Consider the following 84,116-nt stretch of genomic DNA (forward strand, 5'->3'; position numbering starts at 1 on the left):
TAAAATATGTTTTTAAAACTTGACAAATTATCTTTTTACTTGTATTGAATGAATGCTCGTTCATAAAAATAAGGGGGCTTTATGTTGGAGTTTGAATTTAAAACTTTACCGCAAATTATGAAAAAAAACTCTGAAATTTACCCTGATAAGCCTGCTTTCAGGTTTAAGAGAAAGGGGAAATGGGAAGATATTACCTTTAAACAGTTTTATATTAAAGTAATGATGGCTGCCAGAGGTTTAATGAGGCTTGGTGTCAAACAGGGTGATAAAATTGCGATTCTTTCTGAAAACAGACCATTTTGGGCTGAGGCAGATTTTGCAATACTCTCTATTGGCGCAATAAATGTGCCTATTTACCCTACCAGTACACCGGAGCAGATTAAATACATTTTGAATCATTCTGAAGCAAAGGTATTGTTTGTTTCTAATAGGACTCAGTATAATAAGATATTTCAGATCAAGGATGAATTAAAATACCTTGAGCGTGTTGTGACTTTTGACAGGTTTCTTACCCATAAAATTTTTCCGGCTGATTCTATGTTGCAACTAATGGAGATTTCTGAAGATCTTGACCCTGTTGATGAGGCGGCAATTGAAAATGTTTACAGCAATATGGATACAGAAGAGGTGGCGACAATTATTTATACTTCAGGGACTACTGGTACTCCAAAAGGGGTGTTGTTGACGCACTATAATTTTATATCTGAAATTATACTTGGCACCAAAAAAATCCCAGAAGTCAACAAGGATGATATCTTTTTAAGTTTTCTTCCTTTAAGCCATGTTTTAGAGCGGGCAGTTGGTTATTATATACCGTTTTACAGAGGAGCAACAATTGCTTATGCAGAAAGCATTGAAAAGGTGCCGGATAACCTGGTTGAAATTAAACCGACTGCAATGGTTAGCGTGCCAAGACTTTTCGAAAAGATGTATTCCAGGATATTTGAAAATATTCACTCAATGCCTTCATTCAAAAAAAACCTTATCCACTCAGGTATAAAGGTTTCCCAAGAGTATGTTCATAAGAAATATATTGAGGGTAAAAGAGATAACTTTCTTAGGATGAAAAGGAAGTTTTTTGACAGATTGATTTTTAGCAAGATAAGGGAAAGACTTGGTGGTAAAATAAGATATTGTGTTTCAGGTGGTGCTCCCCTTGATAAGACGATAAATGAGTTTTTTTGGGCGATAGGTGTTCCTATTTTTGAAGGATATGGCCTTACAGAAACAAGCCCGGGAGTTTGTATCAATAATTTTACACACGTAAGATTTGGCTCAGTTGGGACGCTGTTTGAGGAAACGTATGCAAAGTTGGGAGAACAGGATGAATTGCTACTAAAGGGGCCGATGGTGACAAAGCTTGGATACTTTAAGAATGAAGAGGCTACAAAAGAGGCGTTTACAGAGGATGGATGGTTTAAGACCGGGGATGTAGGAAGGATAGATGAAGATGGCTTTATTTATATTGTAGACAGGCTGAAGGAGCTGATAATTACATCAGGTGGCAAGAATATAGCACCTCAGCCGATAGAAAATGAACTAAAGCTGGATAAATATATAAGTAATGCATTTGTGTACGGTGACAAAAAGCCTTATCTGACTGCAGTAATTGTACCTAACTTTGAGAGACTTTATGAATTTACAAGAGAGAATAAGTTAAACTATCTTGATGCATCAGATCTTGTCACCAAAGAAGAGATACTAAAATTATATCAAAGCAGGATAGATGAGGTGAATAAAAAACTTGCCAAATATGAAACAATCAAAAAATTTGTTCTTGTGCCAGTTGAGTTTACCATAGATGGTGGTGAGTTGACACCTACTTTGAAACTTAAGAGAAGGGTAATATATGAAAAATATAAAGATAAGATTGAGTGCCTTTATGATGAAAATGGTGATTGTTTTACTTGCACGTAAAGATAAAGTGTGCTATAAGTAAGTGAATTGCTGTTCAGTATAATAAAATATGGAGGACTGTGATGAAGCAAATTAAAAAGGCTGCAGTTTTGGGTGCCGGCGTAATGGGGGCAACTATTGCCGCACACCTTGCAAATGCCGGGCTTGATGTTGTAATGCTGGATATAGTTCCAAGAGAGCTTTCAGAAGAGGAAAAGGCTCAGGGGGTTACGGAAAGTGACAAAAGATTCAGAAACAGGATAGTCAACAATGCTTTGAATAACCTCATATCAATGAAGCCTGCTGCATTTTATCTTAAGGATTTTGCTAAAAATATAAAAGTAGGTAATTTCGAAGATGACATGCACCTTATTTCTGACTGTGATTGGATTGTAGAAGTAGTTGTAGAAAATATGGAAATCAAGAAAAAGCTTTTTGTGGAAAAGGTTGTTCCTAATCTCAAGAGGGATGATGTTATTATTTCAACAAATACAAGTGGCTTATCTGTAAACACAATGGCAGAGTTTTTACCTGAAAAGATAAGGCCAAATTTTTTGGTGACTCACTTTTTCAATCCGCCAAGATATATGAGGTTGATGGAGATAGTGCCATCCAGATACACTTCTGATGAAGTTGTTAATTTTATGTCCGAATTTATCAGTAAACGTTTAGGTAAAGGTATCGTATATGCCAAGGATACAGCCAATTTTATAGGTAACAGGATTGGCGTTTACGTTATCTACTCTGCGTTCAAACATCTCATGGATCTTGATATGACTGTTGAGGAAGCTGACCAGGCGGCAGGACCTGCAATAGGTATGCCAAGAACAGCCATTTTTAAATTGGCTGACCTTGTAGGTATTGATACTATTGTTCATATCGGTAAAAACTCTTACGAACTTTTAAAGGAAGATGATGAAAGAGATATCTATAAGATACCTGAATTTCTTCAGAAAATGGTTGATAGCGGACTTTGGGGGAATAAATCAAAACAGGGGTTTTATAAAAAAGTCAAAAATGAGTCAGGAAGAGTTACTCTTTACTATGATCTCAAGGACGGACAATTTAAGGAATCTGTTAAACCTAAATTTGCATCGGTAGGCCAAACAAAACAGCTTGATGATGTAAGACAGAAGATAAAGGTAATGGTAAATGGGAATGATAAAGCTTCCCAGTTTGCATGGAGGCTTTTGAGAGATGGCCTTATCTACACGTTCAAAAGAATCCCTGAAATATCAGACGATATTGTAAATGTAGATAACGCGATGAAGTGGGGTTATAACTGGGAGCTTGGGCCATTTGAAATATTTGATGCAATAGGTGTCAAAGAATTTGTTAAAAAATGTGAACAAGATGGTGTTGCTGTACCAGAGGCTCTTAAAAACATTGAGTCATTTTATAAATTTGAAAATTCAAAGCAGTACTATTATGACATAATTGCAGGTGAGTACAAGGAACTTGAACAGAAAGAAACCACTATAAATCTTAATATTTTAAAAAGACAGGGTAAAGTTGTTGAGAGTAATAAAGGTGCTTCAATAATTGATCTTGGTGACGGCGTTTTCTGCCTTGAATTTCATTCCAAGATGAATTCTATAAGCGGTGATATTCTTTCAATGACTAAAAAAGCTGTTAAGCGTGCAGAAGAGGAAGGTGTTGGGTTGGTGATAGCTAATCAGGGGAAGGCATTTTCTGTAGGTGCAAATCTGGCAATGCTTGCAGTTGCAATAGCTGAAGGCGCCTTTGATGATATCAATATGATGGTTAAGGCATTTCAAGATGCTGCAATGGCTATAAAATACTCACACGTGCCTGTAGTTGCAGCGCCATTTAATATGACTCTTGGCGGAGGGTGTGAGTTTTGTCTTCATGCCGATGCTATAAATGCTCACGCAGAAACTTATATGGGGCTTGTCGAAATAGGTGTTGGTCTTCTTCCGGCAGGAGGAGGCACAAAGGAGATGGCAATTAGAGCAATTCAGGAAGCAGAAAAATTTAATACTGACGTTTCCCCTTTTATATTTAAAAACTTTATGAATATAGCAATGGCTAAAGTATCAATGGGTGCTTACGAGCTCTATGATCTTGGGTATATGGATGATAACGATACAGTTACTATGGATATTGACAGACTTATTTATGATGCAAAAATGAAAGTTATTGCTATGTCTAAAAATTATAGACCTAAAAAACCACTTACAGAGCTTAAGGCGCCTGGAAGAAGTGTGGCTGCAAGTATTAAGAGTCAGTTATGGAATATGAAGATGGGTGGATTTATAACTGAGTATGAAGAGTATTTGGGTTCGATGATTGCTGATGTAATTACCGGTGGTGATGTAAATGCCGGGACTTTGATATCTGAAGAGTACCTGCTTAAGCTTGAAAGAGAAACTTTTGTAAAACTGTGTACTCAGAAGAAAACAATAGAGCGTATTCAACATATGTTGAAGAAAAATAAACCTCTTAGAAACTAATCAAGGTGGAGGAGATAAAATGAGAAATGCATATATTGTAAAAGCTTACAGGACTGCGGGCTGTAAAGCCAAAAAAGGGAAATTTAAAGATATGAGGCCGGATGATTTGGCAGGAGCTGCTATAAAATATCTGGTTGAAAAAACAGAAATAGATCCAATGACAATTGATGATGTAATTATTGGATGCGCTTTTCCTGAAGCAGAGCAGGGGATGAATATGGCAAGAGTTGCTTCATTTAAAGCTGGTCTGCCAATTGAAGTTCCGGCTGTGACAGTAAACAGATTTTGCTCAAGTGGGCTGCAAACTATTGCAATGGCAGCTGAAAGAATAATGGCTGGGTTTGCTGACTGCATTATCGCAGGTGGTGCAGAATCAATGACTATGGTGCCAATGGGTGGTAATAAATATAGTGCCAATCCATCACTTGTAGCTGAATGGCCTGAAACTTATGCGTCAATGGGGGTGACAGCTGAGCTTGTAGCTGCTAAATATAATATATCAAGACAAGAACAGGATGAATTTGCCTACAATAGTCATATGAAAGCTATTAAGGCTATAAATGATGGAAAATTTGCTGAAGAAATTGTTCCTGTTGAAGTAGAATACACATCTGTTGACGAAAAGAATAAGGTAAGAAAAGTCAAAGAAGTAGTTACAATTGATGATGGAGCAAGAGCTGATACATCTATTGAAGGGCTTGTAAAACTAAAACCGGTTTTCAAGGTGGACGGGAGTGTAACTGCCGGTAACTCTTCACAGATGACAGATGGAGCTGCAGCTGTGCTTGTGGTAAGTGAAGAATATTTAAAAAAGACAGGACTCAAACCTATTGCGAAATTTATAAGTTTTGCTGCTAAAGGTGTGGCTCCGGAAATAATGGGGATTGGGCCTGTTGCTGCAATTCCTGCTGCCCTTAAAATGGCTGGCCTTGAGCTAAAAGATATTGGGCTTATTGAGCTAAATGAAGCATTTGCAGCACAATCACTTGCTGTATTGAATGAACTCAATATTAATCCTGATATAGTAAATGTAAATGGTGGTGCAATTGCACTTGGTCACCCTCTTGGCTGTACTGGCTCAAAATTGACTGCAACTCTTCTAAGTGAAATGCAAAGAAGGGATGTAAAATATGGAATGGTTAGTATGTGTATCGGTGGCGGTATGGGTGCTGCAGGAATTTTTGAATTGTTAAAATAATGATATAAAGGAGAATACTATGGAAAAGAAACTTTTAAAAGGTGCTGAATATTTACTGACTGAAGTTTCAAAAGATGATGTTTTTACCCCTGAGGATTTCAGCGACGAGCAAAAGCAGATTGCTGAAACTACTGAAGAATTTGTGACAAATGAGGTAATGCCTGATATTGAAGCTATTGACCAGCAGGACTTTGACAAAGTTGTGGCTCATATGAAAAAAAGCGGTGAGCTTGGGCTTTTAATGATTGATGCGCCTGAAGAGTACGGCGGACTTGAGCTTGATAAAGCAACAAGTATGCTGGTTGCTGAAAAAATTGCACCAAGTGGTTCTTTTTCTGTAGCTTATGCTGCTCATACAGGTATTGGAACTTTGCCGCTTGTGTATTACGGTACAAAAGAGCAAAAAGATAAGTATCTTGAAAAAATTATTACTGGAGAATGGATTGCTGCATACTGTTTGACTGAGCCCGGCTCAGGAAGTGATGCTCTTGGTGCAAAAGCCACTGCAACTTTAAGCGAAGATGGAAAATACTATATTTTAAACGGTACAAAGCAGTTTATTACAAATGCGGGCTTTGCTGATCTTTTTACTGTTTTTGCTAAGATTGATAAAGAGCATTTTACGGCATTTCTTGTTGAAAGGACTTTTGAGGGCTTAGAGCTTGGTCCTGAAGAGAAAAAAATGGGTATCAAAGGCTCTTCAACTCGTCAGGTTATTTTAAATAACTGTAAAGTGCCTGTAGAAAATGTTCTTGGTGAAGTTGGAAAAGGGCATAAGATTGCTTTTAACGTTCTTAATGTTGGAAGGTTTAAGCTTGGTGCTGCTGTAAATGGTGCTGCTAAATATGCACTTTCTGAAGGTATTAAATACGCTAACGAAAGAAAGCAGTTTAACCTTCCTATCAGTAAATTTGGAGCAATAAAAGAAAAAATTGCTGATATGACTGCTTATGTTTACGCTTCAGAATCACTTATTTACAGACTTGCAGGTCTTTTGGACGACAAACTTGCAACAATAGACAAAAATATTGATAACTATTATGAAGAATATCAGAAAGGGATTGAAGAGTATGCTATTGAATGTTCTATTTCAAAGGTATTCTGCTCTGATGTCCTTGCAAAAGTAGTAGATGAAGTTGTTCAAATATTTGGTGGATATGGTTTTATCCAAGAGTATCCTGCTGAAAGATTTTACAGAGACGAAAGAATCAATAGAATTTTTGAAGGGACAAATGAGGTTAACAGACTTCTAATTCCAGGAATGATGTTAAGACGTGCAATGAAAGGTGAATTGCCATTCCAGAAAGAGGCAATGAAGGCAATAGAAGCACTTATGACGCCGTCATTTGATGAAATTGATACAGATGCACCTTTTGCAGTTGAAAAAGAGTTACTGAAAAACTTAAAGACACTTTATCTTGTAGTTTCCGGAGCTGCAGCTCAAAAATTTATGGATAAAATTGTTAAAGAGCAGGAAACACTTTTGGCGTTAGCTGATATTGCTATTCAGATTTTTGCAATCGAAAGTGCTGTGCTTAGAGCTGAAAAGAATCTTGGCAAAGTAACTGAGAAGAAAGCTGCACTTATGGCTGATGCCGTTAAGGTGTTCACATTTGATGCAGTTGAAATTATTGCTAAGGCTGCAAGAAAAGCTGCCTTTTTTGTGGAAGAAGGTGATAATCTGATGATGATTTTAAGTGGTATAAGAAGATTTACCAAATATGATGCAACAGGTCTTTTGCAGGCCAAGAGAAATTTAGCTGCTGCTGCAATTGAGGCAGAAAAATATATTTTCTAAAAGGGGGAATCCCCCCTTTTTTTCTTGTTACGAGGAATTATGATAGAGAAACATACGGTAAACACTCCTTATCCGGTTGGGCCTGTACATTTTTATGTAAAGAAGTATGATGATTTTGATGTGCTTTTTGACACAGGACCCTTTACTGAAGAGGCGAATAAGTACCTGAAAGAAAATGTAAATCTTGGCAAATTAAAGTATACATTTGTTACCCATTGTCATGCTGACCATTACGGGCTTATAGATTTTCTATCAAAAAATTCTGACAGCAAAATAATATTGTCCAGGCACGATTATTTAAGATTTTTAAGATTTGATGAGAGAAAAAATGGATTTTTAAATATTATTAAAGATTTCGGTTTTTCTTCGGATGAAATTAATATTATTGAAAACGTTTTGGTAAGATTTAAAAACGAAGTTCCCATGCCTGAAAATATCACTTTGCTTGAAGAATCAATGGATATACTTAAAAACCTTGAAATTAACTATATCCCCTGCCCAGGCCATTCTCAGAGTGATATTGTTTATCTTGTTGATAATTGTGCCATAACCGGTGATGTTGTGCTGAGAGATATATTTCAGACACCTCTTCTTGATGTGAATATTCAGGATTTTAAAAGTAGATTTTTAAATTATGATGAATTTTGCAAGACTATATTAAAACTAAAAAATATTGAAGAAAGAGTTTTCTTGCCGGGACACCGGGATTATATAGATAGTGTAGATGAGAGAATTTTGTTTTACTTGAATAAACTTATTGAAAGAACTGGATTTATAATGGAAGAACTGAAAAATGAGGGTGTTTATCCCGTATTGAAAAAGCTGACAGGAAGTATTTACGAAAGCCCACTGAAATCTTACCTGAAACTCTCTGAGATAGTGTTTATAGATGACTTTATAACAAATCCGGAAAAAATTATAAAATCACTTGAAAATATAAAAATTTACAATCAATTGGAAAGGCAATTTGATAAACTTTTCAGGAGGAAATAAAATGCCTTATAATTTTTTTGAAATAACCAAAGAAGGGAAGGTGGGGCTTGTAAAATTCAACAATGGAAAAAAGATGAATGCGTTAAACTGGTATTTTTGGGAAGAGCTTCCTGAGGTCTTAGATGAGATTGAAAATGACAAAGATATTAAGGTAGCTGTTTTTTATTCTGATGTTAAAGATTTTTCAATAGGGCTTGATATTTATGATTTTGGTGAAAGATTTCAGGATCTCATATTTACCAATGATAAACAAAAACTTTATGAGACAATAAAAATAATGCAGGAAGGGATGAACAGAATTGAAAAAGGGAAAAAGATTTATATATCGGCTGTCAATGGTTATTGTATCGGGGGAGCATTGGATTTTATTGCTGCGTGTGATTTGAGGTTTTGCTCCAAAAACGCTGTCTTCTCACTCAGAGAGACAAAACTTGGAATTGTTGCCGATATGGGTTCTTTACAAAGGCTTCCATATATTATAGGTTTTGGCAATTTAAAATATCTGGCTTTCACCGGAAAGGACATTGATGCGAAAAAGGCCTATGAAATCTCATTGGTTTCGGAGGTTTTTGAAAATGAGTCATTGCTACAAAATACAATGGAAATAGCAAATGAGATTGCTGATAACCCATATGAAACCCTGGCAGGGTGCAAACAGATAATAAACAATATTATCAAAGAGGATGTTAGTAATTCTCTTGAAGATGTTGCAATGTATAATAAAGAAAATCTCAATTTTATGAAAGTGATATCGAGGTTCAGTGAAAAATTGAAAGGGGGAAAGTAATGATCAAAACGGAAATTAGAGATAATATTGCATATATTATTTTGGATAACGGAGAAAATAAACAAAATATTGAATTTGCGGTTAAATTGCTTGAAGCTCTTGATGAAGTAGAAAAAAATAGCGATGCCACTGCTTTGGTAATTACATCGAGCGATGAAAAAAATTGGTCACAGGGCGTAGATTTGAATTTTATAATGAGCAGATTTGCATCAAAAGATTTTCAGAGTATAAAAGATTTTTTAAATAAAATGAATGAAGTTTTCAAAAAAATCCTTTCATATCCTATACCTGTGATTGCAGAAATAACCGGTCATGCTTTTGGAAACGGTGCACTGCTTGCCTGTGCGTGCGATTTTAGGTTTATGAAAAATGATAAAGGATTTTTCTGTTTTCCGGAAGTGGACGTAAAAATACCCTTTTTACCTTCAATGGTGGAATATGCAAAAAAAGCTGTTGGGTTTAAAGTACTGCAGGATATGCTTTTGACCGGGAAAAGACTGACAGCCCGTCAGGCTGAAGAATATGGGATATTAAAGAGCTTTGACGATTTGCAGTCACTTAAAAACGGAGTTTTTGAATTTGCAAAAGGGATGAATAAAGGAAGAAATATTTATAAAGAGCTTAAACTAAGGATGTATAAAGATGTTTTGAAAAGCTTTGAAGAGGATAAAAATTATATTGAAAATCTGCTGATATATTATCCTTAAATTTATATGTTAACTGCCGCAAAAAAATGCGGCAGTTTTTATTTTGATTTGACACAGTCTAACATTAATTGTAAAATTGGCAATGGTGAATGGGAAGAAAGTAAGCTTTATTTCTTATTTAATCAGATATTTTTTAATAGTTATATCTATTGTTGGCGTAATTGTTATATCAACTCTCGTATTTTTCTCGTATTATCAATATATTATAAATATTCAAAACACTAAAAATGAGTATCTTGAATACCAGAAAAAGTTAATCAAGAGTAAGGTGGATGATATCCTTGAATCCATTAACTTTTCCGTTTCAGAAAGTAAGAGAAAAGCAAGAGAAGTTGTAAAGTCAGAAGTTGAAACTGCTTCAAAAATAGCCTCAAATCTATACAAAAAGTACATAAACCTTATAGGAAAACAAGCTACTTTGACTATCGTTAAGGAATCTCTGAGAGAGATAAGATATAACAATGGTAGAGGGTATTTTTTTGCAATAGATATGGATGGAAATGAAATTTTAAATGCTGACAAGCCTGAATTGGAAGGGACAAATTTAAGTTTTATCAAGGATTCAGAAGGGCGTTTTGTCGTTAAAGATATGATTGATATAGCCAAAAATAAAAAAGAAGGTTTTTACGAGTATATATGGTCAAAGCCCGGCATGGAGGGGAATAAGTTTAAGAAGATATCCTATATCAAATATTTGCCCGAACTTGGATTAATAATTGGCACCGGAGAATATATTGAAGATATCATCGAAGATGCAAAAAAAGATATTCTTGCTAAAGCTTCGAATGTCAGATTTGGTAAATCCGGCTATATTTTTATTTTTGACTTTGAAGGTACATATCTTGTCCACATAAAAAAGGAATTAATTGGCAAAACAAGATTCTGGTATGTGGATAAAGATGGTGTGCAGGTGGGGAATGAACTACTAAAACTCTCTTTACAGCCTGAAGGGGGATATTTAAGCTATTACTGGCTAAGAGGGCAAGATGAGTATGTAAAAAAAATTGCATATGCAAAGGCATTTCCGCAGTGGAAATGGGTAATTTGCTGTGGGCTTTTTGAGGATGAAGTAAATGAAATATTAATCGAAAAAGAAAAAGAGTTTTCTGCTGACCTCAAAAGGCAGTTGGTATTTATTTTGTTGATTCTTATTGGTGTTTTGACTTCATTTTATCTGTTTTCATTTTATTATACAAGGCTTCTTAGAAAAGACGAAGGTGGAATTCTTGATATTATAAAGGATAATTCAGATAATTTTGAAATAAAAAATTTTCCTTTTAAATTTTCAGAGTTTGAAAGAATAGGGGACAGTATTGTCAGATACAAAATTGAGATAGAAAAGTTTAAAAGTGAGTTGTTGGAAAAGAATGAAGAATATAAGCGTCTTATTGAATTTTTGCCGCTTCCTGTAACCATTATTTCAAATGATAAATATCTTTTTGCCAACAATGAAGCCCTTGAAATGCTTAAAATTTCCCGGGGTGAAATTTATAAATATTCGCCATATGATTTTATTTACGGGGAAAAATCCTGTTTCTCTGATTTATTGAAATCTGATAGCCATATTTTAAACAGATTACTCTTTTTAAAAGACACCACCGGGAGAATATTTGAAGTGGATGTGACATCAACTAAAATTTTATATGAAGGGAATCCGGCTGTATTGTGTGTCTATAAAGATTTAACAGAAATAAAATGCGCATATGAACAGATTGAAAGGGATAAAGAGCTTATTGAAAAGGTTCTTGAAAATATAGGCGATGCAGTGATTGTACTTGATGGGAATAAAAATATTGTAATGCTCAACAGCTTTGCTGAAAGTCTAAAGAGTTTTGGAAATTGCAAATCTTTTTCAGAATGTTTTAAGATTTACAATGATGATGATTTGGTTACTGAAGATATATTATCAGGCATCTATGATAAATCTTCTGATGAACATCTTTTTAAAAAGGCTTTCAGATTGGAGAAAAATCACGAAAGTTTAATAGTTTCTATTTCAGTATCAAAAATTTATACCGATGATGGTGATATTGATTTAGCGATTGTTGTTATAAGGGATTTGACCAGTGTAATCAACAATGAAAGAAGTATAAACCAGATAGCAAGAATAGAGTCTCTTGGTCAACTTGCAGGTGGTATTGCACACAACTTTAACAACGTGCTTGCAGCCGTGTTGAATTCGATCGAGATTATAAGACTTCATCTTATTGACAATCCTGAGATTAAATCCCTGACTGATGATGTAAAAGAAACTGTTAGAAAGGCAAAATCCATTACGGGACAATTGATAGCTTTTGCAAAAGGTGGAGAGCCAGTTAAGACTCACTTTAATCTCAACAAAACTGTAAGTGAGATAATGAAAGTTGTTTTATCAGGTGCTAATGTTATAACCAATATAAACCTTTACTTAAAGCCTTTAATCGTTTACGGAGATGAAGGTCAGATTAGTCAGGTAATACAGAATATGCTTATTAATGCTTTGCAGTCAATGGACAAAAAAACAAATATTTTGAGAGTCCACACGAGATATTGTGAAATGGATAAAGACACTTTGGTCGGTGAATATGCTGTACCCAAAGGGCGATATGCTGAAGTTATAATAGAGGATAACGGTTGCGGTATTGATGAGAAAATTAAGAAAAAGATTTTTGACGCATATTTTACTACAAAGCAAGATGGTACTGGGCTTGGGCTTTCGTCATCTTTGAGTATTATAAATAAACATGGTGGTCACATAACCTTTAAAAGTGTTCCGGGTACAGGGACAACTTTTTTCATATATCTACCTCTTGCTGATAACAGTACTGTTTCAAACAATGAGGACGAACATATTGAAGATATAACTACCAAATTTAATGGAATACTTGTGATGGATGATGATAGATTTGTGAGAAATAGCCTTGGTCTTATGTTGAAAAACTTTGCATTAAGAGTCTTTAAAAGCAGTCATGGCGAAGAGGCCATTAAAATCTTGAGGGAGAATATCAAGGATATACAGGTGGCAATTCTGGATTTGACTGTTCCCGGGAAAATGGGCGGACTTGAATGTCTTAAATATCTTAAAGAAATAAAACCTGAGCTTGTTTGTGTGGTAAGTTCAGGTTATTTTGACGATCCTGTGCTTGGAAATTTTAAAGAATACGGTTTTGATGGAGTCTTAACAAAACCTTACACTATTGAATCATTAAAAAAAGTCTTATGTGAAATTTCTGGAAAGTGCAAAGACGTAGGTTAAATTTTAACTGGTTTCCCAGATTTATCAAGATTTACAAAGGTGATTTCTGTAGAAAATGCATGAAATTCATCAGAGTCAGGCGAAGGTGGTTTGGCAAAAACATTGACTTCATAGGTAACTGAAGTATTGCCTTTCTTTATATTTTTTATGTGAAATCTCAAGATACTTCCATTTTCCACCCTTTTTTTGAAATTTATATCATTCAAAGCGACAGTTACAAATGTAGCGGCCGGGTACTCAAGGGTTGCTGCAAGCCATGCATACTCATCAATCCATTTTAATAAAACACCGCCAAACAGATAACCGTGATGATTTAAATGTTCGGGTCTTACAAGAGCGTAAGTTTCCATCACTATGCCTCAAAATTATCAACAAAATATTTCAATTTATCAATAGAGTCATTATTTTCTATAACAATATCACATTTGTCTCTCAACAATATGATTTCATTTTCCGCAGGGTGGTTTTCAATAAAATCAAGTCCTAACTTTTGTGCCCTCTGTTTTCTTATTTCCGGGTTTGCTTCTATATAAATCGTGTAAAATCCACTTTTTTTGGTTGCTTCAAATTCCAAAACTTTGCGCACGTCATCACAAAAAAGGTTGTCCTGACAATTTGTTGCTCTTTTAATAAAATCTTTTACAAAATAATCCTGCCCGAAATATTTTCTGACAGCTTCTCCTAAATCCTGCATAAATCCCCTGTTTTTGCGGACACCCAGTAAATCGTTAATCTGATATAGTTTGTCGATAAACTTTATCTCTATTCCACCATATTTTTTTATAAATAGTTTTTTTAATGTTGTTTTACCTGCACATTGTTTACCTGTTATAGCAATTTTCATATTATCCCCTTTACAAGTGAAATTATAATATAAAAGTATAAAAAATAAAATCAATTGTTGCAATTTAATGTAATACTGCTAATGTATTTCAAAAGGGTTAGAAATGCCCAAAAATAATGAGGTGATGTATGTCAGTACAAAAAGATTCAAAAATTAAATTTCACTATTCTGTGACAATTGAGGATGGAACTGTTGTTGATTCAACGATAGATGAAAATCCATTGGAAGTTCAGCTTGGTAACAATGAACTTTTACCAAAGCTTGAAGAAGGTCTGGTAGGTATGAACAAAGGGGATGAAAAAACAATTACCCTTGCACCTGAAGATGCATTTGGTCCCGTTATGGATGAGGCGATTACAGATATTCCAAGAGGTAATATTGAGCTTGACGAATCTGTTCAGGAAGGGATGTTTATTGACCTTAGCGATGAAAAGGATCAGATGTACAGAGGATTGGTTAAAGAATTAAATGATGAGTTTGTAAAAATAGACTTTAACCATCCATTGGCAGGAAAAACACTTACTTTTAGTGTTAAAATTGAGGAAATTTTATAATTTTTTAGGCTTGTTATTTGAACAGCTACAAGAGGCTCCGCATCCGCAGGAGCCTTTTTTTGTTTTATTAATCATTAAAATAAAGAATACAAACAACAAAAAGGTAACTGAAAATATAAGGATAAAGTATTTCATTTAACTTCCGAAATCATCAAATCTTATATTTTCTTTTTCAACGCCAAGGCTATCAAGCATATTTAGTACCGAATCAAGCATCATAGGTGGCCCGCAAAGATAATATTCCACATCCTCAGGAGCAGGGTGGTTTTTGAGGTAATTTTCATATACAACAGTATGTATAAAACCTGTATAACCTGTCCAGTTGTCCTCAGGCAAAGGTTGGCTCAAAGCAACATTCCAGGTAAAGTTATCATACTTTTTGGCTAAATTATCAAAATCTTCCTTGTAAAATATCTCTTTCAAACTTCTTGCCCCATACCAAAAGCTTATTTTTCGCTTGGAATTAAGTCTTAACAGTTGGTCAAAAATAATAGATCTTAGTGGTGCCATACCTGCTCCACCACCGATAAAAACCATTTCTGCATCTGTATCTGATGCTTTGAATTCACCAAATGGCCCCATTATCATAACCTTATCGCCGGGTTTTCTACTAAAGATATAAGATGAACCTTTTCCCGGAGGAATGGTGCAATCATAAAGGGGTGGAGTGGCAATTCTTACATTTAACTTAATAATACCTTTTTCAAGCGGATAGTTTGCCATTGAGTAGGCTCTGATTACTTCTTCATCTACCTTTGATTTAAGGCTCAAAAGGCCGGTATCCTGCCAGTCTTTGATATATTGCTCACCAATGTCAAAATCTTTAAAATCTACTTCATAAGGGGGAACTATAATTTGAATATACCCTCCTGCTTCAAAATCAAGGTCGATCCCTTCAGGGAGTTTTAAAGTGAACTCTTTTATAAATGTAGCAACATTATCATTGGATATAACTTCACACTCCATCTTTTTTGCACTGAAAATTTCAGGCGGGAGTTCAATTCTCAAATCTTTTTTTACAGGGAGCTGACAAGAAAGCCTGTACCCTTCCTTTGCTTGTTTTTTATTGATATGAGATTTTTCTGTGGGTAAAAGTTTTTGCTCTTTATCCAATACTTTTACTTTACATTGGCCGCATGAGCCGCCGCCACCGCAAGCAGAAGAAACAAAAATCTGATTATTAGCCAGTGCATTAAGAAGTTTTTCCCCGGGATTTACTATTATTGGATTTTCTTTATCGTTATTTACAATTATTTTCAACTTCCCCTGGGGAACAAGTCTTTTTTTGGATTCTATTATAAAGCCAACAAGGATTAATATAATTAGCGTAAAAAATACTACACCTAAAACTATTACTGTCATCAAATCTCCCGATTAAAGTTTAATTCCCGAAAATAGCATAAAAGCAATTGCCATAATCCCGGCCATTATAAATGTGATTCCTATTCCATCTAATCCTTTTGGAACATCAGAATACTTCATTTTTTCCCTAATTCCCGCCAATGTTACAATAGCAAGTGCCCATCCAACACCTGACCCAAGACCATAAACAACACTTTCTCCAAAGTTATAGTTTCTTTGCACCATAAAGAGTGTGCCACCCAAAATAGCACAGTTTACGGTTATAAGTGGAAGAAATATCCCAAGTGCGTTGTATAAAGCAGGCATAAATTTATCAAGAAACATTTCAAGTACTTGTACCAATGCTGCAATAACGCCTATATATGTAACAAGCCCGATAAATGTAAGGTCTACATTTTCAAACCCCAACCACGACAATGCGCCTTCTCTTAAAATGTGTTGATATATAAGGTTGTTAACAGGTACGGTTATTGTTTGTACAACTATTACTGCAATACCGAGTCCCTTAGCTGTCTCAATTTGTTTGGAAACAGCCAAAAAAGTACACATTCCCAAGAAAAAGGCTAATGCCATATTTTCTACGAATACAGATTTTACAAAGAGGCTTAAATAAGCTTCAAGCATTATTTTTCTTCCTTAATAAGTAATTTTACACCCCATATAATAAGGCCTATAAGAAAAAAAGCACTTGGGGCAAGTAAAAAAAGGCCATTTGGAGTGTACCAACCGCCATTATTAACGGTAGTTAATACTTCAATGCCAAAAAGTTTTCCAGAGCCGATAATTTCTCTGAAAAAACCTACAATAATTAGAATAAGCCCATACCCTATACCGTTTCCAAGGCCGTCAAGAAGGCTGTCTATAGGTTTATTTTTCAATGCAAATGCTTCAGCCCTACCCATAAGGATACAGTTTGTGATTATAAGCCCCACAAAAACGGATAACTGCTTGCTAATATCGTACATAAAAGCCTTTATCACCTGATCTGCAACAATTACAAGTGATGCAATTACAGTCATTTCAACAATTATTCTAATGCTTGGCGGAATAAAGTTTCTGATTGCGCTTATAGCAAAGTTAGAAATACTTAATACAGCTGTAACCGATAAGGCCATTACTACAGAGGTTTTTAAGTTTGAGGTAACCGCAAGAGCTGAGCATATTCCTAAAATCTGAACAGCTATAGGGTTATTTTTAAAAATAGGGTCAAAAAATAGGTTAATTCTTTTCAATTGGCAACTCCTTGTGTTCATTTAGGTATTTTAAAAGATAGCCAAACCCTTTATCGCTAAGCCAGAATCTTACAAATGAGTTAACCCCATTAGTAGTCATTGTAGCCCCTGAGAGACCATCGATTTGGTATTGCCAATTTTCGCTATTTTTATCAGGGTTTCCTTTTATAACCTCAATTTTCAGATTACCATTTTTATCAAATATTTTTTTGGATTTCCAGAGAGATTTCCATTTAGGATTATCCACTTCTCCACCAAGACCGGGTGTTTCTTTTTGATCATAAAAGGTTAACCCTTTTATGGTGTTTCCGTCTTTCTCTATAGCTATAAAACCGTACATCGTTGACCATAAACCGTTACCGTAAATTGGCAGCACGATACAGTCTAAATTCCCATTCTCATAAAATGCGTAAAAAGGAATTTTGGCAGGTATACTTTTGAATCCTTCAAGCCCTTCTTCAACTTTTATACTTGTTTGAGGGTTTTCAGATATTTTTTTGAAGTTTTTAAAATATTTACTAACATCATCAGCAATTTCTACTCTTTTTGATTTAAGATCGAAGTAAAATATTTTAATTTTTTTAAACTCTTCATCAAGATTATTAATATTTTTTCCCGCAGCAAGAAGGACGTTTTTGTTTCTCTCAAGCTCTTCATTTTTTTGCTGAATAGGTTTTAGCAACACAGCAGCCAGCGATACAACAAATGAGAAAAACAGTGCCAAAATAAGTGCCGTAAGAAATATTTTTTTGTTAGATTCTTGTTGCATATCTTTTTTCTCTTCTTTTTATATTACTTTCTATTACAAAGTGGTCTATAAGTGGTGCCATAATATTGGCAAATAGTATTGCAAGCATAACTCCTTCAGGATACGCTGGGTTTACTATTCTTATGATTGCAGTTAATGCACCTATTAATAAACCGTAATAGTATTTCCCCTTCTCCGTCATTGATGCAGATACAGGGTCAGTAGCCATGAAAACTACCCCAAATGCAAAGCCCCCAACGATAAGGTGTATCAGCGGGTTTAGTTGAAACATATGGTTTGTATCGCTTCCAATCATATAGAATATCGAAGATACGCCGAGCAGACCAATTACGGAACTTAATATAATTCTCCAGGAGCCAATTCCAGTATAGATTAATACAAATGCTCCAAACAAGCATGCAAGTGTTGATGTTTCACCCATTGAGCCGGGTATGAATCCTAAAAAAGCATCCGTTAAGCTGTAAGAAATTTTCCCTGCAGAAGCCATTTCGGCAAGAGGAGTGGCTTTTGATATTGAATCAAGACCAATCCATACTTTGTCACCCGACATTGAAGCAGGATAGGCAAAAAAGAGGATTGCTCTTGAAAAAAGTGCAGGGTTTACAATATTTCTTCCTGTACCTCCAAATACCTCTTTTCCTAAAACAAGACCTATTGAAAGAGCCACACTTGCTTCCCATAAAGGTACTGTAGGTGGTAGAATGAGAGGGTAGAGCAGGGAAGTAACAAGAAAAGCTTCTCCTATTTCATGTTTTCTTATTACTGCAAACAATAACTCCCATGTGCCACCGACTATTAGAGTAATTATATAAAGAGGGAAGAAGTAAAGACTACCAAGAAAAAAATTGGAGCTAATACTTTTATAGTCATAAGGGATATTAAATAGTTCCATCAATGTATGTCTAAATCCTATGGCAGTTTTGCTGCTGTCAAGAGCATAAGCAAGGTTTGCCTGATAGCCTGTATTGTAAAGAGCCATAATAACACAGGGGATAAGAGCAATAACTACTGTTGTCATTACACGTTTGAGGTCTAAACCGTCCCTTATATGTGTTTTCCCTTTTGTCCTGTTAAGCGGGGTTAGAATAAAAGTGTCTATCATTTCAAAGACGGGAAAAAGGCTCTCAAATTTTCCACCTTTAACAAAATGTTTTTCAACCTTCGCAAAAAACTTGGTAAGTTTTTTCATCTATTCTCCTAACTATCAAAAAGCTTCATTGTAAATTGAGTCCAATACTTCTCTAAGAAGTTTTGAATAATCATTTTTCCCTGGACATACAAAAGTGCAAAGTGCAAGGTCTTCTTCACCAAGCTCAAGACAGCCGAGTTTTTGCGCCATTTCTGTCTCACCAATAGAGAGATACCTTAAAAGGTGAGTAATCTCTATGTCGAAAGGGAAAACTTTTTCGTACGAGCCAACAGGGATTATAGGTCTTACGCTTCCATGCATAGATGTATCAAATGTGACATGTTTATTACCAAATAACTTTGATAAAAATACATTTTTGACAGAGAATACGTCAATACCTGGCAATGCCCATTCCATGAATTTTCTCTCGGTCATTTCATTTAAAATTGTAATTTGATAGTCATATCTACCTAAAAACGGTTCATCTTTTGTAACTTTCCTGCCATATAGTATGTTACCGGAAACGATTCTTACATTATCATCATAATCTTTATTAATAATATCAAAAACATTACTCCCTAAAGGAGCATTTACAATAGTTACTTTTTGATTGATAATATCCGAAACAGCTATATATCTATAAGCGGATAATATATTTTTACTAAAAAGTTTTCCTATTGCAGCTACTTCTTGAAAGTCGATATACCATACGCTTTTCTTCTCATTGACGGGGTATAGGTGATGAATATGTGTGCCCGTAAGTCCGGCTGGATGATTGCCTATAAATTTGACAATATTCAGCTTTTCTGTTTCCTTAACATCTAAGTTAAAATTCTTGTCGACACATACCAATATCTTCGATTTAGCAATATCACTAATAATCTGTAAGCCTTCTATAAATTCATCTTTTATTAAAGAGATTATACTGCTTGCATTATATGCAAGAGGCCTTGTGTCCATTGCATTTACAAATATCACCTCAGGCAAGTTTTTCGGGTCGGGTAACATGTCAAAAGGACGCTGTCTAAATGCCGAAAATAAACCACTTTCAAGCAAAGTTTTTAATATATCTCTTTTGTCAGCCTTAAAATCAAATTCAAAGCAGTTATCTTCAACTTCAACACAGGCAGACAATATTTTCCTTTTTTCACCTCTGGTTACGTATTTAAATATGCCATTTGCCAAGACGTTTAGTTTTAAATCTTCATTCTTTTTGTGCTGAAGGAGAAAAACTGAAGGTGTAATTTTAGTATTATCCTCTACTAAAAGTCTTGGCTTAAACAACTTGTAGTCTTCAGTTGTAATGCCTACAGATTTAGGAATAATATTTCCAATATTACTATCATCATATTTGCAGGATAAGGGTAAGGTTACCCCTTTTTTTATCTTAACTTCTTTCATTCTTTTGTCTGTCCTGATAAAATTTTATCAACTTATTACTAATTTTAAAATTCAACTTATTCTCCGTTATGTCTATATACAATTAAAACACAAAAAACAAAAAAGTCAACAAAGGGTTTTTTAGAAAAGTTTTAAATAAAAGGCAAGTAAAAATTTAAAGTTGATCAACTTTTGTTATATTTTGCCAAAAAGACATAATTATCAGGGAATTGTGTAGTAAATAAGTTATTTGACAATAAGTTAGACTAATTCTAAAGAAGTTGTTTTTGACATATTTTCCACAAAAAAATACCTAAAGCAAAAAGAATTAAGGGTTTGTGATTAAAATTTGTGCAAATTGAGATAGGAGATTAAATCCTTCTCTTTAGAAAATATGCTCCAAAAGCAAATACAGGGACGCCGAGTAAGAATGTGCCAAGAAAATATTTGTAGACATAATTAAGATTAAGCCCTTTTAATATAATACTGAAAGAGCCTTCAAGGTAATATTTTAACGGTGACAAATATGTTAATTTTTGAAAAACGTATGGCATACTTTCAACAGGTGCCCATGAGCCGGAAAGGTAAAGAATAGGCAGCAGCAGCATTATTGTGATTTGAGAAACCTGAAGCATGTTGTTGGCTACGGAAGCTATAAACATAGAAATCCCTGATGAAGTAAATACGTATAGTATTGTAAGGAGTGTAAAGAGCATAAAACTCCCTTGAAAAGGAATTTTTAAGAGACCTTTAATAATAAATATTGTGGAAATAATGACACCTAACACTATAATGACATTCATCGCAATAACCTTTGCTATCATAAATTCGGAGATTTTGACGGGAGAAACAAGTAGCATTTCTATATTACCGTTTTCCTTTTCTTTTATTATCGCAGATGCAGGGAGTATAAGTATGAGAAGGGTTATAACGCTAAAAAGTTCCGTTATTGTCATGAATATGTGAGAATCCATATTTTGGTTATATAAAACCTTTTGCTGCAGATTTACGATAGGCAACTTTTTAATATTGATATGGAAAGACTTTTCCAAGGAAAACTTGGATATTATATTTGCGGCATATCCTGCAAAAAGATAGCTTGAGGATGACTCTGTGCCGTTGACTATAATACCGACATAGTTTTCAGATTTTGAAAGTATCTTTTTTTCAAAATCTTTCGGGATTGTTATTATACCTACACATTTATCCTCAAACATATATTTTTCAGCTGTTTTTAATCCGGATATATAGCCCATAAATTCAAATGTAGGTTTTTGAAATTTTGAGACAAGCTCTCTTGATAGATAAGACATATCTTCATCTATTACATAAAACTTGGCATTTTTTAGAGTCAAGTCTATCCCCCTTGCAGCAATATATAGGTCACCGGTGAATAGATAGAAGACAAATAAAAGTAGCCCTTTGTCACGAAAAAACTGTATAAGCTCTTTGATTATTAAAACAATCAATCTGTATATCATTCGTATTTCCTAAATCTAAAAATAGATAAACTAAGGAGAATAAGATAAAAAATTGCTAATATACCCATATTGCTTACATATTCATACAAGGAAAGCCCTTTAAGATAGCACATTTTTATAAGGTTGAAATAGTAATAGTTTGGAAAAATGTGGGCAATAAAGTATGCCTCATTTGCCATTGAGCTTACAGGTGTAATATAACCTGAATATAATATTGCAGGAATAATACATATAATTGCCGACCCTACAACTGCTGTTACCTGAGTCTTGACAAATGTTGATATGAGAATCCCAAGAGAGGTAGAAACCAAAAGATAAAGTACCGAAGAAAAGCTAAAGAGTAAAAAACTCCCCTTAAATGGAACATCAAACAGGAAGATAGTCATAGAATATAATATAAAGTAGTTGATAATAAAAATAGACATAACAAAAAGTTGTTTGGCAAGAATGAATTCAGTCTTCCTAATAGATGATGTATAAATATTGTAGATAGAACCGTACTCTTTTTCTTTAACAACCAAAAGGGATGAAACAATTGCCGGTCCGATAAAAAGGGCTATGAGGAGGACTCCTGAAGCAGTAACATTTTTTTGTCTCATATCTTCATTGAACCAGTATCTTGTTCTAATGTCAGTAATTTTACTATTTTGGCTATGTTTTGAGAGTAAATTTAAATTAAAATTGTTTGTAATGATAGTTGAATAACTTATTGATACCGAAGCTCTATATGGAAATATCCCATCCTCAAAAATTTGTATGTCCACAGGGAGATTTGCTTTTAATCTTTTTTCAAAATTTGAAGGGATTACAAGAAGCATTCTCGATTTTCCTTTGTCAATCAACTCTATACCTTCACTTTGACTTTTTACCGTGCCAATAAATTTGTAATATCTGCTGTTTTGAATAAAGCTGTATGTTAATTCCCTGCTGAGATAAGAATTGTCTTCATCTAATACTACAAAAGGTATTTTCTCAACGTCCAAAGCCATTCCATAGCCAAAAACAAACATTATCATTATTGGCATCATAAATACCATTATCCTTGAAATTTTATCCCTTTTCAGCTCCTTTATTTCTTTTTTATAAATCGTTGATATCTTTTTAATATTCAACATTTTCTGTTGCTCCCACAAATATGTCTTCTATGGAGACTTCACCTGCCGAAAAAGTCATATTTAGAGATGATAAATCATCTAAATTTTTAGCAAAGACTTTGACTTTGTTACCAAAAATATCCGTATAAAATCCTGCTTTTCTCAAAGATTCTTCAAGTTTATAGGGATTTTTTGTTTTTATGGAATAAGGTTGACCGTATTTTCTCTTAAAATTTTCCCTTAAATTTTCAGGGGTATTATATTCTACAACTTCTCCGTTATTCATAAGACATATTTTATCACAAAAATCTGCCTCTTTCATGAAGTGGGTTGAAACTATGAATGTGGTATTTTTATTATTTGAAAGGTATCTGATTATTTGCCAAAACACGTCCCTTTCACTTATATCGACTCCGGAAGTGGGTTCATCAAGGAAAACAAGTTTGGGCTCATGCACTATTGCGCACATCAGAGCTATTCTTTGTTTAATACCTAAAGGTAGTTTTTCTACAATTTCATTTTGGTACTTTTCAAGATTACCAATTGTATAGAGCTCATTGATTTTTTGGGCAAGTTTTGGATTTTTTATGTTTCGAATGGCAGCATTTAGCTTTAAATTTTCTTTCACAGTCAAGTCATTGTAAAGAGAAAATTTTTGGGACATATAGCCGATATTTTCTTTGATGTTGGTATTATCTATAAAAAAGTCGTATTTGCCGCTTGTTGGTTTATACAAACCCAATAAGATTTTCATTAAAGTAGTTTTCCCTGCACCGTTAGGTCCCAATAATCCAATAATTTCCCCTTTATAAACTTCAAAAGAAACATTTTTTACAGCATGAAAGTCACCAAATTTTTTAGTTACACTTTCAAGACCGAGTATTTTTCCGCCAATACTTTTTGATGAATTTAAATTTAGGTTTAATTTCCTTGTCCCGATAATTTTTAATGTTTTTTCTTCAATACCGCACTCAACTTTTATACAATCCTCATAACCTATTGATTGCTTAGGTAAAAATTTTACGAAATTTCTACCTAATGTTGCAAAGTAGTGTTCGGAGTTGTTTAATGTGTTATAAAATTCTATAAAATCTGGTTTTTTATATATTAAACAATTTTCAGTTGAGTTTTCCTTACTACTAAATATTATCTTCCCATTATGCATAAAGAGAGTTGTATCCCCCCTTTCTGCTTCATCCATATATGAAGTGGAGACAACGGCTGTTACCCCTTCTTTGTCAATAAATTGGTAAATTAGTCTGTAAAGTTCTCGTCTTGAAATAGGGTCAACGCCGGTTGTAGGCTCATCCAATATTATTATCTTGGGAGAATGTATTAAGGAGCAACATATCCCAAGTTTTTGTTTCATCCCCCCAGAAAGCTTGTTTACCTGCCTGTCTCTAAAGTTCAACAAGCCCGTTGCTTTTAATAATGTTACTTTCCTATCTTCCCTCGTTTTTTTATCTATCCCATGCAGGTCTGCAAAAAAGTTAATGTTTTCTTCGATGCTTAATCTTTGATAAAGGTTTAGCCCCAAGCCTTGGGGCATAAAAGCTATGTTGTCTTTTAAATGTTCGATATCTTTCATTTTAATTATCTCTTTACCAAATATGGAAAAATACCCAGAGTCAAATTTCAAAACGCCAGCAAGTATTTTTAAAAGAGTAGATTTTCCAGCTCCATCAGGGCCGACTATGCAGGTCAAAGATTTTTTTGGTATCTTGACAGATACATTATCAAGAGCTACGGATTTTTTGTATCTTTTGGTAATATTTGTTGCTTCTATTATATTCATTGAATGTTCAGTAAAAAGTCAGCCGGCATTCCGGGTTTTAAGATATTTTCAGTGTCGTTAACGAACACTTTGATTAAAAATACTTGCTTAACCCTTTCCCCCTGAGTTTGCACCTCTTTCGGAGTAAACTCTGACTTGTCACTTATGTAAACAATCTTTCCTTTAAAGGCCTTATTTTCAAAGCTATCAATCGTTAATTCACCTTCTAACCCTATTTTGACTTTTCCAAGATATGGCTCGGGAAGATAACCTCTAAAATACATTTTTGACGGTTCATATGCCGTGATAATCGGTTGGCCAGCCGCTATTACTTCAGAAGGTTGGGAAAGTTTTTTTAATATCAAAAGATTTGAATGTGCGTATATTTTTGAGTCATTAAGGTACGTATTAAGTTCATTGATAAATTCTTTTATTTTCTGACTATTATTCTCAGCAATTTTTAAATCCAATTCCGCAATTTTTAGGCTCGATTCAAGAGATTTTATCTCTTCAAATATAATGTCTACTTCTTTTTTATTCTCAATGGCCACTTTAAGTGCATTTTCGGCATTTTGGAGGTCTTTAACCGATAAGTTGTAAGCAGTCTTTATCTCTTCGTATTTTTGTTCGGAAATCGCTTTTTCTTTAAATAGTTTTTCATATCTTTTGTAATCACTTTCAATTTTTTCTAAATTTGCTTTAGCCTTTTCAAGATTATTTTCAGATATCAAAATATTACTGTTTAGATTTTTTTCTGTAATATTTTTTTTGATGATTAGTTGCTGTAACTTATTCTTCAAAATGCCAATATTTGATTTTTTTACGTTTATATTACTTAGGCTTGATTTTTCATCTATTTTTGCTTGATTAATTTTAGACGTTATGTCTTCACTGTAAAGCTCGGCAATAAGCTCCCCGCTTTTTACATTGTCACCCTCTTCAATATAGATACCCTTTATTTTCCCGGGCATTTTAAATGCAAGGTTTATTTCATCGGCTTCAATGCGCCCGCTTATTTTTAACCCTGAAGAGCTACTGTTAGTGCAGCCAAAAAGCATTAGTGCGGATAACAAAGAAAATATAATTTTATACATATTATCTCCTTGCACTATTTTATAAAAGAAATTTGTAAATGACAATTAAAGAATTGAAAATATAGATTAAAAATTTACCTTTGAATAAACTAAGAGGGTTTCCCCTCTTAGTTTTTAATTTCCTTCTAAGACTTTTAAGGCAAACTCTCTGCCCCAATCGTAAGCTTTCTTTAGCTCTTCTTCACTCGGAGTCATTTGGACTTTTAAGGATTCCAAAGGTAATTTCATTCTCATGGTTTTTAATATATCTTCACACATTTTGACACCTTCCCCACTCCAGCCGTATGAGCCGAAAGCACCGGCTTTTCTGTTTGATACATTAAGGACAACGAGCTGAGCAAAAATGTTGAAAATTGGCTTTGGAGCTTTGGCGTTTATTGTAGCAGTCCCCATTAAAAGACCATGAGAAATTTCTATTTCATCTATAATTGTTGATGCATTAGTTTCTGCAGCATCAAACATTTTGACAATTATTCCCGTTTCCTCGGCACCTTTTTTAATTTGTTCGGCAAGTAATTTTGTATTTCCATATGCAGTGGCATAAACCACTGTTATCTGTCGGTTGTGATTATTTTGATAATATCTGTTTGCTTGCTCTTTGTAAAAATTGATATAAAAATCTATATTTTCACGTAAAATCGGTCCGTGCGACGGGCAAACCATTTTTATGGTAATATTTTCAATTTTTTTAAATGCCGTTAAAATGTGTTCTTTGTAGGGTCTCATGATAGCATTGTAATAAAACTTAAATGCTTCTTGTGTATCTTTTTTTTCTTTTATTTCATCGTTAAAAATACCTGTTTCAGGGCAATAATGCGCACCCAAAAAGTCACAAGGGAATAAGATTTCATCTTCTACCAAGTATGTAAACATTGTGTCAGGCCAGTGAAGAAAAGGGGTGTGAAAAAACCTTAATGTCTTACCACCTAAGTCTATCGTATCGGCATCTCCGACAGCCCTGCCGTTGAATTCTTTGTTTACAATATTTTGCACAAAATTTTTGCCTGTCTTTGAGTATATTACTTCAATATTAGGGTTTATTTCCAAAATTTTAGGAAGCGCACCTGAGTGGTCAGGTTCGTTATGATTTAATATAATGTAATCTATATCTTTGATGGGGCAAATCTCTTCAATAGTTTTAACATATTCGTCTGCAAAAATCATTTTATTTGCTTCAATAAGTGCCTTTTTTTCTGATCCTATAACAAGATAACTGTTGTAAGTAGTACCATGCTTAGTGGGAATAACAATATCAAATACTTCAAGCTTCGGGTCTCTGACACCTACCCAAAAAATATTTTCCTTTATCTGAATCGCTTTCATCAACTACCTCCATTAAAAAACCACCCCTTGGGGTGGTTTAGATGTTATTCGTATTCTTCAAAGCTTTCTTTTGGTGCGCCACACTCCGGGCAAAGCCAGTCAGAAGGAACATCTTCCCAAGCAGTACCAGGATTAACACCGTTATCAGGGTCTCCTGCAGCCGGATCATAAATGTAACCACAAATTGTGCAAATATACTTCATAGTAACCTCCTTTATTTAGAACAATTATAAATATAAAAACCCGAATTGTCAAATAGATTTTTCTTCCGGGTTTTTAATTCCAATTTTCTTTAATAATCTCTTCTTAATTGTATCACAAATTTCTGAATATGTCTTTCCATTTAATGGAATTTGTCCACCTGCGGATTTCATATGACCGCCACCGGTACCCAAATTTTTTACGATTGAAAGGGCGATACTCCCCACTTTTTTCTTGCTGGACTTGCATCTTAGTGAGAAATAGGCCATATTTTCAACCCTACCGATTACAAAAGTCCATTTGATATCCCTTATTTTAAGTAAAACGTCAGCAGTTTCTGCAATTAGGTCAGTATTTCTTACTTCGTCCAGATTACAAAAAACTAAATCTTCAATTACAACGGAATTTTCAATGGCCTTTTTTATGTTTTTAAAATGGTAGCGGGGAAGGTCGGGTGTTTCAATTTTTGCTAATTTGTTCAAGTTAATAAATGGTAATATATACCCCATCATTTCCAAATCAATTTTGCTATTGCTTCTGCCATAGCCAATAGTGTCTGTTTTTATTCCATAATAGAGTGCAGTAGCGGTGAATTTATCAAGCTCCATACCTAATATTTTGTAATATTCGCCAATGATTGTGCTGGTGCTTCCGTATTTAGGCCTTACATCATATATTTTTGCATTTTTAGTTTGTATTCTGAAATTATGGTGGTCAATTACAATATCAGGGAAAAATTTATCCGGGATATAGACATTTCCGGCAGTAGGTTGAGTATCTACTAATATGATACAGTCATATCTTGAAAATGTCAGCTTTCTTGATGCATGAAGTTCAATTTTGCACTGTTTGACCATTTCACGGTTTTCAGCTCTGCCAATAACCCCGTCATAGGCGATTGTGCATCTTTTTTTAAATGTTTTAACTAAAATATTTTTAATACCGGCGGCAGCTCCGAGGGTATCAGGGTCGGGGTTGTTGTGCGTAAGTATCAGAATCTTTCTTTTAGGTTTAACAAAATTTAATATTTCGTTTATCATTTGTCTTTATCATACCATATAAAGTATTATTTTTACAAGAAAGTAATAATAATCTCATCATTTTCTGTTTCTATGGATATTTTATTGTCATAAGTTACAATTTTTTCGGACAATTTTTCCTGTGAAAATTTAGTCGTCACTTCAAATGTCGCTTGGCTCATAGAATATGACTTTAAAGTGTAATTGCTTATAAACCCTTTTTCTTTTAAGAAGTTTAGCAATTTATTTAAGTTGGAGATAGTTTTAAAATTGATAAATGTGGCATTATACGACTTTTCAGTAGCCTTATTTGCTTCCGATTTAATGATATTTGCCGTGATATACTTGAGAATATTTTCAGAGGCCTTTTTGAAAGCATCTAAAGCTGCATCTAATTCTGTTTTACCAAGAGAAGATGTTACTGTTTTGATTGTAGGTAAAGTTTCTTTTTTAGTATAAATTTTTACCGTAGTGGTGAGCCTGCAAAAATAATCTTTATCTATCGGAGAGCATTCTGGGGAAACGTTAAAAATAAAGAAATATTTTGCTTTGCTGTTTCCAAAATTGGAAAGTTTGTCTTCGAAGTTTGAATTATCCGGTGTGAGTATTTCAAAGTCTTCTTGATATTTGATAGAAAAGTTATATTGGGGTAATATTTGGTTAATTTGCTCTTTTATTTTTGTTTTTAAGTTGGAGTCTAAATCTTCATTTTCAAAAATGTAGATAACGGAATGCGTGATATTGTTAATAAGGTAGTTAGCGTCAGTAATTGCAACCTCATCAATAGTTGCATTTATTTCATAGTATACAGTAAAATTATCTACTTTTCTGCTAAGGACAGTGTATTTTTTTATAAACTTAAAAAATTCTTCATTGATATCAGGTATATCCTCTTCGGAGTGATTTAAAACAAAGTAGTTGTATAAGGCATCAATTAATGCGGAGTTTTTGGCGGATATTTCAGCAGTTTTAAGGTCATCATTTACGATTACTGCTCTGCCGACCCCCTTCATATCATATGCGAATATAGTTGTTGAATAAAATATAATAAAAGCTATTAAAAAAAATATTTTATATCTCATCGGCAACCTTTTTTAAAGTAATTTCTAAATCCGTAAAATGTTTCCATCCCAAATTATTATAAATTTTATCAGGCATTACGCACAAGTTTAGCTTGTTTTTACCTTCATATATTACTTTTGAGCTATCAGTCTTTACAAATTCTGCGAATGTGTCAACTATTTTTTTGATACTAACATTATGGCCACAAGCATTATATATCGTAAAGTTGGTTTTATCTTTAAACGTAGATTCAATTGCGATAAGTATATCTTCTATATGCCCTATGTTTATTGTTGTTTCAGGGTGAAAATCTATTACGACTTTTTTGTTGTTTTTCAAATCTGAGAAGATATTTGGCAATATCGGATAAATACCGTTATGTCCGCCTACTAAAAAAGGGGTGCGTATTATTGTTATCGGGATGCCAAATCTTTCATTCAGTGTTTTTAAGATTGCTTCAACGGAGAGTTTTATACTGCCGCTTATTGTATCCGGGTTTGGGTGACTGTTTTCGTCATAACATTTTTCCTCTTCAGTAAATCTAAATACGTCTAAAGCGCTAATATATATAAGTCTCTTACCGGTGTAGTTACCATCCCAATGTTTTAAGGCTTCAATTGCAATGTTTAAAACACCTGAAATATTATCCCTAATGTATGAGATTCCAAGATTTTTTTTGTCTGCAATAAAGCTGTTAAAAGCAAAATTGAAAATATAATCTACCCCTTTGTTTGTGTAATATGTGGAAAGGGAGCTTTTTCTCTCAGTAAGAATATTTGAAATTAATTCCGTGTTGGTAATATCACCTTTGATATAATCGAACTTATCGTAACTGTTAAACAACTCTTTATTATTAATGTATTTTTTATCAGCTTCGTTATCTATACCAAATACATTATACATTGGAAAATTATCAAGTAAAAGTTTCGCAAATTTAGAGCCCAAATGCCCTAATACACCTGTTATTAGTATATTTTTCACTTCTTCTCCAAAATCTTTCTTTCCGCCCCTCCGAGCCCTTTAAATTCAAATATTAGATATACTGTCCTTTCTGTTTTTGTATTTATTGAGCTTTCTTCAATTATATCATAATAATTTTCTTTCAACAAAAGTCCAAAGCTCCAACAATCAGATTTATAAACACCTTTTAGCCCAAGCTCCTGCCTTTTTAGGTTTGAAAGTTTGATATTTTCTTCATCCGAAGCAAATTTTTCATAAACATTTAAATCGAATTTATTGGCACTATAAGTTACGTTATATTTGAGTGTGGTATTGTAGTCAGTAATGGTATCATCGAAAACATATTCCGTATAAAAGTAAAATTTACTTAATTTTAGTCTGTAACTATTTTTAAAATATGTGGATTGTTTTTCATAATAATCATAGCTATTCTCAAAATTGATACTGAACAAATCTTTATAATTGAAACTTGACTTTACATACAACGGTTCAAATTTTTCATCAGACTTTGATAGATTGTATTTTTGATTGATTTCAAGCTTCATGTCCCAAATATTGCCTTTAAAATAGTTGGTCATGGTGTATCCGTAATAATTTTCAGCACTAATCACATCATTTTCAATCAAGTTTGGCAAGCCTGACTGCTCTAAATATGGGGTTACCTTGTACTCAAAAGTATTAAAAATAGAATGTTTGAAACTTTGATAATTCTTATAAAGTTCGTTAAAAGACAGCTTAGCCCCGTATGAATAGATTGTCCTATTGATACTGTCACCGTTATATTTTACTTTCAAAAAGCTTTTTTCAAAGTCATTATCCTGCAATGTATTTATATTATTCAGGTTGCTCCAATAAGTGGCAGTTTGTGTGAAATGAGGGGTAAGGGTGGCGATTTTTATGTCAAATGGTTTATACAGTTTTATTTTTGCAAAGTATCTGTCATATTCGATTTTGCTGGAATTCTCGCTTCCGTCAACATTGTAAATATAGTTTGTATAGAGAATTTTATTAAAATCTGCAAAATAGTCTGCTTTGATTTCAGATAATCTCAGCCCATATTTTTCAACAATAATATTCGGCTTTCGGATTATATGATTTTTAGTAAACCCATCATCGTTTTTATAATAGTGCATGTTATCAAGGTATCTTAAAGATATGTTAGAATATTTAAGATTGTAGTTTAGTCTTATCTCATTTACCGAGTAGTTTTCATCATTTTCCAATTCGAATTTGTCGCTCTTTATAGCAAACTCGTCAAAATCTTCTTTATATTTAAAATCGCTTACATAATCTGTGTTGAATTTCAATTCCAAATTTTTTGCCAAATAAATATTTGATTTGTTAACAAATCTCCACCTTGTGGTTTTGTTTGATTTTGAGTTTTGATCATCCAGAAATTCGCCATACATGTAAATTGATTCGCTGGAAGATTTTTCATATCTGAACTCAGTGTTAAGCATTGGACCTTTTAAGCTAAAGAGGTTTACTCCGAAGGTAAAGTCTTTATTAAGACCCAAATCCAGAAAATATTTTGGTGTTACAAAAAAACCGGCATCTGTTTTAAATCCGATATCAGGAATTAAAAAGCCGCTTTCCCGTTTTTTCTTTATTGGCCAAACAAAATAAGGGGTGTAAAGTACCGGTATATCATTTATATTGAATGTAGTATGTTTTGATTTAAAATATTCGCCGTAATCAATTTCAGCTGTTCTTGAGTAAAAATACCAGTCAGGATTTTCTTGATTGCAAGAGGTTATTACTGCATTTTGAAGTAGAAAACTATTTTCCCCTGTTTTCTCAATTTTTTTCGCATTGAAGTAGGTATGCGGAGCGTAAAACCCCTTACCGTTGTTTATTAAACCTTTTTTAGTGGTTAGATTAATTTTTAGGTAACTTGCTGTCAAATAGTTGTAATCATCTTGAAATACTACATTTCCGCTTGCTTCTGCAACATTTGTATCCTTGTGGTAGGTGAGATTATCGGATGTAAGTATAATATTTTTATATGTGACCAGCACGCTTCCTACTGCAAATACAGTATTGTTATCAATGGATGTTACTTTATCTGCTTCTAAGTTTACTTTATCCTCTGCAAAGGAGATTGAAACAGCTAGTAAAACAATTATTAATATATATTTAGACAAATTTATCCCTTATTACCTTTTTTAAATGCCCACAAAGGTAAAGTGAGCCGCAAATCAGTATATCACTTTTTCCGTTTAACTCAAGTGCTTTATAAACTGCCAGGGTTGGGTCACTTATTTTGTAGATACCAGGTATATTTATCTCTTTTACCTTTATGCTTCTTTCATTATTCGGAATTTCGGTAATGATTACTTTTTTGATTTTTTTTCTTATTATTTCAATTGTCTTAATTATATCTCTATCAAGTGTGCCTGATATTATTGCTGTATCAATATTATCGATGTTATTAATGAGATTTATTATCCCGCTTGGATTATGTGCTCCGTCAAAGAGGAAGTTTTTTATTTTTTCTAACCTGCAGGGTGGAAGTTTTAGTAAATCTGCAGGAGGTATATCTATTTGAAATTCATTTTTTAGTATTAACCTTGCAAGCTCGTAATTGTGATTAAAAGGTGGAGGGAAGCTTTTTAAATATTTATTACACTGGGAAAAGAATATGCTTTTGCCTATTAATTTATTCTTTATATAATTTACTATAAAATTTTCATTCTTCCCAATGTAAACTTTTTGGTTACTTTTAATAATGTTTAATTTTTCATCAATAATTTGATATATCGATTTGCCTAAAAAATTTATGTGATCTTGTGATATTGTTGTTATAACGGGAATTTTATCAACCAAAACGTTAGTTGCGTCATAAGTACCACCCAGGCCGGTTTCGATGATACTTATGTCGGGACTTAAATCTTGAAATATATAAAATGCTATAAGTGTAATAGCTTCAAAATATGAAAGCTTAAACTTTTCAATGGCCTGTTTCGTCGCATCAAAAGCGTCATTAAATGTATTAATTTCTACTTGAGAATTATTTATAACAATTCTTTCGGTAATACTTTCCAAATGAGGAGAGGTATAAAGAACACAGTTAAAATTAGCTTTTATGAAAGATTGATGCAGGAAATATGCTGTAGAGCCTTTTCCGTTTGTCCCTGCAATGTGTATGATTTTACCGAGTCTTTTTTCGTCAAAGTCTATAAAATCAAGTGCAGAGGAGATTCTATCAAGGGTAAGCTCAATACTTTTGAACTCACCCTTTTTTGCAAAATAGCTTTCAAATTTGTTTTGCATTTAGCCAAAAAAATCTAAAAGATTACTTATGAAAGGCTTCCACTCTCTTCTATGAAGTACGGTATCTACCATCCCATGTTCCAGCAAAAATTCAGCTCTTTGGAAACCTTCGGGAAGTTTCTGTCTGATAGTTTGTTCAATAACTCTTGGACCGGCAAAACCTATAAGTGCACCTGGTTCGGCGATGATTACATCCCCTAACATTGCAAAGCTCGCTGTAACACCGCCTGTTGTAGGGTCAGTCAGAATTGATATGTGGGCAAGATTTGCAATCGCCAATTTCTTCAAAGCAGCAGAAGTCTTGGCCATTTGCATCAAGGAAAGAATACTCTCCTGCATTCTTGCGCCACCTGAACAACTTATGGTTACTACATGATTTTTGTTGACAATAGCTGACTCTACGAGTCTGGTAATTTTTTCTCCTACTACACTACCCATGCTACCGCCTAAAAAGGAGAATTCAAATGCTCCAATATGAATATTTTTTCCGTTTACTGCACCTATGCCTGATATAAAAGCATCTTTGTATCCTGTTTTCTTCATCGTATCTTTTATTCTGTCTGAATATTTCTTTGTATCTTTGAACTTTAGTGGGTCAAGGGATGTTATATCTTTATCAAGTTCGATAAAACTCCCTTTATCAATTATAAAATTTATCTTTTCCATTCCACTTGCTTTAAAGTGAAAACCGCAATTAGGACAAGTTTGAAAGTTTTTTTCAATGTCTGCTTTATAACTTATTTCACCACAAGAACTGCATTTTGCCCAAAGATTATCTTTAGTTTCAGTTTTTCTTTTTATCACTGAAACCTTCTTCACCTGCTCTTTTATAAAATCTCTAAGTCCCATATCTCACATCTCCTCCGGACGCTTTTGTAAAAAAACATTATGAACTGATTTTTTTTTACTTGCAAGAAAAAGCTTTGAGAAGCTATTCATGTTTTATTATACCATATAAAAAATAGGATAAAAGAAGGTTTGTCAATTAAAGTATACTTTTTTGGTATATTTTAGTTGATTTTTAAAAAATTATTGCTATTATGGTGTTATGGGAAGGCCGAAAAAGCACAGACACATAAATTGCAGCATTGAAGGACATTATTTCAAGCCCCAAGGGATACCTCTTAGTGAGCTTAAAGAGGTAGAGCTTGCTGCTGATGAGATTGAAGCCATCAGGTTGAAGTATGTAGAGGGCTTAGAGCAGATAGCAGGTGCCGAAAGAATGGGTATTTCTCAAAGTACTTTCCAGCGTATATTAAACTCAGCCCTTACAAAAGTGTCTACTGCCTTAGTTGAAGGCTCCGCTATTAAATTGAATACAAAATAATCATAATATTTTTCTTATGAAAGTATTTAGTCTTTTTGAATATATTATTGTTGAAAAAGATGAGTCTTTTACTTGGCTTTTGCCTGCTGAAAATTTATGGTTTCAAGGGGAAGCTTTTTTACTTGAAAAAGCAGACTGCTTGTTACTATCCCCTTATGAAGATATAGTCGCTTTGGAGGATAGCTACAGCCCAAAGCAAAAGTGGGACAAAACAAAATATTATTGTTTTTTGTCAGATTCTGGAAGTTTGAGTTATTATTATACTTCTAATAATATTAAATTGCAGCCTGATGAAGAAAAACTGGTCAGTAACCTTATAGGTTGTACTTCCCACTATCAAAAAAAATAATAAGCATTTTAATAAAACTTTTTATAAATTGTAGTCACGCAAGTTGTTTAATAGTTGAGTTTTTTAGTAAAATGGTTATATTCTGTAAATCAACACTATATTAAATAGGAGATATATATATGGGATTTAATACTTTGATTTTAGATGTGTTAGAAGGGAAAAAGGTTAGCAAAAAACCTGTTTGGCTTATGAGGCAAGCCGGAAGATATATGCCTGAATATATGGCTGTCAGAAAGAAAGTAAGTTTTTTGGAGTTGTGTAAAACTCCTGAGCTTGCATGTGAAGTTACGTTGCAGCCTATTGATATTTTGGGGGTTGATTCAGCGATATTGTTTTCTGATATCTTGATTCCAATAGAGCCTATGGGTGTAAATTTGGATTTTAATCCTGCACCATACATAAGTAATCCTATTGAAAAATTAAGTGATGTAAAAAAGCTTAGAGTTATAGAGCCTGAAAATGATGTTCCATTTGTTATAGATACAGTAAAGCTTCTTGTGAAAGAGTTGAATGTGCCTTTGATCGGTTTTTCAGGGGCCCCATTTACGCTGGCATGTTATATGGTTGAGGGTGGAGGTTCTAAGAATTTTGTAAAAATCAAGACATTAATGCATACTGAAAGGGAAGCATATAATCTTTTAATGGATAAAATTACGGAATCAACTGTTGAATATTTACAGGCACAGATTGATAACGGGTGTAAAATTGTTCAAGTTTTTGATACCTGGGCAGGAATAGTTTCACCTAAAGATTACAGTGAATTGGTATTTCCTTATGTTAAAAAGATTGTTGATTCATTAAAGGGTGCTCATGTCATATATTTTGCAAAGGATTCTGCAACATTTTACAGTAAAATTAAAGAGCTGGGCTGTGCCGGAATTGGTGTGGACTGGAAGATTGAGCTTGATGAGGCTGCAAAACTGTTAGACAATAAGTTTGTTCTTCAGGGCAATCTTGATCCGGTATTGCTTTTTACGGATAAAGCAACTTTAAAAGAAAATATTGATTTAATATTTGATAAGACAAAAAATGTAAAAGGGCATATTTTTAACTTGGGGCATGGTATTTTACCTGAAACTCCGGTAGAAAACGTCAAATTTTTAGTGGATTATGTTCATAGCAAGGAAATTTAATGGCTGATGCTGTTTATGTTATGTATATGGGGGGGCCTGATAGTATAGAGGCTATCGAGCCCTTTTTGTATAATCTTTTTACCGACAGAGATATTATTGATTTTAAAATAGGTAGCTTTCTTCAATCCAAATTGGCGCGATTTATTGCTTCAAGAAGAAGTAAAAAGGTCGCTGTTGAATATGAGAAAATGGGGGGCGCATCCCCTCAACTTAAGATTGCCGAAAGCCTCTTTTTAAAAGTTTCTGAAATTTATAAATCTCAATATGGAAAAGAGTTAAAAGTTATTTTTGGTATGACCTATTATAAGCCTTATATAGAAGAAACTTACAAGGAGCTTGTTCTTGAGGAGTTTGAAAAAGTAACTGTTATGACTCTGTATCCTCAATACTCCTACACTACGAGCGGTGTATGTTTTAAAAGGTTTTATGCTCAAACCTTTATAAACCCTCCAAAGTCAAATTTTAATATTATCCCTTTTTGGCACATGAATATTGGTTACAATAATTGTATTATAAATGCTATTAATTCAGCCGCAAATAGATTAAATATTGCAACGAAAGAGTCAATTTTATTTTTTTCGGCGCATTCTTTACCTGAGTACACATTAGAAAAGGGTGACCTGTATCTTAATCAGCTAAAGGAGCAGACAAAATATATAGAATCTATTGTCAAGCCATACAAATCAATACTTGCATTTCAAAGTAAGACAGGGCCTATGAAATGGTTGGGACCGGCGGCGGATGAAACATTGTATTCCCTTATGGATGAAAGAAGACCTGTAATTGTTGTGCCTATATCTTTTGTCTCTGACCATATAGAAACATTAATTGAGCTTGATGAACAGTATATTAAAAATGCGAGAGAGTTGGGAATGACTGTGGAAAGGGTTGAAAGTTTGAATGATAACGAAGATTTTGCCAAGGTTATGGCAGAAATAATCTTTGAGAGCTAAAATGAAAAAGTTTATAGATTTTTTAAAGATGATAAAAATAGAGCATTCTGTTTTTGCACTCCCTTTTGCATTTACTGCAGCGGTGATTGCCGCAAATGGTCTGCCTGCTTTAGATAAAGTGATTTGGATAATAGTTGCTATGGTTGGTGCAAGAACCGGAGCAATGGGGCTAAATAGGGTTATAGATGCGGAAATAGACCGTAAAAATCCGAGAACTGCAAACAGAGAGATCCCCGCAGGAAAGATTAAAAAAAGTGAAGCGACTTTATATATAATAATAAGTTTTGTAGTTTACGAATTTGCAACATTTATGCTTAACAACCTTTGTTTTATACTTTCTCCGATACCTCTTTTGATATTTATTTTATATTCATACACAAAAAGGTTTACAGCCTTGTGTCACATAATCCTCGGTATAGCTTTGGGACTTGCCCCTATAGGTGCATGGGTTGCGATAAGTGGAGATTTAAACTTTGGGATAGTTTTGATGGGGATTGCCGTACTTTTTTGGGTTGCAGGCTTTGACATTATTTATGCCTTACAGGATATCGATTTTGATAGACAGGAAAACCTTCATTCCATTCCTCGTTATTTGGGTATTGAGTATTCACTAATATTGTCAAGAGTATTTCATTTGGTTGCATTTTTTGTTTTTATCTATCTATATAAATATTTCAATATGGGTTATCTATATTTGTTAGGTATAATTATTTGTGGAATATTTATGTTTTATCAGCATAGACTTATTAGTAAAGATGATTTGTCCCGAGTAAATATTGCTTTTTTCAACTTAAATGCCTACATTAGCCTTACGGTTTTTGTTTTTACCTTTTTGGATGTTATTTTAATAAGAGGATAAATGAGAAGATTTTTTGTAGGGATTACGGGAGCAAGTGGCTCCCTTTACGGTCTTAGGTTAATTAGTGAACTTGCTTCTTACGAAAATAATGAGGTTTACGTAAGTATTACTCCGGACGGAGAGACAAATTTAAAGATTGAAACAGGTATTGAAGACCTTGATGAAATTAAAAGTAAAATAACAGCAAAATCAAATGTCGAGTTTGTTGATTATAGAGATTTTGCAGCTCCTGTTTCCAGTGGGAGTTTTAAAGTAGATTCTTACATAATTATTCCTGCTTCAATGGGTTGCATAGGAAGGATAGCATCCGGCGTGAGTTCTAATCTTATAGAAAGATGTGCTGATGTGGCTTTAAAAGAGAGGCGAAAGCTTGTAATAGTATTCAGAGAAGCTCCACTTAATACTATTCATTTGAAAAATCTTTTGGAATTATCAAGAGCTGGTGCAATTATTTTACCTGCTGCACCCGCATTTTATCATGAACCTAAATCGATTGATGATTTAATTGACTTTATTGTTGGGAAAATATTTGATATAATAAATATAGAGCACTCTTTATTTAAAAGATGGAACTAATACTAAAGGGGGTAAGATGAAAGTTATTTGTTCAAAGTGTGGGGTTGATTTCTTTGTAAAGGATAAAAAGCGCTTTTCATGTCCGTCCTGTTCTCAGGAATTTGACTTGAAATCTAAAGACGATCAGTTTGAGGTTAAAACATTAAATGGGATAATTTTCCCCGAATTAAATTATGAAGATATCAAACGTGGTATATTAGATGGAAAATTTCTGTCGGTTGATTTTGTAAAATCAAATTTTAAGCCTTGGATGAAATTGAAAGATTCCGAATTTGGTTCATTATTTAAGAGTGGAGCTGAAAAGGTGAGCTCAGGTAAAAGTAGTGCATGGCTTTGGTTTTTTCTACTTTCGCTTGGGGTAAATATGCTGTTGTTATTTTTTATATATCTTCAGAAACTAAAAATAGACTCATTACTTGGAAATTAGGAGGATACTATGGAAAAAGATAAGAATTTTGAATGGATTAAGGAGAAATTAAATAAGGGGAAAGAAGAGTTAGTTAAATTTACTAAAATTAGCAAAGTCAAGATAGAAATTGCCTCTACAAAAAAGAAAATGGATGAAAAATTTAAAAACTTAGGACTTAAAGTTTATCAAATGAGCAAAGAAGGGGAAATTTTACCGGAAACCCTTGAATTAGATTTTGAAAAGATAAAAGAGCTTGAAAATTCTATTGCAGAACTTGAAGAGTTTATTAATGAGTTGAGAGAAAAAGGTTTTAAAGAGGATGATGATTTGGATGCTGATGATAAAAGTGAAGATATAGTTGAGCCTGATGAAGTTATTTTGGAGCAAACTGAAGAAATTGTAGAAGTAAATGTGAACGAAGAAGCTACAATTGATGCAGAGGAAGCCAAAGAAGATGGGGAGAAAAATAAATAATGGGTCATATTAGTTACGAAAAGATAAAAGAACTTCCGCCAATGCCTCAAATTGCAAAAAAGGTAATTGATCTGCTGGAAGACCCGGATTTTAGTTTTGCGGAGCTTGTAAGGATAATATCAAAGGACGCCAATATAACTGTTGCAATTTTAAAGCTGGCAAATTCAGCCTTTTATTCTCCCAAAAATGAGATTGTAAACCTTACTCAGGCGATGTCATATTTAGGAGTAAAGGCGATAAAAAGCCTTGTTATCTCTCTGTCCACAAAATCTCTCTTTAATCATGGCAGAGTTAACTTGATTGACCAGAAATTATGGGAACATTCCGTTGCTACTGCGATTATGTCAAGGTTGATAATGTTGAAAGTGGATAAAAAATTGGTGGAAGAGGCTTTCTTACTTGGGCTTATCCATGATTTGGGTGTTTCCGTAATGAAGATGAATATTGATAATTACGATGATATTCTTCAGGAAGTTTTTAATGAAAAGTTAAACTTATTGGATTTGGAAAATGATAGGGTAGGGTTTAATCATGCTCAGGTTGGCTCTGAAGTTATGAAATATTGGAACATGCCAGAGCTTTATCAGGATGTAGTTTTAAACCACCACACTCCGGAAAATTCTGAAAATACATCTTTAGTATATGTTTTATATATAGCTAATAATGTATTAAAAGAGCTTGGAATCGGAATAGGTGGATATAATGAAAATTTTACAGAGTGTCTTGAAAAAATTGGACTTGACTTGGAAAACTTTGAAGAGATAAAAGTAATGTTTACAGAAGTTTATAAATCTGAGAAGGAGCTATTTGCTATATGAGACTACTAAGATTGTTTTTGTATTTTACGCTAACACTTTTTATGTTGTCCTGTAGTCTCACATTTCCTTATAAAACATCGAAGTCACTCAGGGAAACTTATGCGCATGTGGTTTCAGGAGATGGTATCAAGTTTTATTACAATATAGGTAAAAATGGAAATTTAGATATATCAATTAAGAATGTTTCAGGTTTGATGTATAAAACCCTGGATCTTGACGTTAGTGATAATACGGGGAAATTGAATGTATATAAGAGTTATGTCAATGTTAAAAATTTGGGAGTAAGAAATCTGAATATAACGCTTAATGACAATACTAAATTTGTCAGAATTAAATATACATATTTACCCGTCAAGGAAGACTCATTTTTAAATCCAAACTATGGGTTTGAAGATTTGCCTGACATAAGTGGAAATGCAACATTACTTATAAAATATTAAAAGGCGGTTAAAACCGCCTTTTTTTATCCGCATGTTTCAGGTGTGTCTGAATCAAGTCCGTGATCTTTCAAATACACTCTGATATTTTCATAAACTTTATCGCTTAAGTTAATTTTTTCAAGCTCACCATTTTTATGATACCTTTTGAGCCCGGCCATATCGTTATTAAACATTGATAGCCATTGAGCACCTGTATAAGACATAGGTGTAATGACCTTTACCCCCTCAATGTTACCTTTGTGACACTCTTTGTAACAATACTTTTTAAACTTTCTTCTACCATCCTTTGAGTTTGCCGCAAAAGCACTAGTAACCATAAGAGCAACCATTACCAAAACAAAAAAAAGTGTGATGCTTCTTTTCATAAAAGCCTCCTTTAATAAATTTATTGCAAATGCAAGTTATTTTTCATAAATGTGCATAAAGACAGGGTATTTCCTTTCATTGCCATTTACCAACTTATTTATTATATAAGGTACTGTTGCCGAGATGAGCGTTAGTTTCAAGTCACTTACATATTCCTTTAATTCTTTCTGATTTATTCCGTTGTGAATTGCTGATTTATCAGGGTGATAACTTCCATCCTCCTCATCAAGGTCACAAATTATCAATTTGCCTGATTTTTTTAACAGAGAGGTTAGTTTGAAAAGTGCATCTTTTATGTTTTCAATATGGTGAAAAGTCATAAGGGTCATAATTGCATTATATTTTTCTTTAAGTAACTCTTCAGTGTTCGTTATATCAAGGTGAATTGCGTTAATGTTAGGTATGTTGTGATCTAAAATTTTCTTTTTAAGTATTTCTATCATTTTGGCTGAATTGTCATACATATCTATCTGTTTTACATCGTTAACAAAATTTAGGCCCAAAAGCCCTGTCCCACAACCAAAATCGGCAATTACATGATCTTTATTCAGTTTACAAAGTCGTCTTATATTGTCTGCAATTATTTTTGCACGTTCAATGTGCATAGGATTTTCATCATATGTAACTGCTTTATAATCAAAGTTGTTCATCCTTATCTCCCAATAAACATTCAAATTCTATACCATCTAAAAAAATTGTAAAGTAAAACTTGAAGTTTTTGTGAAAATAATTTATAAGCTAAACTCATGATAGGAACGTAGCTCAGTGGGAGAGCATTGCCTTGACGTGGCAAGGGTCAGGGGTTCGACCCCCCTCGTTCCTATTTTTTTTGTATTATCATTTTTGTCACTTTTTGGGCAAAGGTGCTTTAAATTAATAAAACGGACAGATATGAAAAATGGGGGCAAAGCCCCCTTTTTTGATGTTAATAGATAGATTTCTCTGTTTCGGTATCAAATATATGCAAGTGATCCAAATTGAAAGTCATTTGAAGTTTTTCATCTACAGAAAAGATTCTTCTTCCTTCTGACTTGGCAATTAAATTTGTTCCGTAAAAATCCATATGGAGGCTTGTTTCGTTGCCGAGAGGTTCAACAATTTGAATAACCCCCTCAGTATTGTATAAAAATTTTCCTTTAGACTGTTCATGATCGTTTGATAAAAAGATATCTTCAGTTCTTAATCCCATGATAATTTTTTGCCCTTCTCTAATTTGGGCATCCTTTTTTTCAGGGATAGGTATTAATAATTTATCATTAAGTCTTATTTTGAGAGCACCGTTTTCATTTATTATTACCCCTTGACGAAGATTCATCGGAGGCGAGCCTATAAATCCTGCCACAAAAACATTTGCAGGGTTTTGGAAAATATCAAGGGGCGTACCTACCTGTTCAATGTATCCGTTTCTCATTATCACTATTCTGTCGGCAAGTGTCATAGCTTCTATTTGATCGTGCGTAACGTAAATTATTGTGTTTTGAACTTTTTGATGGAGTTGCTTTATTTCAAGCCTCATCTGAGTTCTGAGTTTTGCATCAAGATTAGATAAGGGCTCGTCAAAAAGATAAACTGCAGGTCTTCTGACAATTGCTCGTCCCATTGCAACTCTTTGACGCTGACCACCTGAAAGCTCATGAGGTTTTCTGTGGAGTAATTCTTTTAATTCTAATATTTCTGCTGCTTCGTTGACACGCTTGTCGATTTCATCCTTAGGCATCTTTCTTAATTTTAATCCAAATGCCATATTTTTGTAAACATTCATATGGGGATAAAGAGCGTAGTTTTGAAATACCATAGCCACATCTCTGTCTTTTGGAGCCAAATTATTTACTACTTTATTGTTAATTTCAATCGTACCACTTGATATTTCTTCGAGTCCTGCAATCATTCTTAGTACGGTTGACTTGCCACAGCCCGATGGCCCGACTAAAACGACAAATTCTTTGTCTTTGACTTCCAGGTTTATCCCGTGTACAACCTCAAGATTGCCGTATTTTTTTACGACATCTTTTAATATTACATTTGCCATAAATAAAAACTCCGTAAATTTTTATATAATGTTTAATATAATCTAACAGTTGAGGACTATAAAACAAAAAAATATTCTTATCCAGATTTTTTTTTAAAATGTTTAAAAAAAGTTTGTATTTTGAAAAAAATATGATTAAGTAGCCCTGTTACAGGGTAAGTTTGTAATAAAATATCTTGGAGGAATGTATGTCGTTTAAAAGAATTAGTTTAATTCTGACACTTGTTTTTGTGTTTAGTTTTATTGAAAGCGCTTTTGCAAAGCCTATTGAAATTCATTGGTGGCATGCAATGCGTGGGTCTCGTGGAGAAGTAGTTCAGAAGATAGTTGACGATTTTAATAAGTCTCAATCTGACTACAAAGTTATTGCAACTTATAAAGGTGAATATGATGAAGTTCTCAATGCTGCAATAGCCGCGGTGCGTGCAGGGAAACAGCCTCATATTATTCAAGTGTTTGAAGTTGGGACACAGACTATGATGATGTCAGGCATGGTTTATCCTGTATATAAGCTTATGGATGACTACGGATACAAAATAGACTGGTCAAGATACCTTCAGCCTGTTCTTTCATATTATGTAAATGAAGATAATAAGCTTATGTCTATGCCTTTTAACTCTTCTACGCCTGTTATGTATTATAATGTAGATATGTTTAAAAAGGCAGGCATTGGCAGATTATCCAAAGAGAAGCCTATCACTTGGGACGAGCTTGGAGAGATTACTGAAAAGATAGCTAAGTTAGGTGTTAAGGGTGGACTTGTAACTGCATGGCAGTCATGGACACAAATTGAAAACTACAGTGCTATACATGATTTACCTTTTGCTACAAAGGCTAACGGATACGAAGGGCTTGATGTTCAGCTTACAATAAATAATGACAAAGTAGTTAATCATATCGCAAGATTAAAGAAATGGATGGACGACGGCAATCGTTTCTTTTACGGCGGTCAAAAGTATCAAGGGCCAAAATCTGAATTTATTGCTCAGAATGCAGGTGTATACATAGACTCTATTAGTGCTATTGCTAAACTTCAGAGCTCAGTAAAAGATTTTGAATGGGATATTGCTCCTCTTCCTGTCGAGTCATGGATGGCAGAGCCTCAAAATAGTATTATTGGTGGAGCTTCACTTTGGGTATTCAAGGGTAAAAAGAAAAATGAATACAAAGGTGTAGCAGCTTTTATGAAATATCTTGCTAATACTGACGTCCAGATTTTATGGCATAAAGAGACTGGTTATTTCCCAATTACTCTTGATGCGTATGAGAAGTTGAAGTCTGAAGGATACTATGAGAAGTATCCTTATCAGGAAGTAGGTATCAAACAGCTTACTCGTCGTAATCCTACAAAATCCTCAAGAGGTATTCGTTTGGGTTACTTTGTCCAAATTCGTAATATAATTAACGAAGAGTTAGAATTAGTGTGGAATGGCAAAAAAACTGCGAAAGAAGCTCTTGATTCTGCTGTTGAAAGAAGTAATATCAAATTAAGCGAATTTGCTAAGACATATAAGTAATTAATTTAAAATATTAAATATGAAATATATGAGGGCGCCATTTGAAAAATAGGCGCCCTCATAATTGGGAAAGGTTGCTATGTTAAGAAAACGCTCATATTTTAAGTCAAAAGGGTTAGCTTACTTATTAGTGCTGCCTCAAATAATTATTACTGCAACATTTTTTTATTGGCCTGCTATACGCGGTATTGTTTCCTCTTTTATGAGGTCAGATCCTTTTGGATTAAAAAGCACTTTTATATGGTTTGATAATTATATCAATCTTTTTAAAGACCCTTTATATTTAAAATCTATAGTTATAACTCTGATTTTTAGCGGCTCTGTTGCGCTGCTTTCCATATCTTGCGGTCTGTTTTTGGCCTCTATGGCAAATAGGGCCTTACGCTTTACCGCACTTACCAGGACTTTGTTAATATGGCCTTATGCTGTTGCGCCTGCTATTTCAGGTATATTATGGCTTTTTTTGTTGCACCCATCATATGGTGTTGTTGCAATCTGGTTAAACAGAGTATTCGGGCTAAATTGGAACCCTCTGCTTTCAAGTAGGGATGCTATGTTAATGGTTGTATTAGCAAGTTCTTGGAAAAATATTAGCTATAACTTTGTATTTTTTCTTGCAGGGTTACAAGCAATACCAAAATCGCTTATTGAGGCAGCTGCTATGGATGGTGCTAGCCCTTTCAGACGATTTTGGAGTATTACTTTTCCATTATTGTCACCAACAATGTTTTTTGTTACGGTTATGACTATTATTTTTTCTTTCTTTGAATCATTTGGTGTTATTCATGCTGTTACTCAAGGTGGTCCTGGTGGTTCTACAAACATTTTGGTATATAAAGTTTATCAAGATGGTTTTATAGGGCTAAACCTTGGTTCATCTTCCGCACAATCGGTTGTATTGATGCTGCTAATAGTTTTCATTACAATATTACAATTTAAATTTGTTGAACGTAAAGTTCAATACACAGGGTAAAATTATGATGGTAGAAAAGACTCCCAAACTTGATTTTTTTACATATGTGGCTTTAATAGTAGGTATTGTGGTAGTTGGGTTTCCTATATTGTATGCCATTATTGCAGCTACTTTGCCTTTGGAGGAAGTTTCAAAAGTTCCTATGCCTATGATTCCGGGTGACCAACTATTGGTAAACATAAAGGAAGCCTGGGTAAGAGGGGATTTGGGAACGCAACTTTTTAATTCTTTTATTATGGCATCGGGGATTACAATTGGTAAAATAGTGGTTTCTCTATTTGGTGCATTTTCAATTGTGTATTTTGATTATCGTTTTAGGACATTAGTATTTGCTACAGTATTTTGTACGTTGATGTTACCTGTGGAGGTAAGGATAGTGCCAACTTATGAAATGGCAGCAAATCTATTTGGACCTTTACAGGGTGTTTGGAATGCATTGGGTTTGGATTCGATTATAAGCTGGTTTGCTGGTCACGATATTGAAGTTAGCTTTGAGCTTAGTCTCCTTGATAGTTATGCCGGGCTGATATTACCACTGACGGCTTCAGCAACATGTACATTCTTGTTTAGACAGTTTTTCCTTACAATTCCTGAAGAGTTGTGTGAAGCGGCTAAAATGGACGGTGCTTCCCCTATGACCTTTTTCTGGAAGATTCTTGTTCCTCTCTCAAAAACAAATATTGCAGCATTAGTAGTTATCGAATTTGTTTATGGTTGGAATCAGTATCTTTGGCCTCTTTTAATTACCACTAATCAAAAGATGACTACAGCTGTAATAGGTCTGCAGCACTTAATACCGTCTCCTGAAGATCCACCTGATTGGCATATAGCAATGGCAGGTACCTTGCTTGTTGTACTTCCGCCTGTACTTGTGGTTCTTTTTATGCAAAGATGGTTTGTAAAAGGGCTGGTAGAAAGAGAAAAATAATTTATTTTTTGTTTTTGTAAATTTATAGTTGATTGCGAGGTTTGGATGAACAGACGAGAACATGTAAAAAAACTAAATGAAAAAGATACGTTTGACTTATTGGTAATAGGTGGTGGAGCTACTGGAGGTGGTATCGCGGTTGATGCAGCATCAAGAGGGCTAAGTGTGCTGCTTGTGGAAAAGAATGATTTTGCAGAAGGGACGAGCAGTCGCAGCACCAAGTTAGTGCATGGAGGGGTTAGATATCTTGAAAAGGCAGTTAAACATTTGGATAAGGAGCAGTACTCGTTTGTCAAAGAAGGGCTTTATGAAAGAGGCGTAATTTTAAAAAATGCTCCTCATTTGACTAATAAAATACAGTTTGTTACGCCGTTATATAAGTGGTATGAGCTTCCATATATATTTGCCGGATTAAAACTTTACGATATCCTTTCAGGCAAGATGAGGCTTGGTAAAAGTCGCTTATTATTTAGAAAGGAAACCCTTGAAAAACTTCCTACATTGAATGACCAAAACTTAAAGGGCGGTGTTTTATATTTTGATGGACAGTTTAATGATGCCAGGATGGCTGTTATGCTTGTTAAAACAGCAGTAAACCAAGGTGCTGTTGCTGTCAATTATATGGAAGTAACTGATTTGATAAAAGAAAATAACATGGTAGTAGGTGCACATTTAAAAGATAATATTACAGGGGATACATATACCGTTAATGCTAAGGCTGTAGTCAATGCAACAGGTGCATATGCGGATTCAATTAGAAAAATGGACGATGAAAATGTTGAACCTGTATTAAAAGTAAGCTCAGGTATTCATATAATTTTAGATAAAAAATTTACTCCTACTGATTATGGAATGATGATTCCTCAAACAGAGGATGGAAGAGTTATTTTTGTTTTACCGTGGGAAGGGCATGCATTGGTGGGGACTACTGATGATCCATCTGTTGTTCGTGATCACCCGGAAGTTACTAATAATGAAATTGAGTATGTTCTTAAGCAAATTGCCAGATACTTTAAAACACCTCCGACAAAGGATGATATTTTATCTGCATGGTCAGGAATCAGGCCCCTTGTTAAAGATCCTGATGCTACTTCAACTGAGGAAATATTGCGAAATCACTACATTGAAGTGAGTAAGTCAAAGCTTGTAACCATTACCGGTGGAAAGTGGACAAGCTATCGTCATATGGCCGAAGATGTCGTAGATAGAGTAATAAAAGAGTTTTCATTTAATGCAAAACCATGCATTACTTCAGACTTAAAAATAGCAGGTGGGGAAAATTTTAACCCGGAAGGGAATAAGTTACTTCAGAAAAAATATAATATTGACCATGATATTGCTCTTCATTTGCATAAGTCATACGGCTCTTTAGCAGAAGAGGTTATTAATTCATGTGAAAAAGAGAAGGCTTTTGTTAGACTTGAGACTGGTCATCCTTACGTTGAGTCTGAAGTTTATTACTGTGTTAGAAATGAGATGGTAGTGCATGTAGTTGATTTTTTAATTAGAAGAATTCCTCTCGGTTTGGTTGATATTAAGGCTGCTAAACATGCTTCTTCAAAAGTATTGGAAATTATGGCAGAAGAATTAGGGTGGGACAAATCAAGAGTTGATGAAGAATTAAAATTGATTAGTGACAGATTTGATAAGGCAATATGAGGTATGCTTTGAAAGTGAAAGTAATTTATATCTTAACTGACTCAAATGCGGGTTTGACTTCTATTTTAAAGGGTAAGCCTAAGTCGTTATTGCGTGTTAATGGTAAATTTTTGATTCAAAGGCAGATAGAAGAGTATTTGAAGCTTGGAATACCTGAACAGGATATTACCGTTTTGACTTCATCAGGGATAGAAATTATTAAAGATGCTGTTAGTAATACTCTAAATATAAATATCAAAGATTCAAAGTTGAAAGATTGCCTTAAAGATATTCATGATGATTTTGTAATAATTCAAAATGATAGGCACTTAATTACCTCTGATGATTTAAAAAATATTTTTGATGCAAAAACTTCTGTTTACTCAAAAAACATTGACTTTTATTACTTTTATAAAGAGGATGTGTTCAAATTAGAGGCACAGGACATTGACGATATCTTTAATATGTTGTCAAAAGAGAGGATATCTGGGTGGTGCAATATACAGTTAGTTAATGTAAACGGTCATCCAATAGAAAATGAGGAAGACCTTTATGAGCTGGAAAAGTCATTATCTGAATTTACCCTTAAGGGTAAAAAAGCCTTTATTTTTGATCTTGACGGGACTGTATATTTAGGGGATTTGCCGATAGAAAATACCATAAATTTTATTGTGTCCAATTATCAAAAATTTAAGTTTTACTTTATGACTAATAATACCTCAAAAAATTTGACGGAATACATAAAACGTTTAAATAATTTTGGTATCCCCGCTACTATTGACAGGATAATTTCCCCTTTGATTCCATTGATAGATTATCTCAAGGAGAAAAATATTACAAAAATTTATCCTGTTGCCAATACAAGCATGAAAAATTACCTGAAAGAGCGGATGCCTGAAATTATTTTTACTGATGATGAGAAAGAGTGCGAAGCTGTTGTTTTGGGATTCGATACTGAGCTTACTTATGAAAAAATGAAAACCGCTGCGCTTCTTCTAAAAGATAGAAAAATTAGATATTTAGCTACTCATAGTGATAATGTTTGTCCTACCGATAAAGGGGATATCCCTGATGTCGGCTCTTTTATTGCACTTTTTGAAAAGACTGTTAATCGAACTCCTGAGATAGTTTTTGGTAAACCAAATAAGATATTGTTAGAGCCTATTTTGAGATTGTACAAGGAGAATGAGCTTGCTGTTTTCGGGGACAGAGTTTATACGGATAAAGTTTTGGCAAATAATGCAGGAATAGATTTTGTCCTTGTATTAAGCGGAGAAGCCACCAGAGCTGATGTGGAAGGTTTGGAAAGGTTTCCGGAATTGATAATAAAAGATTGTGGTGAGTTAAAATACTTTGGTAATTAAAAGCTGTTTATTTATCTTTAAATCTATATCTTCTTACAATATTTTCTTTTCGTTTTACTTCTTCTATGACTGCAATTTTTTCTTCAACAGTTAAGAGTTTGTGATACCTTTTTAGAAAACTGATTAATGATTTAAGCCTGATACTTTCCATATATGGCGTATTTAGACTTAATTGGTCATTTGTTATGGCTCTTTTTACAATGGTTTTAGTTGGAATATATAAAATTTCATAAAAAAGAGCAATTCTTAACCATAAGTCATAATCTTCACAAACTTTTAGATATTGATTAAATAATCCTGTTGTGGAGAAAATACTTTTATGAAATAAAATAGAGGAAGGGCTGATTCGACAGATGTCCAATATTTTTGTTAGTATTTTCCCTCCATATTTTTTATGTTTTTCCCCTTGATTTACAAATTTACCCTGTCTGTACCAAAATTCATCGGTATGGCAAACTAAGCTGTTAGCCTTAACCATATTTTTTAATTGAAATTCAAGTTTAAAATTTAACCAAATATCATCTGAGTCAAGAAGTGCAATATATTCTCCACTACTAATTTTTATCCCAAGATTTCTTGAAAAACTTACCCCTCTATTTATGTTGTTTTTAATAAGCACAATTCTTGATAAATACGGCTTTAAATAATGTTCTATATCTGTTTTTGAGCCATCATCGATGACTATTATTTCTATATTCTTATAGGTTTGCTGAAAAACGCTTTCAATAGCATCCTTTAATGTTTGTATTCTATTACAAACCGGTATAATTACAGATATTTTCATTCAAAAAAGTCTTCTGTCAACCTCTTCTTATTCATAATAGTAGAAAATACCAGTATTGTATTAGTCCGCTGTACTCCACTTATGTTTCTCAACTTTTTTATTAATCTTGAAAGTGTGGACGTATTTTTTGTAACAACTTTTAAAATCATTGTGAAATCTCCAGTGACATGATGGCATTCTACTATGTCTTGAGAAATTTCACTCAGCGACTGTTCAAAATCGATAATATGTTGTGTATTGTCAATGCTTATTCCGATAAATGCGGTGATATCGTAACCAAGTGCTTTATAATTTACTTCTGTTGTGTATTGTTTTATAATGCCATCAGACTCAAGCTTTTTTACCCGTTCAATAACGGATGGGGATTTCATACCTACCTTTTTGGCAATATCCGCATAAGGAATCCTACCATTTTTAATCATCAGATTGATAATTTGGATATCTATTTCGTCAAGATTATGTTTCATATAATTACCTCTCATTTTTTATGTTAATTTTATCACAATACTTATCAATAAAGCAACTTGAACATAAGGGTGAAATTGGTTTGCATATTTTTTGACCGTATACGACAAGTATTTTATTTAATTTTATCCAATATTTATCAGGAATAATTTTTTTTAGCTCTATTTCTGTTTCGTTAGGAGATTTTGTTTTTACAAGTCCCATTCTGTTTGATATCCTGTGAACATGCGTATCAACACAGACCTCTTTTTTTCCAAATCCTTCTATCATTACAAGTGTAGCTGTTTTTCTCCCTATACCTTTAAATTTCAGTAATTCATCGATATTATCAGGTACTAATGAATCGTATTCGTCAACTAACTTTTTAGATATTTCTTTAATTGTCACAGCTTTTTTTCTATAGAATCCGGCTGGGAAAATAAGTTTTTCAATTTCTTCAACAGATATCTGTATTATCTTTTCAGGTGTGTCAGCACGATTAAAAAGATTTAGAGAAGACTTTAATGTTACTTCATCTTTAGTCCTGAGGGATATTATAGTACTAATCAGTACTTTGAAAGGGTCGTTATTACACATTTTAGCTATTTTTGTGACAGATGGCTCATTTTCATTCTTGTAAAATATTTCAAGTTGTTTAAATATTGCTTGGATATCTTTAGACATTATCTATAAAGTCGCGAATTTTTGGTTTCAAGTGTAGGGTATCAAGGTTAAATTTTTTAAGCGAACTTGCGATAACATTTGCCTTGTACTCATCGGTAGCTTTTCTGTCAATGATAATCATATACTTATCATTGACTTTACAAAGCCCACCTTTGGCACTTGTTTTTTCAAATCTTACTTTAATATCCAGTTTATCGCAAATTTCGGTTAGCTCAGATACTATCTTTTTTATATTGCTCATAGCTGATATTTTAGCAAAAATTTTTTTCTATACAATAACAAAATTATTGTAGCAAAAAAACTAAATATACTGCCAATCATAAACATATGGTTTACTCCAACAAAGTCAAAAAGATATCCGGAAAGAATTGAACCGAATATCGCTCCAAGACCGTAAATTAATGAAGAGTAAAAGCTTTGTGCTTTGAGTCTACTTTCTGCAGCAATATAATCTTTTATATATCTTATTATTGATAAGTGAAATGTGCCAAATGCAAACCCGTGAATTGTATTTATGAAAAGTAGCACCATAGCAGATTCTGCATATCCAATAACAAGTGATCTCACACCACCTAAAAACATTGAAAAAATTAAGAGTGTAAAGGGGGAAATTTTTTTAAAAAGTTTATTGGAGAAAAACATGAGCAATATTTCCGCAAAAATTCCGATAGACCATATTGTCCCGGCAATAGTTTGGGATTCATTTAGGTATTCAACCTTAATGTTTAAAAAGTTATGAAAAAAGGTTAATGAAATGTAGTGTAATATACTTGCAATTAAGATGATTTTGAAATCAAAACTTAATTTATTACTATCTTGTTTGTACTTAGCTCTCTCAATATTTTCAAGCTTAATAAAAAGTATGGTTATGGCTGATAAAAAACCTGTTAATATTGTCATGGTAATGAAAACATTGATGCTGAAATAATCTACAAGTAGCCCTGTAAAGGTAGTAAAGCAAATAAATCCTATAGAGCCATACATTCTAATTTTGCCATACTCTATCCCTGATTCTCTTGAAAACTCATTAGAAATATGGTCCATTACAGGTAAAATACCTACTCTTGTAACGGCATAGATTATAAAAGTTAAAAATGTAAGAAGATAATTTTTTGAGAGTAAAAGTATGACACTGACATTAGAAACCAGTATTGCTGTTATAACGAATACTGTTTTTGACTTTATTTTATTATATGTTTTAGTCCATGTGTTGGTTAATAAAAATTTAATAATGGATATGACTGTTATAAAAAGACCTATATCTTTTCCTGAAAATCCGTTGTGTTTGAGATATAAAGCTACAAAGGGGATAAATATCCCAAGTGTCCCGAAATGAAAAAAGTAAAAAAAAGATAAAAAGGCGGCTTTTTTTGTATGTGACACTATTGCCGCCTTTTACACTAAGAATTTTGAATTTGTTGGTAGAGTGGTGAAATAGCTCTGAGCTTTGCTACATTTTCTTTTAAAATTTCAACGGCCTTATCTACTTCCTCTAATGTATTAAATCTCCCTAAGCTAAATCTAAGTGCTCCATGAGCATCTACAGGGTTTATATTTATAGCTTTGAGCACATGTGAAGCATCCATACTGTCAGATGAGCAAGCTGAGCCCGTAGAGCAGCATATTTCTCCTGCATAGACCATAAGCGCTTCACCCTCAATATATTTAAATGTGATATTCGAAACACTGCAAATTCTTGGCTCACCACCATTTACATAGCAATGTGGGATTTCTGTGACTACCCTTTGCTCAAATCTGTCCCTCAATGTTTTTATATGAGCTATGTCCTTGTCAAGTTCGTTTGAAATTATTTCACAGGCTTCCCCTATGCCTACAATATAAGGGACATTTTCCGTGCCGGCTCTAAGCCCAAACTCATGATGACCACCGTAAATAATAGGTTTTAGAATATCTTTCAACTCTCTATCAACATAAAGCACCCCTATCCCTTTTGGTGCATAAATTTTGTGACCGGAAAAGCTTAAAAGATGAACACCCAATTCAGATACATCTACCTTCATTTTTCCTACAGCTTGAACTGCATCTGAATGGAATATAATATTTTTTTCTCTGGCATAAGTTGCAAGTTCTTTAATGGGCTGAATTGTTCCAATTTCATTGTTAGCAAGCATAATACTTGCCAGTATTGTTTTATCTGTTATAGCCTTTTTGAAATCTTCAATTTCTATATGACCTGAACTGTTTACAGGAAGATAGGTTATTTCAAAGCCTTCTTTTTCAAGCTCTTCACAAGCCTCAGTGATAGCTTTATGTTCAATGTTTGAGGTGATAATGTGATTCCCTTTATCTTTTAAAGCTCTGGCAATTCCAAAAAGGGCAAGGTTATCCGATTCGGAGCCACTTGCCGTAAATATTATTTCTTCAGGCTCAGCAGATATTAGGTTTGCTACTTTTTCCCTTGCACTTTCAAGATGTTCTCTTGCAGTCCTTCCGAGAGAATGCAGGCTTGAAGGGTTTCCATAGATATCCTCAAAATAAGGAAGCATAGCCTCTACAACTCTTTTATCTACTCTTGTGGTTGCACTATTATCAAAGTATATAGCCATATTTACTTACCTCTATAAACAATTATTTTTATTTTTTAAGTCAGCGAGAGTAACTTTTTCAAAGAAAATATCAATATCTTTTTTTAATTCAAACCACAACCAATTTACCGCACATTCGGATGATTTTGTACAGCCGTCATTGTCAATACAATCAACAGGTTTTATTGGTCCATCCATTGCATAAATAACTTGTCTGATGGTTATTTCTGATGGCTTTTTTGCTAACATATATCCACCGCTTATCCCTCTTGTAGACATTACGACACCGGCTTTTTTTAATTTTGAGAAAATTTGCTCAAGATATTTTAAGGAAATATCCTCGTATTCTGAAATCTTTTTTAAAGATACAGGTTCACTTTCCCCATTAAGTACCAAAAGAGCGTAAATTGCCCTAATTGCATATCTACTCTTTGTTGTTATTTTCATTTTGGGTATCCCCCTTAGCATTCAAAAGCTCTTTTTCTATACTTACAACTCTATCAATTATACATTCTATAGCCTTTGCAACCGGGTCAGGAAGATTGCTATGATCAAAATCAACCTTTTTATCTCCTGAGACTATTCTTCCTGGAATTCCTACAACTGTAGAGTTTGGCGGAACTTCTTTAACTACTACTGAGTTTGAGCCTATCTTTGAGTTATCACCCACTTTAAAAGGTCCAAGTATTTTAGCCCCTGAGCCGATTACCACATTATTCCCTATAGTGGGGTGTCTTTTCCCCTTATTAAGACTTACTCCGCCAAGTGTTACTCCGTGATATATTGTAACGTTATCACCTATTTCCGCAGTTTCCCCTATAACAACTCCCATACCGTGATCAATAAAGAAATTTTTACCTATTTTTGCTCCCGGGTGGATTTCAATACCTGTAAAAAATCTACCTAAATGGGATACAAATCTTCCCAAAAAGTAAAATTCTTTTCTCCAAAGCCAGTTTGCTACTCTGTGAAAAAGTATTGCGTGAAAACCAGGATAACAAAATATTACTTCCAATACGCTTCTGGCCGCGGGGTCCCTTTCAAAAATTGTATCAATTTCTTCTCTAAGTGTCTTTAAAATTTTCACAAATCCTACCCTGGTAGTAGTAAATGTATTCAAAAAAATACCTGTATTGCCAAGACAATACAGGTATTCTATAAAGATTAATTATTGAGCTTCAATGGCATCAACTGGGCATACCTCTACACAAGCACCACAGTCTGTGCAAGTATCAGGGTCAATAACTCTTGCATCATCACCTTCGCTGATTGCACCTACTGGGCATTCGTCTTCACATACACCACAGTTTGTACAAGCGTCTGTTATAAAATGTGCCATTTTGCACCTCCCTTAGATTGTATATAGATTAATAGTTACCAACTCGTGTATTGTCAACAAAAATTTTATTAAAATTCAAGTTTGATTTATCTCCATTTGGGGTTGCATTTTAATAAAATAGAATATATTAACCCTAAAAATAAATTTGGAGGACTTTATGGTTGATGGAAATATTAAGTTTGTTAAGCTTGTTTCAGGTGACTCAGTTATGGGAAAATTAGAGGATGGGAAATTAAAAGATGTTGTCCAAATTCAGGCAATCCCTGCTGGCGGTGGGGTTCAGCTTGCAATTCTTCCTTTTGGGTTTCCATTTGAAGAGGAGGTAGGCGGAGAAATAAAAGAAGAACATATTTTGTATGAATACCAAAAAGTTCCGGAGGAACTTGTTAATAAATATCTGGAAACTAAAAGCAATATCAAGATTGCAAGCAGTATTCCTGATGTAGGACCACTTGGAGGTGGCAAAAGTTCAGGTGGCAGCGGAATTATACTCTAATGGTCTACAATGGATAGTCACTGGAAAAAATTAAATACACACAGAGAGTATCTTGATAGGGTACTCTCTGTGGAACATCGTGAGTTTTATTTTGCCAAAGAAAATGCCTCAATGAACTTTACTGTGGTAAATACTAATGATTGGGTTACCATTATTCCCATAACACTTGATGATAAATTTGTTTTGGTGAAGCAGTTTAGAGTAGGCACTGAAGAAACTACATATGAATTTCCTGGCGGTGCCGTTAATAAAGGTGAAGATAAATTAAAAGCGGCTCTCAGAGAATTGAGAGAGGAGACCGGCATTGAACCAATAGAGATAAAACTATTAGGTGAGATTCATCCTAACCCTGCCTTTATGAGTAACAAAGCTTATGTCTATCTTGCAAAGGGGTGTGAGTTTAAATATGATTTGAATTTGGATATGTTTGAGGATATTGAATTGATAACACTGACTAAAAATGAATTGGAAGATTATATAAGAAGTGGTATGATAAAGCATAGCATAGTATTGGCTGCTTATTCTTTATTTTTGGTTGATAACAAAGTTTGAGGTAGTTTATTTACCGAGAAATTAAAAAATATAAAATTTACTTTATAGATTTCTTCCTTATAGGATTTATAATAGTATCATCATTTTTACTGTTAAGGAATCTATCTGAAAACCTCGGATATAACTGGCAATTTTATCGTATTTGGGAATATTTAATAAAAGAAACCGAAAATGGATATGAATTTGGTATTTTAATAAAAGGTCTCTTTATTACATTGGAAGTATCTGCTATTAGTCTGATTTTATCTTTTATATTTGGACTTTTCAGTGCACTTTTCAGCATATCAAACTCTTTTATGTTGAAATTTTTATCTACTTTCTATGTGGAGACTATAAGAAATACTCCGTTATTGATTCAAATATTTTTTAATTACTTTGTAATTTCACCTATTTTTGATATATCGCCGTTTGTGACAGCAATACTTACACTAAGCCTATTTGAGGGGGCGTATGCATCTGAAATTATAAGAGGCGGGATAAACTCTATCCCTTTGGGACAGTATGAAGCAGCGAGAAGTCTGGGGTTAACTGAATATCAAATGTACCGGTTTATTGTTTTGCCCCAGGCATTAAAAAATGTGGCACCCCCCCTTGCAAGTCAAGGTATCTCTCTTATTAAAGATTCATCTCTTATAAGTACGATTTCTGTTTATGAGTTGACACTTTATGGGCAAGCAATAGTTAGTGAGACATTCTTGAGCTTTGAAGTATGGTTTACAATTGCTTTGATATATCTTATAATAAATGTGATATTGTCGGCTGGGATTAAAATATTTTCAAAAAAAGTCGCAAGGAGTGCAATATGAAAAAACTGTTAAGCATTATTATTGTATTACTAATTATGTTTGGAGCAAGTGCTTATGCTGACTCTGTAAGAGAAAATCTTACAAAAGAGAGCACAGTAGAGAAGATTTTAAAAAGAGGGTATATTAAGGTAGGGATGTCTACTTTTGTACCATGGGCGATGCAGGATAAAAATGGAAATCTAATCGGCTTTGAAATTGATGTGGCCAAAAGACTGGCTCAGGACATGGGGGTAAAAGTTGAATTTATTCCTACTAAATGGTCAGGAATTATTCCTGCTCTTTTGACAGGTAAGTATGATGTGATTATCGGAGGTATGGGAATTACGCCTGAAAGGAATAAAAAAGTCAATTTTACTATCCCTTACGATTACTCAGGTATGTCTATCGTAGCACATAAGAAAAAGGCTGAGGGCTTTAATAAATTGGAAGATTTTAATAAAAATGATGTTGTTATTGCTGTGAGAATCGGCACTACTGCTGAAAGCGCAGTCAAAAAATATTTGCCTAATGCCAAGCTTAAACTTTTTGACGATGAATCACAAGCAATTCAAGAGCTTTTGACAGGTCGCGTGCATGCTGTAGTTGCTTCTGCTCCAATGCCTGCATTTCAAGCGATAGAGCATAGTGATAAACTTTTTCTCCCGTTTAAGGAAACATTTACAAAAGAGCCTATTGCATTTGCAATAAGAAAGGGTGATGTGGATACTTTAAATTATTTCAACAGCTGGATTACAATTGTAGAGTCCGAAGGTTGGCTTAAAGAGCGAAAAGATTATTGGTTTAACTCAAAAGATTGGGAGAAACTTTTGAAATAAATGAAAAAAGTTAGCTTTAAAAGGATAGACATATTGGTATTGTCTATCCTTATACTTATTGTTTTTTATATTTTTTATAGAATTAATATCTATATAGACTACCACTGGCAATGGCATAGGGTAGTCGATTATATAATTAATAAAGATGAAAAAGGATACCATTTTGGTCTTTTGTCTAAGGGGTTATTTTATACTCTAAAACTAAGTATGTGGTCTATTATTTTTAGTATTATTTTAGGATTTATATTTGGTACTTTCAGGTCATTTAAACGACCTTTTTTCAGGTTTGGTTCTTTGATATATGTTGAGTTAAATAGAAATATCCCACCTTTAATTCTGATTTTTATATTTTATTTTTTTATAAGTGATCAAATTTTCACACTGTTTGAAGTTGAGTATTTCATAAGAAATTTGGGAAAAACAGCTCGTGAAATAATAACAATATTTTTTGCTCCGCCAAATTTGATATCATCCTTTTTTGCCGGGGTATTGGCACTTTCAGTATTTGAAAGTGCTTATATAGCTGAAATTGTTAAGGCAGGTATTGAATCTGTTGATGTAGGACAAAAGGAGGCTGCCAAAGCATTGGGTTTATCAAAATATCAAATTTTAAGATATGTAACTATTCCGCAGGCATCCAAGGTAATAATTCCTCCCCTTAGTAACCAGTGTATTTCAACAATAAAAGATTCTTCAATTGTCTCTGTAATAGCTATCCCTGAGCTTACATTTCAGGGCATGGAGATGATGTCAGCAACCTATTTGTCATACGAGACTTGGATTACTGTGACTTTTTTTTATTTTATTCTTACCTTTTCCCTTTCTATGCTGAATAAGAAAATTGAAAGGACTTATACTCTTAATTTCTGATTTTACATTTATTTTACATCAAGGTTACACTTTTCTGACAATTTAATATTATTCTTCCTTATCCTAAAAAGGATAAAAAAAGGAGGAAAATGTATGAAAAAAAGCTTGTTAATAGCTCTTGTATTTATGGCTTGCTTGACAGTGATAGGTGTGGCTTCTGCAAGGGATCAGATTAGGATAGTTGGCTCCAGTACGGTATACCCTTTTTCGAGTTATGTTGCTGAAGAATTTGGAGCAACAACTAATTTTAAAACCCCTGTGGTTGAATCAACAGGTTCAGGTGGCGGTCATAAATTATTTAGTGAAGGGGTAGGGGAGAAAACTCCTGATATAACCAATTCATCAAGAAGAATCAAAGAGAAAGAGTTGAAAAATAATATTGAAAAAGGGATTGAAACCATTGAAGTTAAAATAGGTTTTGATGGGATAGTTTTGGCTCAAAATAAAGATTCAAGTGATTTAAAACTTTCTAGAAAAGATATTTTGCTTGCTGTTGCAGAAGAAGTGCCGGCAAATGGTAAGCTTGTAAAAAACCCTTATAAGTATTGGAATGAAATTAATCCAAATTTGCCTAAAAGAAAAATTTTGATTTATGGTCCACCTACATCTTCAGGTACAAGAGATGCTTTTGAAGAGTTGGCGCTGGAAGAAGCTTCTAAAAAGATAAAAGAATATGGTGGAAAGTATTCAAAAATTAGGACTGATGGAGTCTATGTCCCAGCAGGTGAAAATGATAACTTAATTGTTCAAAGGCTTGTTAAAGATAAAGAAGCTGTCGGTATATTTGGATACAGTTTCCTTGAAGAAAACAGTGACAGACTAAAAGGTGCTACAGTGGACGGGTATGAGCCAACTTTTGAAAATATATCTTCCGGAAAATACCCCATATCAAGAAGCCTATATTTTTATGTCAAAAAGAACCACTTAGGCAAAATACCTGGTATTGAGGAGTATGTTGACCTTTTTGTAAGTGAGAAAATTATTGGCGGTAGGGGAGTTTTAAAAAGGATAGGTCTTATCCCGTTGCCAAAGGCTGACAGGGAAAAAATAAGAGCAGAGTGGAAAAGTAGAAAAGTATTGACTATAAGTGATATAAAATAAAATGACTAACTGGGCTGGTTAAACAGCCCAATCTTAAGTTTAATGGGGTAATATGACTGAGATATTTTTTTATATATTTTTGATATGTATATTTTTGATACTTTTTGTAGGGCACTATTTGGGCATAAAAAAAGCTTTACTTTTGGAATCAGTAAATGAATTAAAATCAAGACCTTATTATTATGGCTGGTATTGCCTATTGTGGATGAGTGTACCGGCCTTTTTGTTTTATGTAATTTTATCAATTTTGTCATTTTATAAGTTACTATATTTTCCTCCTTTTTTAACATATATTTTTACCTTTTTGTTTGTGATTGTAGGTCTTTTATTAAGTCTTATAAATATTAGTCCTAAATTAAATGCAAGAGCTAAAGTGGAAAAGTTTATAGATATAATTCTTCTTATATGCGCTGTTATTACAATATTGGTTACGATAGGGATTGTGCTTTCAATATTTTTTGAGTCCCTGAAATTTTTTAGAAACGTAAACATATTTGACTTTATTTTTGGCACAAAATGGGAGCCTGATACAGCATTTTTAGGTGGTGCAGGTAGGGGTGATGAAATGGTTGCTGAACCAAAATTTGGTTCTGTTCCACTTTTTGCCGGTACTGCAATGATTACTTTGATAGCAATGCTCGTAGCTGTGCCTTCGGGACTTTTTAGTGCAATATATCTTTCCGAGTATGCATCTAAAAATGTTAGAAAAAGGGTTAAGCCTTTACTTGAAATTTTGGCTGGGATACCTACCGTTGTTTACGGTTTTTTCGCAGCAATAACCGTAAGCCCTATGGTGGTCAAAATAGCAGAATCATTAGGTCTTAAGGCAGAATACACAAATGCACTTTCCCCGGGGATTGTTATGGGGATAATGATAATTCCGTATATCTCCTCTTTGTCTGATGATGTCATAAATGCAGTACCAAAAAGCTTAAGAGAGGGGTCATTGGCACTTGGAACAACTAAGTCTGAAACAATAAAGCATGTAGTTTTGCCCGCTGCATTGCCCGGCATTTTTTCAGCTGTTATACTGGCGGTTTCAAGGGCAATAGGGGAAACAATGATAGTAGTGATGGCTGCAGGACTTAGACCTAATCTTACATTGAATCCTTTGGAAGGGATGACAACGGTAACAGTCAGAATTGTAGATGCACTGGTAGGTGATCAAGAGTTTGGCAGTCTCGAAACTTTATCGGCATTTGGTTTGGGATTTGTCTTGTTGTTAATAACTCTGATTTTAAATATATTTTCTATGAAAATCGTTAGGCGTTTCAGAGAAAAGTACGATTAAGGTGGTTATTAATGTCCGTTAAAAATATTCAAAGTAAGTTAAATAGGAAAAGATATTTTAAGGAAAAGGTTTTTAGGTTTTATGGAATAATTGCCCTTGTGATTTCATTTCTATTTTTGCTTACATTTTTTGGTAATATGATTGGCAAAGGTTATTCTGCATTAAGACAAGCTAAAATTTATACTACAATAACTATTACTCCTGAAGTCTTGGAAGACCCTTCCTATGCATTTCCTGAGAACGAATACTATTTTGTTAGTCGGGATGAAATAAGAAGATTGCCGCTAATGATTCAAAATTCTAGCGGTATGATGAATAAAACCTTCAAAAAATGGGTTACAGCTGACTCCGAGGTGGATCAATATTTAAAGGGGAAGCCCTCAAGACTAAAGAATATGGATAAAAAGTATATTGATAAGCTAAAAGAGGAGGGGAGAGTCAGACTATTTTTCAACTGGGGATTTTTCACAAACGGTGACTCTAATCTTCCTGAAATAGCTGGTATCAAAGCCGCCGTGTTTGGAACTATTTATGTGGTAATTATTACAATTTTGGTAAGTGTCCCTATCGGTATTGCCACTGCAATTTATTTAGAAGAGTATGCAAAAGATAATTTCCTGACAAGGATAATAGAGGTTAATATTAACAATTTGGCAGCCATCCCTTCAATTATTTACGGTCTTTTGGGACTTGCTATATTTATAAATTTTTTACATGTACCAAGGTCTTCAGCTCTTGCAGGCGGGCTTACTTTGGGTATCATGAATTTGCCCGTGATAGTTATTAGTGCCAGGGCAGCAATAAAATCAGTTCCACCTTCAATAAGGGAAGCAGCATATGGTGTAGGTGCATCAAAGCTACAGGTCATATGGCATCACATTCTTCCCCTTGCTATCCCAGGAATTTTGACTGGTTTTATTATAGGTCTTGCCAGATCAATCGGCGAGACAGCTCCACTTCTTATTGTAGGGATGGTTGCATATATCCCTGATGCACCATCAAGCTTTACTCAGTCCACAACTGTATTGCCGGCACAGATTTATAATTGGTCTACGGCATCTTTGAGGGCATTTACGGAAAAGACCGCACTTGCCATTTTAGTTTTGCTAACGGTAATGTTGTTTTTAAATGCCATTGCTATTTGGCTTAGAAATAAATATGAAAAACAGTGGTAAATGGAGATGAATAATATGAATATTAAGATGTCAGCAACAAATGTAAATTTTTATTATGGTGAGTTTAAGGCACTTAAAAATATAAATATTAATTTTTACGAAAATAATGTTACAGCACTTATTGGGCCTTCCGGCTGCGGCAAAAGTACATTTCTAAGGTGTCTTAACAGGATGAATGATCTGATTGATGATACAAAAGTAGAAGGTGAAATTTTGTTGGACAATGAAAATATTTATGATGCTGATGTAGATGTAGTAGAGCTGAGAAAAAAGATAGGGATGGTGTTTCAAAAGCCGAACCCTTTTCCTAAATCGATTTATGATAATATTGCTTATGGACCAAAAATACACGGTATGGCAAATAAAGGTGCTGAAATGGATGAACTTGTTGAAAGTTCTCTAAAAAAAGCCTTCTTATGGGATGAGGTAAAGGACAGATTACATGCTCCTGCCACGGCACTTTCAGGTGGACAACAGCAGCGACTTTGTATTGCAAGAGCAATAGCTATGAGACCTGATATAATCCTTATGGATGAGCCTGCATCAGCACTTGATCCTATTGCTACTCAGAAAATAGAGGATTTGATTTTTGAGCTTAAAAATAATTTTACAATCATTATTGTGACGCACAGTATGCAGCAAGCTGCAAGAGTCTCCGATTTTACTGCATTTTTTTATATGGGTAATTTAATAGAATTTGGTAAAACAGATGAAATTTTTACAAAACCTAAATTAAAACAGACGGAAGATTATATAACCGGTAGATTTGGATAAAATTTATTTTGCAATTTAAAAGAGGTTAATTGTGTTTTTCGTACAATGTAATTTCAAATGTATTACCAAGGAATTTGTTTTTATCAACTTTGATTTTTCCGTGGTATAGTTCTGTAATATGTTTTACGATAGAAAGACCAAGCCCTGTACCTGCATTGGCTTTATTTCTCGATTTTGAGCCGGTGTAAAATCGCTCAAAAATTCGCTCCTTTTCACTTTCAGGAATAATAGGCCCAAAATCAGAAACTTTGATCAATATTTTCCTGTCAAGTTTAGATATTTCAGCAATCACTTTATTACCGGTTGAATATTTAATAGCATTATCCAGTAAATTTTTAAGAAGACTTTGCAAGTGTTCATATTCTATATAAACTGATTCATTATCAAAATTTAATTCAATATCTTTGCCTGAATCTGCGTAATATTCACTTATATCGTGTTTAAAAATTGTAAGGTTTACCGGCTCACTTACGGCAAAGTTTTCGCCTATTGTTTCTAATTTGTGCACTTTTAATATATCATCAATCAGGTTGTTTAATCTGATTGATGAGTCGTATATCTTTTTTGAAAATTTGCTTAGTGTGGGTCTATCCAAATCACTATTTTCTGCAATAGTTTCAGCATAGCCTAAAATCATTGCGATAGGTGTTTTGAGTTCGTGAGATATGTTTCCCACAAGCTCCGTCTTAAATGTCTCATATGAAATTTTTTCCGATATATCCTTAATTACTATCAGCTTATAGTTTTCAATTATTTTGACGTATACCTCTGTAAATAGGTTTTTATATTTTTCTACAACTATATTATTTTCAGGAAGGTTACCGATTTTGCTAAAAAAATTTATTGTATCCATATCGGAGCTAAGGTTAAGTAAGTTTTTGTTTAATGTTTTAATATTAAACATTTTTACTCCAGATTCATTTATGTGTAATAGTTCATTTTTATTATTTAAAAGCAATATGGATTCGTTCATTATGGAGAGTATGAAGTTTAGTCTTTGCTCGGAGTCAGCAAGTTCTTTTTGTTTATTTAGCATTATATGGTAAATTTTGTATATTAATGAAGATATTCTTGACATCGTTTTATCTTTAAACTCGGGAAAATGAATTTCTTTTTCCCCTTTTTCAATATGATTAGCGATATAATCAAGCCTTTGAACTGGCACACTTATTAATTTAGCCAGATAAAGCGCAATTATTAAAATTGCAAGTGTCAATATGATGATAAAGTTTATAAATGGTAGGGTAAATTTTTTTGAAAAGTCTGTCAAAAATTCAAACGGGTAAGCTATCCTGACAACTTTATCATCGATTATTTTAGCATAGTAGATTAGACTTTTGTTAATAGTATTGCTATATCTTTGATAGCTTCCGACCCCTTTTAATAGGGCAGCCTTTACTTCAGGTCTATTGAGGTGATTATCGAGATTTTTTATCTCTTCATATTTTACGCTATTATCAAGGAGTACTTTCCCTGAGTTTTTATCAATAATTGTAATTCGGATTAGGGATTTTTTATAAAGTGTTTCTAATTTTTCGTAAGTTTGTTTATTTAAATTGTGTATATCCAAATCGTTTGTTATTAGAGACAAATTAGTTTCAAGCTCAGCTTCTATTTGTTCAGTTGAAAGTTTATTAATTTTTTGTGTAGTAAAATAAAATCCCGTAAAAGTTACAAGGAAAATAGGTAGAGAAATAATAAGAAAAATTTTTAGAAAAGATTTCATTATTCTACCTTATAACCGATTTTTGGGACAGATTTGATTATATCCCCTTTATCTTTTAATTTTTTTCTTAGGGAAGAAATGTGGGAATCAACAGTCCTTGTGTATACATCAGCATCATACCCCCATATATTGGTAAGTAATTGATTTCTGGTAAATACCCTTTTCGGATTGGATATTAGAAGTTGTAAAAGTTCAAACTCTTTCAAAGTAAGTTCAATTTGCTCACTCTCTATTTTTGCAATTCTAAGTGATTTATCTAACTCTATTCCGCAGTAGGAAATAATGTTAGAGTCAATATTAGATTTTCTTTTTAAAATAACTTTAATCTTTGCTATTAGTATTTTTATACTAAACGGTTTGGTAATAAAGTCTTCTGCACCGCTTTCAAGGGCACTTACAATATCAGTTTCTGAATTTTTAGCAGAAACTATAATGACTGGTACAAGTCTAAACATAGAATTGCTTTTGATAAGTTTCAAAAATTGTTGTCCTTTAAGCCCGGGAAGCATTAAGTCCAAAAGAATTATATCAGGAATAAACTCTTCAAGTATCATAAGTCCGTAATTGGCATCTTGGACTGCTTCTACTTGAAATCCCTCTTTTTCAAGATTAAATTTGAGAATCTCTCTTAAATCTTCTTCATCTTCTATAATGAGTATTTTACTGCTCATAATTCTCCATTATTTCATTAATATTCTTATGTTTTATATTTTTACCAGTATTCATAAAGTAAACCATTTCACAAATATTTGTAGAGTGATCAGCAATCCTTTCAATACTTCTGACTATAAACATCAGTGAAATTGCCACACTTGTTTTTCTGATATCTTCCGCAATATAGGTCAGTAGCTCTCTTAGTATCTGTTTGTGCAAATTATCTATAATATCATCCTGTTTGATTGTTGTTAAAGCGAGTGTGACATCCCTATTGAAGAAAGCAGAAAGAGAGGCTTGAATCATTTCCATAGTTATTTTTGCCATTCGAGGGAGGTCTATATATGGCTTTATGGGTGGATATTGGTTAATATTTCTAACCTCTTTGGCGATATCTACACAGTGGTCACCAATTCTTTCTAAGTCAACAATTATCCTTAAAACGGTTGTAATATATCTTAAATCAATAGCTTTAGGTTCATAAAGGGCAAGAATTGTCAGACATTTTTCATCGATTAAAGAGTCTATGGCGTCCACCTCATCATCCATTTTGATTACATTTTCTGCAAGTGGAGTGTCTGATTCTACTAAAGATTGCATAGATTTCTCAAGCATTTGAGTTACTTTGCTACTCATTTCAGCAAGCTGTGCTTTAATTTCCAATATTTCATGTTCTAATTTTTTCATAATTACCTCTTTTTATATAAATAATACTATTTATATAAAAGTTTTAAAAGTGAAATGATTAGAAAGTGTGAAAGTTTTGTAAAATAGTTGTAAAATTATAGACTATTAAAAGGGAAGGGGTAAAGATTTACCCCTTTTGAATTTTGATTACTTAGCGTATTCTATTTTTGCTGATAATCTATTTTTTTCGATTATGTCATCAAGTAACTTTTTAGTTTTTTCTGAAACTATAATATTTTTCACATCTTCTTTTACTTCTTCATAAGTGAGTTGTTTTTCAGGTTTTTTATCAGTAACTTTCAAAATATGATATCCGAATCTTGACTTAAAAGGTTTTGAAATTTCGTCTTTGTTCATTTTAAAAGCTTCATCTTCAAACTCTTGCACCATTTTGCCTCTTGAGAAATAACCCAAATCTCCACCTTGCTGAGCTGAGCCATCTTCAGAATATTTTTTTGCAGCTTCGGCAAAGTCAAGACCACCTTTAATCTCTTTATAAATCTTATTGATAGTTTCTTCAGCCTTTTTTTCATCTTTATTATTAGTCAAAATAATAATGTGGGACGCTCTTACCTGCTCTTGCTGTTTAAATTGTGCTTTATTTTGTTCGTAATATTCCTTTATTTCCTTATCACTGACGTTAACTTTTTCTGATTGTGATTTTACAAAATCCTGAAGAATAATATTTTTACCGATATTATCTTTAATTTCCTTTTCCGTTAATCCTCTATCGTTGAGATATTTTTGAAAATCTTGTTCATTTTTGAAGGTTTTTTTGATTTTTTCATACTCTGCGTCAACAGATTTTTTTATATCCCCTTTTACGTTGTTTTGAGCAGACATATATAACAGTTCCCTTTTTATAAGATTTTCCAAAATACTTTTCTTAAGAGCTACCACCTGAGGGTCCTGCATATTAAGACTTGAAGGCATAATACCTTGTCTCATTAGCATGTTGCCAAATACACCGTCAACTTCGCTGCTGTCTATTTTAATCTTACCATTTATTGTGGCAAGAGTTTGAGCAAAAATAGCAGTAGCTAAGGCTAAAAACATCAAAGTTAAAAAAATCTTTTTCATAAACACATCTCCTTATTATTTCATATATAATTGATTTTGGCTCAATATAGAGTATAATAGATTTAAAAGCAATTAAAAGGTTCATGAATGAGATATCATAGTTTAAATAGTTATTACAGAAATAAGTATGGCGGAAAGGTCAGAAAAATTTCAATTGATGCAGGATTTACGTGCCCAAACCGAGATGGATTAAAGGGGGTAGGGGGATGTATTTACTGCGATGTGAGCTCTTTTGTTCACGTCCCTAAAGGTGAAATTGAAAGGCAAGTAAGAATTCAAATTGAAAAATTAAACAATAAAGGGGTGGATAAGTTTACCATTTATTTTCAATCATATTCAAATACTTACGGAAAAATAGAAGATATCGTTTCAAAGATTGATGAAGCTCTTATAGATGACAGAATAGTTGAGGTTGCCATAGGTACGAGACCGGATGTAGTTGAAAACAATAAACTTGAAACAATTAAAGAAAGATATTCAAGATATGACATAGTTTTTGAACTTGGTTTACAATCGATACACAACACTACATTGGAGCTTATAAACAGAGGGCATACCTTTGAAGAGTTTGATGAAGCGGTTGATAGAGTTAAAAGCTTTGGGTTTAAGGTTTGTACACATATAATTTTTGGTTTACCATTTGAAACAAAGGAAATGATGCTTGAAACTGTCAAATATTTATCGGAAAAAAGAGTAGATTTTATCAAATTTCACCATCTCCACGTTTTAAAAGGGACAAAGCTTGAAAGTATGCTTGTTGATGAAAAAATTAAACTTCTTAGTGAAGATGAATATATTGAAATACTTTCAGATTCAATAAAAATTTTGGGCAAGAATATTGTTATTTCAAGACTTGTGGGGGATTCGCCAAAAGAAATTACTTTAGCTCCAAAATGGCCTGTAAGTAAATTAAAGTTTCTAAACAAATTGAATAATTATTTAGATGAAAAAGATATTTATCAGGGTAAAGGGGATTGATTTGCATTACATTCTTACGATATTTCTAGAGTATTTTAGCTTAATATTAACTATTTTTTTGGTACTTGTAGTATTATCTAAAAGGAAAGAGGCAAGGGCTACTTTAGCTTGGGTTATATTAATAATCTTTTTGCCGTATTTTGGAGCAATCCTCTATATAATTTTTGGTAATCCGCGCCTTAAGATGATAGAGCGAAAACTTAAAAGGAAAGCAGACATAAAGTATTCAATTACAAGTGAAGTTACAGATGAATACAAGACCTGCATGATAGGTAATCAGGTGACCAAAATTAATGGAATTAGCCCTTATTTATGCTCAAACTTAGAGTTTTTAAACAGTGCATCAATTAAATATACAAAGCTTGCCGAAGATATTCTTGCGGCAAAAGAATATATTTTGCTTGAGTATTATGTTTTTAGGCAGGATGAGACGGGTAAGTTTTTCTTAAATCTTTTGACAAAAAAGTTAAAAGACGGAGTGAAAGTTTATCTTTTATATGACGGTGTGGGTGCTATAGGGTTGACACTTAAAAGGACATTGAAAAGATTTAAAGAAAATGGTGGAAAAGCAGCAGCATTTTTATCCCCTTTTAATGTTAAGTTTTTTACAAGGGTAAATTTCAGAAACCATCGTAAAGTTGCAATTATTGACGGAAAAATATGTTATTTGGGTGGAATAAATATAGGGAATGAATATATAGGTGACCTGTTGAAAGGTTCAGATTGGATTGATGCCCATATAAGATTTTCGGGGGAAGCTGTTGTGTCTATATTAGAGCTATTTGTTGAGGATTGGTTTTTTACGACAGGGGAGGATATCAGTGACGTTATTAAAAGACCTGAATTAAATATGAAAGGTGACACATCGGTTCATTTGTTGCCTTCAGGTCCTAATGAAGAATTATCAATGATATACAGCTCTTTATTTGCTTTGATTAGTGGTGCGAAAAAAAATATAAATATCTTAACTCCATATCTTGTCCCGGATGAGCCTATACTTGAACTTTTGAAGTTTACTGCCAGAAAAGGGGTGGAAATTAATATCGTTTGTCCGGGGAAAAACAATCATCCTTTCGTAGCAGCAGCCGGTAGGTCTTATTATGAAGATTTACTTAAAAATGGAGTAAATATTTATGAAACATCAAACACAATGCTCCATGCAAAGATTATTACAGTAGATGATAGGATTACACTTATAGGGTCTGCAAATATTGATTACAGAAGTTTTAAGCTAAATTTCGAGCTTAGTGCCCTTATTTACAAAGAGCGATTTACTGAAAATGTTTTAAGATTTATTGATAAATACAAATCTGAGAGTATATTGATATCAACAGAACGTATTAAAAATAAAAGGATACATCTTAAAATATATGAAAGTGTATGTCGTACACTTTCACCTGTTTTGTAAATAATGACTCTTTCTGTATTCAGCTAAAATAGATGTAGATGAGAATAAAGCAACTGCAATCCAAATCAATATAAAAGCGAAAAGATGGTAAATTGAAAATTCTTCTTTAAATATAAAGACCCCTAATAAAAAGTTTATTGTCGGTCCAATATATTGCAGCATACCAACAGTTGAAAGATTTATGTTTCTAACAGCTTGAGCAAATAGAAGAAGAGGGGTAGATGTTACTACTCCGGCACCAATAAGTAAAAATTTATAGTAAGGGCTTAGTATTAAAAAATTATTTGCATTATTACTGGTAAGATAGAGAAAGTATATGCCTGCAGGGATAATCAAAATGATTGTTTCTACCTGAAGCCCCATAATAGGCCCAAGGTTTGAGATTTTCCTTAACCCGCCATAAATAGCAAAACTTAAAGAAAGTGTAATAGCTATCCAGGGGAATCTACCATATCCGAAAGTTAAAATAAGTACACCAAAAGTAGCTGTAACTATAGCGGCAATTTGAACCCTTGTTAGGGTTTCTTTGAAAAATACTTTACCTATCAACACACTTATAAGCGGATTAATATAGTATCCCAAGCTTGATTCAATTACATAATTGTTGTTAACAGCCCAAATGTAAAGTAGCCAATTACCACCTACAAAGAGCCCGCTTAAAATAGAAATTTTTAGGTTTTTAATTTTAAAAGCGTTTAAAAATTCCTTAAATCTTTTTTGAAAGAGGATTATGATGAATAAAAAAATTGTAGACCATATAATTCTATGAGTTAATATTTCAAATGCAGGCACAACCTTTAAAAGTTTCCAATACAGGGGGAGAAAACCCCATATCAAAAACGCTCCTATTGCAGAAAAAAGCCCATTTGTTTTCTTATTCATCTAAAAATTTTCTTAAGAAAATGTTTTATGTCCTCCAGGACAATGTATAGTGAAGGGACAAGGACAAGTGTAATCATTGTGGCAAAAAGGATTCCAAATCCGAGAGATATAGCCATAGGTATTAAAAATCTTGCCTGCCTTGATGTTTCAAAAATCATAGGCATAAGGCCAAAGAAGGTTGTAAGCGTAGTTAGCATAACTGGCCTAAATCTTTGCACACCTGCATCAACTACTGCCCTGTAAGGGTATAGACCTTCTTTTATCTTGTTGTTTGCAAGGTCAATTAATACAAGTGAGTCATTAACGACCACACCTGAGAAAGCTACTATCCCCATTATACTTACAAGGCTTAAGGAATAACCCATTATTATATGCCCTATTACAGCCCCTATTATACCAAATGGTATACTTATCATTATAATCGCCGGCTGAAAATAACTTTTAAAAGGGATTGCAAGCACGACGTAAATACCTAACAGAGCAAAAAGCAATCCTCTAAAAAGTGCGTCAGTGCTTTCTCTCCTGTCGGCCTCTTTACCTTCAAGGCTAAAAGTAAGCCCCTGGTATTTCTCAGATAGTTTTGGAAATATTTTTGTTTTTATTTCTGAGATAATCTCTTGAGCCCTTTTTTGCGGAGTAACATCTGCTGATACAGTTACGACTCTTTTGTTATTAGTCCTGTTAATTGAGGTGTAAGCCCTTGAATATTTAAGATTTGCTATTTCCTTTACAGGTACCTCTTCACCCGTAGGGGTTTTAATAATCATATTTTCAAATATACTAAGATTTTCTCTGTCATTTTTGCTAAGTCGCACCGTAATTTTAAGCTCGTTTCGGCCTCTTTGCTGCGTTATAGCCTCATTTCCGTAATATCTGTTTCTTAGCTCTCTTGCAATATAGTTTGGTGTTATACCGAGCATGTAAGCGAGAGGCTTAAGAGTGATATCTATTTGCTTTTTCCCAAGTGTAAAACCGTCATCAATGTCTGATACGATAGGATATTCATCAAGTGCCTTGGCCAATTCCTTTGCTGCCATATTTAACGTGTCAGTATTTCTGTGACTTAGTTGCACACTCAGTGCAGAGCCGGAGCCCGGGCCACCAAAGTCTGAAGCAAATTTTAAATTTTCAAGCCCAGGGATATCTCCAATTTGCTTTCTTAACTTTTCAACAAGCTCATAAGTGTTTACAGGTCTGACATCAGGTGGAGTAAGCAAAATTTGAACCCAAAAAGTATTATTATTAACATAAGTGAGTGTCCCAGTGGTAAGTTTTTCTCCACCGTTTTCTTTCAATACTTTTGCAGATTTCTTCAAAATATAATCTCTTACTTTTAAAGTATCTTCTACCGGAGCATCAAGTGGAAGTGTGCCACTTATATATGCAAAGTCAGACTCTACCTTAGGAAATAAAGTAAAGCCAAGTCTACCTGTTTTCACATATGTAAGAAATATCAATAGTACGCAAATGCCTAATACTATTGTAAAGTATCTGTATTTTAGTGCTAAAATAACTGAAGGTCTGTATGTCTTGTTGATAAAATTGACAAAACCATTGCTGAATTTTTGTTGGAACTTACTGAAATATTTAAGGAATATATTTTTGGGCTCTTCCTTTTGATGCCCGATATGAGCCGGAAGAATAAAAACGGACTCAATTAGTGATATTGCAAAAACTGTTATTACTACAGCCGGTATATTTACAAATATTTTACCCATTACCCCAGGAATGAAAAACATTGGTAAAAAAGCTATCATATTTGTTAAAACACTAAAAACGACCGGAAAAGCAATCTCTTTTGCCCCTTTAATTGCTGCATCCGTAAAGCTCATGCCGCTTTGCCTGTAGTAATAAATATTTTCACCTACCACTATTGCATCATCCACAACTATACCAAGGGAAATTATGTAAGCAAAAAGGCTTACCATATTCAAACTTACATCAAAGGATGGCAAAAAGAGGAATGAACCTAAAAAAGAAATTGGTATTCCTAATGTAACCCAGAACGCAAGTCGCAATTCCAGAAATAGGGTAAGTAGAATAAATACAAGGGCAAGCCCAAAATAACCGTTTTTTAAAAGAAGATTTATTCTTTGCTTATATATGTCTGATCTGTCATCTGTATAATCTATATAAATCCCTTTTGGGAGCTCTAATTTTAATTTTTCAATAATATTTTTAACCGCATCAGCTACTTGAATAGGGGTTTGTTTGCCTACACGATATACTTTAATACCAATAGCAGGCATACCATTATAGTTTAAAAATATGTCATTTTCGTAAAAGCTATCCTGAATTGTTGCTATATCTTTCAAATAAACTATTGAGCCGTCAGAATTATACTTGATAGGTATATCTTTGAAGTCATCAGCAAAATATTTTTTACCTTTAGACCTTAAAAGGATTTCACCACTTTTTGTTTTTATGCTGCCGGCAGGCACATCCTTTGAATTAGTGGATATGGCTGTTGCAACATCTCCTATATTTAGATTGTATTTTCTGAGAGTTTCAAGGTCTACATCTATTTTTATTTCAAGAGGTTTTTCACCTAAAAGCTCAACCATTGTAATATTTTCGTCTTTTAAAAGTTCATCACGAATTAATTCTGTATAATTTCTAAGAACTTTGTCATCGACATTGCCATATATTATAGGGGTAATTACTCGGCTGCTTCGAGATGGGATTTCAACAATTGGTTTTTCTACATCTTCAGCAAATGTTGTAATCCTGTCTACAGCGTTTTTTACATCTTCATAAACCCTTTGTAGTTGTTTCGTTTCTACTACTTCAATACTTACGGTTGCAGACCCTTCGTTAGCAGTGGAATTAACTTTTTTAATTCCTTCAATATCTTGAATGGCTTCCTCTATTGGCAGTACTACACCCTGTTCCACCTCTTCAGGACTTGCGCCGGGATATACTACGCTAACTCTGACTTCATCAAGCTCAAATTGAGGAAATACCTCCTGTTTTATATTGAAAGTCATCAGAAAACCACCCACTAAAAATACAAGCATTAGTATATTGGCGGCTACAGAATTGTTTGCCATCCATGCGATGGCGCCTTTTACCTGTTTATTGTTATTCATTGCTCAGTTTAACCTCTTCAACCTGCAATCCTTCTATCGCATTATGGATGTTGGTGGTAATAATTTTATCACCGTCATTTAAACCAGCATCGATATATGTGTAGTTTTCGTCAGAGTATAAGATATTTATTTTAACTATTTTAAGCTTCTTATCTTTAAAAATGTAAAGGGTGTTGTTATCCCTAATAAATTCAGATTTTATCCTGTAAACATTTTTAAGAGTAACACCTTTAAATATAACTTTAACCTTATTGTTTACCAAAAGTGGATTTGAGAGATTTTTAAATGGAGAGTCAACCTTCATGAGCACTTTTGATAGAAGCCCGTTTGACTCGGTCTGAGGGAGCAATTTTAAAAATTTTCCTTTAAATGTATAACCGGTTGTATCATTCAGGTTAGTTATTATGACATCTTTTTGTTTTTGATTTTCTATATCGAGAAATTTTAGTTGATAATATGGAATATTTGCCTCAATCCACACCTCATTTTTGTTAAACCCTTTAAGTAGTGCAGATGAAGGTGAAACGTAGGAGCCCAAAGATGTGCCTTTTTCAGTAACAACTATATCAAAAGGTGCGTAAATAGATGTCTTTAAAAGGTTATTTTTAGCTATCATAAGCTCTGCTTCAGCAAGCTCAACAGCCGCTTTAGCTTTTAAAAGCTGTGGCTTCCTAAGTGCTATACTTAAATCTGCAGAGCTGTTGTCAAGAATATTAAGATTTTTTGCAAGTTCAAGCTCTTTTTTTGCAACATCGCTGCTTCCAAGTTCAAGTTTGTAATCAGCCTCAGCCTTTCTTAAACTTGCCTCCGCTTTTATGACTTGATTTTTGTAATCAGTGTCATCAATTTTCGCAATAAGTGTTCCTTTTTTTATTATATTTCCAGGTATTACTGTATCAGACAGATATATTATTTTTCCGCTAATTTCAGGAGTTAGTGTAAGGCTGTCTGAAGCTTTTACTATCCCAAAAGATTCAATTGTAAGAGTAAAGTTGCCTGCAGCAACTTTTTCTGTTTCAACGACTGCTTTCATTTGTTGAGGTGCTTTTTTCTTAGGTTTTGGTTTACTTGTAGTCAGATATCTTACTGCAAGAAAAGTAAGGGCGATGATAACTATTATCAATGCAAAGGCGAGAAGCCTTTCCCACCATTTTTTCTTTGGTAAATAATCCATACTGTTATTTTCCATTTTTTACTCCGGATAAAATATCGTTGAGTGATGTGTCAATCCACTTACCACCTATTGATTTGTAAAAGGTTATTCTATTTTTAATAATATTATATTTTAAGTCTACAAGCTCCTTTCTCTTAGCATATAGCGAAATTTGATCATTTAGGTAGATTGAAAAATCTGTTTCTCCGTTAAGGTATTTTATCCTTTGTTTTTTTAATACCTCATCTATCAGAGATATTTCATTGTTGAGATATTCTAAAGATTCAAAATATTTTTTTTCAGTAATTACAGTATTTGATATTTCGTTATACGCTGTTATAAGAGTATTTTTATAATTAATTACCTTTTCTTCCAATATTTTTTTCGATTTTTCCACTTCAAGCTTTCTTTTACCTGCATCAAAAATAGGAGCAAGCAAGTTTGCCAAAAGGTTTAATGACCAGTTTTCAAAAAGGGTATTGATTTCAGTGGATGAATATGTGAATGATGATGACAGAGTAAGTGAAGGAAATCTGTTTGCTTTAGCAACAGAAACATTCCAAGCTGCTGCTTCTATTTCGTAGTATTTGCTTAAAACATCAGGTCTGTTTAAAGCGATTTCAAAATTAATTTTATCAAAGTTAAAAGACTCAAGCATTATAGTATTTTCTATATCTATTTTTCCTATCTCTTTTCCACCTGTCAAAATTTTAAGTTTGTTTTTATAAAGCTGTTTTGACAGTTGCAGGGAAGAAAGAGAATCTTTTATGTTTTCAATATTTTGTTTTTGCTTTAAGACATCCGTGATTGAAATAGAGCTGTTTTTATATCTTTCTATCAATACTTTTAAGATAGCTTCATTTGCAATTAGCTGCTCTTCTGTAATTTTAATTTTTTCATTAGTTGAAATTATCCCATAATAGTTTTCTGCAATTTGTGATGTGACGGACACAAGTATTGTTTTTAAATTTTCTTTTGATGTTAAAAATGAATATTCTGCACTTTTTTCTGCGGATTTTATTTTATTAAAGAGGTCTATTTCGTAGCTTAATGTTAGACCCAATGAGTAAGAATCCGTAGAGGATTGCCCAGTCTTTTGATTGTCACTTTTGGTAAGCGTAGTACCTGCTGTCAAGTTTAAATTGGGGTATTTTGATGTTGAGCTTTGTCTGTAAGTTATGTTTGCCTGCTCGAGACGCTTTATCCCGGATTGTATGTCAAAATTGTTTTTTACTGCATTTTCAATGATATTGTTTAAAGTATCATCGCTAAACGATTGCCACCAGTTTGTTTCAAGTAATGAGCTGTTATTATTAGGTTTTTGTATATCGATATTAGGTTTGAACGATACACAAGATATAAGAAAAACACTCAAAAGGCCTATTATGATTTTTTTCATTCATTCTCCGCAATTTATTAAACGTCTATTAATCAGGAAAGATTTCATATAATATTAAAAGTTCACAATGTAAAGATAATTGTATTTTGAGTTAATTTGGTTATTAAAAAAGCCCCTAAACAGGGGCTTTTAAAACTAATCTACAGTTACAAACTTTTCCTTGCTTACTCCACAAACAGGACATTTTTCAGGGGCATCACCAACGGCAATATAGCCACATACAGGGCAGAGTAGAATATTATCAGTCTCAATATCTTTACCATTTTTTACTGCTTGAAGTGCCTTTGCGTATAGCTCTGCATGAACTTTTTCGGCCTTCAATGCGAAGTTAAACATAACTTTTGCTTTGTGATTATCTTTTTGTGCTTCATCAAACATAGGGGGATACATTTCAGTATATTCATATGTTTCACCATCGATAGCAGCTTGAAGATTTTCAGCTGTAGAGCCAACCATCTCAAGAGCATTCAGGTGCCCCTCTGCGTGGATTCTCTCAGCTTCAGCAGTTGTTTTAAAGAGTTTGGCAATATTTTTAAAACCTTCTTTTTCCGCCTTTTTTGCAAAGGCTCTGTACTTTTGGTTAGCCTGACTTTCGCCGGCAAAAGCTTCTTTCAAGTTTTCTTTTGTGCTCATAATCTATTCCTCCTTTTTTGCTTTATTCTGCAGGTGTATTTCCCGAACTTGTTATTTTGCTTCTTTCAATTGATTGCAGTGCCAAATAATTGTTGCCAAAATCTTTCAAATTATCTGATTCTGTATCAAATTGGTCAAAATGATTTTCCTCTTCCATGATTATGTCTTCAAAGAGTTTCTTAGTAACTGAATCTCCGTTTTCTGCACATTGTTTAGCAAAATTATTATACATTTCCACCGCTTCTTCTTCTAACATTGTTGCCATTTCAAGCATCTTTGATACATCTGTGACCTTTTCAACATCTTTTGATGCTTTTAGCTCTACTTCCCCTTTTAGAAATAAAATTCTTTCAGCAAATCTTTCAGCATGCATCATTTCTTGAATGGCAATCTGTTTAAACATCTTTGAAAGCAAATCATATCCCCTGTCATCACAGTGAAAATGAAAGTACATATACTGCTGTAACGCTCTTACTTCTTCTTGTAACGCCTGATTTAAAAGTGGTATCGATTTTTTGTGCATAAAATCCTCCTTGTAAAATATTTATCAAATTATAACATAAATGCTATATTTTGTGATAAAGAATAATAGAATGTTTATTTTATTTGTCAATAAAAAATATTAAATAATAAAAATTATTATTTAATATTTTGTGTTGACTTTTTGGATTTTGTGCTTATTTAATCATTTATGAGAAAATTTACATCAAGAAATTTACTTAAAAACAATAAGTTAAAGGTCACCCCTCAAAGAACGTTACTTTTGGATATAATATCAAAGTATGGTCATATTGATACGGATAGTATTGTAACGGAGATTACATCTACCCTTCCATCTGTTTCTGTTGCTACTGTTTATAAAAATTTAAGTACTTTAATTGAAAACGGTATTGTAAAAGAGGTTAATTTCCCTGGAAAAAAGAAAATGTATGAACTAAATATCAATAAACATATACACCTGGTTTGCAGCAAATGTGGAAATATTAGAGATATTGACATGTCTGAATCATTGTTGAAAGAGAAATTTAGAGATATTATCGATGATGAAATAGATGATTTTAATATAAATTTTTATTATACTTGCAAAAGTTGTAAAAAGAGCTAAGTAATTTTGGGAGATGGTTTATAGAAAAAATATCCTTGGGAGTAATCTATACCAATATCAATTACCTTACTAAATATTTCCGCACTTGATACATATTCTGCTATAGTTTTACATCCAAGTGTTTTCCCTATTTCATTTATATTTTTAACAATCTGGAAAGTGTTTTCATCGCAGTGTATGTTTTTTATTATAGAGCCGTCAATTTTTAAAAAATCTATTTTCATAGAAATTAGTTTGCTAAAATTTGAAAATCCGCTTCCAAAATCATCAAGAGAGATTTTGAAACCTAAATCTTTTAACTCAATAATTCTGTCTTCAAGCTCGTAGAAGTCTTCATTTTCAAGAAGTTCAAGGTTTATTTTTTCCGGATTTATACTGTATTCTGAAATTTTTTCTTTAAGAAATGTGATAATGTCAGACCTTAAGTCTTGAGGAGTGATATTTATAGCGACATTTATATTATGATTATTAACTACTTTAAATACTTCATTAATCATTATCATCGTCAAATTAACAATTTCTCCTGATTCGTTGGCTATATCAATAAATTTATCGGGGGTATATATTTTGCCTTTTATTGAAAGTCTCATTAATGCTTCATACTTATCTATTGAATGAGATTTGTTATTAATTATTGGCTGAAAATAAGGGATAAGTTTACAATCATCTTTTTTTTGCATCTGTTTAAAGCTGAATAGCCAGAATCTATTTTCTTGATACCTTTGCTCTATATCCTTAATTTCATTGTAATAGAGAATGTTTCTATTATTTTTTTTGGCTTCAAGCACTGCTATCTCAGCAATTTTAAGCTGTTCAAGAGGATAATTTTCGTCTTTTATATCTAAATCCTCGCAACTTGCAACACCCATTCTTATTTGAACAGGTATATCCAAATTATTGATATTTATTACCTGATCATTTAGTTTGTTAAAGATATTTTCCAGATAAAATTTTGAGTTGAGCTGACAATTAACTCCAATTGAATCGTATATCGCGAAAATATTTCCATAAAGTCTGTAAATTTCCAAAGGTTTACTGATAGTTTTGTTTAAGAGCTTTGTAAACTCTACCATTAGTTTGTCGCCAATGTCATATCCGTAAATTGAATTTACATGCCTCATAGATTTTATATCAATAAGCATTATGACTGTCTTATTGTTTATTCTATCAAGCATATCTCTAATTAATTTATTTTTGTTTGGAAGACCCGTTAGTGCATCATAATTCGCCAAGAATTCGAGCTCATTTTGTTTCTGCTTAATTTCAGTAATATCAAAAACATATATTAAATAAATATTTTCATCTTTTTGGTATCTTCCAATAATTTTATAATATTTGTTGTTTTCTGCAAAAATTTCAAAGTCAAATTTTTCTGAAATATTTCTACAGTTTTCTGAAATATCGCAAAGATTATTCGCATGAGGAAAAATAGTTTTTGCGGCACTGTTTTTATAGATAATGTTTCCATGTGTATCGGAAAGCATTATAGGCTCAGGGTTAGATTCTGGTAATAATTTTAGTTTTTCAAGCATGGGGGAATTGTATAACATAAAGCTCTAAATTTCAAGTAATGCTTAAGTGGCGATGTTAAAGAAAAAGAAAGGCGACGCCCGGAATTGAACCGGGGTAAGCGATTTTGCAGACCGCTGCCTAACCACTCGGCCACGTCGCCATATGTGAGGTTGTATGTATAATTATAAATTTTCAGAAAATCAAGACTTTTTTTGAATAAAATTTTTGAAAGTTTTTTATAAAAAAATGTTGACAAATAAATTCTATTTTTATATATACACATTCCCTGATGAATGCGGGTGTAGCTCAGCTGGTAGAGCGCGACCTTGCCAAGGTTGAGGTCGCCGGTTCGAGTCCGGTCACCCGCTTTTTTTGTGTCTATCATACTACTTCATCCTCTTTCATGTTCCTTTATTTTACAAGCAGTTACAAAGATTTTTTAATTTTTCTCAATTTTATCAATCATTGTTTTTACTCAAAAAAACGAGTAAAAAAAACGAGTAAAAAGCCATATTTGGGGTAATCTTTACTCGTTTTTGAGATAAACAGAATAAAAATGCCTGTCCTTTATATGTCCTTTTTTAATTATAGAGCACACAGAGAATTATAGAGTGTTTTTTGTTTAACACTCTATAAACTTGTATGTTTTTTCGTTTCTATCTTGTGCTGTTTAGCATTGAATACTTAATACTTAATACTTATCACTTAGTACTTGGCGGTAACTTTGAACGTTGAACTTTGAACTTTTTTAAGATAAATTAAGATAAAGTGCCAGGTAACTTATATAATAATTAATGGGAGGTATGGATGGGTGCAAAATTGTTTGAAACAATAAAAATCAGAAATGTTGAGTTTAAAAATAAGGTATTTATGTCCCCTATGTGTCAATATTCAGCTGTTGATGGTATGGTTACTGATTGGCATTTTACACATTATACGTCAAGGGCGATAGGTGGAGTAGGGGCTATTATAGTTGAAGCTACTGCTGTAGAGGATAGAGGTAGAATAAGCCCTTACGATTTAGGACTATATAATGATAATCAGCTTAAGCTATTGACTGAATTGGTTAGACAGGTGAAGAAATATGATTGTAAAATTGGTGTACAGCTGGCTCACGCAGGTAGAAAAGGGTCAAAGGATGCTCCTTGGAAAGGTGACATATTTTTAAGTCATCAAAATGGCGGTTGGCAAGTCATAGCCCCAAGTGCAATCCCTTTTAACAAGCAATCCGATACACCTAAAGAGATGACCAAAACTGATATAGATATTGTTAAACAATCATTTATCAAAGCAGCGGAGAGAGCAGTGGAGGCCGGATTTGATTTTATAGAAATTCATATGGCTCATGGATATTTGCTTCATGAGTTTTTATCTCCAATCACAAATAAAAGGTGCGATGAGTATGGTGGAAGTTTTGAAAATAGGATGAGGCTTCCTTTGGAAATTGTAAAGGGTATAAGAAAAGCGATTGGGAAGAATATCCCATTGTTTGTTAGAATATCTGCTGTTGATTGGTATAACGGTGGGCTTGAGATTGAAGATACAGTTAAGCTATCTAAAATACTTAAAGAAAATGAAGTAGATTTGGTTGATGTGTCAAGTGGTGGTCTGGTTGAGGATGCTGTAATTCCTTTTGATTATGGCTATCAGACACATTTTGCACATAAAATTAAAAGTGAGGCTAACATATTTACTGGGGCTGTAGGGATGATTACTACTGCATCTCAAGCTGAGCATATTTTAACTACTCAGCAAGCAGATATTATTTTACTTGGAAGGGGGTTGTTGGGCAATCCATATTGGGCACTATATGCTGCAAAGGAATTGAAATATGACATCAAGTGGCCAAGTCAGTATTTAAGACATTTCTAATATTTTTATGATATTTAAAATATAGATAAATATGACTAATATTGTCAGAATATAACCTTATGATAAATCAGTACTTTACAAACTATAGTGTTTTTGGTAATATCTTTCAAATTACAATTGGTGAGGCAAATGACTGATTCTTTATTTTGTATCTTTTATAAAAAGATATATCTGGTTGGTAATGATATTAAAGTAGATATTACTAAGACAATATCCAATCTACCGGAAAATATTAAAGATTTGATTTCTAAGAATTCAATAGAGAGTTTTTCTGATTTTTATTACAACTTATTTTATAAAGATAAGGAAAGCTTTAAAAGTAATCTTACTGTAGATAATAAAGATAAGGCTCCGTTAGATTTTTTAGTATATTCTACTGTAATAAATAGGGTAAATAATAAAGTATATTTTGTCGAAGTATATAATGAAAATACACAACATCTCAAAGATGTAATTGGATATTTGGATGAGAGCGATTTGATTAGCTTCGTCATCTACTTTGATGATAAAGTACTGTTTGCTGACAAAGGGTTTGAGGCTCAAACAGGTTATGATTTTGAATATTTAAATAATATTAACTTTTCATCACTTTTTAACGATTACTTTTCAGAGACAGTTAAGGTTTTATCTGAAAAAAGGAAATCAGGGTATAGTTTAAACCATTCTTTTCATTATCTCCCCTTAAAAGTTAAAAACGGCAGTGTCAAATATTTTCATATTCAGGATGTTACAATTAATTATAAAGGGTTAAATGCCGGATGTATGTTTTTTATAGATGTTACAAATGAAACAAATTATAGAGATATTTATAATATTTTATATAAAATCAACAAGGTGGTAAGCAATAGTTTTCTAACATATGAAAGTTTTTTCAAAGCACTTTGTAAAGAAGTTGTTTTGGACAAGAATATATCTTTTGCGTGGGTAGGAAAGCTAAAGAGGAAAAGAATAATACCTTTGGCAAATGAAGGCTATAATGAAGGTTATCTTAAATATTTTTTATCAACGTTAAATAAAGAAGGTTTTGACTCTGGTCCTACTTTTAAATCCATTATGGCAAATACCATAAAATTTAATTCAGATACCAAAAATAACTTATCAATGAGATTATGGCAGAAAGAGATGCTTAAAAGGAATTTTTTATCTTCCTGTGCAATCCCATTTAGTCTGGATAAAGAATATTATATTTTAAACCTATACTCTAATAGAGAATATTTTTTTAATGAAAATATATTAGATGCACTAAAAGTGCTTCAGGAAGTAGTAATTAATAGTCTTAAAAATATAAAAGAGCTAAATTTAAAAAATACATTTTTTAGTGCTATAGAAAATACTTATGATTGGATATTGATTACTGATAAAAATGGTAAAATAGAATATGTCAATAATGCTGTAACAGATATTAGCGGTTATAATAAAAATGAGCTTATCGGCGCTACCCCTGCAATTTTTAAATCAGACATATATGATAAAGAATTTTATAAAAACCTTTGGGATACGGTGCTTTCAGGAAATATTTTTAAAGGGGCGGTAATAAATAAAAGGAAGGATGGTGAGTTTTTTCAAATAGACAATACTATTATGCCTATATTGGAAGATGGCGTAGTCAAAAAATTTGTTTCAATAGCAAAAGATGTATCAAAGGAGGTTTATTTAGAAGAGGAGATACATAAGTTTAAATATCGAGATATTCTTACCGGGCTTCTAAACAGAGAAGGTTTTGTAAAGAAGATAGATAAAGATATCAAGTCGTTAGAGGGTTCAAGAAGTATTTTAGCAGTTATAATAATTGATATATATGAATTTACAACGCTAAATGATATTTATGGTTTTAGCTTTTGTGATCGTCTTTTGCAAAAGATATCCACAATGCTTGAAAATGCTTTTTATAAGTCTGATGCTATTTCAAGGTTAGGTGGCGATAGTTTTGGGCTTTTTATAAACCTTAGCGATCAAAGTGATATATTAAATATACTTAAAAAAATTGAAGACATATTTAATGAAGATATTTTTATTGATGGGAAAAGAGTAAAAGTTAATATAAATACAGGCATATCCTTTCTAAGTGATGAAGTAAACGCTACTAATATGATAACAAGAGCCGAAGTAGCATTGAGTTTATCAAAAAGCGAAAAGGCAAATTCTTTTAAAATTTATAATGATGAAATAAACAAGAGCATATCTGAATATTTTCAAAAAACACAGTTAATAAAAGAATGCATTGAATCAAATTATTTTGTATTTTATTTGCAGCCTATATTTGATGCAAAAACTCATATATTGAAAAGTTTTGAAGCCTTAGTAAGAATAAATCATCCACAAAAAGGGGTAATTTATCCCGGTTATTTTATTGATATAGTTGAAAATAGTGATTTTTTATATAAATTTGAAGAGGTTCTAATTAAAAATATTATAGATTATGAAAGATTTATTTGTAATAAATTGGGCAGATGTGTTGATATAGCAATA

At 33.2% G+C, this 84,116-nt stretch carries 81 protein-coding genes and 3 tRNA genes; 40 read left to right on the forward strand and 44 right to left on the reverse strand.

Annotated features, from left to right (window positions below; all coding sequences use genetic code 11):
• The first annotated feature begins 81 nt into the window (after positions 1–81).
• From LF845_RS05010 to LF845_RS05045, 8 genes are all read left to right on the forward strand, one after another.
• Complete coding sequence (locus LF845_RS05010) at positions 82–1,917, forward strand: AMP-dependent synthetase/ligase (RefSeq protein ID WP_242819908.1); 1,836 nt, start codon at positions 82–84, stop codon at positions 1,915–1,917.
• Between the two features lie 62 nt (positions 1,918–1,979).
• Positions 1,980–4,370: a 3-hydroxyacyl-CoA dehydrogenase/enoyl-CoA hydratase family protein gene (locus LF845_RS05015; RefSeq protein WP_242819909.1), complete on the forward strand. Its 2,391-nt coding sequence runs from the start codon at positions 1,980–1,982 to the stop codon at positions 4,368–4,370.
• Positions 4,371–4,389: 19 nt separating this feature from the next.
• Positions 4,390–5,568, forward strand: a complete 1,179-nt coding sequence (locus LF845_RS05020; RefSeq protein WP_242819910.1) for an acetyl-CoA C-acyltransferase — start codon at positions 4,390–4,392, stop codon at positions 5,566–5,568.
• Between the two features lie 19 nt (positions 5,569–5,587).
• Complete coding sequence (locus tag LF845_RS05025; RefSeq protein ID WP_242819911.1) at positions 5,588–7,366, forward strand: acyl-CoA dehydrogenase family protein; 1,779 nt, start codon at positions 5,588–5,590, stop codon at positions 7,364–7,366.
• 39 nt (positions 7,367–7,405) lie between these two features.
• Positions 7,406–8,359 (forward strand): MBL fold metallo-hydrolase, encoded by a 954-nt coding sequence (locus LF845_RS05030; RefSeq protein WP_242819912.1) that lies wholly within the window; start codon positions 7,406–7,408, stop codon positions 8,357–8,359.
• A gap of 1 nt (position 8,360) precedes the next feature.
• Complete coding sequence (locus LF845_RS05035) at positions 8,361–9,146, forward strand: enoyl-CoA hydratase-related protein (protein WP_242819913.1); 786 nt, start codon at positions 8,361–8,363, stop codon at positions 9,144–9,146.
• Complete coding sequence (locus tag LF845_RS05040; RefSeq protein WP_242819914.1) at positions 9,146–9,853, forward strand: enoyl-CoA hydratase/isomerase family protein; 708 nt, start codon at positions 9,146–9,148, stop codon at positions 9,851–9,853. The genes LF845_RS05035 and LF845_RS05040 overlap by 1 nt, the downstream gene beginning before the upstream one ends.
• Positions 9,854–9,935: 82 nt before the next feature.
• Positions 9,936–13,088 carry a cache domain-containing protein gene (locus LF845_RS05045; RefSeq protein ID WP_242819915.1) on the forward strand — a complete coding sequence of 1,051 codons (3,153 nt, stop codon included), beginning with the start codon at positions 9,936–9,938 and terminating at the stop codon, positions 13,086–13,088.
• On the opposite strand, the gene LF845_RS05050 is transcribed toward LF845_RS05045, so the two are convergent.
• Both LF845_RS05050 and LF845_RS05055 read right to left on the reverse strand, forming a co-directional pair.
• The gene (locus LF845_RS05050) at positions 13,085–13,438 is read right to left on the reverse strand and encodes an acyl-CoA thioesterase (protein WP_242819916.1); all 354 of its coding nucleotides are present in this window, start codon (positions 13,436–13,438) and stop codon (positions 13,085–13,087) included. The genes LF845_RS05045 and LF845_RS05050 overlap by 4 nt on opposite strands.
• Before the next feature lie 2 nt (positions 13,439–13,440).
• Positions 13,441–13,932: a deoxynucleotide monophosphate kinase family protein gene (locus LF845_RS05055; RefSeq protein WP_242819917.1), complete on the reverse strand. Its 492-nt coding sequence runs from the start codon at positions 13,930–13,932 to the stop codon at positions 13,441–13,443.
• A gap of 128 nt (positions 13,933–14,060) precedes the next feature.
• Between LF845_RS05055 and LF845_RS05060 the strand changes: the two genes are divergently transcribed.
• Positions 14,061–14,486 (forward strand): FKBP-type peptidyl-prolyl cis-trans isomerase, encoded by a 426-nt coding sequence (locus LF845_RS05060; protein ID WP_242819918.1) that lies wholly within the window; start codon positions 14,061–14,063, stop codon positions 14,484–14,486.
• A gap of 135 nt (positions 14,487–14,621) precedes the next feature.
• On the opposite strand, the gene nqrF is transcribed toward LF845_RS05060, so the two are convergent.
• The 18 genes from nqrF to accD form a co-directional block, all read right to left on the reverse strand.
• A complete protein-coding gene (nqrF, locus tag LF845_RS05065) occupies positions 14,622–15,848 on the reverse strand; it encodes an NADH:ubiquinone reductase (Na(+)-transporting) subunit F (RefSeq protein ID WP_242819919.1) in 1,227 nt (408 codons plus the stop codon).
• 12 nt (positions 15,849–15,860) lie between these two features.
• Positions 15,861–16,472 (reverse strand): NADH:ubiquinone reductase (Na(+)-transporting) subunit E, encoded by a 612-nt coding sequence (gene nqrE / locus LF845_RS05070; protein ID WP_242819920.1) that lies wholly within the window; start codon positions 16,470–16,472, stop codon positions 15,861–15,863.
• A complete protein-coding gene (locus LF845_RS05075; protein ID WP_423220571.1) occupies positions 16,472–17,101 on the reverse strand; it encodes an NADH:ubiquinone reductase (Na(+)-transporting) subunit D in 630 nt (209 codons plus the stop codon). The genes nqrE and LF845_RS05075 overlap by 1 nt, the downstream gene beginning before the upstream one ends.
• Positions 17,067–17,849: an NADH:ubiquinone reductase (Na(+)-transporting) subunit C gene (gene nqrC, locus LF845_RS05080; protein ID WP_242819922.1), complete on the reverse strand. Its 783-nt coding sequence runs from the start codon at positions 17,847–17,849 to the stop codon at positions 17,067–17,069. The genes LF845_RS05075 and nqrC overlap by 35 nt, the downstream gene beginning before the upstream one ends.
• Positions 17,833–19,038, reverse strand: a complete 1,206-nt coding sequence (locus tag LF845_RS05085; protein WP_242819923.1) for an NADH:ubiquinone reductase (Na(+)-transporting) subunit B — start codon at positions 19,036–19,038, stop codon at positions 17,833–17,835. The genes nqrC and LF845_RS05085 overlap by 17 nt, the downstream gene beginning before the upstream one ends.
• 15 nt (positions 19,039–19,053) lie before the next feature.
• Entirely contained in the window at positions 19,054–20,379 is a 1,326-nt protein-coding gene (gene nqrA, locus LF845_RS05090; protein ID WP_242819924.1) for an NADH:ubiquinone reductase (Na(+)-transporting) subunit A, read from the reverse strand.
• Between the two features lie 350 nt (positions 20,380–20,729).
• Positions 20,730–21,839, reverse strand: a complete 1,110-nt coding sequence (locus LF845_RS05095; protein ID WP_242819925.1) for an ABC transporter permease — start codon at positions 21,837–21,839, stop codon at positions 20,730–20,732.
• Positions 21,836–22,954, reverse strand: a complete 1,119-nt coding sequence (locus LF845_RS05100) for an ABC transporter permease (RefSeq protein WP_242819926.1) — start codon at positions 22,952–22,954, stop codon at positions 21,836–21,838. Before LF845_RS05100 ends, LF845_RS05095 begins: the two co-directional genes overlap by 4 nt.
• Entirely contained in the window at positions 22,941–24,728 is a 1,788-nt protein-coding gene (locus tag LF845_RS05105) for an ATP-binding cassette domain-containing protein (RefSeq protein WP_242819927.1), read from the reverse strand. Before LF845_RS05105 ends, LF845_RS05100 begins: the two co-directional genes overlap by 14 nt.
• A complete protein-coding gene (locus tag LF845_RS05110; protein WP_242819928.1) occupies positions 24,725–25,801 on the reverse strand; it encodes an HlyD family secretion protein in 1,077 nt (358 codons plus the stop codon). The genes LF845_RS05105 and LF845_RS05110 overlap by 4 nt, the downstream gene beginning before the upstream one ends.
• A 114-nt stretch (positions 25,802–25,915) precedes the next feature.
• On the reverse strand, positions 25,916–27,124 hold the full coding sequence (locus LF845_RS05115) for an FprA family A-type flavoprotein (protein WP_242819929.1): 1,209 nt from the start codon (positions 27,122–27,124) through the stop codon (positions 25,916–25,918).
• A 44-nt stretch (positions 27,125–27,168) separates the two neighbouring features.
• On the reverse strand, positions 27,169–27,327 hold the full coding sequence (rd, locus tag LF845_RS05120) for a rubredoxin (protein ID WP_242819930.1): 159 nt from the start codon (positions 27,325–27,327) through the stop codon (positions 27,169–27,171).
• A gap of 48 nt (positions 27,328–27,375) precedes the next feature.
• The gene (locus LF845_RS05125) at positions 27,376–28,365 is read right to left on the reverse strand and encodes a DHH family phosphoesterase (protein WP_242819931.1); all 990 of its coding nucleotides are present in this window, start codon (positions 28,363–28,365) and stop codon (positions 27,376–27,378) included.
• A 32-nt stretch (positions 28,366–28,397) separates the two neighbouring features.
• Positions 28,398–29,357, reverse strand: coding sequence for a hypothetical protein (locus tag LF845_RS05130; RefSeq protein ID WP_242819932.1), 960 nt, complete (start codon positions 29,355–29,357; stop codon positions 28,398–28,400).
• A gap of 58 nt (positions 29,358–29,415) precedes the next feature.
• On the reverse strand, positions 29,416–30,387 hold the full coding sequence (locus LF845_RS05135; RefSeq protein ID WP_242819933.1) for an NAD-dependent epimerase/dehydratase family protein: 972 nt from the start codon (positions 30,385–30,387) through the stop codon (positions 29,416–29,418).
• The gene (locus LF845_RS05140; protein ID WP_242819934.1) at positions 30,384–32,510 is read right to left on the reverse strand and encodes an LPS-assembly protein LptD; all 2,127 of its coding nucleotides are present in this window, start codon (positions 32,508–32,510) and stop codon (positions 30,384–30,386) included. Before LF845_RS05140 ends, LF845_RS05135 begins: the two co-directional genes overlap by 4 nt.
• Entirely contained in the window at positions 32,503–33,639 is a 1,137-nt protein-coding gene (locus tag LF845_RS05145; RefSeq protein WP_242819935.1) for a Mur ligase family protein, read from the reverse strand. The genes LF845_RS05140 and LF845_RS05145 overlap by 8 nt, the downstream gene beginning before the upstream one ends.
• Positions 33,640–34,488, reverse strand: coding sequence for an acetyl-CoA carboxylase, carboxyltransferase subunit beta (gene accD, locus LF845_RS05150; RefSeq protein WP_242819936.1), 849 nt, complete (start codon positions 34,486–34,488; stop codon positions 33,640–33,642). It abuts the gene before it with no gap.
• Between the two features lie 199 nt (positions 34,489–34,687).
• Here accD and LF845_RS05155 point away from each other — a divergent pair, with 199 nt between their 5' ends.
• The 10 genes from LF845_RS05155 to LF845_RS05200 all read left to right on the forward strand — a co-directional run bounded on the left by LF845_RS05155 (position 34,688) and on the right by LF845_RS05200 (position 40,977).
• Positions 34,688–34,966: a DUF134 domain-containing protein gene (locus LF845_RS05155; RefSeq protein WP_242819937.1), complete on the forward strand. Its 279-nt coding sequence runs from the start codon at positions 34,688–34,690 to the stop codon at positions 34,964–34,966.
• 16 nt (positions 34,967–34,982) lie between these two features.
• Positions 34,983–35,315 carry a hypothetical protein gene (locus tag LF845_RS05160; RefSeq protein ID WP_242819938.1) on the forward strand — a complete coding sequence of 111 codons (333 nt, stop codon included), beginning with the start codon at positions 34,983–34,985 and terminating at the stop codon, positions 35,313–35,315.
• A gap of 119 nt (positions 35,316–35,434) precedes the next feature.
• Entirely contained in the window at positions 35,435–36,448 is a 1,014-nt protein-coding gene (gene hemE, locus LF845_RS05165) for a uroporphyrinogen decarboxylase (protein ID WP_242819939.1), read from the forward strand.
• Positions 36,448–37,401 (forward strand): ferrochelatase, encoded by a 954-nt coding sequence (hemH, locus tag LF845_RS05170; RefSeq protein WP_242819940.1) that lies wholly within the window; start codon positions 36,448–36,450, stop codon positions 37,399–37,401. The genes hemE and hemH overlap by 1 nt, the downstream gene beginning before the upstream one ends.
• Before the next feature lies 1 nt (position 37,402).
• Positions 37,403–38,260 (forward strand): UbiA-like polyprenyltransferase, encoded by an 858-nt coding sequence (locus LF845_RS05175; RefSeq protein ID WP_242819941.1) that lies wholly within the window; start codon positions 37,403–37,405, stop codon positions 38,258–38,260.
• On the forward strand, positions 38,261–38,836 hold the full coding sequence (locus LF845_RS05180) for a UbiX family flavin prenyltransferase (protein ID WP_242819942.1): 576 nt from the start codon (positions 38,261–38,263) through the stop codon (positions 38,834–38,836).
• A 16-nt stretch (positions 38,837–38,852) separates the two neighbouring features.
• A complete protein-coding gene (locus LF845_RS05185; RefSeq protein ID WP_242819943.1) occupies positions 38,853–39,263 on the forward strand; it encodes a hypothetical protein in 411 nt (136 codons plus the stop codon).
• 9 nt (positions 39,264–39,272) lie between these two features.
• Positions 39,273–39,719 carry a hypothetical protein gene (locus tag LF845_RS05190; protein ID WP_242819944.1) on the forward strand — a complete coding sequence of 149 codons (447 nt, stop codon included), beginning with the start codon at positions 39,273–39,275 and terminating at the stop codon, positions 39,717–39,719.
• Positions 39,719–40,537 (forward strand): HDOD domain-containing protein, encoded by an 819-nt coding sequence (locus LF845_RS05195; RefSeq protein WP_242819945.1) that lies wholly within the window; start codon positions 39,719–39,721, stop codon positions 40,535–40,537. The genes LF845_RS05190 and LF845_RS05195 overlap by 1 nt, the downstream gene beginning before the upstream one ends.
• A complete protein-coding gene (locus tag LF845_RS05200) occupies positions 40,534–40,977 on the forward strand; it encodes a hypothetical protein (protein WP_242819946.1) in 444 nt (147 codons plus the stop codon). The genes LF845_RS05195 and LF845_RS05200 overlap by 4 nt, the downstream gene beginning before the upstream one ends.
• Positions 40,978–41,000: 23 nt before the next feature.
• Here the strand turns inward: LF845_RS05200 and LF845_RS05205 are convergent, their stop codons facing one another.
• Positions 41,001–41,342 (reverse strand): cytochrome c, encoded by a 342-nt coding sequence (locus LF845_RS05205; RefSeq protein ID WP_242819947.1) that lies wholly within the window; start codon positions 41,340–41,342, stop codon positions 41,001–41,003.
• A 36-nt stretch (positions 41,343–41,378) separates the two neighbouring features.
• Positions 41,379–41,993 (reverse strand): class I SAM-dependent DNA methyltransferase, encoded by a 615-nt coding sequence (locus LF845_RS05210; protein WP_242819948.1) that lies wholly within the window; start codon positions 41,991–41,993, stop codon positions 41,379–41,381.
• A gap of 101 nt (positions 41,994–42,094) precedes the next feature.
• Here LF845_RS05210 and LF845_RS05215 point away from each other — a divergent pair.
• A tRNA-Val gene (locus tag LF845_RS05215) sits at positions 42,095–42,166 on the forward strand.
• A 102-nt stretch (positions 42,167–42,268) separates the two neighbouring features.
• Here the strand turns inward: LF845_RS05215 and LF845_RS05220 are convergent.
• The gene (locus LF845_RS05220; RefSeq protein WP_242819949.1) at positions 42,269–43,372 is read right to left on the reverse strand and encodes an ABC transporter ATP-binding protein; all 1,104 of its coding nucleotides are present in this window, start codon (positions 43,370–43,372) and stop codon (positions 42,269–42,271) included.
• 188 nt (positions 43,373–43,560) lie between these two features.
• Here LF845_RS05220 and ugpB point away from each other — a divergent pair, with 188 nt between their 5' ends.
• The 5 genes from ugpB to LF845_RS05245 all read left to right on the forward strand — a co-directional run bounded on the left by ugpB (position 43,561) and on the right by LF845_RS05245 (position 49,792).
• Positions 43,561–44,889, forward strand: coding sequence for a sn-glycerol-3-phosphate ABC transporter substrate-binding protein UgpB (gene ugpB / locus LF845_RS05225; RefSeq protein ID WP_242819950.1), 1,329 nt, complete (start codon positions 43,561–43,563; stop codon positions 44,887–44,889).
• Positions 44,890–44,968: 79 nt separating this feature from the next.
• Positions 44,969–45,862 (forward strand): ABC transporter permease subunit, encoded by an 894-nt coding sequence (locus LF845_RS05230; RefSeq protein WP_242819951.1) that lies wholly within the window; start codon positions 44,969–44,971, stop codon positions 45,860–45,862.
• A 7-nt stretch (positions 45,863–45,869) separates the two neighbouring features.
• Positions 45,870–46,790, forward strand: a complete 921-nt coding sequence (locus tag LF845_RS05235; protein ID WP_242819952.1) for an ABC transporter permease subunit — start codon at positions 45,870–45,872, stop codon at positions 46,788–46,790.
• A 45-nt stretch (positions 46,791–46,835) separates the two neighbouring features.
• Entirely contained in the window at positions 46,836–48,449 is a 1,614-nt protein-coding gene (locus tag LF845_RS05240) for a glycerol-3-phosphate dehydrogenase/oxidase (RefSeq protein WP_242819953.1), read from the forward strand.
• Positions 48,450–48,463: 14 nt separating this feature from the next.
• Positions 48,464–49,792 carry an HAD-IIA family hydrolase gene (locus LF845_RS05245; protein WP_242819986.1) on the forward strand — a complete coding sequence of 443 codons (1,329 nt, stop codon included), beginning with the start codon at positions 48,464–48,466 and terminating at the stop codon, positions 49,790–49,792.
• 7 nt (positions 49,793–49,799) lie between these two features.
• Here the strand turns inward: LF845_RS05245 and LF845_RS05250 are convergent, their stop codons facing one another.
• From LF845_RS05250 to LF845_RS05290, 9 genes are all read right to left on the reverse strand, one after another.
• Complete coding sequence (locus tag LF845_RS05250; protein WP_242819954.1) at positions 49,800–50,576, reverse strand: glycosyltransferase family 2 protein; 777 nt, start codon at positions 50,574–50,576, stop codon at positions 49,800–49,802.
• Positions 50,573–51,043: an Lrp/AsnC family transcriptional regulator gene (locus LF845_RS05255; RefSeq protein ID WP_242819955.1), complete on the reverse strand. Its 471-nt coding sequence runs from the start codon at positions 51,041–51,043 to the stop codon at positions 50,573–50,575. The genes LF845_RS05250 and LF845_RS05255 overlap by 4 nt, the downstream gene beginning before the upstream one ends.
• 4 nt (positions 51,044–51,047) lie before the next feature.
• Positions 51,048–51,704 carry an endonuclease III domain-containing protein gene (locus LF845_RS05260; protein ID WP_242819956.1) on the reverse strand — a complete coding sequence of 219 codons (657 nt, stop codon included), beginning with the start codon at positions 51,702–51,704 and terminating at the stop codon, positions 51,048–51,050.
• A complete protein-coding gene (locus tag LF845_RS05265) occupies positions 51,697–51,945 on the reverse strand; it encodes a hypothetical protein (RefSeq protein WP_242819957.1) in 249 nt (82 codons plus the stop codon). The genes LF845_RS05260 and LF845_RS05265 overlap by 8 nt, the downstream gene beginning before the upstream one ends.
• On the reverse strand, positions 51,942–53,087 hold the full coding sequence (locus LF845_RS05270; protein ID WP_242819958.1) for an MFS transporter: 1,146 nt from the start codon (positions 53,085–53,087) through the stop codon (positions 51,942–51,944). The genes LF845_RS05265 and LF845_RS05270 overlap by 4 nt, the downstream gene beginning before the upstream one ends.
• A 17-nt stretch (positions 53,088–53,104) precedes the next feature.
• On the reverse strand, positions 53,105–54,271 hold the full coding sequence (locus LF845_RS05275; RefSeq protein ID WP_242819959.1) for a cysteine desulfurase family protein: 1,167 nt from the start codon (positions 54,269–54,271) through the stop codon (positions 53,105–53,107).
• A gap of 12 nt (positions 54,272–54,283) precedes the next feature.
• The gene (locus LF845_RS05280; RefSeq protein WP_242819960.1) at positions 54,284–54,697 is read right to left on the reverse strand and encodes an RrF2 family transcriptional regulator; all 414 of its coding nucleotides are present in this window, start codon (positions 54,695–54,697) and stop codon (positions 54,284–54,286) included.
• Positions 54,675–55,331 carry a serine O-acetyltransferase gene (gene cysE, locus LF845_RS05285; RefSeq protein ID WP_242819987.1) on the reverse strand — a complete coding sequence of 219 codons (657 nt, stop codon included), beginning with the start codon at positions 55,329–55,331 and terminating at the stop codon, positions 54,675–54,677. Before cysE ends, LF845_RS05280 begins: the two co-directional genes overlap by 23 nt.
• Before the next feature lie 87 nt (positions 55,332–55,418).
• Positions 55,419–55,589 (reverse strand): 4Fe-4S binding protein, encoded by a 171-nt coding sequence (locus tag LF845_RS05290; RefSeq protein ID WP_242819961.1) that lies wholly within the window; start codon positions 55,587–55,589, stop codon positions 55,419–55,421.
• Positions 55,590–55,746: 157 nt separating this feature from the next.
• On the opposite strand from LF845_RS05290, the gene LF845_RS05295 reads away from it, so the two are divergent.
• The 9 genes from LF845_RS05295 (at position 55,747) to pstB (ending at position 63,469) form a co-directional block, all read left to right on the forward strand.
• Positions 55,747–56,085 carry a hypothetical protein gene (locus LF845_RS05295; protein WP_242819962.1) on the forward strand — a complete coding sequence of 113 codons (339 nt, stop codon included), beginning with the start codon at positions 55,747–55,749 and terminating at the stop codon, positions 56,083–56,085.
• A 9-nt stretch (positions 56,086–56,094) separates the two neighbouring features.
• Positions 56,095–56,637, forward strand: a complete 543-nt coding sequence (locus LF845_RS05300; RefSeq protein ID WP_242819963.1) for an NUDIX hydrolase — start codon at positions 56,095–56,097, stop codon at positions 56,635–56,637.
• Between the two features lie 194 nt (positions 56,638–56,831).
• Positions 56,832–57,443, forward strand: coding sequence for an amino acid ABC transporter permease (locus tag LF845_RS05305; RefSeq protein WP_341352895.1), 612 nt, complete (start codon positions 56,832–56,834; stop codon positions 57,441–57,443).
• Complete coding sequence (locus tag LF845_RS05310) at positions 57,440–58,258, forward strand: transporter substrate-binding domain-containing protein (RefSeq protein WP_242819965.1); 819 nt, start codon at positions 57,440–57,442, stop codon at positions 58,256–58,258. The genes LF845_RS05305 and LF845_RS05310 overlap by 4 nt, the downstream gene beginning before the upstream one ends.
• On the forward strand, positions 58,259–59,128 hold the full coding sequence (locus LF845_RS05315) for an amino acid ABC transporter permease (protein WP_242819966.1): 870 nt from the start codon (positions 58,259–58,261) through the stop codon (positions 59,126–59,128).
• Between the two features lie 93 nt (positions 59,129–59,221).
• Complete coding sequence (locus tag LF845_RS05320) at positions 59,222–60,229, forward strand: PstS family phosphate ABC transporter substrate-binding protein (protein ID WP_242819967.1); 1,008 nt, start codon at positions 59,222–59,224, stop codon at positions 60,227–60,229.
• Positions 60,230–60,281: 52 nt separating this feature from the next.
• Positions 60,282–61,520: a phosphate ABC transporter permease subunit PstC gene (gene pstC, locus LF845_RS05325; protein WP_242819968.1), complete on the forward strand. Its 1,239-nt coding sequence runs from the start codon at positions 60,282–60,284 to the stop codon at positions 61,518–61,520.
• 11 nt (positions 61,521–61,531) lie between these two features.
• Positions 61,532–62,695, forward strand: a complete 1,164-nt coding sequence (gene pstA / locus LF845_RS05330; RefSeq protein ID WP_242819969.1) for a phosphate ABC transporter permease PstA — start codon at positions 61,532–61,534, stop codon at positions 62,693–62,695.
• Positions 62,696–63,469: a phosphate ABC transporter ATP-binding protein PstB gene (pstB, locus tag LF845_RS05335; protein WP_423220572.1), complete on the forward strand. Its 774-nt coding sequence runs from the start codon at positions 62,696–62,698 to the stop codon at positions 63,467–63,469. It begins immediately after the preceding gene.
• A gap of 25 nt (positions 63,470–63,494) precedes the next feature.
• Here pstB and LF845_RS05340 read toward each other — a convergent pair whose 3' ends face one another.
• The 4 genes from LF845_RS05340 to LF845_RS05355 form a co-directional block, all read right to left on the reverse strand.
• Complete coding sequence (locus LF845_RS05340; RefSeq protein WP_242819971.1) at positions 63,495–65,195, reverse strand: sensor histidine kinase; 1,701 nt, start codon at positions 65,193–65,195, stop codon at positions 63,495–63,497.
• Complete coding sequence (locus tag LF845_RS05345; protein ID WP_242819972.1) at positions 65,195–65,866, reverse strand: response regulator transcription factor; 672 nt, start codon at positions 65,864–65,866, stop codon at positions 65,195–65,197. The genes LF845_RS05340 and LF845_RS05345 overlap by 1 nt, the downstream gene beginning before the upstream one ends.
• Entirely contained in the window at positions 65,856–66,536 is a 681-nt protein-coding gene (gene phoU, locus LF845_RS05350; RefSeq protein WP_242819973.1) for a phosphate signaling complex protein PhoU, read from the reverse strand. Before phoU ends, LF845_RS05345 begins: the two co-directional genes overlap by 11 nt.
• 147 nt (positions 66,537–66,683) lie before the next feature.
• Complete coding sequence (locus tag LF845_RS05355; RefSeq protein ID WP_242819974.1) at positions 66,684–67,616, reverse strand: peptidylprolyl isomerase; 933 nt, start codon at positions 67,614–67,616, stop codon at positions 66,684–66,686.
• An 87-nt stretch (positions 67,617–67,703) separates the two neighbouring features.
• Between LF845_RS05355 and mnmL the strand changes: the two genes are divergently transcribed.
• Complete coding sequence (gene mnmL, locus LF845_RS05360) at positions 67,704–68,594, forward strand: tRNA modification radical SAM protein MnmL/YtqA (protein ID WP_242819975.1); 891 nt, start codon at positions 67,704–67,706, stop codon at positions 68,592–68,594.
• Positions 68,560–70,002, forward strand: a complete 1,443-nt coding sequence (gene cls, locus LF845_RS05365; RefSeq protein WP_242819976.1) for a cardiolipin synthase — start codon at positions 68,560–68,562, stop codon at positions 70,000–70,002. The genes mnmL and cls overlap by 35 nt, the downstream gene beginning before the upstream one ends.
• Here cls and rarD read toward each other — a convergent pair.
• The 6 genes from rarD to LF845_RS05400 all read right to left on the reverse strand — a co-directional run bounded on the left by rarD (position 69,988) and on the right by LF845_RS05400 (position 77,681).
• A complete protein-coding gene (rarD, locus tag LF845_RS05370; protein WP_242819977.1) occupies positions 69,988–70,884 on the reverse strand; it encodes an EamA family transporter RarD in 897 nt (298 codons plus the stop codon). The genes cls and rarD overlap by 15 nt on opposite strands.
• A complete protein-coding gene (locus LF845_RS05375; protein ID WP_242819978.1) occupies positions 70,881–73,973 on the reverse strand; it encodes an efflux RND transporter permease subunit in 3,093 nt (1,030 codons plus the stop codon). The genes rarD and LF845_RS05375 overlap by 4 nt, the downstream gene beginning before the upstream one ends.
• Positions 73,966–75,162, reverse strand: a complete 1,197-nt coding sequence (locus tag LF845_RS05380; protein WP_242819979.1) for an efflux RND transporter periplasmic adaptor subunit — start codon at positions 75,160–75,162, stop codon at positions 73,966–73,968. The genes LF845_RS05375 and LF845_RS05380 overlap by 8 nt, the downstream gene beginning before the upstream one ends.
• The gene (locus LF845_RS05385) at positions 75,152–76,525 is read right to left on the reverse strand and encodes a TolC family protein (RefSeq protein WP_242819980.1); all 1,374 of its coding nucleotides are present in this window, start codon (positions 76,523–76,525) and stop codon (positions 75,152–75,154) included. Before LF845_RS05385 ends, LF845_RS05380 begins: the two co-directional genes overlap by 11 nt.
• Before the next feature lie 135 nt (positions 76,526–76,660).
• On the reverse strand, positions 76,661–77,161 hold the full coding sequence (locus LF845_RS05395) for a rubrerythrin family protein (protein WP_423220573.1): 501 nt from the start codon (positions 77,159–77,161) through the stop codon (positions 76,661–76,663).
• A 19-nt stretch (positions 77,162–77,180) separates the two neighbouring features.
• Positions 77,181–77,681, reverse strand: coding sequence for a bacterioferritin (locus LF845_RS05400; RefSeq protein ID WP_242819981.1), 501 nt, complete (start codon positions 77,679–77,681; stop codon positions 77,181–77,183).
• 168 nt (positions 77,682–77,849) lie between these two features.
• On the opposite strand from LF845_RS05400, the gene LF845_RS05405 reads away from it, so the two are divergent.
• Complete coding sequence (locus tag LF845_RS05405; RefSeq protein ID WP_242819982.1) at positions 77,850–78,263, forward strand: Fur family transcriptional regulator; 414 nt, start codon at positions 77,850–77,852, stop codon at positions 78,261–78,263.
• Here LF845_RS05405 and LF845_RS05410 read toward each other — a convergent pair.
• Together LF845_RS05410 and LF845_RS05415 are read right to left on the reverse strand one after the other, a co-directional pair.
• Positions 78,260–79,795: an EAL domain-containing protein gene (locus LF845_RS05410; RefSeq protein WP_242819983.1), complete on the reverse strand. Its 1,536-nt coding sequence runs from the start codon at positions 79,793–79,795 to the stop codon at positions 78,260–78,262. The two genes, LF845_RS05405 and LF845_RS05410, sit on opposite strands and share 4 nt — an antisense overlap.
• Positions 79,796–79,864: 69 nt before the next feature.
• Positions 79,865–79,935, reverse strand: a tRNA-Cys gene (locus tag LF845_RS05415).
• A gap of 135 nt (positions 79,936–80,070) precedes the next feature.
• Here LF845_RS05415 and LF845_RS05420 point away from each other — a divergent pair.
• The 3 genes from LF845_RS05420 to LF845_RS05430 all read left to right on the forward strand — a co-directional run.
• Positions 80,071–80,143 (forward strand) — tRNA-Gly (locus LF845_RS05420).
• A 439-nt stretch (positions 80,144–80,582) separates the two neighbouring features.
• Positions 80,583–81,647 (forward strand): NADH:flavin oxidoreductase/NADH oxidase, encoded by a 1,065-nt coding sequence (locus LF845_RS05425; protein WP_242819984.1) that lies wholly within the window; start codon positions 80,583–80,585, stop codon positions 81,645–81,647.
• A 129-nt stretch (positions 81,648–81,776) separates the two neighbouring features.
• Positions 81,777–84,116 (forward strand): diguanylate cyclase domain-containing protein (locus LF845_RS05430; RefSeq protein WP_242819985.1); only part of this gene is annotated, 2,340 nt, incomplete at its 3' end.

The sequence above is a fragment of the Deferrivibrio essentukiensis genome, assembly GCF_020480685.1.
Taxonomy (GTDB): Bacteria; Chrysiogenota; Deferribacteres; order Deferribacterales; family Deferrivibrionaceae; genus Deferrivibrio; species Deferrivibrio essentukiensis.

Coding starts and splice junctions, on each gene's coding strand:
- LF845_RS05010 (WP_242819908.1), top strand. CDS start 82: ATGTTGGAGTTTGAATTTAAAACTTTACCGCAAATTATGAAAAAAAAC.
- LF845_RS05015 (WP_242819909.1), top strand. CDS start 1,980: ATGAAGCAAATTAAAAAGGCTGCAGTTTTGGGTGCCGGCGTAATGGGG.
- LF845_RS05020 (WP_242819910.1), top strand. CDS start 4,390: ATGAGAAATGCATATATTGTAAAAGCTTACAGGACTGCGGGCTGTAAA.
- LF845_RS05025 (WP_242819911.1), top strand. CDS start 5,588: ATGGAAAAGAAACTTTTAAAAGGTGCTGAATATTTACTGACTGAAGTT.
- LF845_RS05030 (WP_242819912.1), top strand. CDS start 7,406: ATGATAGAGAAACATACGGTAAACACTCCTTATCCGGTTGGGCCTGTA.
- LF845_RS05035 (WP_242819913.1), top strand. CDS start 8,361: ATGCCTTATAATTTTTTTGAAATAACCAAAGAAGGGAAGGTGGGGCTT.
- LF845_RS05040 (WP_242819914.1), top strand. CDS start 9,146: ATGATCAAAACGGAAATTAGAGATAATATTGCATATATTATTTTGGAT.
- LF845_RS05045 (WP_242819915.1), top strand. CDS start 9,936: ATGGTGAATGGGAAGAAAGTAAGCTTTATTTCTTATTTAATCAGATAT.
- LF845_RS05050 (WP_242819916.1), bottom strand. CDS start 13,438: ATGGAAACTTACGCTCTTGTAAGACCCGAACATTTAAATCATCACGGT.
- LF845_RS05055 (WP_242819917.1), bottom strand. CDS start 13,932: ATGAAAATTGCTATAACAGGTAAACAATGTGCAGGTAAAACAACATTA.
- LF845_RS05060 (WP_242819918.1), top strand. CDS start 14,061: ATGTCAGTACAAAAAGATTCAAAAATTAAATTTCACTATTCTGTGACA.
- nqrF (WP_242819919.1), bottom strand. CDS start 15,848: ATGACAGTAATAGTTTTAGGTGTAGTATTTTTTACGCTAATTATATTA.
- nqrE (WP_242819920.1), bottom strand. CDS start 16,472: ATGCTTGAAGCTTATTTAAGCCTCTTTGTAAAATCTGTATTCGTAGAA.
- LF845_RS05075 (WP_423220571.1), bottom strand. CDS start 17,101: ATGAACACAAGGAGTTGCCAATTGAAAAGAATTAACCTATTTTTTGAC.
- nqrC (WP_242819922.1), bottom strand. CDS start 17,849: ATGCAACAAGAATCTAACAAAAAAATATTTCTTACGGCACTTATTTTG.
- LF845_RS05085 (WP_242819923.1), bottom strand. CDS start 19,038: ATGAAAAAACTTACCAAGTTTTTTGCGAAGGTTGAAAAACATTTTGTT.
- nqrA (WP_242819924.1), bottom strand. CDS start 20,379: ATGAAAGAAGTTAAGATAAAAAAAGGGGTAACCTTACCCTTATCCTGC.
- LF845_RS05095 (WP_242819925.1), bottom strand. CDS start 21,839: ATGATATACAGATTGATTGTTTTAATAATCAAAGAGCTTATACAGTTT.
- LF845_RS05100 (WP_242819926.1), bottom strand. CDS start 22,954: ATGTTGAATATTAAAAAGATATCAACGATTTATAAAAAAGAAATAAAG.
- LF845_RS05105 (WP_242819927.1), bottom strand. CDS start 24,728: ATGAATATAATAGAAGCAACAAATATTACCAAAAGATACAAAAAATCC.
- LF845_RS05110 (WP_242819928.1), bottom strand. CDS start 25,801: ATGTATAAAATTATATTTTCTTTGTTATCCGCACTAATGCTTTTTGGC.
- LF845_RS05115 (WP_242819929.1), bottom strand. CDS start 27,124: ATGAAAGCGATTCAGATAAAGGAAAATATTTTTTGGGTAGGTGTCAGA.
- rd (WP_242819930.1), bottom strand. CDS start 27,327: ATGAAGTATATTTGCACAATTTGTGGTTACATTTATGATCCGGCTGCA.
- LF845_RS05125 (WP_242819931.1), bottom strand. CDS start 28,365: ATGATAAACGAAATATTAAATTTTGTTAAACCTAAAAGAAAGATTCTG.
- LF845_RS05130 (WP_242819932.1), bottom strand. CDS start 29,357: ATGAAGGGGGTCGGCAGAGCAGTAATCGTAAATGATGACCTTAAAACT.
- LF845_RS05145 (WP_242819935.1), bottom strand. CDS start 33,639: ATGCAAAACAAATTTGAAAGCTATTTTGCAAAAAAGGGTGAGTTCAAA.
- accD (WP_242819936.1), bottom strand. CDS start 34,488: ATGGGACTTAGAGATTTTATAAAAGAGCAGGTGAAGAAGGTTTCAGTG.
- LF845_RS05155 (WP_242819937.1), top strand. CDS start 34,688: ATGGGAAGGCCGAAAAAGCACAGACACATAAATTGCAGCATTGAAGGA.
- LF845_RS05160 (WP_242819938.1), top strand. CDS start 34,983: ATGAAAGTATTTAGTCTTTTTGAATATATTATTGTTGAAAAAGATGAG.
- hemE (WP_242819939.1), top strand. CDS start 35,435: ATGGGATTTAATACTTTGATTTTAGATGTGTTAGAAGGGAAAAAGGTT.
- hemH (WP_242819940.1), top strand. CDS start 36,448: ATGGCTGATGCTGTTTATGTTATGTATATGGGGGGGCCTGATAGTATA.
- LF845_RS05175 (WP_242819941.1), top strand. CDS start 37,403: ATGAAAAAGTTTATAGATTTTTTAAAGATGATAAAAATAGAGCATTCT.
- LF845_RS05180 (WP_242819942.1), top strand. CDS start 38,261: ATGAGAAGATTTTTTGTAGGGATTACGGGAGCAAGTGGCTCCCTTTAC.
- LF845_RS05185 (WP_242819943.1), top strand. CDS start 38,853: ATGAAAGTTATTTGTTCAAAGTGTGGGGTTGATTTCTTTGTAAAGGAT.
- LF845_RS05190 (WP_242819944.1), top strand. CDS start 39,273: ATGGAAAAAGATAAGAATTTTGAATGGATTAAGGAGAAATTAAATAAG.
- LF845_RS05195 (WP_242819945.1), top strand. CDS start 39,719: ATGGGTCATATTAGTTACGAAAAGATAAAAGAACTTCCGCCAATGCCT.
- LF845_RS05200 (WP_242819946.1), top strand. CDS start 40,534: ATGAGACTACTAAGATTGTTTTTGTATTTTACGCTAACACTTTTTATG.
- LF845_RS05205 (WP_242819947.1), bottom strand. CDS start 41,342: ATGAAAAGAAGCATCACACTTTTTTTTGTTTTGGTAATGGTTGCTCTT.
- LF845_RS05210 (WP_242819948.1), bottom strand. CDS start 41,993: ATGAACAACTTTGATTATAAAGCAGTTACATATGATGAAAATCCTATG.
- LF845_RS05220 (WP_242819949.1), bottom strand. CDS start 43,372: ATGGCAAATGTAATATTAAAAGATGTCGTAAAAAAATACGGCAATCTT.
- ugpB (WP_242819950.1), top strand. CDS start 43,561: ATGTCGTTTAAAAGAATTAGTTTAATTCTGACACTTGTTTTTGTGTTT.
- LF845_RS05230 (WP_242819951.1), top strand. CDS start 44,969: ATGTTAAGAAAACGCTCATATTTTAAGTCAAAAGGGTTAGCTTACTTA.
- LF845_RS05235 (WP_242819952.1), top strand. CDS start 45,870: ATGGTAGAAAAGACTCCCAAACTTGATTTTTTTACATATGTGGCTTTA.
- LF845_RS05240 (WP_242819953.1), top strand. CDS start 46,836: ATGAACAGACGAGAACATGTAAAAAAACTAAATGAAAAAGATACGTTT.
- LF845_RS05250 (WP_242819954.1), bottom strand. CDS start 50,576: ATGAAAATATCTGTAATTATACCGGTTTGTAATAGAATACAAACATTA.
- LF845_RS05255 (WP_242819955.1), bottom strand. CDS start 51,043: ATGAAACATAATCTTGACGAAATAGATATCCAAATTATCAATCTGATG.
- LF845_RS05260 (WP_242819956.1), bottom strand. CDS start 51,704: ATGTCTAAAGATATCCAAGCAATATTTAAACAACTTGAAATATTTTAC.
- LF845_RS05265 (WP_242819957.1), bottom strand. CDS start 51,945: ATGAGCAATATAAAAAAGATAGTATCTGAGCTAACCGAAATTTGCGAT.
- LF845_RS05275 (WP_242819959.1), bottom strand. CDS start 54,271: ATGGCTATATACTTTGATAATAGTGCAACCACAAGAGTAGATAAAAGA.
- LF845_RS05280 (WP_242819960.1), bottom strand. CDS start 54,697: ATGAAAATAACAACAAAGAGTAGATATGCAATTAGGGCAATTTACGCT.
- LF845_RS05290 (WP_242819961.1), bottom strand. CDS start 55,589: ATGGCACATTTTATAACAGACGCTTGTACAAACTGTGGTGTATGTGAA.
- LF845_RS05295 (WP_242819962.1), top strand. CDS start 55,747: ATGGTTGATGGAAATATTAAGTTTGTTAAGCTTGTTTCAGGTGACTCA.
- LF845_RS05300 (WP_242819963.1), top strand. CDS start 56,095: ATGGATAGTCACTGGAAAAAATTAAATACACACAGAGAGTATCTTGAT.
- LF845_RS05310 (WP_242819965.1), top strand. CDS start 57,440: ATGAAAAAACTGTTAAGCATTATTATTGTATTACTAATTATGTTTGGA.
- LF845_RS05315 (WP_242819966.1), top strand. CDS start 58,259: ATGAAAAAAGTTAGCTTTAAAAGGATAGACATATTGGTATTGTCTATC.
- LF845_RS05320 (WP_242819967.1), top strand. CDS start 59,222: ATGAAAAAAAGCTTGTTAATAGCTCTTGTATTTATGGCTTGCTTGACA.
- pstC (WP_242819968.1), top strand. CDS start 60,282: ATGACTGAGATATTTTTTTATATATTTTTGATATGTATATTTTTGATA.
- pstA (WP_242819969.1), top strand. CDS start 61,532: ATGTCCGTTAAAAATATTCAAAGTAAGTTAAATAGGAAAAGATATTTT.
- pstB (WP_423220572.1), top strand. CDS start 62,696: ATGGAGATGAATAATATGAATATTAAGATGTCAGCAACAAATGTAAAT.
- LF845_RS05340 (WP_242819971.1), bottom strand. CDS start 65,195: ATGAAATCTTTTCTAAAAATTTTTCTTATTATTTCTCTACCTATTTTC.
- LF845_RS05345 (WP_242819972.1), bottom strand. CDS start 65,866: ATGAGCAGTAAAATACTCATTATAGAAGATGAAGAAGATTTAAGAGAG.
- phoU (WP_242819973.1), bottom strand. CDS start 66,536: ATGAAAAAATTAGAACATGAAATATTGGAAATTAAAGCACAGCTTGCT.
- LF845_RS05355 (WP_242819974.1), bottom strand. CDS start 67,616: ATGAAAAAGATTTTTTTAACTTTGATGTTTTTAGCCTTAGCTACTGCT.
- mnmL (WP_242819975.1), top strand. CDS start 67,704: ATGAGATATCATAGTTTAAATAGTTATTACAGAAATAAGTATGGCGGA.
- cls (WP_242819976.1), top strand. CDS start 68,560: ATGAAAAAGATATTTATCAGGGTAAAGGGGATTGATTTGCATTACATT.
- rarD (WP_242819977.1), bottom strand. CDS start 70,884: ATGAATAAGAAAACAAATGGGCTTTTTTCTGCAATAGGAGCGTTTTTG.
- LF845_RS05375 (WP_242819978.1), bottom strand. CDS start 73,973: ATGAATAACAATAAACAGGTAAAAGGCGCCATCGCATGGATGGCAAAC.
- LF845_RS05380 (WP_242819979.1), bottom strand. CDS start 75,162: ATGGAAAATAACAGTATGGATTATTTACCAAAGAAAAAATGGTGGGAA.
- LF845_RS05385 (WP_242819980.1), bottom strand. CDS start 76,525: ATGAAAAAAATCATAATAGGCCTTTTGAGTGTTTTTCTTATATCTTGT.
- LF845_RS05400 (WP_242819981.1), bottom strand. CDS start 77,681: ATGCACAAAAAATCGATACCACTTTTAAATCAGGCGTTACAAGAAGAA.
- LF845_RS05405 (WP_242819982.1), top strand. CDS start 77,850: ATGAGAAAATTTACATCAAGAAATTTACTTAAAAACAATAAGTTAAAG.
- LF845_RS05410 (WP_242819983.1), bottom strand. CDS start 79,795: ATGCTTGAAAAACTAAAATTATTACCAGAATCTAACCCTGAGCCTATA.
- LF845_RS05425 (WP_242819984.1), top strand. CDS start 80,583: ATGGGTGCAAAATTGTTTGAAACAATAAAAATCAGAAATGTTGAGTTT.